Source organism: Amycolatopsis xylanica, assembly GCF_900107045.1.
Lineage (GTDB): Bacteria > Actinomycetota > Actinomycetes > Mycobacteriales > Pseudonocardiaceae > Amycolatopsis > Amycolatopsis xylanica.
Map to the genome: position 1 here is coordinate 230,687 of NZ_FNON01000004.1, position 111,681 is coordinate 342,367.

The 111,681-nt window shown below is 69.1% G+C and carries 117 protein-coding genes (2 of these 117 only partly in view); 53 read left to right on the forward strand and 64 right to left on the reverse strand.

The genetic code is table 11. The features are described from left to right. The 8 genes from atzF to rimO form a co-directional block, all read right to left on the reverse strand. A protein-coding gene (gene atzF / locus BLV57_RS19985) for an allophanate hydrolase (protein WP_091290900.1) crosses the window boundary here: on the reverse strand, positions 1-1,363 show its 5' portion. The gene continues 395 nt to the left of window position 1, outside the view; only the first 1,363 of its 1,758 coding nucleotides appear in the window; its start codon is at positions 1,361-1,363; its stop codon lies off the left edge, out of view. A 34-nt stretch (positions 1,364-1,397) separates the two neighbouring features. Further along, positions 1,398-2,108 (reverse strand): GntR family transcriptional regulator, encoded by a 711-nt coding sequence (locus tag BLV57_RS19990; RefSeq protein WP_245757415.1) that lies wholly within the window; start codon positions 2,106-2,108, stop codon positions 1,398-1,400. A 116-nt stretch (positions 2,109-2,224) separates the two neighbouring features. Beyond that, entirely contained in the window at positions 2,225-3,196 is a 972-nt protein-coding gene (pspM, locus tag BLV57_RS19995; protein WP_091290903.1) for a phage shock envelope stress response protein PspM, read from the reverse strand. A 92-nt stretch (positions 3,197-3,288) separates the two neighbouring features. Continuing rightward, the gene (locus tag BLV57_RS20000) at positions 3,289-4,122 is read right to left on the reverse strand and encodes a PspA/IM30 family protein (RefSeq protein WP_091290906.1); all 834 of its coding nucleotides are present in this window, start codon (positions 4,120-4,122) and stop codon (positions 3,289-3,291) included. Between the two features lie 275 nt (positions 4,123-4,397). After that, a complete protein-coding gene (locus BLV57_RS20005; protein ID WP_176968719.1) occupies positions 4,398-4,841 on the reverse strand; it encodes a helix-turn-helix domain-containing protein in 444 nt (147 codons plus the stop codon). A 100-nt stretch (positions 4,842-4,941) separates the two neighbouring features. Beyond that, positions 4,942-5,400 carry a CinA family protein gene (locus BLV57_RS20010; RefSeq protein WP_091290912.1) on the reverse strand — a complete coding sequence of 153 codons (459 nt, stop codon included), beginning with the start codon at positions 5,398-5,400 and terminating at the stop codon, positions 4,942-4,944. Positions 5,401-5,402: 2 nt separating this feature from the next. Then, on the reverse strand, positions 5,403-6,044 hold the full coding sequence (gene pgsA / locus BLV57_RS20015; RefSeq protein WP_091290914.1) for a CDP-diacylglycerol--glycerol-3-phosphate 3-phosphatidyltransferase: 642 nt from the start codon (positions 6,042-6,044) through the stop codon (positions 5,403-5,405). Further along, positions 6,041-7,456 (reverse strand): 30S ribosomal protein S12 methylthiotransferase RimO, encoded by a 1,416-nt coding sequence (rimO, locus tag BLV57_RS20020; RefSeq protein WP_091290917.1) that lies wholly within the window; start codon positions 7,454-7,456, stop codon positions 6,041-6,043. Before rimO ends, pgsA begins: the two co-directional genes overlap by 4 nt. Before the next feature lie 73 nt (positions 7,457-7,529). Between rimO and BLV57_RS20025 the strand changes: the two genes are divergently transcribed. Together BLV57_RS20025 and BLV57_RS20030 are read left to right on the forward strand one after the other, a co-directional pair. Beyond that, a complete protein-coding gene (locus BLV57_RS20025) occupies positions 7,530-8,054 on the forward strand; it encodes an amino-acid N-acetyltransferase (protein ID WP_245757416.1) in 525 nt (174 codons plus the stop codon). Between the two features lie 98 nt (positions 8,055-8,152). Beyond that, complete coding sequence (locus BLV57_RS20030) at positions 8,153-8,575, forward strand: phospholipase (RefSeq protein ID WP_091290920.1); 423 nt, start codon at positions 8,153-8,155, stop codon at positions 8,573-8,575. 609 nt (positions 8,576-9,184) lie between these two features. Here BLV57_RS20030 and BLV57_RS20035 read toward each other — a convergent pair. Continuing rightward, the gene (locus tag BLV57_RS20035; RefSeq protein ID WP_091290921.1) at positions 9,185-9,730 is read right to left on the reverse strand and encodes a CGNR zinc finger domain-containing protein; all 546 of its coding nucleotides are present in this window, start codon (positions 9,728-9,730) and stop codon (positions 9,185-9,187) included. Between the two features lie 112 nt (positions 9,731-9,842). Here BLV57_RS20035 and BLV57_RS20040 point away from each other — a divergent pair, with 112 nt between their 5' ends. Next, complete coding sequence (locus tag BLV57_RS20040) at positions 9,843-10,703, forward strand: alpha/beta fold hydrolase (protein ID WP_091290924.1); 861 nt, start codon at positions 9,843-9,845, stop codon at positions 10,701-10,703. Here the strand turns inward: BLV57_RS20040 and BLV57_RS20045 are convergent. Further along, positions 10,697-11,302: a DUF5684 domain-containing protein gene (locus tag BLV57_RS20045; protein ID WP_176968720.1), complete on the reverse strand. Its 606-nt coding sequence runs from the start codon at positions 11,300-11,302 to the stop codon at positions 10,697-10,699. The two genes, BLV57_RS20040 and BLV57_RS20045, sit on opposite strands and share 7 nt — an antisense overlap. A 655-nt stretch (positions 11,303-11,957) precedes the next feature. Here BLV57_RS20045 and lanL point away from each other — a divergent pair. The 7 genes from lanL to BLV57_RS20070 all read left to right on the forward strand — a co-directional run bounded on the left by lanL (position 11,958) and on the right by BLV57_RS20070 (position 21,285). After that, positions 11,958-14,696: a class IV lanthionine synthetase LanL gene (lanL, locus tag BLV57_RS20050; RefSeq protein WP_091290927.1), complete on the forward strand. Its 2,739-nt coding sequence runs from the start codon at positions 11,958-11,960 to the stop codon at positions 14,694-14,696. Beyond that, on the forward strand, positions 14,693-16,492 hold the full coding sequence (locus tag BLV57_RS20055) for a S9 family peptidase (protein ID WP_091290929.1): 1,800 nt from the start codon (positions 14,693-14,695) through the stop codon (positions 16,490-16,492). The genes lanL and BLV57_RS20055 overlap by 4 nt, the downstream gene beginning before the upstream one ends. 55 nt (positions 16,493-16,547) lie before the next feature. Continuing rightward, complete coding sequence (locus BLV57_RS43345) at positions 16,548-16,718, forward strand: hypothetical protein (RefSeq protein WP_176968722.1); 171 nt, start codon at positions 16,548-16,550, stop codon at positions 16,716-16,718. Positions 16,719-16,762: 44 nt separating this feature from the next. After that, positions 16,763-16,912 (forward strand): hypothetical protein, encoded by a 150-nt coding sequence (locus BLV57_RS43350; RefSeq protein WP_176968723.1) that lies wholly within the window; start codon positions 16,763-16,765, stop codon positions 16,910-16,912. A 251-nt stretch (positions 16,913-17,163) separates the two neighbouring features. After that, positions 17,164-18,861, forward strand: coding sequence for an ABC transporter ATP-binding protein (locus BLV57_RS20060; RefSeq protein ID WP_091290932.1), 1,698 nt, complete (start codon positions 17,164-17,166; stop codon positions 18,859-18,861). Beyond that, on the forward strand, positions 18,858-20,585 hold the full coding sequence (locus tag BLV57_RS20065) for an ABC transporter ATP-binding protein (RefSeq protein WP_091290933.1): 1,728 nt from the start codon (positions 18,858-18,860) through the stop codon (positions 20,583-20,585). Before BLV57_RS20060 ends, BLV57_RS20065 begins: the two co-directional genes overlap by 4 nt. 64 nt (positions 20,586-20,649) lie before the next feature. Beyond that, positions 20,650-21,285, forward strand: coding sequence for a nitroreductase family protein (locus tag BLV57_RS20070; protein ID WP_091290935.1), 636 nt, complete (start codon positions 20,650-20,652; stop codon positions 21,283-21,285). On the opposite strand, the gene BLV57_RS20075 is transcribed toward BLV57_RS20070, so the two are convergent. Both BLV57_RS20075 and BLV57_RS20080 read right to left on the reverse strand, forming a co-directional pair. Continuing rightward, complete coding sequence (locus tag BLV57_RS20075) at positions 21,282-21,692, reverse strand: hypothetical protein (protein WP_091290937.1); 411 nt, start codon at positions 21,690-21,692, stop codon at positions 21,282-21,284. The two genes, BLV57_RS20070 and BLV57_RS20075, sit on opposite strands and share 4 nt — an antisense overlap. Positions 21,693-21,728: 36 nt before the next feature. Beyond that, positions 21,729-24,242 (reverse strand): FtsK/SpoIIIE family DNA translocase, encoded by a 2,514-nt coding sequence (locus BLV57_RS20080; RefSeq protein WP_091290938.1) that lies wholly within the window; start codon positions 24,240-24,242, stop codon positions 21,729-21,731. Positions 24,243-24,380: 138 nt separating this feature from the next. On the opposite strand from BLV57_RS20080, the gene BLV57_RS20085 reads away from it, so the two are divergent. Genes BLV57_RS20085 through BLV57_RS20100 form a run of 4 tightly spaced genes read left to right on the forward strand, consistent with a single transcriptional unit; the run spans position 24,381 to position 28,241 of the window. Beyond that, complete coding sequence (locus tag BLV57_RS20085) at positions 24,381-25,202, forward strand: lysophospholipid acyltransferase family protein (RefSeq protein ID WP_091290940.1); 822 nt, start codon at positions 24,381-24,383, stop codon at positions 25,200-25,202. 34 nt (positions 25,203-25,236) lie between these two features. Then, positions 25,237-25,845 carry an NAD(P)H:quinone oxidoreductase gene (gene wrbA / locus BLV57_RS20090; RefSeq protein ID WP_091290943.1) on the forward strand — a complete coding sequence of 203 codons (609 nt, stop codon included), beginning with the start codon at positions 25,237-25,239 and terminating at the stop codon, positions 25,843-25,845. Positions 25,846-25,859: 14 nt separating this feature from the next. Beyond that, positions 25,860-26,861, forward strand: coding sequence for an EamA family transporter (locus BLV57_RS20095; RefSeq protein WP_091290946.1), 1,002 nt, complete (start codon positions 25,860-25,862; stop codon positions 26,859-26,861). Between the two features lie 27 nt (positions 26,862-26,888). After that, positions 26,889-28,241: an amino acid permease gene (locus tag BLV57_RS20100; RefSeq protein ID WP_091290949.1), complete on the forward strand. Its 1,353-nt coding sequence runs from the start codon at positions 26,889-26,891 to the stop codon at positions 28,239-28,241. Here the strand turns inward: BLV57_RS20100 and BLV57_RS20105 are convergent. The 9 genes from BLV57_RS20105 to thyX all read right to left on the reverse strand — a co-directional run bounded on the left by BLV57_RS20105 (position 28,228) and on the right by thyX (position 38,093). Further along, positions 28,228-29,871: a VWA domain-containing protein gene (locus tag BLV57_RS20105; RefSeq protein WP_091290952.1), complete on the reverse strand. Its 1,644-nt coding sequence runs from the start codon at positions 29,869-29,871 to the stop codon at positions 28,228-28,230. The genes BLV57_RS20100 and BLV57_RS20105 overlap by 14 nt on opposite strands. A 202-nt stretch (positions 29,872-30,073) precedes the next feature. After that, positions 30,074-31,708: a ribonuclease J gene (locus BLV57_RS20110; RefSeq protein ID WP_091291915.1), complete on the reverse strand. Its 1,635-nt coding sequence runs from the start codon at positions 31,706-31,708 to the stop codon at positions 30,074-30,076. 59 nt (positions 31,709-31,767) lie between these two features. Then, on the reverse strand, positions 31,768-32,781 hold the full coding sequence (dapA, locus tag BLV57_RS20115; RefSeq protein WP_091290954.1) for a 4-hydroxy-tetrahydrodipicolinate synthase: 1,014 nt from the start codon (positions 32,779-32,781) through the stop codon (positions 31,768-31,770). A 113-nt stretch (positions 32,782-32,894) separates the two neighbouring features. Then, positions 32,895-34,361, reverse strand: a complete 1,467-nt coding sequence (locus tag BLV57_RS20120) for a serine/threonine-protein kinase (protein ID WP_176968725.1) — start codon at positions 34,359-34,361, stop codon at positions 32,895-32,897. Between the two features lie 33 nt (positions 34,362-34,394). Then, positions 34,395-35,012, reverse strand: coding sequence for a LysE family translocator (locus BLV57_RS20125; RefSeq protein ID WP_091290957.1), 618 nt, complete (start codon positions 35,010-35,012; stop codon positions 34,395-34,397). Then, the gene (locus BLV57_RS20130) at positions 35,012-35,503 is read right to left on the reverse strand and encodes an Lrp/AsnC family transcriptional regulator (protein WP_091290960.1); all 492 of its coding nucleotides are present in this window, start codon (positions 35,501-35,503) and stop codon (positions 35,012-35,014) included. The genes BLV57_RS20125 and BLV57_RS20130 overlap by 1 nt, the downstream gene beginning before the upstream one ends. 63 nt (positions 35,504-35,566) lie before the next feature. Beyond that, complete coding sequence (locus BLV57_RS20135; protein WP_091290963.1) at positions 35,567-36,808, reverse strand: Nramp family divalent metal transporter; 1,242 nt, start codon at positions 36,806-36,808, stop codon at positions 35,567-35,569. Positions 36,809-36,939: 131 nt separating this feature from the next. After that, positions 36,940-37,341, reverse strand: a complete 402-nt coding sequence (locus tag BLV57_RS20140; RefSeq protein ID WP_091290966.1) for an ACT domain-containing protein — start codon at positions 37,339-37,341, stop codon at positions 36,940-36,942. Next, positions 37,341-38,093, reverse strand: coding sequence for an FAD-dependent thymidylate synthase (gene thyX, locus BLV57_RS20145; RefSeq protein ID WP_091290970.1), 753 nt, complete (start codon positions 38,091-38,093; stop codon positions 37,341-37,343). Before thyX ends, BLV57_RS20140 begins: the two co-directional genes overlap by 1 nt. A gap of 114 nt (positions 38,094-38,207) precedes the next feature. Here thyX and BLV57_RS20150 point away from each other — a divergent pair, with 114 nt between their 5' ends. The 3 genes from BLV57_RS20150 (at position 38,208) to BLV57_RS20160 (ending at position 40,533) form a co-directional block, all read left to right on the forward strand. Beyond that, positions 38,208-38,711 (forward strand): toxin-antitoxin system HicB family antitoxin, encoded by a 504-nt coding sequence (locus tag BLV57_RS20150; protein ID WP_091290974.1) that lies wholly within the window; start codon positions 38,208-38,210, stop codon positions 38,709-38,711. Between the two features lie 9 nt (positions 38,712-38,720). Next, a complete protein-coding gene (locus BLV57_RS20155) occupies positions 38,721-39,614 on the forward strand; it encodes a DUF4097 family beta strand repeat-containing protein (RefSeq protein WP_091290977.1) in 894 nt (297 codons plus the stop codon). Positions 39,615-40,119: 505 nt separating this feature from the next. Beyond that, a complete protein-coding gene (locus tag BLV57_RS20160) occupies positions 40,120-40,533 on the forward strand; it encodes a hypothetical protein (protein ID WP_091290980.1) in 414 nt (137 codons plus the stop codon). 59 nt (positions 40,534-40,592) lie between these two features. Here the strand turns inward: BLV57_RS20160 and BLV57_RS20165 are convergent, their stop codons facing one another. Further along, on the reverse strand, positions 40,593-41,801 hold the full coding sequence (locus BLV57_RS20165; RefSeq protein ID WP_091291918.1) for a winged helix-turn-helix domain-containing protein: 1,209 nt from the start codon (positions 41,799-41,801) through the stop codon (positions 40,593-40,595). A 59-nt stretch (positions 41,802-41,860) separates the two neighbouring features. On the opposite strand from BLV57_RS20165, the gene BLV57_RS20170 reads away from it, so the two are divergent. Continuing rightward, positions 41,861-42,412 carry a GNAT family N-acetyltransferase gene (locus BLV57_RS20170; protein WP_091290983.1) on the forward strand — a complete coding sequence of 184 codons (552 nt, stop codon included), beginning with the start codon at positions 41,861-41,863 and terminating at the stop codon, positions 42,410-42,412. Here the strand turns inward: BLV57_RS20170 and BLV57_RS20175 are convergent. Beyond that, positions 42,380-42,859, reverse strand: coding sequence for a GtrA family protein (locus tag BLV57_RS20175; protein ID WP_245757418.1), 480 nt, complete (start codon positions 42,857-42,859; stop codon positions 42,380-42,382). The genes BLV57_RS20170 and BLV57_RS20175 overlap by 33 nt on opposite strands. 150 nt (positions 42,860-43,009) lie before the next feature. Between BLV57_RS20175 and BLV57_RS20180 the strand changes: the two genes are divergently transcribed. Beyond that, positions 43,010-43,531: a hypothetical protein gene (locus BLV57_RS20180; RefSeq protein WP_091290987.1), complete on the forward strand. Its 522-nt coding sequence runs from the start codon at positions 43,010-43,012 to the stop codon at positions 43,529-43,531. Positions 43,532-43,763: 232 nt separating this feature from the next. Here BLV57_RS20180 and BLV57_RS20185 read toward each other — a convergent pair whose 3' ends face one another. From BLV57_RS20185 to BLV57_RS20230, 10 genes are all read right to left on the reverse strand, one after another. Next, the gene (locus tag BLV57_RS20185; protein ID WP_091290990.1) at positions 43,764-44,210 is read right to left on the reverse strand and encodes a hypothetical protein; all 447 of its coding nucleotides are present in this window, start codon (positions 44,208-44,210) and stop codon (positions 43,764-43,766) included. Beyond that, entirely contained in the window at positions 44,207-44,950 is a 744-nt protein-coding gene (gene dapB / locus BLV57_RS20190; RefSeq protein WP_091290993.1) for a 4-hydroxy-tetrahydrodipicolinate reductase, read from the reverse strand. Before dapB ends, BLV57_RS20185 begins: the two co-directional genes overlap by 4 nt. After that, entirely contained in the window at positions 44,947-46,308 is a 1,362-nt protein-coding gene (locus BLV57_RS20195; RefSeq protein ID WP_425426011.1) for a M16 family metallopeptidase, read from the reverse strand. Before BLV57_RS20195 ends, dapB begins: the two co-directional genes overlap by 4 nt. 85 nt (positions 46,309-46,393) lie before the next feature. Next, positions 46,394-48,631: a polyribonucleotide nucleotidyltransferase gene (locus BLV57_RS20200; protein WP_091290998.1), complete on the reverse strand. Its 2,238-nt coding sequence runs from the start codon at positions 48,629-48,631 to the stop codon at positions 46,394-46,396. 225 nt (positions 48,632-48,856) lie between these two features. Further along, a complete protein-coding gene (gene rpsO / locus BLV57_RS20205; protein ID WP_091291000.1) occupies positions 48,857-49,126 on the reverse strand; it encodes a 30S ribosomal protein S15 in 270 nt (89 codons plus the stop codon). Positions 49,127-49,247: 121 nt separating this feature from the next. Beyond that, entirely contained in the window at positions 49,248-49,736 is a 489-nt protein-coding gene (gene thpR, locus BLV57_RS20210) for an RNA 2',3'-cyclic phosphodiesterase (RefSeq protein WP_091291003.1), read from the reverse strand. Continuing rightward, on the reverse strand, positions 49,733-50,215 hold the full coding sequence (locus BLV57_RS20215) for a helix-turn-helix domain-containing protein (protein ID WP_091291005.1): 483 nt from the start codon (positions 50,213-50,215) through the stop codon (positions 49,733-49,735). Before BLV57_RS20215 ends, thpR begins: the two co-directional genes overlap by 4 nt. Positions 50,216-50,302: 87 nt before the next feature. Next, positions 50,303-51,256 (reverse strand): bifunctional riboflavin kinase/FAD synthetase, encoded by a 954-nt coding sequence (locus BLV57_RS20220; protein ID WP_218134861.1) that lies wholly within the window; start codon positions 51,254-51,256, stop codon positions 50,303-50,305. Between the two features lie 34 nt (positions 51,257-51,290). Next, positions 51,291-52,196 carry a tRNA pseudouridine(55) synthase TruB gene (truB, locus tag BLV57_RS20225; protein WP_091291011.1) on the reverse strand — a complete coding sequence of 302 codons (906 nt, stop codon included), beginning with the start codon at positions 52,194-52,196 and terminating at the stop codon, positions 51,291-51,293. A gap of 9 nt (positions 52,197-52,205) precedes the next feature. Then, complete coding sequence (locus BLV57_RS20230; protein WP_091291014.1) at positions 52,206-52,697, reverse strand: GNAT family N-acetyltransferase; 492 nt, start codon at positions 52,695-52,697, stop codon at positions 52,206-52,208. Between the two features lie 105 nt (positions 52,698-52,802). On the opposite strand from BLV57_RS20230, the gene BLV57_RS20235 reads away from it, so the two are divergent. Together BLV57_RS20235 and BLV57_RS20240 are read left to right on the forward strand one after the other, a co-directional pair. Beyond that, positions 52,803-53,171 (forward strand): SgcJ/EcaC family oxidoreductase, encoded by a 369-nt coding sequence (locus BLV57_RS20235; protein ID WP_176968726.1) that lies wholly within the window; start codon positions 52,803-52,805, stop codon positions 53,169-53,171. 9 nt (positions 53,172-53,180) lie between these two features. Further along, complete coding sequence (locus BLV57_RS20240; RefSeq protein WP_091291020.1) at positions 53,181-54,140, forward strand: sigma-70 family RNA polymerase sigma factor; 960 nt, start codon at positions 53,181-53,183, stop codon at positions 54,138-54,140. Here the strand turns inward: BLV57_RS20240 and BLV57_RS20245 are convergent. Continuing rightward, a complete protein-coding gene (locus tag BLV57_RS20245; protein WP_091291023.1) occupies positions 54,100-55,416 on the reverse strand; it encodes an MFS transporter in 1,317 nt (438 codons plus the stop codon). The two genes, BLV57_RS20240 and BLV57_RS20245, sit on opposite strands and share 41 nt — an antisense overlap. Before the next feature lie 115 nt (positions 55,417-55,531). Between BLV57_RS20245 and BLV57_RS20250 the strand changes: the two genes are divergently transcribed. Continuing rightward, the gene (locus tag BLV57_RS20250) at positions 55,532-56,329 is read left to right on the forward strand and encodes an SDR family oxidoreductase (RefSeq protein WP_091291026.1); all 798 of its coding nucleotides are present in this window, start codon (positions 55,532-55,534) and stop codon (positions 56,327-56,329) included. 45 nt (positions 56,330-56,374) lie between these two features. Here BLV57_RS20250 and BLV57_RS20255 read toward each other — a convergent pair whose 3' ends face one another. Then, positions 56,375-58,681: a chitobiase/beta-hexosaminidase C-terminal domain-containing protein gene (locus BLV57_RS20255; protein WP_091291028.1), complete on the reverse strand. Its 2,307-nt coding sequence runs from the start codon at positions 58,679-58,681 to the stop codon at positions 56,375-56,377. An 82-nt stretch (positions 58,682-58,763) separates the two neighbouring features. Continuing rightward, on the reverse strand, positions 58,764-60,083 hold the full coding sequence (locus BLV57_RS20260) for an MATE family efflux transporter (RefSeq protein ID WP_245757419.1): 1,320 nt from the start codon (positions 60,081-60,083) through the stop codon (positions 58,764-58,766). 79 nt (positions 60,084-60,162) lie between these two features. On the opposite strand from BLV57_RS20260, the gene BLV57_RS20265 reads away from it, so the two are divergent. Both BLV57_RS20265 and BLV57_RS20270 read left to right on the forward strand, forming a co-directional pair. Then, positions 60,163-60,747: an ArsR/SmtB family transcription factor gene (locus BLV57_RS20265; protein ID WP_091291034.1), complete on the forward strand. Its 585-nt coding sequence runs from the start codon at positions 60,163-60,165 to the stop codon at positions 60,745-60,747. After that, positions 60,744-61,406 (forward strand): SRPBCC family protein, encoded by a 663-nt coding sequence (locus BLV57_RS20270; RefSeq protein WP_091291036.1) that lies wholly within the window; start codon positions 60,744-60,746, stop codon positions 61,404-61,406. Before BLV57_RS20265 ends, BLV57_RS20270 begins: the two co-directional genes overlap by 4 nt. 42 nt (positions 61,407-61,448) lie before the next feature. On the opposite strand, the gene BLV57_RS20275 is transcribed toward BLV57_RS20270, so the two are convergent. Then, on the reverse strand, positions 61,449-61,889 hold the full coding sequence (locus BLV57_RS20275; protein WP_091291038.1) for an SRPBCC family protein: 441 nt from the start codon (positions 61,887-61,889) through the stop codon (positions 61,449-61,451). Next, positions 61,886-62,194 carry an ArsR/SmtB family transcription factor gene (locus BLV57_RS20280; RefSeq protein ID WP_091291039.1) on the reverse strand — a complete coding sequence of 103 codons (309 nt, stop codon included), beginning with the start codon at positions 62,192-62,194 and terminating at the stop codon, positions 61,886-61,888. The genes BLV57_RS20275 and BLV57_RS20280 overlap by 4 nt, the downstream gene beginning before the upstream one ends. Before the next feature lie 97 nt (positions 62,195-62,291). On the opposite strand from BLV57_RS20280, the gene BLV57_RS20285 reads away from it, so the two are divergent. From BLV57_RS20285 to BLV57_RS20295, 3 genes are read left to right on the forward strand one after another with little or no spacing between them, the layout of a single operon-like run. Continuing rightward, a complete protein-coding gene (locus BLV57_RS20285) occupies positions 62,292-62,843 on the forward strand; it encodes a TIGR03086 family metal-binding protein (protein ID WP_091291041.1) in 552 nt (183 codons plus the stop codon). Positions 62,844-62,857: 14 nt separating this feature from the next. Beyond that, positions 62,858-63,628, forward strand: a complete 771-nt coding sequence (locus BLV57_RS20290; RefSeq protein ID WP_091291044.1) for a VOC family protein — start codon at positions 62,858-62,860, stop codon at positions 63,626-63,628. Positions 63,629-63,650: 22 nt separating this feature from the next. Continuing rightward, complete coding sequence (locus BLV57_RS20295; RefSeq protein WP_091291045.1) at positions 63,651-64,397, forward strand: VOC family protein; 747 nt, start codon at positions 63,651-63,653, stop codon at positions 64,395-64,397. On the opposite strand, the gene BLV57_RS20300 is transcribed toward BLV57_RS20295, so the two are convergent. Then, the gene (locus BLV57_RS20300) at positions 64,394-65,401 is read right to left on the reverse strand and encodes a DHH family phosphoesterase (protein ID WP_091291048.1); all 1,008 of its coding nucleotides are present in this window, start codon (positions 65,399-65,401) and stop codon (positions 64,394-64,396) included. The genes BLV57_RS20295 and BLV57_RS20300 overlap by 4 nt on opposite strands. Positions 65,402-65,426: 25 nt before the next feature. Between BLV57_RS20300 and BLV57_RS20305 the strand changes: the two genes are divergently transcribed. Further along, on the forward strand, positions 65,427-66,455 hold the full coding sequence (locus tag BLV57_RS20305; RefSeq protein ID WP_176968727.1) for a TRM11 family SAM-dependent methyltransferase: 1,029 nt from the start codon (positions 65,427-65,429) through the stop codon (positions 66,453-66,455). A 113-nt stretch (positions 66,456-66,568) separates the two neighbouring features. After that, the gene (locus BLV57_RS20310; RefSeq protein ID WP_091291049.1) at positions 66,569-67,477 is read left to right on the forward strand and encodes a GNAT family N-acetyltransferase; all 909 of its coding nucleotides are present in this window, start codon (positions 66,569-66,571) and stop codon (positions 67,475-67,477) included. A 5-nt stretch (positions 67,478-67,482) separates the two neighbouring features. On the opposite strand, the gene BLV57_RS20315 is transcribed toward BLV57_RS20310, so the two are convergent. Further along, a complete protein-coding gene (locus tag BLV57_RS20315) occupies positions 67,483-68,181 on the reverse strand; it encodes an SDR family NAD(P)-dependent oxidoreductase (RefSeq protein ID WP_091291052.1) in 699 nt (232 codons plus the stop codon). Positions 68,182-68,274: 93 nt separating this feature from the next. Between BLV57_RS20315 and BLV57_RS20320 the strand changes: the two genes are divergently transcribed. Further along, positions 68,275-68,805: a TetR/AcrR family transcriptional regulator gene (locus BLV57_RS20320; protein ID WP_245757420.1), complete on the forward strand. Its 531-nt coding sequence runs from the start codon at positions 68,275-68,277 to the stop codon at positions 68,803-68,805. On the opposite strand, the gene BLV57_RS20325 is transcribed toward BLV57_RS20320, so the two are convergent. The 7 genes from BLV57_RS20325 to rimP form a co-directional block, all read right to left on the reverse strand. Beyond that, a complete protein-coding gene (locus BLV57_RS20325; RefSeq protein ID WP_425426012.1) occupies positions 68,798-69,625 on the reverse strand; it encodes an alpha/beta hydrolase in 828 nt (275 codons plus the stop codon). The two genes, BLV57_RS20320 and BLV57_RS20325, sit on opposite strands and share 8 nt — an antisense overlap. 7 nt (positions 69,626-69,632) lie before the next feature. Next, entirely contained in the window at positions 69,633-70,109 is a 477-nt protein-coding gene (rbfA, locus tag BLV57_RS20330; RefSeq protein WP_091291056.1) for a 30S ribosome-binding factor RbfA, read from the reverse strand. A 31-nt stretch (positions 70,110-70,140) separates the two neighbouring features. Continuing rightward, a complete protein-coding gene (locus BLV57_RS20335) occupies positions 70,141-70,434 on the reverse strand; it encodes a DUF503 domain-containing protein (protein ID WP_091291059.1) in 294 nt (97 codons plus the stop codon). A gap of 89 nt (positions 70,435-70,523) precedes the next feature. Then, complete coding sequence (gene infB, locus BLV57_RS20340; RefSeq protein ID WP_091291062.1) at positions 70,524-73,574, reverse strand: translation initiation factor IF-2; 3,051 nt, start codon at positions 73,572-73,574, stop codon at positions 70,524-70,526. A gap of 85 nt (positions 73,575-73,659) precedes the next feature. Next, positions 73,660-73,914 carry a YlxR family protein gene (locus BLV57_RS20345; protein ID WP_425426021.1) on the reverse strand — a complete coding sequence of 85 codons (255 nt, stop codon included), beginning with the start codon at positions 73,912-73,914 and terminating at the stop codon, positions 73,660-73,662. A 128-nt stretch (positions 73,915-74,042) separates the two neighbouring features. Further along, entirely contained in the window at positions 74,043-75,104 is a 1,062-nt protein-coding gene (gene nusA, locus BLV57_RS20350; RefSeq protein ID WP_091291063.1) for a transcription termination factor NusA, read from the reverse strand. Next, complete coding sequence (rimP, locus tag BLV57_RS20355; RefSeq protein WP_091291065.1) at positions 75,101-75,643, reverse strand: ribosome maturation factor RimP; 543 nt, start codon at positions 75,641-75,643, stop codon at positions 75,101-75,103. Before rimP ends, nusA begins: the two co-directional genes overlap by 4 nt. 111 nt (positions 75,644-75,754) lie before the next feature. On the opposite strand from rimP, the gene BLV57_RS20360 reads away from it, so the two are divergent. Continuing rightward, on the forward strand, positions 75,755-76,654 hold the full coding sequence (locus tag BLV57_RS20360) for a ferritin-like domain-containing protein (RefSeq protein ID WP_091291068.1): 900 nt from the start codon (positions 75,755-75,757) through the stop codon (positions 76,652-76,654). Between the two features lie 66 nt (positions 76,655-76,720). Here BLV57_RS20360 and BLV57_RS20365 read toward each other — a convergent pair whose 3' ends face one another. Then, positions 76,721-77,326, reverse strand: coding sequence for a hypothetical protein (locus BLV57_RS20365; RefSeq protein ID WP_091291071.1), 606 nt, complete (start codon positions 77,324-77,326; stop codon positions 76,721-76,723). A gap of 46 nt (positions 77,327-77,372) precedes the next feature. After that, complete coding sequence (locus BLV57_RS20370) at positions 77,373-78,404, reverse strand: aminotransferase class V-fold PLP-dependent enzyme (protein ID WP_091291073.1); 1,032 nt, start codon at positions 78,402-78,404, stop codon at positions 77,373-77,375. A 299-nt stretch (positions 78,405-78,703) separates the two neighbouring features. Here BLV57_RS20370 and BLV57_RS20380 point away from each other — a divergent pair, with 299 nt between their 5' ends. After that, on the forward strand, positions 78,704-79,213 hold the full coding sequence (locus tag BLV57_RS20380; RefSeq protein ID WP_245757421.1) for a DUF6879 family protein: 510 nt from the start codon (positions 78,704-78,706) through the stop codon (positions 79,211-79,213). Next, entirely contained in the window at positions 79,197-80,039 is an 843-nt protein-coding gene (locus tag BLV57_RS20385) for a helix-turn-helix domain-containing protein (RefSeq protein ID WP_176968729.1), read from the forward strand. The genes BLV57_RS20380 and BLV57_RS20385 overlap by 17 nt, the downstream gene beginning before the upstream one ends. Before the next feature lie 257 nt (positions 80,040-80,296). Here BLV57_RS20385 and BLV57_RS20390 read toward each other — a convergent pair whose 3' ends face one another. The 3 genes from BLV57_RS20390 to BLV57_RS20400 are packed head-to-tail and all read right to left on the reverse strand — an operon-like array spanning position 80,297 to position 83,079. Further along, positions 80,297-81,067, reverse strand: a complete 771-nt coding sequence (locus tag BLV57_RS20390; protein ID WP_091291080.1) for an isocitrate lyase/PEP mutase family protein — start codon at positions 81,065-81,067, stop codon at positions 80,297-80,299. A gap of 9 nt (positions 81,068-81,076) precedes the next feature. Then, positions 81,077-82,588, reverse strand: a complete 1,512-nt coding sequence (locus tag BLV57_RS20395; RefSeq protein ID WP_091291082.1) for a PH domain-containing protein — start codon at positions 82,586-82,588, stop codon at positions 81,077-81,079. After that, positions 82,585-83,079, reverse strand: a complete 495-nt coding sequence (locus BLV57_RS20400) for a PH domain-containing protein (protein ID WP_091291085.1) — start codon at positions 83,077-83,079, stop codon at positions 82,585-82,587. Before BLV57_RS20400 ends, BLV57_RS20395 begins: the two co-directional genes overlap by 4 nt. 58 nt (positions 83,080-83,137) lie before the next feature. Here BLV57_RS20400 and BLV57_RS20405 point away from each other — a divergent pair, with 58 nt between their 5' ends. Then, positions 83,138-83,737 (forward strand): TetR/AcrR family transcriptional regulator, encoded by a 600-nt coding sequence (locus BLV57_RS20405; protein ID WP_245757422.1) that lies wholly within the window; start codon positions 83,138-83,140, stop codon positions 83,735-83,737. Here BLV57_RS20405 and BLV57_RS20410 read toward each other — a convergent pair. Both BLV57_RS20410 and BLV57_RS20415 read right to left on the reverse strand, forming a co-directional pair. Further along, positions 83,734-84,393 (reverse strand): GOLPH3/VPS74 family protein, encoded by a 660-nt coding sequence (locus BLV57_RS20410; RefSeq protein ID WP_245757423.1) that lies wholly within the window; start codon positions 84,391-84,393, stop codon positions 83,734-83,736. The two genes, BLV57_RS20405 and BLV57_RS20410, sit on opposite strands and share 4 nt — an antisense overlap. A 7-nt stretch (positions 84,394-84,400) precedes the next feature. Beyond that, the gene (locus BLV57_RS20415) at positions 84,401-85,843 is read right to left on the reverse strand and encodes an ArnT family glycosyltransferase (protein WP_091291088.1); all 1,443 of its coding nucleotides are present in this window, start codon (positions 85,841-85,843) and stop codon (positions 84,401-84,403) included. 168 nt (positions 85,844-86,011) lie between these two features. Between BLV57_RS20415 and BLV57_RS20420 the strand changes: the two genes are divergently transcribed. Together BLV57_RS20420 and BLV57_RS20425 are read left to right on the forward strand one after the other, a co-directional pair. Next, the gene (locus BLV57_RS20420) at positions 86,012-87,241 is read left to right on the forward strand and encodes a sensor histidine kinase (RefSeq protein ID WP_245757424.1); all 1,230 of its coding nucleotides are present in this window, start codon (positions 86,012-86,014) and stop codon (positions 87,239-87,241) included. Further along, positions 87,216-87,866 (forward strand): response regulator, encoded by a 651-nt coding sequence (locus BLV57_RS20425; protein ID WP_091291090.1) that lies wholly within the window; start codon positions 87,216-87,218, stop codon positions 87,864-87,866. The genes BLV57_RS20420 and BLV57_RS20425 overlap by 26 nt, the downstream gene beginning before the upstream one ends. On the opposite strand, the gene BLV57_RS20430 is transcribed toward BLV57_RS20425, so the two are convergent. After that, entirely contained in the window at positions 87,856-88,215 is a 360-nt protein-coding gene (locus BLV57_RS20430; protein WP_091291092.1) for a winged helix-turn-helix transcriptional regulator, read from the reverse strand. The genes BLV57_RS20425 and BLV57_RS20430 overlap by 11 nt on opposite strands. Before the next feature lie 120 nt (positions 88,216-88,335). Here BLV57_RS20430 and BLV57_RS20435 point away from each other — a divergent pair, with 120 nt between their 5' ends. Then, positions 88,336-89,184, forward strand: coding sequence for an SDR family oxidoreductase (locus BLV57_RS20435; RefSeq protein WP_091291094.1), 849 nt, complete (start codon positions 88,336-88,338; stop codon positions 89,182-89,184). A gap of 7 nt (positions 89,185-89,191) precedes the next feature. On the opposite strand, the gene BLV57_RS20440 is transcribed toward BLV57_RS20435, so the two are convergent. After that, on the reverse strand, positions 89,192-89,776 hold the full coding sequence (locus BLV57_RS20440; protein ID WP_091291095.1) for a TetR/AcrR family transcriptional regulator: 585 nt from the start codon (positions 89,774-89,776) through the stop codon (positions 89,192-89,194). A gap of 66 nt (positions 89,777-89,842) precedes the next feature. Next, positions 89,843-90,277, reverse strand: coding sequence for an SRPBCC family protein (locus tag BLV57_RS20445; protein WP_425426013.1), 435 nt, complete (start codon positions 90,275-90,277; stop codon positions 89,843-89,845). 47 nt (positions 90,278-90,324) lie between these two features. Here BLV57_RS20445 and BLV57_RS20450 point away from each other — a divergent pair, with 47 nt between their 5' ends. The 5 genes from BLV57_RS20450 to BLV57_RS20465 all read left to right on the forward strand — a co-directional run bounded on the left by BLV57_RS20450 (position 90,325) and on the right by BLV57_RS20465 (position 93,664). Beyond that, the gene (locus BLV57_RS20450) at positions 90,325-90,888 is read left to right on the forward strand and encodes a TetR/AcrR family transcriptional regulator (RefSeq protein ID WP_245757426.1); all 564 of its coding nucleotides are present in this window, start codon (positions 90,325-90,327) and stop codon (positions 90,886-90,888) included. Between the two features lie 92 nt (positions 90,889-90,980). After that, positions 90,981-91,397: a hypothetical protein gene (locus BLV57_RS20455; protein WP_091291100.1), complete on the forward strand. Its 417-nt coding sequence runs from the start codon at positions 90,981-90,983 to the stop codon at positions 91,395-91,397. Next, a complete protein-coding gene (locus BLV57_RS43355) occupies positions 91,394-91,570 on the forward strand; it encodes a hypothetical protein (protein ID WP_176968730.1) in 177 nt (58 codons plus the stop codon). Before BLV57_RS20455 ends, BLV57_RS43355 begins: the two co-directional genes overlap by 4 nt. A gap of 40 nt (positions 91,571-91,610) precedes the next feature. Then, positions 91,611-92,294: a response regulator transcription factor gene (locus BLV57_RS20460; protein ID WP_091291102.1), complete on the forward strand. Its 684-nt coding sequence runs from the start codon at positions 91,611-91,613 to the stop codon at positions 92,292-92,294. Beyond that, entirely contained in the window at positions 92,294-93,664 is a 1,371-nt protein-coding gene (locus BLV57_RS20465) for a sensor histidine kinase (RefSeq protein ID WP_091291104.1), read from the forward strand. The genes BLV57_RS20460 and BLV57_RS20465 overlap by 1 nt, the downstream gene beginning before the upstream one ends. Positions 93,665-93,842: 178 nt before the next feature. Here the strand turns inward: BLV57_RS20465 and BLV57_RS20470 are convergent, their stop codons facing one another. Continuing rightward, positions 93,843-94,256 carry a VOC family protein gene (locus tag BLV57_RS20470; RefSeq protein ID WP_091291106.1) on the reverse strand — a complete coding sequence of 138 codons (414 nt, stop codon included), beginning with the start codon at positions 94,254-94,256 and terminating at the stop codon, positions 93,843-93,845. Positions 94,257-94,382: 126 nt separating this feature from the next. On the opposite strand from BLV57_RS20470, the gene BLV57_RS20475 reads away from it, so the two are divergent. After that, the gene (locus tag BLV57_RS20475) at positions 94,383-95,132 is read left to right on the forward strand and encodes an SAM-dependent methyltransferase (RefSeq protein WP_091291108.1); all 750 of its coding nucleotides are present in this window, start codon (positions 94,383-94,385) and stop codon (positions 95,130-95,132) included. On the opposite strand, the gene BLV57_RS42905 is transcribed toward BLV57_RS20475, so the two are convergent. Further along, a complete protein-coding gene (locus tag BLV57_RS42905) occupies positions 95,129-95,353 on the reverse strand; it encodes a hypothetical protein (protein WP_143047107.1) in 225 nt (74 codons plus the stop codon). The two genes, BLV57_RS20475 and BLV57_RS42905, sit on opposite strands and share 4 nt — an antisense overlap. A gap of 116 nt (positions 95,354-95,469) precedes the next feature. On the opposite strand from BLV57_RS42905, the gene BLV57_RS20485 reads away from it, so the two are divergent. The 6 genes from BLV57_RS20485 to BLV57_RS20510 all read left to right on the forward strand — a co-directional run bounded on the left by BLV57_RS20485 (position 95,470) and on the right by BLV57_RS20510 (position 101,269). After that, entirely contained in the window at positions 95,470-96,369 is a 900-nt protein-coding gene (locus tag BLV57_RS20485) for a LysR family transcriptional regulator (RefSeq protein ID WP_091291112.1), read from the forward strand. A 103-nt stretch (positions 96,370-96,472) separates the two neighbouring features. Next, positions 96,473-97,627, forward strand: a complete 1,155-nt coding sequence (locus tag BLV57_RS20490) for a CaiB/BaiF CoA transferase family protein (protein WP_091291114.1) — start codon at positions 96,473-96,475, stop codon at positions 97,625-97,627. A 16-nt stretch (positions 97,628-97,643) separates the two neighbouring features. Then, positions 97,644-98,402 carry a crotonase/enoyl-CoA hydratase family protein gene (locus BLV57_RS20495; protein ID WP_091291117.1) on the forward strand — a complete coding sequence of 253 codons (759 nt, stop codon included), beginning with the start codon at positions 97,644-97,646 and terminating at the stop codon, positions 98,400-98,402. Next, positions 98,399-99,145: an acetoacetate decarboxylase gene (locus tag BLV57_RS20500; RefSeq protein ID WP_091291119.1), complete on the forward strand. Its 747-nt coding sequence runs from the start codon at positions 98,399-98,401 to the stop codon at positions 99,143-99,145. Before BLV57_RS20495 ends, BLV57_RS20500 begins: the two co-directional genes overlap by 4 nt. Next, complete coding sequence (locus tag BLV57_RS20505; protein ID WP_091291121.1) at positions 99,142-100,074, forward strand: 3-hydroxyacyl-CoA dehydrogenase NAD-binding domain-containing protein; 933 nt, start codon at positions 99,142-99,144, stop codon at positions 100,072-100,074. Before BLV57_RS20500 ends, BLV57_RS20505 begins: the two co-directional genes overlap by 4 nt. 1 nt (position 100,075) lies before the next feature. Beyond that, entirely contained in the window at positions 100,076-101,269 is a 1,194-nt protein-coding gene (locus tag BLV57_RS20510; RefSeq protein ID WP_091291124.1) for an acyl-CoA dehydrogenase family protein, read from the forward strand. 68 nt (positions 101,270-101,337) lie between these two features. On the opposite strand, the gene BLV57_RS20515 is transcribed toward BLV57_RS20510, so the two are convergent. Continuing rightward, entirely contained in the window at positions 101,338-102,519 is a 1,182-nt protein-coding gene (locus BLV57_RS20515) for an LCP family protein (protein ID WP_091291126.1), read from the reverse strand. Positions 102,520-102,621: 102 nt separating this feature from the next. Then, complete coding sequence (gene dprE2 / locus BLV57_RS20520) at positions 102,622-103,344, reverse strand: decaprenylphospho-beta-D-erythro-pentofuranosid-2-ulose 2-reductase (RefSeq protein WP_091291128.1); 723 nt, start codon at positions 103,342-103,344, stop codon at positions 102,622-102,624. Between the two features lie 102 nt (positions 103,345-103,446). On the opposite strand from dprE2, the gene BLV57_RS20525 reads away from it, so the two are divergent. After that, positions 103,447-104,838 (forward strand): aspartate aminotransferase family protein, encoded by a 1,392-nt coding sequence (locus BLV57_RS20525; RefSeq protein WP_091291129.1) that lies wholly within the window; start codon positions 103,447-103,449, stop codon positions 104,836-104,838. Positions 104,839-104,896: 58 nt separating this feature from the next. Here BLV57_RS20525 and BLV57_RS20530 read toward each other — a convergent pair whose 3' ends face one another. The 3 genes from BLV57_RS20530 to BLV57_RS20540 are packed head-to-tail and all read right to left on the reverse strand — an operon-like array spanning position 104,897 to position 108,802. Continuing rightward, positions 104,897-105,787: a TolB family protein gene (locus tag BLV57_RS20530; protein WP_091291131.1), complete on the reverse strand. Its 891-nt coding sequence runs from the start codon at positions 105,785-105,787 to the stop codon at positions 104,897-104,899. Continuing rightward, positions 105,784-106,980, reverse strand: a complete 1,197-nt coding sequence (locus BLV57_RS20535; RefSeq protein WP_091291133.1) for an MFS transporter — start codon at positions 106,978-106,980, stop codon at positions 105,784-105,786. Before BLV57_RS20535 ends, BLV57_RS20530 begins: the two co-directional genes overlap by 4 nt. 49 nt (positions 106,981-107,029) lie before the next feature. Then, entirely contained in the window at positions 107,030-108,802 is a 1,773-nt protein-coding gene (locus BLV57_RS20540) for a metallophosphoesterase (protein ID WP_091291135.1), read from the reverse strand. A 163-nt stretch (positions 108,803-108,965) separates the two neighbouring features. On the opposite strand from BLV57_RS20540, the gene BLV57_RS20545 reads away from it, so the two are divergent. The 3 genes in view from BLV57_RS20545 to BLV57_RS20555 are tightly spaced (at most 57 nt apart) and all read left to right on the forward strand, a layout consistent with a single transcriptional unit that may run on beyond the window. Then, a complete protein-coding gene (locus tag BLV57_RS20545) occupies positions 108,966-109,889 on the forward strand; it encodes a helix-turn-helix domain-containing protein (protein WP_091291136.1) in 924 nt (307 codons plus the stop codon). Positions 109,890-109,946: 57 nt separating this feature from the next. Further along, a complete protein-coding gene (locus BLV57_RS20550) occupies positions 109,947-110,567 on the forward strand; it encodes a TetR/AcrR family transcriptional regulator (protein ID WP_091291138.1) in 621 nt (206 codons plus the stop codon). A gap of 16 nt (positions 110,568-110,583) precedes the next feature. Continuing rightward, positions 110,584-111,681: the 5' portion of an MDR family MFS transporter gene (locus BLV57_RS20555; protein WP_245757427.1), read on the forward strand. It continues 453 nt past the right edge of the window; only the first 1,098 of its 1,551 coding nucleotides appear in the window; the start codon lies at positions 110,584-110,586; its stop codon lies off the right edge, out of view.

Here is a 111,681-nt window from a genome sequence, read left to right on the forward strand (position 1 = left end):
GGTCGATTCCCTTGTCGGGATAAGGGGTTTCGGCCAGTTCGCCGGTGAACAGCGCGGCGAGGTCGAGCGCGATCTGGTCGTCGAACGCGCGGGTGAGCACGGTCAGCCCGAACGAGCCGCCGTCCGCGGTCCCGGCGGGCACCGCGACACCGGCCATGTCGAGCAGGTTCACGAAGTTCGTGTACGTGCCTAGTCGCTTGTTGACCCCGACCGGGTCCTTCTCGACCTGGGCGAGCGTCGGGTGCTCCGGCACCGTCGGCAGCACGAGCGCGTCCTGCCCGGCGAGCAGCTTCTCGGCCGTCGCCTTGGCTTGGGCGAGCCGTTCCTGGTCGGCGGCCAAGTCGTGCGCCTTGAGCTTGCCCGCGGCCAAGATGATCTTCGCGACCGTCGGGTCGGCGTCTTCCGGGTGCTCGCGCAGGAACGCGCCGACCGCGGCGTACCGCTCGGCGACCAATGCGCCGTCGTAGAGCAGCTTCGCCGCGTCCAGCAACGGCGAGATGTCGACCGTGGTGACGATCGCCCCCGACGCGCGCAGCGACGCGACGGCCGCCGCGAACGCCCGGTGCGCGCTCGGCGAGAGCGGTTCGAGGTTCTTGTCGGCCGGGATCGCGACGCGGGGATGCTCACCCGCGCTCAACCGGACCGAGTCCGGCCAGGCGCGGCTCTGCGGGTCTTCGGCGTCCGGGCCGGTCATCTCGGCGAGCGCGAGCTGCGCCGTGGTGAGCTTGCGGGCGAAGATCGTCACGCAGTCGTACGACCGCGCCGCGGGCACCACACCCGTCTTCGGCACCAGCCCGAGCGTCGGCTTGAGCCCGACGATCCCGTTGAACGCGGCCGGCACGCGCCCGGAGCCCGCGGTGTCGGTGCCGATCGCGATGTCGACCAGTTCCAGCGCGACCGCGACGGCCGAGCCCGAACTCGAGCCGCCGCTGACCTTGAGCGGGTCCTTCGCCCCGCGCACCGCGCCGTACGGGCTGCGCGACCCGACGAGCCCGGTGGCGAACTGGTCCATGTTCGTCTTGCCGAGCACCACGGCGCCCGCCTGCGTCAGCCGCCGCACGGCCGTCGCGCTCACCTCGGGCGTGTACGCGAACGCCGGGCACCCGGCCGTCGTCGGCAGGCCCGCGACGTCCACATTGTCTTTGACAGCAAGGAGAAGCCCGGCCAGTGGCGGCCGCTCCCCCGCGCGCACCCGTTCGTCGACCGCCTTGGCGTCGACGAGCACGTCTTCGGCGGAACGCAGGGTGATCCAGACTTCGGGCCGGTCGACCTCGGCGATCCGGTCGAACGCGGCCATCACCCGTCCGACGGCGCTCGCGGGGGTCGGCGGGACGTACTCGGGTTCCGGCGGGAGCGTGGTCATGGTGCGTCCTTTCCTCGGCGGGCGGGCGGTTCCCTCAAGAAAGTCCACTGTGGAGCGCCAGTTGCGTCAGAGCGCGCTCCGCGCGACTGAGAACCACCGAGAGCGAACCGCCGACATGGGCGAACAACGCGTCGTAAGCACGCTCGAGTTCGCCGTCGCGGATCGCCTGGAGGATCTCCAGATGTTCGTCGATGGTCTCGGAAATCCGTTCCGCGGTAAGGAAGTCGTACATCCGGACCCGCCGGATCTTCTGGTTCACCGCGATCAGCGCGTCGGTCAGCGCGGGATTGCCCGACGCGGCGGAAAGGGTGACATGGAACTGTTCGTCGTGCACGACGAACCGCGGGTCCGCCGGGGGCGGATCCGCGCGGAAGGCCCGCCACCGCGCCAGCTCGGCGTCGATGATCGTCAGGTCATGCCACGTCGCCGGGTCCTCGATGGCCCGTGCGATCCCCCTGAGCTCCAGGGTCACGCGGAGCTCGTACAGATCCTTGAGCTCGGCGAGATTGGGTGTGGTGACGTAGAAGCCGTTGTCCCGGCGCTCGATCAGGCCGTCGGTGGCCAGCCGGGCGAGTGCTTCACGGACGGGTGTCCTGGAGACGCCATAGCGCTGCGCGAGCCGCTCTTCCCCGAGGCGCACGCGCGGCTTCACGAGCCCGCCCATGACCTCCTCGCGCAGTCGGAGGTACACCTCGGCGGCCCGTGACTTAGCCGTATCCGGCGTTGTATACAGCCCTGCATTCACACTGACCAGGGTAAACGCTCCGCGTTGCGGCGAACACAGGTTTTGCGTTACGTGCGCGTTTCGGTACCGGTGCGCAACCAGGCGATCACGCACAGACAGTCATCAGGGCCCAGAAGTCAGGACAGCTCCCGCAACGCGATCGCGAGACCGGCGAGGTGATCGGTGGCGTTGGTGAGCGCCTCCTTGGACACGCCCATGCCGCCGCCGCTCGCGGCGACCGCGTGCCCGGCCGCGGCGACGAGCGCGCCGTAGCCCTCGAGGCCGTCCTCGAGCTGATCGGTCAGTGAGCGGATGGCGGAGTCCAAAGCGGCCCGTTCGCCCGCCGGAGCGGCGTTGCGGGCGCGTTCGATGGCCTGGATGCGGCCCGCCAGCCCGCGCAGCGCGGCGGCGGCCTCGTTCGCGGTGTTGCGGGCGTCGGCGACCGAGATCTCGGGGATCGCCGTGGTGCCGACCGACGTCGGGATGGAGAGCTGGCGGAGGAGCTCGGTCAGCGAGGCCTCGGACTCGGCGAGCCGCTCCATCGGGATGCGGGCGGCCGAGGAGGCGGACGGCAACGGCGGCGGCGTGGTGCTCACCGGGAGCTGGGTCTTGCCGAGCTGGCGCAACCGCAGGCCCGAGCGGACGCCGAGGGTGCCGGTGATGATCACGCCCGCGATGCCCGCGACGGCCTGTGCCATGTCGCCGGCCGGGTTGCCGATCAGGCCGGTGCCGGTGACGAGCGCGTAGAGGCCACAGAGGACGGTCAGCATGAACCAGAAAGTCATGGCCCGGGAAGCGCGGCGCTTACGCCGCTGGAGCTTCGACTCGGGGGTGTTCCACTGTGTCCACTTGGCACGGGCCTCGGCCACCACCGGGATGTCCGCCGCGGTCACCTTGAGCTGAGGCAGCTTCACCGGCGGGATCTTCATCGGCGGCCGGGGCGTGGCGGGGCCACGCTGGGAGGCGGGCCGGTTGCCGCCCTCTTCGCCGGGCGGGAAGTACTTCTGCAGCTTCTCCTGGGCGCGCTGCGCGTAGTCGGGCAGCCGTTCGATGTGCTTTTCCAGCTTCGCGTTGAACTCGCTGAAGTCCCGCTTACCCGATCCGCTCATCCCGAGCCCCCACCCGCCTAGTCAGGTCAAAGCCACCCCGGCCCCACGCCGCCGGACCCTCGGGCCTGGCGACGCGGAACCGGGAACGCACATCAATTCTTCTGCTGCTCCTGCTGCACCCGCGCCTGGATCTCGCGCTGGATGTCGGCACCCGAGGACGCCGGCTTCGCGGCGGCGGTGCCACCGGTGACCTGCGCGACCGAGTCGCCCTTCATGGACGCGCGGATCTGCTCGAGACGCGAGTGGCCCGCCAGCTGCGTGGTCGAGTGCTGGACCTCCAGCATCCGGCCCTGCACCGAGTTCTGCGCGAGCTCGGCGGAGCCCAGCGCGGTGGCGTAGCGCTTCTCGATCTTCTCGCGGACCTCGTCCAGCGACGGGGTGTTGCCCGGCGCGGCCAGCTCGGTCATCGAGTTGAGCGAAGCCGAGACCTTCTCCTGCATCTTGGCCTGCTCCAGCTGCGAGAGCAGCTTGGTGCGCTCGGCCAGCTTCTGCTGGAGCATGGTCGCGTTGCGCTCGACGGCCTGCTTGGCCTGCGCGGCAGCCGAGAGCGACTGGTCGTGCAGGGTCTTGAGGTCCTCGATGCTCTGCTCGGCGGAGACGAGCTGCGCGGCGAACCCCTCGGCCGCGTTCTCGAACTCACTCGCCTTCTGCTCGTCGCCCTTGGCGCGCGCCTCGTCGGCGAGCACCAGCGCCTGGCGGGTCGAAGCCTGCAGCTTCTCCACGTCGCCGAGCTGGCGGTTGAGCTTCATCTCCAGCTGACGCTGGTTGCCGATCACCGCTGCGGCCTGCTGGGAGAGCGCCTGGTGGTTGCGCTGCGCCTCCTCGATGGCCTGCTGGATCTGTACCTTCGGGTCAGCGTGCTCGTCGATCTTCGACGAGAACGCCGCCATCATGTACTTCCAGAACTTCACGAAAGGGTTGGCCATCTCCTCCGCCTGCCTTCTTGCGTCCCACTGGCTCGAATACCCGATGGTGGGGCGTGCATCCCCCTGCCACCGCGCCGCGCTGAGCGGCGCTGGTTACAGGAGTTGAACGTCCCGACCCCGGCGTTGAGTTCCATCGTGTCAGGTTGCCGTTGAGCCTTCCAGGCGACCCCGGGAGAATTCAGGGAGGACCCTGATCGTGATAGGCGTGAAACAAAGGCGGCCCCGGGGGTGAATGCCCCGGGGCCGCCTTGCTCACTGAAGAGATCGAAGTGCTCTCACGCCGCGATGATCGAAGCCATCTTCGGCGCGCTGATCGTGGTCCGCAAGGTCGGGCTCATCCTCGGCGGCCCGGAAAGCCGCAGGTCGGCGAGGTCATTGCCGATCATGCCGGGCACCAGGCTGCCGCCTTCGACGTTGCCGCTGGCGGCCTTCGGGGCCTCCTTGGCGCCTGGACGCTCCTCCACGGGCACGACCTCGACGTTGTCCAGCGCGGACACGTCGGCGGCCACGTTGTGCAGCAGCTCACCCAATGGCAGTTCGAGCGCCTCACAGATCGAAGCCAGCAGCTCGCTGGACGCTTCCTTCTGCCCCCGTTCGACCTCGGAGAGATATCCGAGGCTGACCCTGGCGGCGCGGGAGATGTCGCGCAGCGTTCGACGCTGGTTGGTGCGGGCATGACGGAGCCGATCACCGATCGCCTCACGCAACAGCACGGTCATCACGCGCCTCCCTTCCCGGTCTACTAGTCACCACGTTACCCAGAGCAGACGGGTAAACGCAGGGTTTGACACGTCCGTACGCCAAGGGCGAACGCTTGGATCAAGCTAGATGTTCCCCGAGCAGATCGAGCGCCGCACGCACGGATGCCACCCGGATGGCTGATCGATCACCGTCAAGTCGCAGCTCACGGACCAGATGGACGGGACCGGCCAGTCCAACGTAGACCGTGCCGGGGCTCACACCGTCCTGCGGATCCGGCCCGGCGACCCCGGTCAAACCGAGACCCCAAACAGCACGACAGCGTAACCTGGCGCCTCCCGCCAGCTGGGCGGCGACCTCCGGATGCACCGCGCCGTGCTCGGCCAGCAGGTCCCGGTCGACCCCGGCCAGCTCCGCCTTGAGCTCGGTCGCGTAGACGATCAGCCCGCCGCGCACGGCCCGGCTGGAACCCGGCACATCGGTCAGCGCGGCACAAACCAGGCCCGCGGTGAGCGACTCGGCCGTGGCGACCGTCTCGCCCCGCTCGACGAGCCGGGCGATCACCTCCGCCGCGTCCATCGTCAGGAGCCCGCTCCGGCCCGCTGGCCCGCCGCGCGCAGCTTGACCGCGCGGACGACGTAGTCCAGCCCGGTGACGACCGTCAGCACCAGCGCGAGGCCCATGAGCACCCAGCGCACGATCTCGGCCGACGCTGGCAGCGGCAGCAGGTAGGCGGTGATCGCCGCGACCTGGGTCAGCGTCTTCGCCTTGCCGCCCCGGCTGGCCGGGATCACGCCGTGCTTGATCACCCAGAAGCGCAGGAGCGTCACGCCGACCTCGCGGACGGCGATCACGATCGTCACCCACCAGCCGAGCTCGCCCAGCACGCTCAGCCCGACCAGCGCGGCCCCGATCAGCGCCTTGTCCGCGATCGGGTCGGCGATCTTGCCGAAGTCGGTGATCAGGCCGTATTTGCGGGCCACCCAGCCGTCGACCTGGTCGGTGAACGAGGCGATGGCGAACAGCGCGGTGGCGATGGCCCGCCAGAAGGTATCGGTGCCGTCGCCGGTGAACAGCGCGATGACGAACAGCGGGACCAGCACGAGCCTGGACATGGTCAGCAGGTTCGCGAGGTTGAGGGTCGGGACCGGGGTCGGCTCCGGCACCGCGGCGGGCTGGGCTTCGCGGGCGTCGCCACCCGCGTCGCTGGGCGCCGTACTCACGGTATCGGCCGCACGATCAGGTCGACGCCTTCGGAATCGACGACTTCGCAGCGCACGAACTGCCCCACGGTCAGCCCCTCGGACTCGATGACCACGCACTCGCCGTCGACCTCGGGCGCCTGGTGCGCCGCGCGGCCGATCGGGTCGTCGTCCTCGTCGACGTTTTCGATCAGCACGTCGACCATGGTGCCGATGCGGTCCTCGGCGCGCTGGGTGGTGAGCTCCTCGACCAGCGCCGAGATGCGCGAAACCCGCTCGGTGACCACGTCGGGGTCGAGCTTGCCGTCGAACGTCTCCGCCTCGGTGCCGTCCTCGTCGGAGTAGCCGAACACACCGACCGCGTCGAGCCTGGCGCCGGTCAGGAACCGCTCCAGCTCGGCCAGGTCGTCCTCGGTCTCGCCGGGGAAGCCGACGATCACGTTGGTGCGGATGCCCGCCTCCGGCGAGAGCTCCCGGATCTGCTCGGTGAGCGCGAGGAAGGAGTCGGTCGAGCCGAACCGGCGCATGCGGCGCAGCACGGTCTCGCTGGAGTGCTGGAACGACAGGTCGAAGTAGTCGGCGACACCGGGCGTGGTCGCGATGGTCTTCACCAGGCCTGGCCGGGTCTCGGCGGGCTGCAGGTAGGAGACGCGGACGCGTTCGATGCCCTCGACCGCGGCCAGGCGCGGGAGCAGCAGCTCGAGCGCGCGGGCGCCGTCCCGGCCGAAGTCCTTGCCGTAGGAGGTCGAGTTCTCGCTGACCAGGAAGACCTCTTTGACGCCGTTCTGGGCGAGCCACATGGCCTCGGCGACGATCTCGTCCGGCTGACGCGAGACGAACGAGCCCCGGAAGGACGGGATCGCGCAGAACGAGCAGCGGCGGTCACAGCCGGACGCGATCTTCAGCGCTGCGACCGGCGCGTCGTCCAGCCGGGTCCGCAGCACGCGCGGGCCCCAGCCGTGCTGGGCGTGGCCTGGCACCTCGACCTCTTCGCTCGCGCTCTGGCGCTGCACCGGGCTGATCGGTAGCAGCTTGCGGCGGTCGGAGGGGGTGTGCGAGGCGACCGTGCGCCCGGCGACGATGTCGTCGAGCCGGTCGGAGAGGTCGGCGTAGTGATCGAACCCGAGCACGGCGTCGGCCTCGGGCAGGCTGTCGGCGAGCTCGTTGCCGTAGCGCTCCGCCATGCAGCCGACCGCGACGACCTTGGCCCCGGTGTCGGAGGCGGCGAGCAGCGTGTCGACGGAGTCCTTTTTGGCCGACTCGACGAAGCCGCAGGTGTTGACCACCACGACGTCGGACTCTTCCGGCTCGGCAGCGAGTTCCCAACCGCCGGCGGCCAGGCGCCCGGCGAGCTCCTCGGAATCGACCTCGTTACGGGCACAGCCCAGGGTCAGCAAGGAGACGCGGCGATTACCGGTGGTGGGAGAAGGCACATGGCTTAGCGTAGCTGGCGCCCTTCACGCTCCCCCGATCACTCACGTCCACCGCCTCGCTAAGTTGACACGCGTGTCCTCCGAAGTGTCGTCCGAAGCAGACAAGCTGACCGTCCGCCGTGCCCGGATCGCGGACGTGCGCAAGATCAAGACGCTCGTCGACTCCGACGCTGGCCGCGTGCTGCTGGAGAAAGAGCTGGTCACGCTGTACGAGGACATGCAGGAGTTCTGGGTGGCCGAGTCCGAGGGCGAGGTGCTCGGCTGCGGCGCGCTGCACGTGCTCTGGGAGGACCTCGCCGAGATCCGCACGATCGTGGTCGACAAGGCGGCCAGGGGACGTGGCATCGGTCACGCTCTCGTCAGCCAGCTGGTCGGGCTGGCCATCGAGCTCGGGCTTCAGCGCGTGTTCGTCCTCACGTTCGAGACCCGCTTCTTCGCCAAGCACGGCTTCGTGGAGATCGAGGGCACGCCCGTCCCCCAAGAGGTCTACGAGGAGATGCGCCGTTCGGTGGACACCGGCGTCGCCGAATTCCTCGACCTGCCCTACGTCAAGCCGAACACGCTGGGCAATTCGCGCATGTTGCTCGAACTTCCCTGATGCTTCATCAAGTCGTCCACCCTTCGGCGGTGGTGATCCACGCCATAACACCCGAAGCTGTGCTGGCTTGAAATTCGCCGACCAGCTTGGGGGCCCGAATGCGCAAGACACTGCGTTCGTTCATCACCACCATCGCCGTCGCCGCCACCGTCATGCTCGGTGCGGGCACGGCGCAGGCAGTCGACATTCCCGCTGTCACCGACACCTACCTCTTCAACACCTCCCTGGGTAACTTCCAGACGATCCGGGCCCAGCGGCCCTACGACGGCCAGCTCGACTGGTCCTCGGACGGTTGTTCCTGGTCCCCGGACCGGCCGCTCGGCTGGGACTTCGTCAAGGGCTGCTATCGCCACGACTTCGGCTACCGCAACTACAAGAAGCAGGGCCGCTGGAACGAGACCAACCGCAAGCGGATCGACGACAAGCTCTACTCGGACCTCCTCAGCCTCTGCGGTGGCAACGTGATCTGCAAGGGCACGGCCTGGACCTACTACCAGGCCGTCCGCAAGTTCGGTAACTGACGCGTCCCCGATCGCTTCCGCTTTCCGCCGCTGATCTCCGCGGGGCCGCTCCGAACGTCCGGAGCGGCCTCGCGGCCCAGCCGCGACGGCTGCAGCCTCCCGAACGCCACAAGGGTGGCCCTTGTAACGCTCAACGCCACAAGGGCCACCCTTGCGTCGTCCACCCCTCCGCCCACCCGACCGAACGTTGTGAACGAGGCGCTCACAACGCACAAGGTTGCGTACGAGGCGTTCACAACGCGGCCGGAGCCGCGAGCCCTGGCGAGGGAGCGCACGAAAGCGGCGCTAGTCACGCTCACAGTCACAAAAGTGGCTTTTGTTTCGTCCGGCCGCTCCCCAGCACCCAGGCACCTCCCGGCACCCAGCCGCGCTACGGCACCCGAGCGCTTGATGGCACCCAGCCGCGTTTGCGCCCTGCCGAGCGGACGACCGCCGCACGCGGCGGCCGCCGACACCGGCTGCGTGCGCGCGAGCCGTCCACGGGGCCGGCAGCCCGGTAACCCGGCAGCCAAGCGGCCCGACGACCTAGCGGCCCAGCAGCCTGCGACCCGGCAGCCCAGCCACCCGGCAGCCCAGCGGCGCGGCGTCCCGGCGGCGCGGCGGGAGTCGTTAGTCGTGCTTGGCGCGGGCCGCGTGCCGCGCGACCCGCGCGCGGTTGCCGCACAGGTTCGGCGTGCACCACTGGCGCCGGGAGTTCGTGGCCACGAAGAGCATCGAGCAGTCGTCGGCCGCGCAGCGCCTCAGCTGCGACGCGTGCGGGCCGGTGACGAGCTCGATCGCCGAGCGCGCGACGGCCGCCAGCGCGGCGTCACCGCCGTGGTCGTAGTGCCAGCGGATCTCCTGCGAGAAGGCGATGTCCATGCGCAGGCTGGTCGGCACGGCCGCCGCCGCGGCGTTGACGTCCTCCACCGCCCACGGCTCAGGACGCTCGCCGCGCACGCGCGCGTCAAGGAGCGTGCGCACCGCGGTACGCAGCCGCCGCGTGGCGCCCGCGGCCGGCGCGCGGGTGCCCTCGGGCAGCTGCCCGGCGTGCAGTTCCCAGAACTTCTCGTTTCCCTCTTCGGTGGCCAGCAGATCCACCTTGGGTGAGACCGCGAGCAGCTCCGTGTCCGCGAGATCCACCGCCAAACCTTCGCCGACCACCGTGAACTCCATACTCTGACACTAACATCTCCAGCCTCCTCCACGCATTAGCACTGGGTCTTCCCCTGCGCTCGATTTCAGTGTACTAATGGATACGAGCACGTCGCAACCATTAGGAGTCCCGATGTCCAAGCACCCGATCGCCCACCGCCGCGTCCAGGCCGGACCGGCCGATGTCTTCTACCGCGAGGCGGGCGACCCGTCCGCGCCCACGCTCCTGCTGCTGCACGGCTTCCCCACGTCGTCGCACCAGTACGTGGGCCTGATGCGGGAGCTGGCCGGACATTGGCATCTCGTGGCGCCCGATCTCCCGGGATTCGGGCAGACGGAGACAGCGCCGGATTTCGAGTTCACCTTCGAAGCGCTCGCGGGCGTGCTCGGCGACTTCGTCGACGCGCTCGGGCTCAGCAGCTACGCGCTGTACGTCTTCGATTTCGGCGCGCCGGCCGGGCTGCGGCTCGCCGCGCGGCGCCCGCGGCAGATCACCGCGTTGATCACGCAGAACGGCAACGCGTACGTGGAGGGCTTCGGGCCGGCGATGCCGGACTTCGCGAACCAGGGCCCGCGCGAAGAAGTCCAATCAGGACTGGAGGAAATGCTCACGCCGGAGAGCATCCGGATGCACTACTACGAAGGAGTGCGGAACCCGGAGGCGATCGATCCCGGGAGCTATCAGCTCGACCGGTTCTATCTCGAACAGCCGGGGCGCGCGGCGGCGCAGGCGGATCTGTTGTGGGACTACCGGAACAACCCGCCCGTGTACCCCGAGATCCACCGGTGGCTGCGGGAGTCGCAGCCACCGGTGCTCGCGGTGTGGGGCCGTAACGACCCCTTCTTCATTCCGGCGGGTGCCGAGGCGTTCCGACGCGATGTGCCCTCGGCACAAGTGCATCTGCTCGACACCGGCCATTTCGCGTTGGAGGAGGAACTCGGCACGATCAGTGAACTCGTCGACAGGTTCCTGCGCGAAAACGTGGATCAGTAGCCGGCAGGCGGCTGACCGGGCTGGCCGTAACCCGGCTGCCCGGGCTGACCGGGCTGGCCGGGCTGGCCCGGCTGACCGTAGCCGGGCTGGCCCTGCGGTCCGGGCTGACCGTAACCGGGCTGGGCGTAACCCTGCTGGCCCGGCTGGCCGTAGGGCTGCTGCTGGCCGGGCTGGCCATAGGCGGGCTGGCCGTAGCCGCCACCGGGGTTGCCGTAGCCGCCGCCCATGTTCTGCGGGACGCCGCCGGGGCCGATGTACTGCGCGCTGCCGAAGGCGAGCATCGGGTAGCCAACGATGGGGAACAGCCACAGGCCGAAGATGCCGAACACAGTGTCCTTGCCGAACGACTTCGCCATGTCGAGGGAAAGGATGATCCAGAGAACGAAGTTCACGCCAGGAATGAAGAAGAGCAGCAGCCACCATCCGGGGCGCCCGGCGATCTTCAGCGCCACGTAGGTGTTGTAGAACGGGACGATCACGGCCCAGCCAGGCTGACCCGCCTTGGTGAAGACCTTCCATCCCACGAAGATGAAGAGCGCCCAGAACGCCAGCCCGAAGGCGCCACCGGCGATCACGGCCACCCAGTTGACCTCAGTCACCGTCTGATATTCGTACGTGCCCACGAAGGCCCTTCCCCTCAAAGTATGCGAGACGGGGAGACCATAGTGGGCGGTCGAGGCCGCCGTCCGGCAGTACGGCCAATCGAGATGAGCCGATCCGCGGACGCGATCGATGGACGCTCGCCCCTGCTCAGCACTGCTCAGCACTGCCCACGCGGTGCGACGCGCGCTCGGGCTCCACCTGCCGGGCATGCCCTGAGGTGATCGCGAACCACCCACCACAAGATGCGGACAGCGACGCTGAGCATCCGCGATTCGCGGCACGCCTGGCGCCACGGCACGTGCGCGAAAGTGGCCATCACGCGTGTTCGAGGACGCATTCTGGAGACGAGCAGAGCATCTGTCCAACTCTTTCAATTATACCTGAAATCGCATTGGCGACATTTAGCAAACCCTTAAGGTGCGACTACTCCGTTCGAGTGAATGCGTCACCATCACTTGTTGCCGCGCCCAGTTCCTGACATAGCCTACGAGCAGAACAGCTCGGGGGAAATGATCACTGGGGACGATTCACATTCCGAGATCGTGGCGAAGCTGATCATCGTCATGACTCAGGCGAATTCAGCCATTACGCAGGCAGGCTGAAAAAACGATCACCAGCCGAGCGCCGAAGCAGACACACTGGGGGTTTGTGATGGGCACCGAAAATTCGGAATCGTCCGACTGGAACCATTCCTACATCGAAGAATTCGCGGACATACTCAAGGCGAAAGCACGCGGGCACGGCTGGGCACTGCGACCGGAAGATGTCTGGTGTCACGTACAACCACCAGGCAAAACCGTGCGAGCACAGGGTTGGAAGATCCACGTGTCAGCTACCCCGAAGGCGGCGAGCGCCACGCTGGCCGCGGTTGCCGAGGTGCTACTGGAGAAAGCCGTCACCTTCAAGTTCGCGAAAGGCCTGCCGGAACTCCGCCAGCTTCTTTCCATTCGAGCGGACCGAGGATCAAGCGGAAAGTTCATCACCGTCTACCCCGATGACGATAAGCAATTTGCCGAGCTACTCGAAGAACTGCACCAAGCCACACTCGGCGCCGAAGGTCCCACCATTCTTTCGGATCGAAAGTATCGACCGGATAGCGTCGTCCACTATCGCTACGGCGGCTTCCGATCGCAGCGTGTGCTCGACAATGATGGTTCCTACTATCACCTGATCGTGACGCCCTCCGGTGAATGGACCGAAGACGCGCGCAATGCCTGGTATTCACCGCCAGCCTGGGCACAGGACCCGATTTCGCCACCACCGGAACGCCCCAAGGAACGCCCGACGAAGATCAAGCTCGACGACCGGTTCGTCGTGTTCGAGGCGATCCGGCACTCCAACCGGGGTGGTGTCTACCGGGCCATCGACGAGCAGACCGGAAACCGGGTCGTCATCAAGGAGGCACGGCCACACGTCGGCGCCGAGCCGGACGGGTCCGACGCGAGGAAGTTCCTGCGCAACGAATACGAGATGCTGCGCCTGCTCGAACCGCTGAACCTGGCGGTGCGGCCGATCACGCTGTTCGAGTACCAGGGCAACACCTTCCTCGCCGAAGAGGAGGTCACGGGTCAGACGCTGCAGCTGTGGATCGAGAGCCAGCTCCGCCCGCGCCCCGACTGGGTGATGCCACTCGACCGCGCGGTCGATATGGCGGGCAAACTCGTCGCGCTGGTCGGTGCCGTGCACGACAAGGGCCTGGTCTTCCGTGACTTCACCTCGACCAATGTCATGGTCACGCCGGACGAGGAACTGGTGATGATCGACACCGAGTTCGTCGCCGAACCAGGGCAACCGGTGCATCGGGTGATGACCATGGGCTACGTCGCGCCTGAGGAGTTGAGCGGTCCGCCGACCTACCCGGCTCCCCAGCCGTCCGCTGACCTCTACAGCGTCGGCGCCGTGCTGTTCTACCTCTGCTGCGGCGCGCATCCGCTGCTGCCGGTGGCGGACCCGGCTCAGGACGGCCAGCCCGCCGAGACCCGCTCGCACGACGAGCGCGTCCGCACCCTGATCGACGCGATCGCGGCGGAGAACACCACCATGCGGGCATTCGCCCCCATCCTCAAGGCGCTGCTGGGCAAGGATCCCGCGGCGCGGCCGGCACCCCGTCGCATCGAGCAGCTGCTCGCCGGCCTGACCTCGGCACCGGTCACCGGGAACACCGGCCCGACGCTGTTGGCGGACGACGCCGAGCGCAAGCTGCTCGACGACGGCGTCGCGCACCTTCTCGAAGCCATGGACCCGGAGGCGCCCGGCTACCTCTGGCCCGCGTATCCGCTGGAAGGCCGTCTTTTCGACCCGTACAGCGTGCAAGCGGGGGCTGCAGGCCCACTACACCTGCTCGGCACCCTCAGCCGTACAGGCGGCGGTGAGGCGACGCGCGACAAGCTGCGCACCGCGCTGCACTGGTTCGATGAGCGGGTGGAGCGGGAGCCGCGGACGCTGCCCGGTCTCTACTTCGGCAGGGCAGGCACCTACTGGGCGATGTACGAGGCGGCCGTCGAACTCGGCGAGACCGAGATCGCGGAACGCACCGCCCGCCGCGCCAAGCATCTCCCCGTGGTGTGGAAGAACCCGGACATCACCCACGGCGTCTCCGGCTGCGGGCTGACCCAGCTCCGGCTCTTCCAGCACACACAGGACGAGGAATTCCGCCACCGGGCCGGGTTGTGTGTCGAGTCTGTCCTCAAAGGACGGTCGCTCACCGACATGGTCTGGCCGCTCTCGTCCGACACGCCGCGTGCGGGTGACGGGCTGACCCACTACGGGTTCGCACACGGTGTCGCCGGGATCTGCTACTTCCTGCTCAGTGCGGGCGACCGGCTCGACCGGCCCGACCTGCTGGAGCTCGCGAAGGCGGGCGGCGACCTGCTCGTGTCACTCGCTTGGCCGAGCGGCGACGGTCTCAAGTGGCCTACGGCGCAGAAGGAAGCCAATGACTCGGAGACCTACAACGGCGTCTGCTGGTGGTGTAGCGGCGGGCCAGGCATCGGCACGTTCCTCATCCGGCTGTGGAAGGCCACCGGCGATGCCCGCTACCTCGAAGCCTGCCGGGGCGCCGCCATCGCGACTCGCGGCGAGAAGTGGCTGTTGTCGACCGGGCACTGCCACGGGTTGACCGGCAACGCGGAGTTCCTGCTCGACATGGCGGCGGCCACCGGCGAGCGCCAGTACGCCGACTGGGCCCGCGAGCACGTGATCGGCCTCCAACGCCTGACCGTCCAGAAGGGTGACCGGCTGCTCATCGTCGACGACAGTAGCAGGCAGCTCAGCTACAGCTACAACCTCGGGCTGGCCGGACCGCTCTCGATGCTGCACCGGCTGCGTCACGGTGGCGAGCGCGCGTGGATGCTCGACGGCCTCCCCTACCTCCCGGACGGTGTGCGATGACCCTCGCGACACCTTCGACACTCTGGGACCGGCTCAACGACCTCCGCTCACGGATGGCCGCCCGGTTCTCGGCGACCGGCAACACGGCGGCCACCGTCGCGACCGACGGGCACGAGTACATCTTCATCGAATTCTGGCGGCTGAGCGGCCCCGATAGCGGCTGTGAGGTGCTCCCCGGTTACCGCAGGACGGCATCCAACGCCGACGCGGCCCACGTCCCCTTCGCGCTGGTCCCGTTCGACACCGGCTCGGTGCTGCTGCTGGGCCGCACCGAGACCGTGTTCCTGGACACCAACGGCGTGGAGCACGTGCTGCCCCCGTTCCCGGTCGACCCCAACATCCTGGCGCCCGCTCCCGACGGGACCGAGCGGGTCGCCTTCGCCGGCCGTGGCGACGACGGAACGCCCGCCGCGTGGGTGTGGACCGCACCGGACTTACTGGTCAAACTCGACACCGAGCTACCGCCTGTGCTGCTGAAGGGCAGGGGCTGGCTCGACCCACAGGGCAACGAGCTGCTGATCAATGTCACCGAAGGCGGCCGGGTCCACCCGGAGGCACTGGATCTGCGCGACGGCAGCATCCGCAGACTGCCGTTGAACGAGCCCAGCGACTCGGACATCGCCTGGTTCACCTCACCGGAATCCGGGCAGCTGCTGGTCTTCAGCCGGTTCGGCGATCAGCATCGGCTGAGAGTGATCGACAGGACAGGAGCCGCGGCCGAGCTCTGGTCATTGGAAGGCCTCACCGGCAGCGTCCGGCCGATCGCCATGCATCCCGGCACCGGCGACATCGCCGTGCATGTCAACGAGGGCATGCGCGAGCAGATCGCGGTGGTGGACGTCGCGGCCGACACCCTGCGTGTGCTGCCGAACCACGACGACCGAGCGGTCGCCTGGGCTTCGTGGGCCACCGGCGCCGGGCAGCCCGATCGGCTGTGGGGCTTCTCCATCGGTTCCGGCTACCCCGGCTGCTTCGTCGGCTATGACGAGGGCGGCTGGCTCGAAGTGCCTGACGGCACGACTGCGGGCGCCTATTCCGGCTGGGCGCCCAGCCATCTCGAGTCGTTCCCCGGCGCCGAGGGACCCATCGAAGCGATCGTCTGCGGCCATGACGACTGGCGGACGGCCGAGCATGTGGTGCTCGCATTGCATGGTGGGCCTGCCAGCCGGTGGACGTTGAAGTTCTCGCAGCTCTTCCAGTTCTTCGCCGAAGAGCGCATCACCGTGATCGCGCCCAACCCCCGCGGCTCGACCGGCTACGACGACGACTTCCACCAGCTGATCGTAGGTAACTGGGCAGGGCCGGACCTGCATGACGTGCTCGCGATCGCCGAACACGTCCGGGAGCTTCGGCCGGGACCACTCGCGCTCTACGGTCCCAGCTACGGCGCGTATCTGGCCTTGCTCGCGGCCTGTGCGAAACCGGGACTTTGGTCGCGGGTCGCGGCTATCGCGCCGATGCTGTCGGGTGAGCGGCTCTACGAGGTCGCGGCCGCGGACGTGCGCGCGATGATCGACCGGCTCGGCGGCAAGCACATCGTGTGCGACGAGCTGGGTTCGCGTGACGTACTCACCCAGTTGCCGAAATTGGCGACGCCGCTGCTGGTCGTGCACGGCTCGGCCGACCCGACCATCCCCGCATCCCAGTCGCGCGAGCTGGCCGACCGGCTGATCGCGGCGGGCAAGGTGGAAGGCCTCGACTTCGAGTACGTCGAGGTACCCGGCGGAGGGCACACCCCGCTGGACGGCTCGGAAGAGCTGCATCGCAAAGTCGCGCGATTCCTTTCCGGGAAATAACGCGCGTTTCCCCGATTTCAGCCGTTTCGTCGGCTGAAGACAAAAGGAGAGTGAAATGAATCTCGATATCAGCTACCTGCAGGAATTCGAGGCGCAGGAGACCCCGGCGCTCGAAGGCTGCCCGGTGCTCGGCACCTGCTGTGGCCCGGTGGCGACCACGGTGCCGTGGCTCTGCGGCCCGCCGACCACCATCTTCACCTGCTTCGGCGGGACCTTCGCCGCCTGATTCCGGCCACAACCGGCGATTTTTCGAAAGGAGGTGAACAAACCATGGCATTGGACATCGCGCTGCTCCAGGAGCTCCCCTCCACCGAGGAGACCCTGCTCGGAGTTCAGGACTGCTGCTGGAACTCGCTCATCGGCGGCTGCCAGATGTGGAGCCTGACCCTTTCCACCTGTCACAGCAACACCAACGGCTGAGAAAAGCCATCGATACCAGGAAAGGTGGTGTCAACACTATGAACGAAATCGCCGATCTGCAGCGTTTCAGCCAGACCGAGAACGCGCCGAGCAACCAGCCGGAAGGCTGTTGTGGCCTGGGGAGTTACGTGACCTGCCCGTGGCGGACTTTCGACTAGTCCGACCGCGTCTGGGGTCAACGGCAGAAATGTGGCGGGCGGGCGCTCCCCGCGCCCGCCCGCCACATCCATGACGATCGAACAGGATGAACGATGGTGCGACGAGCGGACCGCCTGCTGCTGGAGTTGGCGCGCGCGAATCCGGCGCGTACCACGGCCTATGGGTTGTCGACGCTGCTGAGTTCGTCCACCGCGCTGATGCTGCCCGCGACGCTCGCTGCCGCGGTGGACGCCGCGGTCGGTCAAGCGGGCACCAGGACGGCGCTCGTGATGTTCTGCGCACTGGTGGTGGTCGCGACCGTGGCGGAGGTGACGACCGAACTGCTCGAAGTACGGACCACCACCGCCACGCAGACCAGGCTGCGTCATCGCCTGATCCGGCATCTACTCAGCCTCGATTCACGTGCGCAACAGCGTTTTCCCAGCGGTGACGCGCTGAACCGGGTGCTGGAGTCGACAGCGCAGACCGGCCAGCTGATCCCGATGGCGCTGTCCGGCCTGGCCTCCTTCGCGACGTCGCTGGGCGGCGCGGTCATGCTCATGGTGATCGACCCCTGGATCGGCCTGGTGTTCTGTGTCACGGGGCCGCTGGTGTACCTGCTCGCGAGCCGGTTCATGAGCACGGCGGCCAGGCTGACTCAGGACTACCAAGAGGTCCAAGGCCTGCTGTCGTCCCGCTTCCTGGACGCGGTCAGCGGTATCCGCTCGATCCGCGCCATGGGCACGGCGGCCCAGGAGACCGAGCGCGTGCTGGCTCCGCTGCCCCGCCTCCGCGCGGCGGGGTTCGAATTCTGGAAGGTCCAGCGTGACGTCGGCTGGCAGCTTTCGCTGATCGTGCCGTTCTTGAACATCGGCGTGCTCTGCGTCGCGGGCTATGGCTTGTCCACCCAGCGGCTGAGCCCGGGTGACATGCTCGCGGTGACCGGCTACCTGACTTACGCGTTCGGGATCTTCTCGCAGATCCGGGTGTTCGGCATGCTCGGCCGGATCCGTGGTTCGGCCGAACGCGCCGACGAGATACTCGCCGTGCCATCGGCGGCGACAGGTACGCGGCGGCTACCCGAGACCGGCCGAGGCGAGCTGCGCCTCACCGGCGTGCGGGTGGTCGTCGGCGACCGTGCCGTGCTGGATGGAATCGACCTGACCGTGTCCGCCGGCATGTCGGTCGCGGTAGTCGGCGTCTCCGGCACCGGGAAGTCGACGTTCGCCGCCGTGGCAGGCGGTTTGCTCGAGCCCGACACCGGATCGGTGTGCCTCGACGGGGTCGATCTCCGCGAACTGATCCGTGCCGACGCGGGAGCCGCGGTCGCGTACGCCTTCGAGCGTCCCGTGCTCTTCGGCGAAACCGTGGGCGAAGCCATCACTTTCGCTGACTACGCCATCGACCAGGCTGCGGTGCGTGAAGCACTCATGGCCAGCCACGCGGCCGATTTCGTGGACCGGCTTCCCGACCGGCTCGGCACGACGGTGGACGAGCTGAGGATCTCCGGTGGCGAACTGCAACGGATCGGGCTCGCCCGCGCGTTGTGCCGTGACGCGCGGGTACTCGTGCTCGACGACGCGATGTCCAGTTTGGACACCGTGACCGAGGCGCAGATCTCCGGTCTGCTGCGCCACCTCGGCACCACGCGGGTGATCATCGCGCACCGGGCGTCCACCGCGGCGGGGGCGGACCGGGTGATCTGGCTGCACGAAGGCCGGATCGCGGGCTATGCCCCGCATTCCGAGCTGCTCGAGGATCCCGGCTATGCCGAATTGTTCGCCCAGCAGGAAAGCGAGTCGCTCCGGTGAAACGTTTCCAGGACCTGTCCTCGCTCGTCTTCCCCGCGCTGGCCGCCGAGCGACGGAACCTCCTCGTCCTCGCTGGGTGGTCGCTGCTCGAGGCCACACCGGTGCTGCTATCAGGGCAGCTTGTCGCGCAGGCCGTCGACAAGGGCTTCCTCGGCGGCGACGTCACGGTCGGCATCGGGCTGCTCGGTGTTTACGCGGTGCTGATGGTGGCCGGCGCGTTCGCGACCCGGCAGGCACTGATGCCGCTGGCCTCGATCGTCGAGGCCATCAGGGATCACGTGGTGCGCCGGGTGGTGACCGCGAGCCTGCACAACGCGGTGCACGGCGCGGTCACGCCCGACGCGGCGATGGTCAGCCGCATCACCCGCCAGGCGGAGCTGATCCGGCAGTTCAGCAACATGCTACTGACCGTCGCGCGCACCGTGGTGTTCTCCGCGGTGGGAACGCTGGCCGGGCTGTTCACGCTACTGCCCCAGGTCGCCGTGCTGACGACGATCACACTGGCCGCGTCCGGGGTCCTGCTGGCACTGCTCTCCCGCGTGCTGCAACGGCGCTACCTGGCGGCGATGGTCGCCGAGGAAGAGCTGTCAGCGGCCGCAGGGCGGACATTCTCCGGGCTGCGTGACATCCGGGCGTGTGGCGCGAGCGAGCTGGCCGCCGTCCAACTCGGCCACGCGGTCGACGCACAAGCGGCCACGACGGTGGCCACCGCACGGGCAGGCACTGGACGGATCGGGGTCATCGTGGTCGGTGGCAGGTTGCCGCTGCTGATCACCCTGGTACTGGCGGCGGGAATGGTCCGCTCCGGTGAGGCCACCACGGGAGCGATCCTCGGCGCGTGCACTTACCTGGTGGTGGGCCTCGAGCCGCTGCTCCGGCAGGTGGTGCAGGCGATCGGGAACATGGGCCTGCACTTCTTCGTCACCTTGCATCGGCTCGCCGAACACGCGACGTGCGCGGAAATCGCGAGCGACGGCACCGCGCACGGTGACGGCTACGACCTGACCCTGCGCGAGGTCACCTTCGCCTACGGGCCGCATTCCACCCCCGTGCTGACCCGGACGAGTCTCGTGATCGAGCACGGCGTCCATCTCGCCGTTCTCGGTCCCAGCGGGGTGGGCAAGTCGACGCTGGCCAATCTGATCGCAGGGCTCGAAGCCCCGCAACACGGCGAAATCCTGCTCGGCGGCACACCGTTGGCGCGGCTCGACAGGAAATGGCTGCACCAGGCGGTGGCGCTGGTGCCGCAGGAACATTTCGTGTTCAACGGCACGGTGCGCGAAAACCTCGCCTACCTCGTGCCCACCGCGACCGACACCGAACTGGACACGGCGGTGGACCTGCTGGGCCTGCGGCCCACCGTCACGCGCCTTGGCGGCTACGACGCGGAACTTTTCAACGCGGACACGCTGTCTCAAGGGGAACGCCAGCTCATCACGCTCGTGCGAATCTACCTGTCGGCGGCGCGGATCGTGGTGCTCGACGAGGCGACCTGCCACCTCGACCCGCAGGCGGAGGCACGGGTCGAGACGGCCTTCCGTGAGCGTGGCGGCACCCTGATCGTGATCGCGCACCGCATCAGTTCGGCACGTCGCGCGCAGCGGATAGTGGTACTCGACGGCACCGGGCTACGAAGCGGCACGCACGAAACACTGCTCGACACGTCGCCGCTCTACGGGGACCTGGTGGCGGGCTGGACCGCGGACGTATCCCCGGTGGGATGACGGCGGACGCCACTTTCCAGCGGTACGGTCAGCCCGAACGCCATGATCACGGAAAGAGGCGGCAATGGACACGGACCACCTGCTCAGCACCACTCGCGCGGTGCGGCGCAAGCTCGATCTCGACCGCCCGGTCGAGCCGGAGGTGATCGCGGACTGCCTCCGGCTCGCGACGCAGGCGCCGACCCCGGGCAACGCGCAGAGCTGGCGCTGGCTGGTCGTGCGCGACCAGGAGGTGAAGAACGAGCTGGGCGCGCTCTTCCGCTCGGTCGGCGAGCCCTACCTGGACTCGAAGCTCGCCGAAGCGGGCCCCGCCGCCGAGTCGGGGCCGGTGAAGCGGGCGATGGCGTCCGGCCGGTTCCTCATCGACAACATCGAGCGGGTCCCGGTCTTCGTCATCCCGTGCCTGCGAGGACGGCCACAAGGCGGAAACGGTGAGCTCGCCGCCTTCTACGGCGGCATCTTCCCCGCTGTGTGGAGCTTCCAGCTCGCGCTGCGGTCGCGCGGGCTCGGCTCGACGCTGACCACGTACACCCTGGTCCGCGAGGCCGAGGCGGCGAAGATCCTCGGTATCCCGGACGACGTCACCCAGGTCGGGCTGCTGCCGGTCGCGTACACCACGGTGTCCGACTTCAAGCCCGCCGCCCGCACGCCGATCGAGGAGATCGCCTATCTCGATCACTGGGACAACCCGCTGAGCTAGCTCTTGGAGACCACCAGCGTCACGTGGTCGGCAGGCTGCGCGACGCTGGTGAGCTTCACCTCGAAGCCCTCGTAGACCGTCGGCTTGGCGAAACCGGCGTTCGAATGCAGCACGACCGTGGTCCGGGCGCCGGTGCTCGGCCTGATCAGCGACACGGTGACGGCCGCGTCGCCCTCCCAGACGCAGAGGACCTTGGGCGGGCACCGCGAGTCGGCCACCGAATCGAAGCCGACGCGCAGGTCCGCGCCCTGCACCGCCACTGACTCACCGGTCCGTAGCGTCAGCTCGGTGTTCAGCTGCGCCTGCGCCCCGGAGTCCGCGGGCGCGGGTGCCTGCGCGCTGGGCCCGCACACCAGCCCGAGCGCGCTACATGCCGCGAGGATCCACTCTTTCCAGCTCACGGTCATCAGACGGATCCAACCCCTCGGCCGGTTGCACGCGAGTTAGTCCTCGTCGTCGGCGGGCCCGCCGTCGCCGCCGCGGATCATGAACAGCACCGACTCCAGCTCTTCCGGCTTGATCAGCACGTCGCGGGCCTTCGAGCCCTCGGACGGGCCGACCACTCCCCTGCTCTCCAGCAGGTCCATCAGGCGGCCCGCCTTCGCGAAGCCGACGCGCAGCTTGCGCTGGAGCATCGACGTCGAGCCGAACTGCGAGGTCACGATGAGCTCGGCGGCCTGCAGCAGCACGTCGAGGTCGTCGCCGATGTCGGCGTCGATCTCCTTCTTCTCGCCCGCCTTGGCCGAGGTGACGCCGTCCTGGTACTCCGGCTGCGCCTGTTCCTTGGCGAAGCCGACGACCGCGGCGATCTCCTCGTCGCTGACGTACGCGCCCTGCACGCGGATCGGCTTGCCGGCGCCCATCGGCAGGTAGAGCGCGTCGCCCATGCCGATCAGCTTCTCGGCGCCCGGCTGGTCGAGGATGACCCGCGAGTCGGTCAGCGACGAGGTCGCGAACGACAGCCGGGACGGGACGTTGGTCTTGATCAGGCCGGTGACCACGTCGACGGACGGGCGCTGTGTCGCGAGCACCAGGTGGATACCGGCGGCGCGGGCCTTCTGGGTGATGCGGACGATGGCGTCCTCGACGTCGCGGGGCGCGGTCATCATCAGGTCGGCGAGCTCGTCGACGATCGCCATGATGTACGGATACGGCTGGTAGACCCGCTCGCTGCCGGGTGGCGCGGTGATCTCGCCCGAGCGGACCTTCTTGTTGAAGTCGTCGATGTGGCGGACCTTGTTGACCTGCATGTCCTGGTAGCGCTGCTCCATCTCCTCCACCAGCCAGGCCAGCGCGGCGGCGGCCTTCTTCGGCTGGGTGATGATGGGCGTGATCAGGTGCGGGATGCCCTCGTACGGGGTCAGCTCGACCATCTTCGGGTCGATCAGCACCATCCGGCACTCGTCAGGGGTGGCGCGGGCGAGCAGCGAGACGAGCATCGAGTTGACGAAGCTCGACTTACCGGAACCGGTGGAGCCCGCGACCAGCAGGTGGGGCATCTTCGTGAGGTTCGCGGTGACGAAGTGGCCCTCGATGTCCTTGCCGAGGCCGACCACCATAGGGTGGGTGTCCTTGACGGTCGACGGCGCGCGCAGCACGTCGCCGAGGCGGACCATCTCGCGGTCGGAGTTGGGCACCTCGATGCCGACCGCCGACTTGCCGGGGATCGGCGCGAGCAGGCGGACGTTGTCGGTGGCGACGGCATACGCGATGTTCTTGGTGAGCGCGGTGATCTTCTCGACCTTCACGCCAGGGCCGAGCTCGACCTCGTACCGGGTGACCGTCGGGCCCCGGGTGAAGCCGGTGACCTGCGCGTCGACGTTGAACTGCTCCAGCACGCCGCCGATGGCCTCGATCATCGTGTCGTTGGCGCGGCTGCGGCTCTTGGGCGCGTCGCCGAGCTTGAGCAGCTCCGGCGACGGCAGCTTGTAGTCGCCTTCCACCGTTCGGGTGACCGCCAGAGCGGGCTCGGCCTTCGCGGGCTTCTTTTCGGCCACCTCGGCGGCGCGCTTTGACGAGCTCTGTGGCTTGGGCGGGCGCAGCGGGGTGGGCGGCTCGGCGAGCGCGGCCTCGATGTCGAGCTGCTCGCCCTCGGAGTTCGAGGCCTGGCGGCGGCGGGACGGCTTGCGCAGGCGGACGGACTTCGGGTCGGCCTCGGTGACGGCGTCGCGCTCGGCGTGGATGGCCTGGCGCTCGGCCTCGGCTTCGGCGATCTCCTCCTCGTCGAGACCCCAGTTGCGCAGGCGGTGCGGGATCTCGCGGACCGGGGTGCCGGTGAACACCAGCACGCCGAACCCGAGCACCAGTATCAGCAGCGGGACGGCGACCCAGCTGGTCACGCCCTTGACCAGCAGCCCGCCAGCGAACGCGCCGATGACGCCGCCCGCGTACATCTGGAAGTCCGTCTCCTCCGGCAGCCCGGTGAAGATGTGCAGCATGCCGAGCACGGCGAGGGTCACCAGCAGCGTGCCGATCACCATGCGGGGCCGGGTCTCCGGGCGTGGCTCGGAGCGCATCAGCGCGACGGCGGTGACGATCATCGCGAGCGGCAGCGTCACCGCGCCCGCGCCGAGGATGAAGCGGGTGCCGATCTCGACCCAGCGGCCGATCGGCCCGGCGGCCTGCCACCAGACGCCGACGGCGGCGATCAGGCCGATCGCGATGAGGCCCAGCGCCAGCCCGTCGCGGCGGTGCTCGGCCTCCAGCTCGCGGGTGCGCCCGACCGTGCGCGCCATGCTGCCGATGCCCTTGGCGAGCAGGCTCCAGCCACTGCGGACGGCCTTGCCGAAGGTGCCGGACGAGCTCTTGCGGCGCGGCGCCGGCCTGCGCGCGGCAGGCCTGGCGGCCGGGCGGGAGGCTGTCGACCTTGGCTTCGCGGTGGTACGAGGCTTGCGCGCCGGTCCCTTGCCCCCGCCGCGTCCTGAACTCTTCCTTGTCGTAGCCGACCCACTAGCCATGTATCCACGGTAACCGCAGGTCCCCGTTCGTCACGTCCGCCACTCGCAGCCCAAGCGAAACATTCGTCACTGTTTTGCGAAGCAACCAAACCTTGAGCGGCCAACCGGGTGAATCCGAAGGCATGAAATGCTGACGCCATGGTTGCACTGGGCCGGAACGGCATGGGCCGAGACGGAAATCGCCGCGCACCCGCCATCTGGCGGACGATGTTGAACCTCGACCGTGGCCTCGTGAACTTCGTCGGACGGCTGCGCGTCACCGGCGAAGTGTCCCCTGAGCTGCGGAAACAGCCGCTGCTGATGACCCCGAACCACATCGGTGTGTTCGACGCCTTCGTGCTGATGGCCGCGTGCAAGAAGATCGGCATCAACCCCCGGTTCATGCTGGCGGGCGGCATCCTCGACGCGCCGGTGATCGGCCCGGCCCTGCGTGCCAGCAACCACCTGCGCATCGACCGCGCGGAGTCCACCACCGCGGTCGGCCAGTTCGGCGAGGCCGCCGAGGCGCTGCGCACCACCCGCGACCCGATCATCGTCTACCCCGAGGGCCGGATCAGCCACGATCCCGGCCTGTGGCCCGAGCGCGGCAAGACCGGCGCGGCCCGGCTCGCGCTCGCCGCGGGCGTGCCGGTGATCCCGATCAGCCAGTGGGGCGCGCACGAGGCGGTGTACTGGGGCACCGAGACCGTCAACGGCCCGGCCGACCTGGCCCCGCTCGCCCGCTCCGGCCTGAGCGCGCCGATGCGGCGCCCGACGTTCCGCGTGCACTTCGGCAAGCCGGTCGACCTGTCCGAGATCGACCAGTCGCGTCCCAGCGCGGGCCGTCTCGCGCACGAGAAGATCATGCGCGCGATCGTCGAGGGCATGATCCCGCTGCGCCGGGGCGAACTCGACAAGCCGCGTTTCCACGACCCGACGCGGCCGACCGACACCGTCAGCCCCTGGAAGCCCACTTTCTGAGACAGGGCTTCGGGGTGGCCTACCCTCGGATGGCGTGAGCACACGGATTCTCGTCGTTTACTACAGCGCGACCGGCAACACCGCGAGCCTGGCCGAAGCGCTGGCCAAGGGCGCGCTCGACACGGGCGCCGAAGTCCGCCTGCGTACGGTCGCCGAAACCGCGCCACCCGAGGCCATCGCGACCAACCCGCGCTGGCAGTCCTATGTGGACGCGGGCCCGCGCGCCGATCTGGCCACGCTGGACGACCTCGAGTGGGCGGACGGCATCGCGGCGGGCACCCCGACCCGCTTCGGCGGGCCTGCCAGCCAGCTCAAGTCCTTTTTGGACACCACGGGCGGCTTGTGGGCCAAGGGAAAGCTCGCCGACAAGGTCGCGACCTCGTTCACCACCGCGTCGACGGCACACGGTGGTCTCGAGTCGACGATCCTGGCGATCAACAACATCTTCTATCACTGGGGCGCCATCGTCGTCCCGCTCGGTTACAACGCGAAACACCTGCTGGAGTCCGGAAATCCTTACGGCGGCTCGTGGGTGTCGCGCAAGTCGGCGGAACCGGACGACGTGGCATTGGAGGCGCTGCGCCTGCAGGGTGTCCGGCTGGCGACGATCACCGGGCACATCGCGGCGGGCCTGCGCGCTTGAGCCCAGCCCCGTAAATGGGGCGAAGAGTGTCGGGGGCGGGAGTTACGCTCGCGGGCGTGGCTATCGACGTTTTACCAGCGAAGACCCGGCAAGGGCGCGGGACGGCGCTGATCGTGCTGTCGGCGTTGTTCTTCAGCACGTCCGGGACGCTGGGGAAGCCGACGATGGTCGCGGGACTGACACCGCAGCAGGTCGCGGCCGTCCGGCTTGGACTGTCGGCGCTCGTGCTCTTCGCGGCCGTGGGGATCGTCAAGCCGTCGATCCTCAAGGTCGGCAAGGGTGAGTGGCGGCTGCTGATCGCGTACGGGCTGATCGGGGTCGGCGGGATCCAGCTGGTGTACTTCATCGCCACCAGCCGGATCCCGGTCGGGATCGCGATCCTGCTGGAGTTCGTCTCGCCGGTGCTGATCGCGCTGTGGACCCGGTTCGTGCGCAAGGTCCATCTCGCGAAGGCCGTCTGGGGCGGGATCGCGCTCGCCATGATCGGCCTGATACTGGTCGCGCAGGTCTGGCAGGGACTCAGGCTCGACGCGCTCGGGTTGCTCGCCGGGTTCGGGGCGGCGCTGTGCTCGGCCGGATACTTCCTGATCGGCGAACGGGGGCTGGCGAGCAGGCATCCGCTGGGCATGGTCACCTGGGGCATGGGCATCGGCGCGCTCGCCGTATGCGTGGTCGCGCCGCCGTGGACGATCCCGGTCCGCGTCCTCACCGAGCCCGCGGTGATCGGGCCGTGGCATCCGCCGGTCTGGGTGGCGCTGGTCGCGCTCATGCTGGTCGGGACCGTGCTCGCCTACCTCGCCGGGATCTCCGCGCTCCAGTACCTCCCGGCGGCCATCGCGAGCGTACTGGGGCTGGTCGAGGTGATACTGGCCAACATACTGGCGTGGATCCTGCTCGGTGAGGCGTTGACGGTCGTGCAGGCCGTCGGGGCCGTCGTGCTGCTCGCCGGGGCGACCCTCGTGCAGCTCAAATCCCCTGATCATCAAGTCGCCATCGGTGAGCCATTGCCCGGGTAGGACGGTTGCTGGAAAGATCCCGTCGCTATGGACACCGACGCTCGGGACACCGAGGGCCTGAAGCCGAATCTCCGCCAGCGGCACGTCCGGATGATCGCGCTCGGCGGGATCATCGGCGCGAGCCTCTTCATCGGCAGCGGGGCGGTGATCCACACCGTCGGGCCCGCCGCCGTCCTCTCCTACGCGCTGGGCGGGCTGCTGGTCGTGCTCGTCATGCGGATGCTGGGCGAGATGGCGACCGCGTCGCCCGCGCTCGGGTCGTTCATGGAGTACGCGCGCGAGGCGCTCGGCGGCTGGGCGGGCTTCACGATCGGCTGGCTGTATTGGTACTTCTGGGTTGGCGTGGTCGCGTTCGAGGCCGTCGCGGGCGCCAAGATCCTCGAGAAATGGGTGCCTTCGGTTCCGCAGTGGGTGTTCTCGCTCGTGCTCATGCTCCTGCTGACCGTCACGAACCTGCTGTCCGCGCGCTCGTTCGGCGAGACCGAGTTCTGGCTGGCGTCGATCAAGGTCACCACGATCGTCGTGTTCATGGTGCTGGGCCTGCTGTTCGTGCTCGGCTTCTGGCCGGGCGCCCACCTGTCCGCCGGCAACATCGCGCAAGACGGGTTCGTCGCCAATGGCGCGTTCTCGGTCATCCACGGCGTGGTGATCGTGATCTTCTCGTACTTCGGGGCCGAGATCGTCACCATCGCGGCCGCGGAGTCGAGTGAGCCGGAGAAGGCCGTGCAGAAGGCCACCGCCACCACCGTCTGGCGGGTGATCCTGTTCTACGTCGGCTCGGTCGCGCTGATCGTGATGATCATCCCGTGGCGTGAGGTGCCGACCGAGACGAGCCCGTTCGCCGCCGCGTTCGGCCGGTTCGGCATCCCGGCCGCCGAGACGATCGTCAGCGCGGTCGTGCTCACCGCCGCGCTCTCGGTGCTGAATTCGGGGCTGTACACGGCTTCCCGCATGCTCTTCGCGTTGAGACGGCACGGCTGGGCTCCGCGCTGGGTCGCCGACACGAACGCACGCGGCGTGCCGTGGAAGGCGATCCTGCTGTCCACCTCGGTCGGCTACGTGGCCGTGATCATGAGTTACGTCTCCCCCGACCAGATCTTCTACTTCATCATCAACTCGGCGGGCGCCGTCGCGCTCTTCGTCTACGCGATCATCGCGGGCTCGCAGCTCCGGATGCGCCGCACGCTCGAAGCCGAGGCGCCCGAACGCCTCAAGCTCCGCATGTGGGGCTATCCCTGGCTCAGCCGGCTCACACTCGCGGGCACGCTGCTGGTGGTCGTTTCGATGCTGTTCGTCGAGGACGCGCGTTCGCAGCTGTACCTCAGCCTCATCAGCCTGGCCGCGATACTGGGGATATATCAGGTGATCAGGCGCCGGTGAGCTTGCTCAGCGCCCCGAAGAACACGTCGGCGATCTTGCCAGGGTCCGGGGTGGTGAACGCCTGGCCGCCCGTCGGCTTCGTGATCTCCTGCAACTCGGTCGCGTCGATGTCCGGGCCGATGCCGATCCCGATGATCGGAATCGGCCGCCGCAGATCCTGCAACTTGCCGAGTTCACCAAGCAATTGCTCACGAGTGAGCCCGCCAGGGTCGGAGTTCTTGCCGTCGGTCATCACGATGACGACGTTGAGCCTGCCCGGCTCCCACTCGCGCCGCGCCACCCGGTACGAGTCCAAAACACTGTCATAGAGCCCGGTTTGGCCGTCCGGGGTCGCTTTGATGCCGCGCAGTTTCTCCAGCGGGCCGGGCTTGAGCTGCTCCCCGACCGGCGCCATCGGCAGCACTTCGCGATAGTCCTTGTCGCCGTCGAGCTTCGTGGAGAACGTCAGTATCCGCACCTGGCTGGTCGGTTTGAACAGGCGCAGGCCTTTCTCCGCCGCTTCGAGCGTCGCCTGCATCCGGGTCTTCTCCGTGCCGGGCACCAGCGCGGTCATCGAGCCGGAAACGTCGATGAGCACCTGGACCCGTGCGCTCAGGTTGACCCCGGCCCACTGGTTCAGTATCTGGTCCACTTCGGCCAGCGAAGGCATTCGCGCCGTCTGCAAACCCCGACCGGTCACGCGGTTGTCCGTGGCCGCGCGCAGCGCCTGCCCGCCGGCGGCGCGCAGGCCCGCGTCCGCGACGGCCACCGCGCCCGGCTGGGAGAGCAACGCCGACAGCACCGGCTCGATCGCCTTGGCCTGCGCGGGATCCGTGCCGGAGAGCACCGCGAACGGGTAGTCGAGCGAAGGCGCGGCAGGCGAATAGACCGAGACGAGCGGCGCGCCCGGTTTCGCGACATTGTGCCGCAGTATCGCGTTTTCCGAAGTCGGGAACGTGGTCACCGACTGGACCGCCAGGTCGGCGCCGGGCAGCCGGGTGAACAACTCCGCCTCGGTGGCGGTCGTGGTCGCCGAGAAGCGCCGCAGCAGCGAGGTGTACGCGGGCCCCGCGTCCGGCTTGCCCTTCGTGACGTCCCGCAGCCCGAACAGCGCCGACACCCCGACCGGATTCCTTGCCGGGTCCGGCATTCCGGGGGTGACCGTCCCGTCGCTCACCCCGAGCACATCCGCCCAGGTGAGCGTTTTCGACGGCCAGCCGAGCCCGGCCGCGATCTCCTGCGCGACCCCGAGCACCACCGGCGAGCTCGCCACCGACGGGCCGGACTCGGGCACCTGCGTCGCGCCGAGCTGACGCGCGCGCTGCAACGCCAAGGTGGAGCTGGGAACCCAGACCTGCGGTTTCACCGAGCCGTCCGAGATCGCCAGGCTTTCCGCCACCTGCGCGGAATCACGCGGCTGGACCTCGATCTGCGCGCACTCCTGGCGCACGCCCCTGACCACGTCGGTCAGCGCGGGCGCGATGTCAGGGGAAGCGGCCACGAACACTTTGGTCTGTGCCGCACAGGCGTGATTCGCGTGGACGAGCTGGATCACTCCAAAGGAGACGGCGCTGACCGCGATCACCACACCGAGCACGACGACGGGGACGAGAACCCGTCTTCGGGCCTTGATGGTCGAGTGTCGCCCCACCGGCGCAGCCTTTCTGCCGATCGGTCCGACCCCGCCCCGCGGGTCGACTGATGACTTCGAGATTAGTCAAAAATCGAGTCGGCTCCTAGTGCTGACCGGCTGAGAATGGTGGCGTTCTCCGTACGAAAAAGGATCAGCCCGCCCAGTCGCCCTTTCGGGCGGCCGGCGGGCTGATCCGGGACCGTGCTGGTGAAAAAGTGCCTCAGACTGGGATAACCGTGGGCACGATCATCGGGCGGCGGCGGTAGGTGTCGGCGACCCAGCGGCCGACGACCCGGCGAACGGCCTGCGCGATGCGGTGCGTATCGGTGATTCCCTCGGCCTCTGTACGGGCTAACTCCATTTCCACCAATGGAACCACGGCGTCGAGCGCTTTCGGATCATCCGAGAAACCGCGGCCGGAAATCGTCGGCGCGGTGACCGGGCGGCCGGTGCTGGTGTCGACCGCGATGGTGATCGCGATGAACCCACCCTCGCCGAGCACGAGCCGGTCGGACAGCGTCGACTCGCCGACGTCGCCGACGGACAGGCCGTCCACATAGACGTGTCCGACCTCGACCCGCCCGGTGCGGGTGGCCTTGCCGTCGACCAGGTCGACGACCACGCCGTCCTCGGCGATGACCACGTTCTCCGGCGAGACGCCGGTGCGCACGGCCAGCTCGCCGTTGGCGCGTAGGTGCTTCCACTCGCCGTGCACCGGCATGACATTGCTCGGGCGGACGGCGTTGTACAGGTACAGCAGCTCGCCCGCGGACGCGTGCCCGGAGACGTGGACCTTGGCGTTGCCCTGGTGCACCACGTTCGCGCCGAGCCGCACCAGGCCGTTCACGACCCCGAACACGGCCGTCTCGTTGCCGGGGATCATCGAGCTCGCCAGCACGACCGTGTCGCCCGCGCGGATCGAGATCTGCCGGTGCTCGCCGCGCGCCATCCGCGACAGCGCCGACAGCGGCTCACCCTGCGAGCCGGTCGAGACGAACAGGACCTTGCTCTCCGGCAGGTTGCTGGCCTGGTCGAGATCGACCAGCAGGCCCTCGGGGATGTTCAGCAGCTTGAGGTCGGCGGCGATGCCCATGTTGCGGACCATCGAGCGGCCGACGAACGCGACCCGGCGGCCATGCCGCTGCGCCACGTCGAGCACCTGCTGCACGCGGTGCACGTGGCTCGCGAAACACGCCACGATCACACGCTGGTCGACGCGGCGGATCACGTCGTCGAGCACCGGGCCGATGTCGCGCTCGGGCATGACGAACCCGGGCACCTCGGCGTTGGTGGAGTCCACGCAGAACAGGTCGACACCCTCGTCGCCGAGCCGCGAGAAGCCCGCGAGGTCGGTGAGCCTGCCGTCGAGCGGCAGCTGGTCGAGCTTGATGTCGCCGGTGTGCAGCACGACGCCCGCCGGGGTGCGGATGGCGACCGCCAGCGCGTCCGGGATGGAGTGGTTGACCGCGAAGAACTCGCAGTCGAACGGCCCCATGGTGCGCCGCTCGCCCTCCTTGACCTCGATCAGCTTCGGCTTCTGCCGGTGCTCCTTGGCCTTGGCCGCGAGCAGCGCGAGGGTGAACTTCGACCCGTAGATCGGCAGGTCGGGCCGCATCCTGAGGAGGAACGGCACCGCGCCGATGTGGTCCTCGTGGCCGTGGGTCAGCACGAGCGCGTCGATGTCGTCGAGCCGGTCCTCGATGGCGCGGAAGTCCGGCAGGATCAGGTCGACGCCCGGCTGGTCGTCCTCGGGGAACAACACGCCGCAGTCGACGATCAGCAGCCTGCCGCCGAACTCGAAGACGGTCATGTTGCGGCCTACCTCCCCGATGCCGCCGAGCGCGACAACGCGCAGGCCGCCTTCCGGGAGTGCTGGCGGGGCGTTGGTCGGCCCGGGGCCGGTGGAGAAGGAGGTCACCTAGGAATGGTCCCTACGCTGGTGTGAGTGGTCGGGGCGACGTAAGCCGCCGCCGAATCCGTGCGGGCTACCCGCTCAGTGTTCCAGTCCGAGGCCGTCGCACCTTCGAGTGGGACCCCCGCCTGGCTCAGATCGGCCCTGACGGCCTCGAGCTGGTCGGCGTTCGGCGCCACGATCGGCAGCCTCGGGTCGCCGACGTCGAACCCGCGCAGGCGCAGCGCGGCCTTGGCGAACGCGACCCCGCCGACGCGCGACATGGCCCGGTAGACCGGCAGCATGCCCCGGTGGTTGGTGCGCGCGGTCGAGACGTCGCCGTTCTCGTAGGCCTCGATCATCTTGCGGATCCGGCCGGCCACCACGTGTCCGATGACACTGGCCACGCCGACCGCGCCGACGGAGAGCCACGGCAGGTTCAGCGCGTCGTCGCCGGAGTAGTAGGCGAGCTCGGTGTTGGCGATGACCTCGCTGCCTGCCAGCAGGTCGCCCTTGGCGTCCTTGACGGCCACGATGCGGGGGTGCTCGGCGAGCCGGAGGAGGGTGTCGACCTCGATCGGCACGATGGAGCGCGGCGGGATGTCGTACAGCATCACCGGCAGGCCGGTGGAGTCCGCGATCGCCGTGAAGTGCGCGTGCAGCCCCGCCTGGGTGGGCCGCGAGTAGTACGGGGTGACGATCAGCAGCCCGTGCGCGCCGGCCGCCTCGGCCTGCTGCGACAGCTGGACGCTGTGTGCCGTGTCATAGGTGCCCGCGCCGGAGATGACCGCGGCGCGGTCGCCGACCGCCTCGACGACGGCGCGGATCAGCTCGGACTTCTCGGCGTCACTGGTCGTCGGGCTCTCGCCGGTGGTCCCGTTGACCACGAGACCGTCGTTTCCCAGGTCCACCAGGCGCGAAGCGAGCTCTTGGGCACGCTTCAAATCCAGCGCGCCGTCGGCGTCGAAGGGGGTGACCATCGCGGTGAGCACGCGCCCGAACGGTCTGCCGGGGGCTGCGGTAGGTGGAGTGGACATGACAAAGACGTTACCTCCTCGCACCGGTGATCCCGGTGACGACCTGGCTTTCCTCGCAGGTCCAGAAGATTTACCGGCGCGGGACTCACCTTGCCGGAAAGTCTCCGTTCCAGCTACTTGAGTTTGCGCACAATGTCGCCGTCGATCTGGCTTCCGTCCTTTTTGGTCAGCGCGCAGACGGCGAGCCGGACGCGTTCCTTGTCGTTGCCCGTGTCCCGCGCCCATTCCTGCTGGGTGGGCACCAGCGCGCGGAACTGCAGGCTCGGCCGCTGGTCGCGGAGCACCGCGTCGGACTGGAAGACCATCGTGCAGCGCGCCTCGGCCGCGGCCTTCAGCACCGCCAGGTCCGGATAACCGGCGTATGGGAGCTTGTCGTCGGTGTAGCTGCCGGTTTCGAGCACCTTGTAGGCGTCGAAGATCTGGAACTGGTGCACCTTCTCGCAGTCGACCTTGACGTCGGAATTGATCCGGTAACCGGCCGCGATCGGGGTGCTGTAGCAGTCGAGGCTGTCGTCCTGTTCGAACTCGAGCAGCTCGCCGCCCGCGCCGTAGGTCATCGTGGGCAGCATCGCCGCGCTGACCGACGGGCTCCAGATGAGCTTGCCAGCGAAGAGTCCCGCCACGAGCGCCACCACGGCGGCCACCGCGACGAGCGAAAGCCACAGGCCACGCTTGGGTTTCGCGGACGGGGCCGGTGCCACGGTCGTCCGTCCCGATAGGACCGGAGCGGTGATTTGCGCGCTGCCCGAGGTCGCCATCGCGAGCAGCGCCTTGGCCTGCTGCGGCTTGAGCCTGGCCTCCGGGCTGGCGATGAGCAGGCCCATGATCGCCGAGGCCAGCGGGCCCTGCGCCCTGGTGAGGTACGGGATCTCGGTCATGATCGCGTGCAGGGTCGCCGCGGTCGTCGGCCGTTCGAAGGCGACCGTGCCCTCGGCGGCGAAGAACAGCGTCGCGCCGAGCGCCCAGAGGTCCGACTCGGGCATGGCCTCCTGGCCGTTGACCCGCTCCGGCGACATGAACGCGGGCGAGCCGACCACCATGCCGCTGGTGGTGATGCGCGGGTCGTCGATGGCCTGCGCGATGCCGAAGTCGGCGAGCTTCACCCGGCCGTTCGAGGCGACCATGATGTTGCTGGGCTTGACATCCCGGTGCACGATGCCCGCCTGGTGCGCCGCGGTGAGCGCCGAGAGCACCTGCTCGCCGATGGCCGCGACCTGTTGCGCGGGCAGCGGCCCGTACTGCCGCACGACGTCCGCGAGCGTCGGCGCCTCGACCAGCTCCATCACGATGTACGTGGTGCCGTTGTCGTTGAGCACGTCGTAGACGGTGACGACCGCGGGATCGTTGAGCTTGCCGCCGGTGCGGACCTCCCGCATCACGCGCTCGCCGAAGACGGCCGCGCCGGGCCCGCCGTCGGGCAGGTGCAGCTCCTTGATGGCCACCTGCCGTCCGATCACCTGGTCCTGCCCGCGCCAGACCACACCCATGCCGCCGCGGCCGAGTTCGTTCAAGATCGCGTAGCGGCCGGCGAGCACGCGCGGCTGCTGCGCTGGCTGGGTGTGGGTCTGCTCGTGGGTCACGGGCGGAGATGGTAGCTGTAAGGGTTTTGGAAATCAGGCGAACACGTCACGGGCCAATAAAACTCCGGCGAGCGAGACGAACAGCACAGCCGACAACGCTGTCAGCGCGGCTTGTCCACGACCGCCGAACCGCTTGCCCGATCGGGCAACGACCCACGCGATGACCGCCTCGAGTCCTGATGCGACAACGAACCAGACCACAGTGAACACCGCGAGGCCGAACCAACCGCCGAGCTCGTGCGCGCGCAGCATGGTCGGCGTCCCGGTGGCGAGCCAGAACGTCCACGTGAGCGGGTTGGCGAGGTTCGCGACGACGCCTTTCCAGAACGCCCAAGCGGCCGCGGCTTCCGGTTCACCGTGCCGCCAAAGCCTGCGGGCGTCGCGGATCGCCTGTCCCGCAAGGAAAAGGAAGAAGATCGCGCCCGCGATGCCGACCCAGAGCGACGCGCCGGCGATGGCGGTGATCACCCAGGCGAAGGCGAGCGCGGGAATGAGCAGCACCAGGTCGGCGACCGCCGAGCCGAGGATCACCCGGAACGCCGCGCCGAAGCCGCGGGTCGCCGCCTCCTGCAGGATCGTGACGAAGATCGGGCCGACCGCGAGCGCCGCTCCCCCGCCGAGCAGCAGGCCGAGCCAGAGGATCTCGCCCATCAGTCGTCCTCGGGCGTGGCAGGGTCCGCGAGGTGACCGCCGCCGCGGGTCTCCTTGATCGTTTCCAGCGCGATCGAGGTGATCGTGCGGTACACGTCCGGCAGGGCGCGGACTTGAGCGAGCAACGCTCGGAGTTCCTGCGGCGTACCGACCCTGACCTTGACGATGTAGCTGTCTTCACCGTCGACGTCGTGACATTCGAGTATCCGAGGCTCCGCGTGGACGAACTCCTCGAACGGACCGGCCTCGTCGGGACCCGCCTTGGTGCCGATCCTGAGGTAGGCGACGAGGTCCTGGCCGAGCGCGCCCGCGTCGACGATCGTGGTGTAGCCGCGGATGACACCGGCCCGTTCGAGCCGCTTGATCCGCGCGTACACCGAGGGGCCGGTCAGCCCGACCGCCTTGCCGAGCGCGGCGTGCGTGGCCCGGCCGTCGGCTTGCAGCGCTTGGAGCAGCCGGAGGTCGACTTCATCCAGTGTTTCGTTGGTCATCCGCGTCCTTCATCAACGTTCCGTACGTTGATGAAGGTAGAAGCTCGATGTTTCGTTCGTGTTTCAGCCCGCGAACGTGAGGTAGATCAGCACCAGGTTCAGCGCGACGATCACCGCGGTGACGCCCCAACCCGCCAGCGTGGTGGCGCGATGGTTGGCGTCGGCGCCCATCACGTCCGGATTGCTGGTGAGCTTGATCAGCGGAGCCAGCGCGAACGGGATCCCGAACGACAGGACGACCTGGGAAACGACGAGCGCCTGGCTCGGGTCGACGCCGAGCGCCAGCACGACCAGCGCGGGCGCGAGCGTGATCAACCGGCGCAGCACCAACGGGATTCGCTTGCGCAGCAAGCCTTGCATGATCATCGCACCCGCGTACGCACCGACCGAAGTGGACGCGAGGCCGGAGGCGAGCAGGCCGATGGCGAGCAGCAGCGCGACGCCGGGGCCGAGCGCCTGCGAGACGGCCGCGTGCGCGCCTTCGATCGAGTCGACGCCCTCCCGGCCCTGCAGGTTGGTCGCCGCGAGCAGCAGCATGCCGAGGTTGACCGCGCCAGCGAGCAGCATCGCGACGCCGACGTCCACCTTGGTGGCGGTGAGCAGGCGGCGGCGCTGGTCGCCGGTCGGGTGCCCGTGGCGGTCCCTGGCCAGCGCGGAGTGCAGGTAGACCACGTGCGGCATGACCGTGGCGCCGAGCATGGCCGCCGCGATGAGAATGCTGTCGGCGCCGGCGAACTTCGGCACCAGGCCGCCCGCGATCCCGGACGCCGACGGCGGCTCGACGAACAGGCTCGCCAGGAAGCCCACCGCGATGACCAGCAGCAACCCGGTGATGACCCGCTCGAACGCGCGCTGGCCGGAGCGGTCCTGCACCAGGAGCATGCCGAGCGAGACCGCGCCGGTGATCACGCCGCCGAGCAGCAGCGGCAGGTCGAACAGCAGGTTCAGCGCGATCGCGCCGCCGACGACCTCGGCCATGTCGGTGGCGATGGCGACGACCTCGGCCTGCATCCAGTAGGCGAGCCGTCCGGTGCGGGGCATCCGCTCACGCAGCGCCTCCGGCAGCGAAAGGCCGGTGACCAGGCCGAGCTTGGCGGAGAGGAACTGGATGAGCATGGCCATCAGGTTGGCCGCGACGATCACCCAGACGAGCAGGTAGCCGAAGCGGGCGCCCGCGCTGATGTTGGACGCGACATTGCCGGGGTCGACGTACGCGATCGCGGCGACGAACGCCGGGCCGAGCAGGCTCGACCCACTGAGCCAGCGGACCAGTTTCGGCCGCCGCGCGGCTTCCGCCACTGCCATCGAGGCCACCTTCGGGGTTGTCGGGGAACCTAAATCGAAGTTTAGGCATGCCGAACATTCGCCGACAAGGGTGACTCCGCCCACCCGTGCCCGCTGTCGACATGTGGAGGTGTCGACAGCGGACGCGGCGTTTAAACGTCGAGGGTGACTTCGTGGCCGGAAGCGCGGAGTGCGGCCACCGCCGTGGACAGCTCAGGACCGCGGACGAGGACGTGGTCGGTGTCGAACGTGGAAATCGAGAACAACGCCACCCCGGCGGCGGCGAGCTCGCCCGCGAGCGCCGCGATGATGCCGGTCAGGTTGAACGCGAGCGGGCCGCGGACGGTCAGCAGGCGCCAGCCGTCCTCGACCTCCTGGGCGGCGGGCGCGAGCGCGGCGGGACAGATCACCGAAAGCTCATGGGGTGTGCGGGTGATCGAGACGAGGACGGCGGGGTCGGTCTTGTCGAGGAGCCCTGGCGGGACAGGGGCGTCGGCGGCCAGTTTGGCGACGGCGTACTCGCCCGGCTGAACATCAATCGCGAGACGGCGCATCAGCCTTCGAGCACCTTCGGGCTGGAAGCGACCTCGGTGCCGTCCGGCAGGAGGGAGATGGTGAAGTCCGCGAAGACATTGCCCGCGACCTTGTGCAGCTGGCGCAGGCATTCGATGGCCAGCGCGCGGATCTCGACGTCGGCGTGCTCGGTCGCGCGCATGGCGACGAAGTGCCGCCAGGCGCGGTAGTTGCCGGTGACCACGATGCGGGTCTCGGTCGCGTTGGGCAGCACGGCGCGCGCGGCCTGGCGGGCTTGCTTGCGGCGCAGCGTGGCGCTGGGCGAGTCGGCGAACTTCTCCTCGAGCCCGGCGAGCAGTTCGGTGTAGGCGTCCTGGCTGGCCTGCGCGGCGGCGAGGAACTTCTCGTGCAGCACGGGATCGTTCGCGATGACGTCCGGCTCGACGAACGACGCGTCACGCTCGGGGACGTACCGCTGGGAGAGCTGCGAGTACGAGAAGTGCCGGTGGCGGATCAGCTCGTGCGTGAGCGAACGCGAGATTCCGGTGATGTAGAAGGAAACCGAGCCGTGCTCGAGCACCGAGAGGTGGCCGACCTCGATGATGTGGTCGATGTAGCCTGCGTTCGTGGCCGTCTTGGGGTTCGGCTTCTTCCACGACTGGTAGCAGGCCCGGCCCGCGAACTCGGCGAGCGCCTGGCCGCCGTCGGCGTCGGTGGTCCACGGCACGTCCTCCGGTTCGAAGAACTCCGTTTTCGCTATCAGTTGCACCTTCGGTGAAACCGTCTCGGCCACGTTCGACTCCCTACTCGATCCTCGTCGAAGGCAGCGTAACCGCCGATGCCGGTGACACCACCGTGACACCATGGGCTCCTTGACTGACGTCACGGGTGACGTCATAGTGGCGTCATGGACCTGAGCCCGTACATCACGAACCTCCGCGAGGACCTGGCCGCGACGGCCTCGGCCGGAGACGACCAGACGCGGCGCACGGCGGCTCTGCTGTCCGCCGCGATCGAGCCCTCGGTGCGGCTGGCGTTGATGAACGCGCTGGCCGACCTGGCCGCGGAGGTCACCGCGAGCCTGCCCGACCACGTCGTCGAGGTCCGCCTCGACGGCCGTGACGTCCGCGTGGTGGTGACCGGCGGCAGCGCGGTCGAGGAGCCGCCCGCCGCGACACCACGCGAGCCCGCCCCGTCGATCGACGGCGGCGACATCACGCGCATCACGCTCCGGCTCGTCGAGCAGATCAAGGGTCAGGCCGAGAAGGCGGCGCAGGCACAGGGCGTGTCACTGAACACGTTCGTGTCGCAGGCCGTGCAGGGCGCGCTCGGCAAGTCCGGCGGGCACCAGCGGCACCAGGACAAGGGCAAGCGATCGGATTCCCGGCTGCACGGCTGGGTAGAGGGCTGAGGGGCGATCATGACCGAGGAAACTGTGGTGCCGCGTACGGAAGAGTTCGAGGTCGACGGCCCGATCGAGCTGGACGTGAGCGTCACGCTGGGCCGTGTCGAGATCGTGCTCGGCGGTTCGGTGGCGCGCGCTGAGCTCAGCCACGACCCGACGGTCCGCGAGCCGTGGCTGGACAACATGTCGAACCTGCTCAACTGGGTCGGCGAGCGCTTCGGCGGCCAATTCGGGCTGGACGCGGAAAATTCACCCGCGGAGGCGATCCGCCAGACCCGCGTCGAGCTGGTCGGCAACCGGTTCGTCGTCCAGGGCCCCAAAGCGTGGGCACTGCGCAACATCCCGCTCGCGGTGAAGGTGCACGCCCCGGCCGGCTCCCACATCGAGGTCCGCGCGGGCGCGGCCGAGGTGAAGGTCACCGGCGCGGCGGGCCGGGCCGACATCCTCACCGGCTCGGGCGAGGTCTCGGTCGAGCGCGCGGACGGCTCGGCGACCATCCGCACGGGCACCGGCAACATCAAGCTCGGCCCGGCGCTGTCCGGCCTCCAGTTGCGCACCGGCAGCGGTGACGTGGAGGCCTCGTCGCTCGCCGGTTCCGCGACGCTCGCGACCGGCACGGGCGACGTCTGGCTCGGCGCGGTGGCGGGCGATGTCATGGCGCGCAGCGGAAGCGGTGACCTCTCGGTCGCCGAAGCGGCTTCGGGTTCGCTGGAGCTGATCACCGGCTCGGGCGAGGTCCGCGTCGGGATCCGCGGCGGTGTCGCGGCCGAGATAGACCTGACGTCGAGCGCCGGGCAGGTGTCGAGCGAGATCGACGTCGCCGACTCGGCCCCGGCGGGCGCGGTCGCTCTGAAGGTCCGTGCCCGCACCGGCTCGGGCAACGCCGTCGTGACCCGCGCGGCCCAGTAACCCCGCGCTCCGCCGCGGCCAGGTTCGGCCCGGCCGCCGCCAGACCACTCCGCGAAGGGGAACCCAAGGGGTGTTCGCCGCTCCCACCGGCGAACACCCCTTGTTCTTTGCCCTTCTTGCCCCGGTCTTTCGCGTACACAAGCCGCAAACATGCGTACGGGAACGGCAAACATGCGTGCGAGACGGGCAAAGATCGGGCGGGGTCACCTGATCGGGGTGGGTGAAGTCTGGGTCGCTCGTTTGCCGGGTGGGCTGGGGGTGGGGCGGGGTGCTGGGTGGGTGGGGCCACCCGGGCGCGGGGTGGGGTTGGGCCGGTTGGGGGTCGAGGGGTGGCTGGGTGTAGCCGGGGGTGGTTTTCGGGGAGGGGGTGGGGTTTCGGGGGCTTCTAGTGTGCTTTGTGGACGTACACCGGGAGGGAGTGGTCGGGGTGAGTGACCTTTCGAGGCGGGCGGCGATGTTCGCGGTGCCTGCTGTCGCGGCCGCGGGAGCCGTGGGGACCGTTGCCGTGAGCAAGGGGGTTGACGAGGTCGTCGAGGTGATCTCGCGGCGGACCGCTACGTCGCTGCCCAGTGTTCCTGGGGCGAATGTGGTGGCGGGGACGGTGTTCTTCGCGTCGGTGACCGTGCATGGGAAGGACGGGGTGCAGATCGGGGATGGGTCGGTCAACGGGATGGTGGTCGACATCATTCCCGGGCTGCCGGTGAAACTGGTCGTCCAGAACAAGATCGTGCTCCGGCTGCCGGACGGGGAATTGCATCTGAACAACATGCACATCCGGGAGATCCCCAGTCCCGGGAAGACGTTCGCCATCGCCGTGATCGGCGGGACCGGGAAATACCGGACCGCGCGTGGGGACGGGATCGGGGAGCACGCGACCGACACCGACACCAAGATCACCCTGAACCTGGTGCTGACCTGAGCGGGGTCGTGAGTGGTATGGCCGGTTAGAACCGGCCGTACCACTCACGACGGCCGCGGCTAGCGCGTGAGTTTGCGGAGGGGCTTGGCGAGGTCACCTCGCTCCCCTACCTGGACGCCGTCGAGGCCGAGCCAGGCGGCCATCAGCTTGAGCTCGGCGGCGAGTTCCATGGCTACGCGGGCGTTGTCGGCGTCGGGCTCGGCGAAGGCGCCCTGGACGCGGAGGACGCTGGCGGACCTGTCCGACTTCAGGTCTACTCGGGCGACCAGTTCGCCGTCGAGGAGGAACGGGAACACGTAATAACCGTGGACGCGCTGGGGCTCCGGGACATAGATCTCGATGCGGTAGCGGAAACCGAACAGGCGCTCGGTGCGGGCGCGCTCCCAGATCAGCGGATCGAACGGGCAGAGCAGCGCGCGGCCGGTGATCGAACGGGGTGTCTTGGCCTGGACGTGCCTGTAGGCCTGGGCCTTCCAGTCGCGCACCGAGACCGGCTCCAGCACACCGGTTTCGACGAGCTCGCGGACGGCCTGCTTGGTCTCGCCGGGGCCGAGGCGGTAGTAGTCGCGCAGATCGGTCTCGGTGGCGACGCCGAGCGCGACCGCGGACCTGGTGATCAGCTCGCGGGCGCCCTCCTCCGGGGAAACCTTGCGGGACAACACTTCCGGCGGCATGACGCGCTCGGTGAGGTCGTACAATCGCTCGAACGAACGGCGGGTGCCGGTGGTCAGCTGGCCCATGCCGAACAGCCACTCGCAGACCTTCTTGACCTCCGACCGGTCCCACCACGCGCCGGGACCGCGGCCTTCGGCGCCGAGCTCGCGCTCGATGCCGCCCGCGCCGATCGGGCCGAGTTCCTTGACCACGGCCAGGATGTCGTCGATCAGCGCCGGTGATTTGTCCACAAGGGACGAATAGTTCCGCCACCAGCCCTGCCGTTTCGCGCCCGAGCGCAGCAGCGGCCAGTCCTGCACCGGCAACAGGCTCGCCTCATGCGCCCAGTACTCGACCAGCATGCGCGGGCGCTTGGCCGTGTGCGTCCACGCGGCCTCGTCGATCAGCGCGGCGTCGTACGCGCCGAGCCGGGAGAACAGCGGCGCGTAGTGGGCGCGGACCGCGACGTTGACCGAGTCGAGCTGGATCAGCTGTACCCGGGACAGCACGCGCTGCAGATGCCGCCTCGTCGGCTGCGAGGCGGGACGTGGGTCGGCGAACCCCTGTGCGGCCAGCGCGGTGCGGCGCGCGACGGCCAGACTCATCGTTTCCATGATGTCGCCGATGGTGCCACGACCCACCGACAAAAACTGACCCACTAGGTTTCACCAGCATGAGCATCGCCCGAGTTCGCCTGGCCACCGTGGAAGACGCCAAGGAGATCGCCCGGATCCAGCGGGTCGCCTGGGAGGCCGCCTACGCCGACCTGCCCGGCGCGCTCGCGGCGCTGGACGCCGTCGACGCCGAGCAGCAGTGGACGGACGCGATCGAGTTCCCGTTCAGCACGGTCTACCTGGCCACCGAAGGCGAGTTCAACGTCGGTTTCTGCGTCGCGGGCATCGCGCCAGAGAGTGAGGTCGCGGACGCCTCCGGAGCGCTGCCCGACGACGCGGCCAAGACGGGACTCATCGCATCACTGCTGGTAGAGCCGCGGTGGGGTCGCCGAGGACATGCCGGACGCCTGCTCGGCACGGCCGCACAGGGCCTGCGTGAGCTCGGCGCCGAGCGCGGCATCAGCTGGGTCGGTCAGTCCGACCACCCCGCGCTGGGGTTCTACCGGCGCGCCGGGTGGAACCCGGATGGCACCGTCCGGGTGCTCGACACCGGCGAGACGACCATCCGCGAGGTGCGGCTAACCGGCACGCTGGACCTCGCGCTCGCGTGAGCCCGGTGCGAACACCACCCACCGCATCGCGCTGTACATGAACACGCCTTCGCAGGCGCCCGCCAGGATCCGCGACAGGTGATACTGGACGCCGAGCGCGGTCAGGCCGCTGCCGACGCCGAGCAGGAAGACGGCGTAGTTGATCGCGATGGCGATCACGTACAGCACCACCTGGCGGCCCGCGGGCGCGTGCGACTCGAAGTTCAGCTTGCGGTTCAGCACGAAGCTGAGCGCGAAGGCGCCGACGTAGCCCAGCGTGATCGACAGCCAGACCGGCAGGCCGAGCCAGCCGTGGAACAAGGTCAGCAAGGCGAGGTCGACCCCGAAGGTGAACCCGTTGATCAGCGCGAAGCCGAGGAAATTCGGCGCGATGATCCGGGACAGCCCGAAGGGCAGGCGGCGCACGACGGCGGCGCAGAACCGGGAGAACCGGCTGTGCTCTTCCACCAGGCCAGGTTTCCAGCGCAAGGTGACCGCAAGACGGCGAACAGGTGATCTTTTATCGCTGGCACCACCCCGGATACGGGGGTTTACCTCAGGGTGCCCGCGTTTTCCGGCTGATAACTTGGGCATAACGGCGACTCGGGGAGGTGAGCGATGCTGGGATGGCTGTGCGTGACCCTCGGTGTCGCGTTCGGCTCCGCGATCGTGCCGTTGATCAGCGTCGAGGTGTTCGTGCTCGGGCTGGTCGCGAGCAGGCCGGACGTGCCGTGGCTCGCCGTGGGCATCGTGGTCGCGGTCGGCCAGATCGCCGGGAAGCTGCTGTACTACCTGGCCGCGCGCGGGTCGATCAAGCTGCCCAAGGTGCTGCACGACCGGCTGCACCGCGAGCGCCCGCCGACGCCGCGGCGTGAGCGGATGCGCTTGCGTACCAAGAAGTTCCGCGCCTGGATCGACGCGCTGCGCGAGCGCTGCCACCGGCACCCGCACTGGATGACCGGGACGTACGGGGTGAGCGCGGTCATCGGGCTGCCGCCGTTCATGGCCACCACCGTGCTGGCCGGGATGGTCCGGATGCCGATGTCGACGTTCCTGATCGGCGGGCTGCTCGGGCGCGGACTGCGGTTCAGCCTGCTGGCCGCGGCCCCCGCGATGTTCGCCGGGGTCTTCCACTTCTGACCCCGGGGTCGTGAGTGTTGCGGCCGGTCCTTGGGGGGAAAGCGTTGTAAGACTTGAGGGCTCCCTCGCTGCGCGATCAGGCCAGGGCGAGCCGTGTGGATTGCTCGAGTGATAACTCTGCTGCATCCAACGGAGCAGAGTTACCACTCGCGCAGGCCGTTCAGGGCCCGGCTGTAGGCGAGCGGCCCCGGGGGTCGTGAGTGTTTAAGCCGGTTAGAACCGGCCGGAACACTCACGACTCCTTTGCCTCCAGGGTGACCGCTTTGCGCATGGTTTCGCGGGCGCGGCGGCGGTCGCCCGCGATGTCGTAGGCGAACGCGAGGCGGTACCAGTTGCGCCAGTCCTCGGGGTCGGCCTCGACCTCGGCCTGGCGGGCGTCGAACCAGACGTCGGCCGCCTGGCGCTCGACGCGGCCGGAGGCGCGGCGGGGCAGGTCCGAGATGTCCGGCAGGCCGCCCTCTTCGTCCAGGCGGCGGCCCAGGTGCTGGATGCGCAGGCCGGAACGCCAGGTGGACACCACGACCCAAACACCCAGCAGCGGCAGCAGAAGCACGCCGATGCCGAGCAGCACCGGGACCGTGCCACCGGCCTGGAACAACGCGAGGGCACGGCCTGCCAGCAGAACGAAATACACGACCAGCGCCGCCGTCAGCAGCAGCGCGACATTCCTGGCTTTCACAGCGAGAGCACGTTCTCCAAGCCGACGGTCAGGCCCGGACGCTGGAGGACCTCACGCACACCGAGCAGCACGCCGGGCATGAACGAGGTGCGGTCCATCGAGTCGTGGCGGATGGTCAGGGTCTCCCCCTCCGCGCCGAACAGGATCTCCTCGTGCGCGATGAGGCCGGGCAGCCGCACGGAGTGCACGCGGACGTCCTCGACCAGCGCGCCGCGGGCGCCTGCCAGCTCGGCCGTCGTGGCGTCGGGGCCGGGCGTGACGCCGGCTTCCTTGCGGGCCTGGGCGATCATCTGCGCGGTGTGACCGGCGGTGCCGGACGGGGCGTCGGCCTTGCGGTTGTGGTGCAGCTCGATGATCTCGGCCGAGGCATAAAAACGCGCCGCCTGCTGGGCGAAGCGCATCGCGAGGACCGCGCCCAGAGCGAAGTTCGGGGCGATCAGGACGCCAAGCCCGGGCTTCGCCGCGAGCCACTCACGCACCTGGGCGAGCCGCTCCTCGCTCATGCCCGTGGTGCCGACGACCGCGTGCACGTCGTTGTCGATGGCGAAGCGGAGGTTGTCCATCACGGCGTCGGGGTGGGTGAAGTCGACGATGACCTGCGCGCCGTTCAGCGAACGCGCGTCGTCGGCGTCGATCGCCGCCACGACCTCCATGTCGGAGGCGCCTTCGACGGCCTTGACGACCGTGGCGCCCATCCGGCCACGCGCGCCGAGCACACCTACGCGGATCAAATCGGTCATGACGCGATCACCTCGTGAAGATCGTCTGGAAGGTCGTCGGAGTGAGCGTAAGGCCCCACGACGGCGGCCGCCGACACGCCACCCGGTCGGCGAAGGAGAGTGCGAGCGAGCGCACAGACCTCTTCGGTCGTCACCGCGTCGATGCGCGCGACCGTGTCGTCCACGCCCAGGTAGCGGCCGTAATTGAGCTCGTTCTTGCCGATCCGCGACATCCGCGACGACGTGTCCTCCAGGCCCAGCACGAGCCCGCCGCGCAGCTGTCCCTTGGCGCGCTTGACCTCCGCGTCGGTCAGGCCGTCCAGCGCGACGCCGTCGAGCACCTCGCGGATCACGCCCGCCACCTCGCCGAGCTTCTCCGGCTGGCAGCCCGCGTAAACGGCCATGTGCCCGGTGTCGGAGTAGCTCGCGGTCGACGAGTACACCTGGTACGCCAGGCCACGGCGCTCGCGGATCTCCTGAAACAGCCGGGAGCTCATGCCGCCGCCGATCGCCGCGTTCAGCACCGACAGCGCGAACCGGCGGTCGTCGTGGCGGGACAGTGCCTTGAGGCCGAGCATGACGTGCGCCTGCTCGGTGTCGTCGGTGTGCAGCGCGAGTTTGCGCGTCACCGGGATGCGAGCGCGGCCCATGCGTGCGGCCACCGGCGTCTCGGCGCCACTGAGCCGATCGCGCAAAGCCTTGCGCACCAAGCGAAGCACCTGCGTGTGGTCGATGTTGCCCGCGACGGCGAGCACCATCCGGGGCATCGTGTAGCGGCGCTTGTAGAACCCGCGCAACGCCGACGCCGACATCCCGGTGATCGACTCCTCGGTGCCCAGCACCGGCAGCCCGAGCGGGTGACTGCCCAGTATCGCGCTGACGAAGGTCTCGTGCAGCAGGTCCTCGGGGTCGTCGTCGCGCATGGCGATCTCTTCGAGCACGACGCTGCGTTCGGTGTCCACGTCGGCGTCCGCGCACAGCGCCTCGAAGACCACGTCGGTCACCAGGTCCATCGCCAGCGGGAGGTCCTGGTCGAGCACCTGCGCGTAGTAGCAGGTGTGCTCCTTGGCGGTGAACGCGTTGAACTCGCCGCCGACCGCGTCGATCTCCTCGGCGATCTGGGTGGCGTCGCGGTTCGCGGTTCCCTTGAACAGCAAGTGTTCCAGGTAGTGCGCGGCGCCCGCGACGTTCGACGGCTCGTCACGCGAGCCCACGCCGACCCACAGCCCGACGGTCGCCGACCGCGAGGCCGGGACGTGCTCGGTGATCACCCGTAGCCCACCGGCCAGCACCGTCCGCTTGACCACCGCACCGTCCGAAGTGGACTCCAGCGTGCGGGTACTGCCTATCGCCTGCTCAAACCCGGGAATCTGCGCCATGATCCTTCACATGCCTAACGTGTGCGCAAAGGCCTCCTTCACACGGGTGAAGGAGGCCTTTACGAGCCACTTATGAGAAACAGACCTACTTGGCTTCGGCGGCCTCGGCCTCGGCGGGCTTCGCGGCCTCTTCCTCTTCGCGGACCACGATGAGGGAGATCTTGCCGCGGTTGTCGATGTCGGCGATCTCCACGCGGAGCTTGTCACCGACGTTCACGACGTCCTCGACCTTGGCGATGCGCTTGCCGTTGCCCAGCTTCGAGATGTGCACCAGCCCGTCGCGGCCCGGGAGCAGCGAGACGAAGGCGCCGAAGGCGGCCGTCTTGACGACGGTGCCCAGGAAGCGCTCGCCCACCTTCGGGAGCTGCGGGTTGGCGATGGCGTTGATCTTGTCGATCGCGGCCTGCGCGGACGGGCCGTCCGCGGCACCGACGTAGATCGTGCCGTCATCCTCGATGGAGATGTCGGCGCCGGTCTCCTCGGTGATCGAGTTGATCATCTTGCCCTTCGGCCCGATGACCTCGCCGATCTTGTCGACCGGGACCTTCACGCTGGTGACGCGCGGGGCGAACGGGCTCATCTCGTCCGGGCCGTCGATCGCCTCGGCGATGACCTCCAGGATGGTGAGACGGGCGTCCTTCGCCTGGTTCAGCGCGGCGGCGAGCACCTCGGAGGGGATGCCGTCGAGCTTGGTGTCCAGCTGCAGCGCGGTGATCAGGTCCTTGGTGCCCGCGACCTTGAAGTCCATGTCGCCCATGGCGTCTTCGGCACCGAGGATGTCGGTCAGCGCGACGTAGCGGGTCTCGCCGTCGACCTCGTCGGAGATGAGGCCCATGGCGATACCGGCGACCGGCGCCTTCAGCGGCACACCGGCGTTGTAGAGGCCCATGGTGGACGCGCAGACCGAGCCCATCGAGGTCGAGCCGTTGGAGCCCAGCGCCTCGGAGACCTGGCGGATCGCGTACGGGAACTCGTCACGCTTCGGCAGCACCGGCAGCAGCGCGCGCTCGGCGAGCATGCCGTGGCCGATCTCGCGCCGCTTCGGCGAGCCGACGCGGCCGGTCTCGCCGGTGGAGAACGGCGGGAAGTTGTAGTGGTGCATGTAGCGCTTGTGCGTCTCCGGGGACAGCGCGTCGATCTGCTGCTCCAGGCGGAGCATGTTCAGCGTGGTGACACCCAGGATCTGGGTCTCGCCGCGCTCGAACAGCGCCGAGCCGTGCGCACGGGGGATGACCGAGACCTCAGCGGAGAGCTGGCGGATGTCGGTCAGGCCACGGCCGTCCATGCGGATCTTGTCCGTGAGGACGCGCTTGCGCATGATCTTCTTCGACAGCGACTTGAAGGCCGCGCCGATCTCCTTCTCGCGGCCCTCGAAGGCCTCGCCCTCGCCGACGCCGATCTTCTCGAGCACGGCGACCTTGACGGCGTCGGTGGCGGCGTCACGGTCCTGCTTGCCCGGGATCTGCAGCGCGGCGGCGAGGTCGTCGGTCGCGGTCGCGGCGACGGCGTCGTACGCGTCCTGCTCGTAGGGCAGGTAGACCGGGAACTCGCCGGTCGGCTTCGCGGCGACCTCGGCCAGGCGCTGCTGCGCCTCGCACAGGGCGCGGATGAACGGCTTCGCGGCCTCGAGGCCCTCGGCGACGGTCTTCTCGTTCGGGCCCTGCGCGCCCGCGGCGACCAGGTCGAGCGTGTTCTCGGTGCCCTCGGCCTCGACCATCATGATGGCGACGTCGTCACCGACGATGCGGCCGGCGACCACCATGTTGAAGGTGGCCTCCTCCAGCTGCTTCCAGGTCGGGAAGCCGACCCACTGGCCGTCGATCAGCGCGACGCGGACGCCGCCGATCGGGCCGGAGAACGGCAGGCCCGCGATCTGGGTGGAGGCGGACGCGGCGTTGATCGCCAGCACGTCGTACGGGTCGTCCGGGTTGAGGCTCTGGACGGTGATGACGACCTGGATCTCGTTGCGGAGACCGTCGGTGAAGGACGGGCGCAGCGGCCGGTCGATCAGGCGGGCGGTGAGGATCGCGTCGGTGGACGGGCGGCCCTCGCGGCGGAAGAACGCGCCGGGGATGCGGCCCGCGGCGTACATGCGCTCTTCGACGTCGACGGTCAGCGGGAAGAAGTCGAAGTGCTCCTTCGGGTGCTTCGAGGCGGTGGTCGCCGAGAGCAGCATGGTCTCTTCGTCGAGGTACGCGACGACGGCGCCCGCGGCCTGACGGGCCAGGCGGCCGGTCTCGAAGCGGACGGTGCGGGTGCCGAAACGGCCGTTGTCGAGAACGGCTTCGGTTTCGTGCACGGTGACTCCGGTGGAGTCGGTCATAGGGTGTATCTCCTCTTTGGTTCCTTCGTGACGGCGCGAGTCTCCCACCCTGGGACCCATTTCGCCTGAGGACGTTCGAGGAAAGAGGCCGGTCTTCGATCGAAGCCTCCGGGCCTCGTGCCCGGAAACCACTACCGAGGACCGGCGGACGGCTCCTGCGAACGCGCTCGCGCCGGTTCTAGACCGAGGGGGAGCGACCGTCGGCCACTCCCCCTCGGGGTCAAGCTATCGGCGGAGGCCGAGACGCTGGATCAGCGCGCGGTACCGCTCGATGTCCACCTTCATCACGTAGTTGAGCAGCCGGCGGCGACGGCCGACCAGCAGCAGCAGCCCGCGACGCGAGTGGTGGTCGTGCTTGTGAGCCTTGAGGTGCTCGGTGAGGCCGACGATGCGCTTGGTGAGCAGCGCGACCTGGGCTTCGGGGGATCCGGTGTCCGAGTCGTGCACGCCGTACTCGGAAAGGATCGACTTCTTCTCTTCGGTGGACAGAGCCACTGACTAACTCCTAGTTTTCTGGTGCCGTGTGGCCCGGACGATCGATCACGCCGGGTGAGACGGTCACGGCCGCCACGGACTGCAGCCGGACCCAACTGTCAAGGTTACGCCAGCAGCGGGTTCAGCCGTTCAGCGGGTAGCGTTCGACCACCCGGTAGCTGGTCCCGCGCTCGTCACGGTCGCTGCGCATGAGGACTGCCTCCCGCGCGACCCACGGCTCGGTGCGGAATGGCATCAGGCGCTCGGCCCAGGCCTTGCCCGCATCCGGATCTTCCTTAGCGTAGCGCGCGAGCGTCAGATGCGGACGGTATTTTCGGCCGTCCGCGCCCGCTCCGGCCGCGGCCGCCAGCTCGGCGAGCTCCTCACCTGCGACGTTCAACCACAGCACGCCGGGAAATGTTCCCGCGCCCTCGATCCACAGGCGGGGTGCGGGGCGGCCACTCAGCGCGAGATCCGGGATCTCGGGCACGTCGCCGTAGTAGCCCAGCGTCACATGCCAGTTCGACGGCGGAGACCAGCGCAGCGCGGGGTCGACGCCCTGGCGGGCGAGCTCCGCCTCCAACGCCGTGACGACGTCTTCGGGCGGGAGGAGCGCCGTGAAAAGAATCATGGGGCCTGCTTGCCCGCGCGGCGGAGCAGGTCGGCCAGCGCCGGGAAATCCTCGTCGAGCCGCTTGGCGGCCTCGTTCAGGTCCTCGTCCTCGGCGATCTCGCGCAGCGCGGCGAACACCGAGTGGTCGTCGGCGACCGCGCCGACCGGGATGCTGTCGCGGCCGACGGTCGGCCGCGAGTCGCGGACGTCCTCGAGTGCCTGCTGCATCGCGTCGCGGTGGCCCGCGGCGACACCGGGCACCAGGATCTTGCGCTCCAGCATGATCATCCTGGCGAGCACGACCGGGTTGCCGATCTTGGCGCGCCGGCCGCTCATCACCTGGCTGAGCATCGGGGCGCTGATGCCCAGCACTTCGGCGAGGAAGGCCTGCGAAACGTCGAAGGCGACCACCAGCCTGCGCACGCGGTCACCCAGCGGCTCCCCGTACCACTCGCGCTGCAACGCGATGTTCCGCTGGACGATCTTGTGGTCCTCCACTGTGCTCCGCACTCCCCTTACGTTCGGCTTGCTTGTGCCCCGTCAAGCATCTTGCCAGGTGGGACGTCGTGCCAGTGCGATTTCCGGCTAATCGCCCAGTTCCAGCGCCTTGCGCGTGCGGACCACGTCGTCGTCGATCTGGGTGACCAGCTCCTCGGACGAGTTGAATTTCACCTGGTCACGCAGCTTCGCCACGAAGTCGAGCGCGACGTGCTGGCCGTAGAAGTCCTCGTCTATGTCGAGTACGAACGCCTCGACCGTGCGTTCGCGGCCGGAGAAGGTCGGATTGGTGCCGACCGAGACCGCGGCGGGCAGCCTGCGGCTCGGGTCAGCCGATCGAGTGAACCAGCAGCTGTACACGCCGTCGGCGGGCACCGCGGCGAAGCGCGGCGTCGACAGGTTCGCCGTCGGGTAGCCGAGGTCGTGCCCGCGGCCGTCGCCCTTGACGACGATGCCCTCGAGGCGGTGCGGGCGCCCGAGCGCCTCGGCGGCGGCCTGCACGTCACCCGCGTCGATGCAGGAGCGCACGTACGTCGACGAGAAGGTGATCTCGCTTTCCGCGACCGACCGGCCCTGCAGCTCGGCGCCCTGCGCGGTGAACCCGAAGCGCTTGCCCAGCGTGCGCAGCAGTTCGACGTCGCCGGCGGCCTTGTTGCCGAAGGTGAAGTTCTCGCCGACGATCACCGCGGCCGCGTGCAGCCGGTCGACGAGCACCTCGTGCACGAACTCGTGCGGGCTCAGCCTGGACAGCTCCAGCGTGAACGGCAGCACCGCGAAGACGTCCGCGCCCAGCCCCTCGACCAGCTCGGCCTTGCGGCGCAGCGTGGTCAGCTGCGCCGGGTGGCTGCCGGGGCGGATCACCTCGGACGGGTGCGGGTCGAAGGTCAGCACCACGGCGGGCAGCCCGCGCTCGGCCGCGACCTCCACGGTCCGGTTGATCAGCACCTGGTGTCCCCGGTGCACGCCGTCGAAGACCCCGATCGTGACGACGCACCGGCCCCAGCCACTGGGGAGGTCTCCCAAACCACGCCAACGCTGCACTTCGCCCGCCTTCCCCATCGACACGTTCCTCACCCTAGGCCGGAAGGAGCACTACCACCGACTTGGCCACGCCCTCGGCGTCGGAAGCGAGAGCGAGGACACGTCCATCCGGTCCGAACAGCCCGTAGGTCCCCTCGATCCCGGCCGACGGGATCCTCTGTCCATATTGGACGGCTTTGGCGGTCGCCGCGTCGAGGTCCCGGCGCGGGAACGCCGCCGCCACGGCTGAATCTAGATCAAGTGACAGCTCGGGCTTCTCCTCAAGCTGATCGAGCGTGCGTGCCTTCGCCAGCGTGAACGGCCCGACCGTGGTGCGCCGCAACGCGAGCAGGTGACCGCCGACGCCGAGCGCGGCGCCGAGGTCACGCGCGAGCGCGCGCACGTACGTGCCCGAGGAGCATTCGACGATCGCGTCGAGTTCGATGCGGTCTTCCTCGCGGCGGGTGGCGAGCAGGTCGAACCGGTAGACGGTGACCGGGCGCGGCGGGATGACCACGTCCTCACCCGCGCGGACCCGCGCGTAGGCGCGCTTGCCGTCGATCTTGACCGCGCTGACCGCGCTGGGCACCTGCATGATGTCGCCGGTCAGCTCGGCGATCCCGGCGGCGATCGCTTCGTCGGTGACCTTGGCCGGGTCGGCCGTGGTGAGCACCTCGCCCTCGGCGTCGTCGGTGGTCGTCGAGGAGCCGAGCGAGAGGGTCGCGAGGTAGGTCTTGCGGTCGAGCGCGAGGTGGCCCAGCAGCTTGGTCGCGCGTTCGATGCCCAGCACCAGCACGCCGGTGGCCATCGGGTCGAGGGTGCCGGCGTGGCCGACCTTGCGGGTGCCCATGAACCGCCGCGCCCTGGCGACGACATCGTGCGAGGTCATGCCAGCGGGCTTGTCGACGATGACGAGACCGGGCGGCGGGGCGGGACGGCGTGGCTTTTTCGGCTGGGACACGCCGAAACCTTAAAGGTCGGCGACGTGGAAGCGGAGGCGGGTACTGGGCGCGCCGGACTCGTGGGCGTATGCGTCGTCGACCTCGACGGGCCCCGCGGCCACGGCACGGGCGACGGCGGGCCAGAAGGCCACGGCGGGCGCGTTGCCGTGGTCGAAGCTCAGCGTCCACTCGCCGGGATGGGTGGTGAAGAGCAGCCTGGCCGCCTCGGTCGCCACCCCCTGGCGCCGGAACTTGCGCAGCACGAAGAACTCGCCGACGTTCCAGTCTTCGGCGAGATCGCCGCGGACGAAGGCGAAGCCGGCGAGTTCGCCGTCGACGGTGATGAACCAGGCCTCACGGTCGTCGCCCAGGAAGTAGTAGTCGAGGTACCGGTAGGTGAAGGTGCCGTGCGGGGTGAGCCGCTCGCCGCGGATCTCGGAGAAGTCGTAGAGGTAGAACTGGAGCAAGTTTTCCAGCACGGGCTTGTCGGCCTCGCCGGCGGGCACCAGTTCGACGGTCATGGCAGCAGTCTTTCAGCGCCCGCGAATCTTTTTTTCGCGCGACCGATGAGTTCCGGTGAGCCCGCCGGTATACCCCTGCGACCGACCACTACGCAGGAGGTTCCCATGAACGAGATCAAGGCACTCTTCGACACCATCTACACCGCCTGGGCCGACAACGACGCCGACGCGTTCGCCGAGGTGTACCGCGAGGACGCGACCGTGACCATGCCCGGCGTGTTCCATCAGGGCAGGGCCGCCATCCACGCGCACATGAAGGCGGGCTTCGCCGGGCCGCTGCGTGGCTCGCGCGGGATCGACGAACCGCAGGACACCCGGATTCTCGGAAACACCGCTGTCGTGGTGAGCAAAGCTGGGATCATCATGGCCGGCGAGACCGAGGTCCCCGCCGAGCGCGAACGGCGCGCCACCTGGGTGCTGTCCAAGGAGGATGGCCGCTGGCTGGTCGCGGCGTACTCGAACACGCCTGCCTAGGGAGGCCCGTTGGACTTCGCGACCCACGCTGAGCCGTTCCGGCGCGAGCTGGTGGTCCATTGCTACCGCATGCTCGGATCGGTGCACGAGGCCGAAGACCTGGTCCAAGAGGCACTGCTCAAGGCCTGGCGGGCGTGGGAGCGCTACGACGCGAGCCGGGCTTCGGTGCGCACGTGGCTGTACAAGATCGCGACGAACGCGTGCTTGTCGGCGCTGGAAGGCCGGGCCAGGCGGCCGTTGCCAGCCGGGCTCGGCGGTCCGTCCGACGATCCGGGCAGCCCGCTCGTGCCCGACTTCGAGGTGCCGTGGCTCCAGCCGTTCCCCGACGCGCGACTCGACGACCCGGCGGCGCGGGTCGTGCGGCGGGGCAGCTTGCGGCTGGCGCTCGTCGCCGCGATGCAGCTGCTGCCGCCGAAGCAGCGCGCGGTACTGATCCTGCGTGACGTGCTGGAGTTCAGCGCGGCGGAGGTCGCGTCCCAGCTGGACACCTCGGTCGCGTCGGTCAACAGCGCGCTGCAGCGGGCGCGGGCCGGGATCTCGGGCACGGCCGAGTCCTCGGTCTCCGAGCCCGGCGACGTGAGCGCGGTGATCGACCGCTACATCCGGTCGTTCGAGGCGGCCGACATCGACGGGCTCGTCGCGTTGCTGACCGACGACGCCGTCTTGGAGATGCCGCCGGTTCCCTTGTGGTACTCCGGGAAGGCCGACTACGGGCGGTTCATGGCGCGGCTTTACGACATGCGCGGCACCGGCTGGCGGATGGTGCCGACGTCGGCGAACGGGCAGCCCGCGACGATCGCGTACTGCCTGGGCGAGGACGGCCGGTATCACCTGCACACACTGCAGATCTTCACCGTGACACCGGCCGGGATCACGCACAACGTCGTGTTCCAGGACCCGGAGGTGTTCCGGGCGTTCCGGTTCCGGCCTACGCTGCCAGCGGTTCGGAGTCCCAGCGGCGGCGAGTGACGCGCACCGGGATCTCTTCGCCGCGTGCCTGTGCGGCGAAGAGATGGGCACGGGTGCGGCGCCACCAGACGATCATCCGGAACGAGCCGAACGCGAGCACGGCAACCAGCACCAGCAGCGCGACGCGGAAGTTGCCGCCGGTCAGTTCCAGCAGGACGCCGACGCCGAGCGCGGCGATCGTGGTCGCGACGAACCCGCCGACGTTGACGACACCGGTCGCGGTGCCGACTCGGTGCAGCGGGTTGTAGTCGCGGGCGAGCGCGAAGCCGATCATCGAGGCCGGGCCGCCGAGCGCCAGGATCGCGAACGCGGGCACCAGCAGCGCCAGCGGGACCTGGCCGGGCCAGCTCAGCAGCACGGCCCAGATCGCGGTCGCGGTGGCCAGGTAGCCGCCGACGAGCGGCATGCGCAGTGACGGGTGCTTGCCGATGATCGCCCCGGTGAGCGGGCCGCCCGCCATCGAGCCGAAGACGAAGACGGTCAGCAGGGTGCTGGCCGTCGACTTCGGAAACCCTTGTCCCTGCACGAGAAACGGGACGCCCCAGAGCATGGTGAGCACGTTGGGCGCGAACATCGTGCTGAAGTGGACCCAGAAGCCGAGCCGGGTGCCTGGCTCGCGCCAGACCGAGCGCACCTGGCGGCCGAGTTCACGCGGGCGGACCGGTTCGATCTTCGGCGCGGTGACGCCGTCCGGCAGATCTTTGACGCGCAGGACCACGACGCTCGAGTAGACGACCGTGACGATGCCCGCGATGAGGAACGTGGGCGTCCAGCCGGGACCGTCGAGCAGCAGGCTCAGCGGGACGGTCGCGGCGAGGTTGCCGATGTAGCCGATCGCCGCGGTGAGCGCGGTGACGATGGCGTACTGGCGGCCGGGGAAGTGCGCGGCCGCGAGCCGCAGCACGCTGACGAAGGTGAGCGCGTCGCCGACGCCGAGCACGCCGCGGGCGACGAGGCCGAGCGCGTAGGAGTGCGCGAGCGCGAGCAGGATCTGGCCGAGGCCGAGCGTGAGCAGCGCGGCGGTGAGGATCTTGCGCGGGCCGTACCGGTCGACGAGCACGCCGGTCGGGATCTGCATGGCGGCGTAGACGCCGACCTGCAGCACGGTGAACATGCCGAGCGCGGCGGCGCCGACGCCGAAGCGTTCGGCGGCCTGCAGCCCGGCCACACCGAACGAGGTCCGGTGGAAGACGGCGAGCAGATAGACGGCGGCGGCGGTCATCCAGATGAGCCAGGCCCGGCGCACGGTGATCCTCCCTGCAGGGGTAGACGGCATGACGGAGACGCCCGCGTTGCCGCCTCGATATTTGTATCGCCTAAGCAATGGCGAAACATACCCGTTATCGCGGTGGCTTTGGACACATGCTGCTGAGCTGAATATCGTTCATGTTATGACGTCCCTGCGCGGAGCGCACGCGGTGATCACCGGCGGTTCCAGCGGCATCGGCTTGGCCACGGCGTTCATGCTCGCCCGGCGTGGCGCTTCGGTGACGCTGATCGCCCGCAACAGTGTCAGGTTGGAGGCGGCCGCGGTGTCCTTGCGCGCCTCCGGCTGCGTCGCGCATACCGTCGCGGTGGACGTTTCCGATCAGCGGGCCATCACCTCGGCTTTGCACTCCTTGGAACCTTGCGATGTGCTGGTGACTTCGGCGGGCCAAGCGCGGCCGGGGCACTTCTTGGAGCTCGAGGATTCCGTTTTCCGGCAAATGGTCGAAGTCGACTACTTCGGCACGCTCTATCCGATTCGTGCGGTCGCGCCGTCGATGGTCGAGCGTGGCCGCGGGTCGATCGTGGCGATCTCGTCGGCGACGGCGTTGCTCGGGATTTACGGCTACACCGCCTACAGCCCGGCGAAGTTCGCGGTCCGCGGGTTGATGGAATGCCTGCGCGGGGAGCTGCGGCCGCACGGGGTGCACGTCGGCTGCGTGTACCCGCCGGACGTCGACACCCCGCAGCTGGCCGAGGAGAACGAGTTCAAGCCCGCGGAGACGGCGGCGATCAGCGGCGCGGTCAAGCCGATGACGGCCCAGGCGGTCGCCGCGAAGATCGTGCGCGCGATCGAGCGTGAGCGGTTCGCGGTCTATCCGGACCGGTCGATGGCGTTGCTGGCCGGGCTCGGCCCGCTCGCCGCGCCCTTCGTCCGCTGGGTGACCGACCGCAAGGTCCGCGAAGCTCGCAAGGGGTCGTGAGTGGCACGGCCGGTTAGAACCGGCCATACCACTCACGACCTCCTTTTAGGGGTAGGACACCACGTTGACGGGGACCGTGCCCGTGGGGGTCACGGCGCCGGTGTCGTTGATGACGTGGGTGATGGTTCCCTTGTAGTTCAAGGAAACCGTGAGCAGGTTGTGGAAGCGGACGGTACTGCGGTTCGGCACCTCGAAGGCGTGATAGAGGTTCACGGCCGGGTTGGTGTCGAAGAAGCAATAACTGCCCAGGCCCCATGCCTCGTGTGAGGTCACGTTGTCGCCGACCTTGTACGCGGCATAGCCGTTGCGGCCGTTCGGGGCCATCCAGCCCGCCTGATTCGGTACGTCGTAGGGGATCTCGTTCTGGAAGAAGATCGTCCGGCCGTTCTGGCCGTTCCAGATCACCTGGTACTTCTGGTAGTGCTCGACGAACAGCCCGGTCGCGAGCACGTTGTTGCCGTTGACCAGCAGCCCGGTGTCGGCCGTGTTCGAGGTCCAGCCGACGCCGCTGCCGTGGTCGGCGCGCCAGGCCCAGATGTGGTCGATGATCACGTCGTTGCTGTTGACGATCAGGCTGTTGGTCGCCTTGCCGGCGAACTGGCCGCCGATGCGGAAGAACACGTCCTGCAACGTGGTCGGGTTGCCGCCGTGGCCCGCGGACGAGCCGGACGGGCCGACCGTGAGCAGCGACTGCGAGTTGGTCGTGCCCGCGTCGAAGAGCAGGCCCTTGAGGCGGACACCGTCGACGTCGGCGACCTGCATGGCGTTGACGCCGTTGTCGGGCACCAAAGTCGGGTAGCCGATGCCGAGGATGGTCGTGTTCGCCTTCGTCACGTTGAGCGTCTGGTTGAGGTGGTAGACGCCCGGCGTGAAGAACAGGTTGCAGCCCTGGGACAAGGCCGTGTTGATGGTCGACGCGCTGTCGCCCGGCTTGACGACGTAGAACGTGCTCATCGACTGGGACGTGCCCGGCGTGCTGCCGTTGGCCCAGGACGGGCCGGACGCGTTGGTACGCAAGGAAGGCAGGAACACCCGGTACTTGCCCGCGCCGTCGAGGTAGAGGTACGGCACGTCGCGCGAGACCGGGGTGGTGCCGAGCGTGGTCTCCGGCGGGTTCGGGAAGGTGTTGGCCGGCGCGCCGTTCGTGCCGGAGAACACCATGTTCCAGACGCCGCCCTCCCAGCTGCCGTAGTTGCTGTCGCGGGTGTACCACTGCTGCTGCGAGATCGACGCCGTCTTGCCGGAGACCTTCGAGTCCGCGGTGTAGCCGCCGGACGCGAAACCGTAGCTGGCCGGGAAGAGGTTCAGGCCACCGCGGATGTCCATGCGGCGGAACGGCGCGGCCTGCGCGACCGCCCAGCGGGTGGCGCCGCTGCTGGGCACGACCGCCAGGTTCTCCGTCGAGCGCCAGAAGTTCTGCAGCGCCACACCATGATCGGACTCGTTGAACGCGTCGACGGTCACGTCACCGTTGATCACCACGTCACCGGGGTTCTGGCCGAGACCGGCCACCGAGGTGTAGTAGCCGACGTCGTCGTGGATGCCGTTGTAGGTGCCCGGCTTGAACAGGTGCGCGTACCGCCGCTCGGTGAACTGCGCGGTCAGCGTGTCCTTCTGCTGGTTGAAGTCGGCGTCGAGCTGCGACTGGATCGCCGTCGCCGACATGCCGGGGTCGAAGATGCGCACGTTCGATCCGAAGTTCGGGACCTCCGGCTGTGTGGGACAGCCCGCGCTCGTGCCGATCGTGTAAGTCGCGCTGGCCACGGCCGAGGTGGTGAACCCGGACTTGATGCCGATCGCGTTGATCGTCCGCGAAGACGGGACGCTGATCGGCCCGGTGTACTGGGGCGACGAGGCCGTCGGCGTCGATCCGTCCACCGTGTACCGGATGGTGGAGCCCGCGGTGGCGGTGGAGAGCGTCACCGACTGGGCGGAGGTGTAGCTGCCGCCGGGTGGGCTGAACGTCGGGGTCGCCACCTGCGAGGCGGTGTTGCCGTGGGTGTACGAGTAGTGCGGAGTGTCGTACTGGGGACCGTTCTTCTCATAGGTGAACCAGTAATCCAGCACGTTTCCGGAACTGAGCGAGCCGACGGTGTGCCGCCAGGTCCCGCTGCCGTTGACCATCCGGACGTTCTGCTGGTTCGCGCCGTTGACCAGGTAGTGCACGTCGACGTAGAGCGCGGGTGTGGTCGGGGTGAACGAGATCTGCGCCTGCGTCGCGCCGAGGCTCACGACGCTCTGGGTGTAGTCGGCCTCGGCGGCGGCCGTGCCGCCGAACCCCGTCAGCGCCAGTAGCGACGCGACCAGCAGGATCACACCGGCTCGGCGACGTTGCCGAATCTTCGTGCTCACGAAAAAGGCACCTCCATAGTGAATACCGACACTGTGAGGAGGCGCCCTCGCCACTGAGGTTAACCCGGGCGACCGCGCAGGGTCAATTGGTCCGGACCGCGCCGACGACGGCCCACTCCCCCGACCGCCAGCGCCAGAGCAGCGACGCCAGCCGGAGCAGCATGAACAACGTGAGCCCGGTCCAGATCCCGGCCAGTCCCCAGCCGAACGCCAGTGACAGCCAGATCAGCGGCAGGAACCCGAGCGCGGCGCTGCCGAGCGTCGCGTTGCGCAGGAACGCCGCGTCGCCCGCGCCGAGCAGCACCCCGTCGAGCGCGAACACGACACCCGCGATCGGTTGCAGCACAACGAAAAACCACCACGCGTGCGGGATCTCGGCGAGCACGGCGGCGTCGGAGGTGAACACGTTCGGCAGCACCGGTGTGAGCGCGGCGAAGATGACGAGCAGCACACAGCCGAGCAGCAGGCCGTAGCGGGTGATCTGCGTGGCGACCCCGCGAGCCTGCTTGCTGGAGCCCGCGCCGAGCGCCGCGCCGATCAGCGACTGCGCGGCGATGGCCACGGAATCGAGCACCAGCGCCAAAAACGTCCACAGCTGCAGCACGACCTGGTGCGCGCCAACGGCTTCCGTCGACGTCCGCGCGGCGACCGCCGCCGCGGAAATGAAACAGGCCTGGAAGGCCAGGCTGCGCAAGACGAGGTCGCGGCCCAGGCCGAGCTGCGCGCGCATGAGCTTGAAATCGGGCCGCAGCGGGACCTTCTCGCGGACCAGTGCGGCGAGGAACATCGACGCCGAGATCACCTGCGCGACGACGTTCGCGATGGCCGAGCCTTCGAGTCCCCAGTCCAGCCCGTAGACCAGCACCGGGCACAGCACGGCGGAAATCGCGTTGCCCGCCAGCACGAAGCGCAGCGGGCGGACGGTGTCCTGCACGCCGCGCATCCACCCGTTGCCCGCCATCGTCACCAGGATCAGCGGCGCGCCGAACAACGCGATCCGCAGCCACGAGACGGCCGAGTCGGCGATCTCATCGCTGCCCGAAAGCCCGCGCGCGACCGGATACGCCAGCAGCTGCCCGGCGATGAGCACGACCACGCCGACCACGAGCGCGAGCCAGGTGGCCTGCACGCCCTCCCCGACCGCCTCCGCGCGCCTGCCCGCTCCGTGCAGCCGCGCGGTCCGCGAAGTCGTGCCATAGGACAGAAAGGTCAGCTGTCCCGAGATCTGGGAAAGCAGCACGCCGCCGAGCGCCAGCCCCGCGAGCGGCAGCGCGCCGAGATGCCCGACCACCGCCGTGTCCACGAGTACGTACAGCGGTTCCGCCGCCAGCACGCCGAGGGCGGGTACGGCGAGTCCGAGCACCTTGCGAGCAGGCACCCGCTCATCGGTCGAGTTCTCCACGTGCTGAACCCTAACGCGCCGGTCCGACAAGATCATCGGCTCATTTGACAGAATAAACTGTCAAGAGGATCGTGGTGCCATGCCGACGCACGATCTGCTCGAAGAGCCGGAGCAGCTCCGCCGCGCGCTGTCGCCGTTGCGGCTGCGCCTGCTCACCCGGCTGCGCACCCCGGCTTCGGCATCCGAGCTGGCAGCGGAGCTGGAGATGCCCCGTCAGCGGCTCGGCTATCACCTCAAGCAACTCGAGGAAGCCGGGCTGGTCGAGCTCGTCGAAGAGCGCCGCCGCCGCGGGTTCATCGAGCGGGTGTTGCGCGCCACAGCCGATTCCTACGTAGTGGACCCCGACGTGCTCGGCCGCCCGCCGGGACCGGCCGACGGCGACCGGCACGCCGCCGAGCACCTCATCGACACGGCGTCCGCGACGGTCCGCGACGTCGCCCGCATGCAGTCCGCGGCCGAGCGCGACGGCCGCCGCCTGCTCACCTTCACGCTGGAGACCGAGGTCCGCTTCGAGGCCCCGGCCGACGTGCACCGGTTCACCGAGACGCTCGCCGGCGCGATCGCCGACGTCGTCGCCGCCTTCGACACCCCGGATGGCAGGCCGTACCGCCTGGTCGGCGCCGGGTACCCCGCACCGTTTCAGTCAGCAGGGAGCAAGTCATGACCGAGGAACCGCTCAAGATCGAGGTCACCATCGCGGCGCCGGCCGACGAGGTCTGGCGCGCGATGCGCGACCCGGAGCTCATCCGGCGCTGGCACGGCTGGCATCTCGACAGCCTCGACGCCGAGATCCGCATGATCTACTTCGACGACGTCATCGAGGACGCCGAGAACCACGTCCTGGAGACCGGCGGCGACAGATTCAGCCTGCATTCCGCGCCCGGCGGCACGGTCGTCCGCCTCACCCGCGGCCCGCGCGGCGCGAACCCGGAGTGGGAGGCGTACTACGACGACATCACCGAGGGCTGGCGGACCTTCTTGGTTCAGTTGCGGTTCGGCCTGGAGCGGCACGGTCTCGCCGAACGCCAGACGGTCTTCCTGCACGGGCCGGTGCCCGGCGACTCGCTGCGGGCGCGGCTCGGTGTGGCCGGCATCGACGGCGCGTACACCGTGACGCTGCCGACCGGCGACACCTTCGCGGGCGAGGTCTACTCGCGCAGCGAACTCCAGATCGCGCTCACCGTCGACTCGCTCGGCCTGCTGATCGTCGCCGACGCGCCCAAGCCGGGCGGCCATTGCCTGGCCGTGCTGACCACCTACGGCTACGACGACTTCGACGCGCTCAACGAGCGCTGGACGAAGTGGTTCAGCACTGTGTCCTAAGGGGTCGTGAGTGTTCCGGCCGGTTCTAACCGGCCGGAACACTCACGACTCGGGGTAGCCCTCGTCGGCGCCGGGATCGCCGCCGCCCGCGCGGACGACCAGGCGGTCGAGGTAGTGGTTCCAGCCCTTGCCGTGCGCCGCGAACATCTCGACCGGCAGTCCGCGATGGCGCAGGCGGAGGTTCGTGGCGGCGCCGTCGGCCTCCAAGGTGATGTCGACGGTGCTGGAGCCGGGCGGCACCGGGCTGCCCTCGGCCTCCCAGCCCCAGGTGAAGACGATGCGGCTGTGCGGCTCGACGAGCACGAACTCGCCCGCCGCCGTGTCGTCTCCGCGCACGAGCATCCGGAAGACGCCGCCTGGGCGCGCGTCGAGCTCGGCCTCGACGCCCATCCACGACAGCCAGCGCGCGCTGTCGGTGAAGAACGAGAACACGGTCGCCTGCGAGGCGTTGATCCGCCGCTCGACTACCACCTCGGGCGTCATGCCGTCTCCTCGCGCTCGGCCGCTTCGGCCAGCTCGGCGAGACGGTCGAGCTCGGTGGCCCACATCTGCTCCAGCCAATGCACCAGCGGGCCCAGCGCCTCGCGGTTGGCGCGGTAGAACCGGCGCGTCCCGTCCTTGCGGACGCTGACGAGACCGGCGCGCCGCAAGACCCCGAGGTGCTGCGACACCGCGCCGAAGGTGACCTCGAAATGCTCCGCGACCTCGCCCGCGGAGCGCTCGGCGTCCCACACCAGCCGCAGGATCGCGCGGCGGCGGGGTTCGGCGACCACGGCCAATGCGTCCATACGGGTGAGTTTAGCGACGGCTAAAGCTTGCCTCAATCCGGCGGGCGAGCTATTTTAGTCATCGCTAAAGTAACCCGGAGTGAGGGAGATTCCCCCGATGCCCGAAGGTCCCGTGACCGACCAACTGGCCGCCGCCGAAGCCTCGCTGAAGATCTGTGTGGCGACGCTGCACGAAGTCGGCCCTGAGGACGGCACCCGGCAGACGCCCTGCGCCGATTTCGACATCGACCAGGTCGTCGAGCATCTGCTCGGCTCACTGACCAGTCTCAGCGCGATCGCGGGCAAGCCGCTGGAAACGGTGGCCGACGGCACGCACGAGGCCAAGGTCGCCGCAGCGGGCAGGCACGCGATCGACGCTTGGCGGGCCCGCGGGCTCGACGGCGTCATCCAGGTCGGCCCGAACGAGCGGGCCGCTTCGCTGACCGCGGCCATCGTGTCGCTCGAACTGCTCGTGCACGCCTGGGACGTGGCGGTCGCGCTCGGCCGCACCATCGAGGTGAGCGACGAGCTCAGCTCGTACGTGCTCGAGCAGGCCCGCCAGGTCGTCGTCCCGCAGATGCGCGCGGGCCGCTTCGGCCCCGAGGTGGCCGCCCCCGAAGACGCGACCAGTCTCGAACGCCTCATCGCGTTCACCGGCCGCACTTCCTGAGAAAGGAAACCGCCATGCCACACCGCACTTCTTACCTCCAGGGCACGCCAAGCTGGGTCGACCTGGCAACCACCGACCAGGACGCGGCCAAGACGTTCTACGGCGAGCTGTTCGGCTGGGAGTTCGACGACCAGAAGATGCCGGACGGCGCCGTCTACTCGATGGCCGTCCTGAACGGTGGCGTCGTCGCGGCCATCGCGGCCCAGCCGCAGCCGGGCGTGCCGCCGCTGTGGAACACCTACCTGACCGTGGACGACGTCGACGCCGCGGCCGCACGTGTCGAAGCGGCGGGCGGCAAGCTGGTGATGCCGCCGTTCGACGTGCTGGACGCGGGCCGGATGTGCTTCGCGACCGATCCGTCCGGCGCGGCGGTCGGCCTGTGGCAGGCGAACCAGCACATCGGCGCGACCGTGGTCAACGAGCCGGGCGCGCTGATCTGGAACGAGCTGATCACCGACAACGAGGCCGCGCTTTCCTTCTACGACCAGGTTTTCGGCTCCACCTGGGAGGCGGGTGACATCGGCGGCGACACGCCGTACGTCGCGCTCGTGGTCGGCGGGGAACGAATCGCGGGCACCGTCCACCCACGGGTGCCGGGCACCCCGAACCACTGGCACGTCTACTTCGCGGTGGCCGACGCGGCCGCGGCCGCCGAGCGGGTCACGGCATTGGGCGGCACCGTCCTCAATGGACCTTTCGACACCCCGATCGGCCCGATGGCGCAACTGCGCGACCCTCAGGGCGGAATATTCAGCATCTTCGAGCCGAAACCGCCGAACGGCTGAGCTTGATCATTAGGCTGGAGGTATGCCTCAACGCACCGCCTACAGCCAGGGCACACCCAACTGGGTCGACCTGCGGACCACCGATCCGGCCGCCGCGAAGTCGTTCTACGGCGGCCTGTTCGGCTGGGAATTCACCGATCTCGACGAGCATTACTCGATGGCGCTGAAGGACGGCGCGGTGGTCGCGGCCATCGCGCCGGACGACGCCGTCAAGTGGACCACCTACTTCGCGGTGCCGGACGCCGACGCCGCCGCGGCCACGATCGAGGCCGCCGGTGGCAAGGTGCTCACCGGTCCGCTGGACGTGGCGGACGCGGGCCGGACGGCCTTCGCCGAAGACCCCAACGGCGTCACTTTCGCGGTCTGGCAAGCGAAAAGCCACATCGGCGCGTCCTTGGTGAACGAGCCCGGCACGTTCATCTGGAGCGAGCTGATGACCGAGGGCATCGACGCGGCGCTCGCGTTCTACGAAGAGGTGCTCGGGCTCACCAAGAACGTCGTGGACCTCGGCGGCTCGCCGTTCGTCGGCCTCAACGCGGGCGAGACCATGATCGGCGGCGTCCACGCGCCGACCGTGGAAGGCGCCGTGAGCCGCTGGATCGTCTACTTCTCCGTCGCCGACGTCGACGCGACCGTCGCACAGGCGAAGGAACTCGGCGCCACCACCGTGCACGGCCCGGTGGACACACCGGTCGGGCCGCTGGCCGCCCTGCGTGACCCGCAGGGCGGTTCTTTCAGCGTCTGGGCCTACAACGGGCCGGTGAGCTAGAGGCGGGGCGCGCGGTCGAGCGCGTCACGCAGGAGGCCGAGCGCGTGCTCGGCGGTGCCATGGACGGTGCACCCGGCGGCCAGCCGGTGCCCGCCGCCGCCGAGTTCGCGCGCGGCCAGCGAGACGTCGATCTTCCCCATCGCGCGCAGGGAGACCTGCCACTCCCCCGGCAGGCCCTCCTTCAGCACGACGGCGACCTCGGCGTCGCGGGTCGCCCGCACGACGTCGATGACGGACTCGACCTCTTCCGACCGCACGGTCGACGCCGTCTCGGCCGTGACGACCGCGTGCACCAGGCCGAGGCCCTGCGCGCTGTCCGGTTCGAGCCGGGCGCCCGCCAGCACCGTGGCGAGCATCGGCAGGTAGGCGAACGGGTGGGAGTCCATGATCTCCCTGGTCAGCGCCATCGGCTGGACCCCGGCGTCGAGCAGCCGCGCGGCCATCGCGTGCGTCACCGGGCGGGCGCGCCGGAAGCCGCCGGTGTCGGTGACCAGCCCGGCGTACAGGCAGCGCGCGGTCGGCTCGTCGAGCTCGTCACCGAGGGCGTCGATCAGCTGCAGCACCAGCACGGCCGTCGCCTCGGCGGTCTCGTCGACCACGTGGTGGGTGCCGTAGAACTGGTTGGACGCGTGATGGTCGACGACCAGCACCTGCCCGCCGGTCTCCTTCACCTTCGCGACCCGGCCGCCGAGCGACCCGAGCCTGCCCAGCGTCGGCGTGTCGAGCCCGATGAGCAGCGGCTCGGTCTCGGGCAGCTCGTCGGGCCGCACGAGCAGGCCGTCGGCGTCGAGCCCGCGCAGCGTCTCGGGCGGCACCCACTCGCCACCGCCGGTCCCGAAGGACACGCGCACGGTCGCGCCGCGTTTGCTCAGCACGCGCCCGAGCGCGAGCGCGCTGCCGAGCGCGTCGGCGTCGGGCCGCACGTGCCCGAGCAGGGTCACGTCGGTGGCGGTGGACAGGAGGGCGGCCGCTTGCCGGATGTCGTGCTCCAAAGACGCTGTCACGGTCGGTCACGCTACGCTCTCCGGGATGCCTGAGTACGCGATCCTGGTGTATCCGTCGGCCAACCGGGTGTACACCGACTCCTCCCCCGCGCTGCTGCGCGCCGAACTGGCCGTGTTCGGCGCCGCGCTGAGCTCCCCGCTCGGCGAGATCGGCGAAGACCGGATCGGTGGCGTCAGCTACGTGACCTTCGGCAGCGAAGCGCCGCTGACGGCCACGGACCTGGCGTTACTGTCCAATTTGTCCTCGCTGTACGCGCTGTTCGAACGCGGCGACGGCGCCTTGAAGCCGGTGACCATCGAGCCGGCCGCCGCCTTCGACTCGGACCTGCTGACCATCCAGAAGTACCCGGGCAAGACGAACGAGCTGTTCACGAAGCTGCTGTTCAACGTGACGCTGCTGGCGGGCGCGAAGCCCGTGTTCGGTGAGCCGCTGTACGTGCTCGACCCGCTGTGCGGGCGCGGCACCACGCTGAACCAGGCGATGATGTACGGCTGCCACGCCTACGGGCTCGACGTCGACGGCAAGGACTTCGACGCCTACGAGATGTTCATCAAGACGTGGCTGCGGACCAAGCGGGTCAAGCACACCGCCGAGTCCGGCCAGGTCCGCCGCAACAAGGTGCGCCTCGGGCGGCGGCTCGACCTCGAGTTCGGGCTGACGAAGGAGCAGTACAAGGCAGGCGACACCCGCAAGATCACGTACTTCAACGCCGACACGCTCACGACCGACGAGCTGCTGCGCGCGAAGTCGGTGGACCTGATCATCACGGACGCCCCGTACGGCGTGCAGCACGGCAGCCACCGCGACGCGGGCCTGGCCCGCAGCCCGCACGACCTGCTGGCCGCGGCCGTGCCGGTGTGGTCGCGGGTGCTCCGTCCAGGCGGCGCTTTGGGCATCTCGTGGAACACCAATGTCTGCCCGCGCGCGGATTTGGTGGACATCCTGAAGCGCGCCGGCCTCGAAGTCCGCGAAGGTGGGGCTTACGAAGAGTTCTCGCACCGCGTCGACCAGGCGATCGTGCGCGACCTCGTGGTCGCCTCGAAACCGTCCTGAGTGTTTTCGCCGGTTTGCTCAGCCACAGTCAAGCCGCTTGTCCACCGACTGGGGGTCGTGAGTGGTACGGCCGGTTCTAACCGGCCGTACCACTCACGACCCCAGGTGGGTAAATGAGTGGCGGGCAGGCCGTCGGCTGCGGAATGCTCGGACGGATGATCACCATGCGCCGGTACGCCGGGCCAGAGGATCTGCGGGCGATGCAGTCGCTCACCGAGCGGATCTGGTCGCTCGACAACTACTGCCACGTCGGCGACCAGGCCTGGGAGCGGACGCACATCGCCGGGCGTGAGGCGCTGCATCCGACCGCGCTCTGGGAGGACGGCGGCGAGGTCGTCGCTTGGGGCTGGGCGTTCCTGCCCGACGGCCTGCACTTCCTCGTCGACCCGGCGCGCCCCGAACTCGCCGACGAGGTGCTGCGCTGGTTCGACACCGTCGCCGAGTCGGAAGCACGCAGCATCACCCTGCTGGACAGGGAAACCCATCTGCGGGCCGCGCTGGAACGCCAGGGCTACCGGCTCGAGGACTCCCCCGTCTACAGCGACTACATGCGCCTCCCGCTCGACGATCTGCCGGAACCCGTTGCCCCGCAAGGCTTCCGGCTCCGGCACGTCGAACCCGGAGACCTCGCGCGGCGCGTTGCCGTGCACCAGGCGGCTTGGCAGCCGTCGAAGGTCACCGAGGAGAGTTACCGCACCGCCATGGGCACCTGGCCCTATCGGTCCACTTTGGACTGGGTCGCCGAGGCCGAGGACGACACCTTCGCCGCCAGCTGCCTGATCTGGCTGGACGAACGCAACCGGGTCGGGGAGCTCGAACCGGTCGGCACCGATCCCCGGTTCCGGCGCCGGGGCCTGGCCCGCGCGGTGTGCCTCGCCGCGCTGGGCGCGCTGCGGGACGCGGGCGCGGACCAGGCCGTCGTCTATCCGGTGCGGGGACTCGCCAAGGCAGCCGCTGCGGCGCCGTTGTACGAGGACCTCGGGTTCGTCCCCTATGGCAGGACCGTCACCTACGTCAGGTGATCGATCTAGAACTGGCCGACGACCTGCTCGGCGCGGTCACGACGGGTGTAGAGATCCCAGTAGAGCTCCGCGAGGTCGTCCGGCTCCGACCTTTCCGGCTCCAAGCCGAGCGTGGCCTCGGGGATCGAGTCGAACATCACCTGCGCGTCACTGCGCTCGATCAGCACCCCCAGCGTGAGCGCGCCGGCGTAGATTCCCTTGTCCGCCAACGCGAGGTGCAGGTTGTGCACGTAGTTGCGCAGTGAAGCCTGCGCGGCGCCCGGCATCGCCAGCTGCGGGAGCGGATCCTTGGCCGACAGGCCGATGCCGTAGAGCAGGCCGCCGTCACCCTGCTCCAGCAGGCGCGGCAGCAGCAGCCTGGTCAGCGAAAGCGGGGCGAGTGTGGTGCCCTCCATCGCGAGGCGCATGGACTCGACGTCGATGTCGAGCGTCGGGCGGACGTGCTCGAACTTCAGGTAGCCGTTGATCACCGCGACATCGATGCCGCCGATGGCCTCGACCAGCGCGGCGTGCCCGCTCAGGTCGGCCAGGTCCGCCGTGAAGGCCTCGGCCTTGACGCCTTCGGCCGCCAGGTCGTCCACAAAGGACTTCAGCCGGTCCCCGGTGCGGGACACCAGCGCGACCCGGTAGCCCTCCTTGCCGAACCGGCGCGCCGTCGAAATGCCCAGGCCGGGCCCCGCGCCGAAAATCGCGAGCGTCTTCATGAATTCCCTCCAGCGAGATAAGTTGAGGAGACCCTCATGTTCAACACGCTACCTCAACTTGAGGACACTCTCAACTTACCTATACTGGAGAACGTGGACCGCCCGCTACGCCGAGACGCGCAACGCAACCGCGACCTGCTGGTCGCGGCCGCGCGCGAGGTGTTCGGCAGCAAGGGGCTCGACGCGCCGCTGGAGGAGATCGCGCGCCGGGCCGGGGTCGCCATCGGCACGCTCTACAACCGCTTCCCCGCCCGCGTGAACCTGATCGAAGCCGCCTTCCTCCCCCAGCTCGAACAGGTGCTGGAGACCGGCGCCCAGGCACTGGCGCTCGAGGATGCCTGGGCGGGGCTCGTCTACTTCGTGGAGACGAGTTGCGAGCGGCAGTCGACCGATCGCGGGTTCGCCGAGGTCTGTTCCGGCACGGTCGAGGCGCCCGAGATCGACAAGGCGAAAACCGCGATCTGGGAGATGATCACCGCTCTCGTCGGCCGAGCGCAGGACGCGGGCGAGTTGCGGCAGGACTTCGAAGCAGGCGATCTGGTCAACGCCATCGCGGCGACGTCGAGCATTCCCGACTGGCGCAGGCATTTGACGTTCCTGCTGGACGGCTTCCGGGCTAAGTGATCTTGGCGCCGACGAACTTGACGATGTCGGGCAGGACGCGTTTCCAATAAGTGTCGTTGTGCGCGCCCGCCGAGAAGGCGGAGACCTCCGGCTTGGCGGCCTGCGAGAACTTGCGGTCCGCCGCGACAAACGGGTCGGAGTTGCCGCACCAGAGCCCGATGGGCCGGTCGCGCAGTTCGTCCGTGTGCCGCAACGGCTCCTCGGCCTCCCACTGCGCCTGGTCGCGGAAAACCTTGCGGGACTTGGCATCCGGCCAGCTGACGAACAACGCCGCACTGCACGCGGCGACGGCTTTGAGGTCCGGACGATCGCGCGCGTACCGCAGTGCGCCGAACGCGCCCATGGAGATCCCGAAGGCCGCCGACGGTTCACGCAGGCCGCGATGCGTGACCCAGCCCGGCACTTCTTCGCGCAGCATCCTTTGTGGATCGTCGTCGGAGGTCGTGCGCACCCAGTAATGGTCCCCATCGACCGCGGCCACGGCGAACGGCTTCATCCCGGATCGCACCGCCGCGGTCAACGCCGCGGGCAGGCCGAGATCGAGGAACACCCGCGCGTTGGCGCCTCGGCCGTGCAAAGCCAGGCATACCGGCAAATCCGCGGCAGGGACGCCTTCGGGCGTGATCAGCACCAGGTTCACGTCGGTGCCCCGAGCGGCCGACCGCACCCGTTCCACCACCACCGGAGCGGTCAGCGGAGCGGGTGCGGAAGGCGGCGGCTCGGCGGGTGGTCCCGGCTCAGGTGCCGGCGGCGCGGTGGTGCAGGCACTGCCGGTCATCAGCAGCGCCGCGCCACCGAGGAGCAGACCCCGGCGGGACAAACCCTTGTCAGTTACGGCTTTCCTCGGACTCGGCGAGCTCGTCGTCGTTGTCCTCACGAGGCGCCTTGTACGGGTCGGCCTCGCCCGCGTGCTGGGCTTCGGCAGCGAGCCTGGCGACCTCGGCGTCGGCCTCGCGGGCCTTGGCCAGCAGGTCTTCGATCCGCTTGGCGTCCTCGGGGATGTTGTCGGTGACGAACGCCAGCGTCGGCGTGTACCGGACGCCGGTGCCCTGCCCGACCTTGGTGCGCAGCACGCCGCGGGCCGCCTCGAGCGCGGCGGCCGCGCCCGCGAGGTCGGGCACGGAGTCGAGCCGCTCACCGAGGACGGTGTAGTAGACGGTCGCATCGTGCAGGTCGGCGGTGATCTTCGTGTCGGTGATCGTCACGTGATCGAGGCGCGGGTCCTTGATGTCATGCTCGATCGCGGACGCGACGATCTGCGAGATCCGCTTGGCGAGCTTGCGCGCGCGTGCCGGGTCGGCCACGACGCACTCCTTTCTACGGCGAAAACTGGTTCTAGTCGTCCGGACCGATGAGCCTGCGGTGCGCGGAGAGCAGCTCGAACTCCGGCCTGCTCGCGATGAATCGCTCGCAGCTGTCGAGCACGTCCCGGACGTGTGCGCCGTCCGCCGCGACGACGGCGGCGCCGATCAGGGTGCGCCGGTGCAGATCGAGGTGGCCCGCTTCGGCCACCGAGACGTCGAAGCGCTTGCGCACCTCGGCGAGCACCGGTTTCACCACGGATCGCTTCTGCTTCAACGAATGGACATCGCCGAGCAGGATGTCGAGCTCGAGGGCTCCAACGAACATGGCATCAGGGTAAATCAGTCGGACCGAAAATGATCTTTATTAAAGGTCCGGCCGGGGAGGAAGCTTCCTCCCCGGCCGGACCGAACGCACTACGCGCGCGGCTTCTCGCGCTGCTCGTACGTCTCGATGAGATCGCCGACCTTCAGGTCGCTGTAGTTGCCCAAGGTCAGACCACACTCGAAGCCCTCGCGGACCTCGGTGGCGTCGTCCTTGAACCGCTTGAGCGAGCTGATCGGCAGGTTCTCCGCGATCACGGTGCCGTCCCGCAGCAGACGCGCACGCGCGTTGCGGCGGATTTCGCCCGAGACCACCATGCAACCGGCGATGGTGCCGATCTTCGACGACTTGAAGACGTCGCGGATCTCCGCCCGGCCGAGCTCGACCTCTTCGAACTCCGGCTTGAGCATGCCCTTGAGCGCGGCCTCGATCTCGTCGATCGCCTGGTAGATGACCGTGTAGTAGCGGACGTCGACGCCCTCGCGGTTGGCCCGCTCGGTCGCCTTGCCCTGCGCACGGACGTTGAAGCCCAGGACGATCGCGTCGGACGCGGTCGCCAGGTCGATGTCGGACTCGGTGACGCCACCGACACCGCGGTGGACGACGTTGAGTTCGACGTCGTCGCCGACCTCGAGCTGCATCAAGGACGCTTCCAGTGCCTCGACGGTACCGGAGTTGTCACCCTTGATGATCAGGTTGAGGGTGCTGGTCTCCTTCAGCGCGGCATCCAGGTCCTCGAGGCTGACGCGCTTGCGGCGCGAGGCGTTGAGGGCGTTGCGGGTGCGCGCCGAACGACGCTCGGCGATCTGGCGTGCCACGCGGTCCTCGTCGACGACGAGGAACGTGTCGCCCGCGCCCGGCACCGACGTGAAGCCGATGACCTGGACGGGACGCGAGGGCAGCGCCTCGGTGACGTCGTTGTTGTGCTCGTCGACCATCCGGCGGACCCGGCCGTACGCGTCACCGGCGACGACCGAGTCGCCGACGCGCAGCGTGCCGCGCTGGACCAGGACGGTGGCCACCGGGCCGCGGCCGCGGTCGAGGTGCGCCTCGATCGCGACACCCTGGGCCTCCATGTCCGGGTTGGCCCGGAGGTCCAGCGTGGCGTCGGCGGTGAGCAGGATCGCCTCGAGCAGGCCGTCGATGTTGATGCCCTGCTTCGCGGAGATCTCGACGAACATGGTGTCGCCACCGTATTCCTCGGCCACCAGGTTGTACTCGGTGAGCTGCTGCCGGATCTTGTCCGGGTTCGCGCCCTCCTTGTCGATCTTGTTGACCGCGACCACGATCGGGGCCTTGGCGGCCTGCGCGTGGTTGATCGCCTCGACCGTCTGCGGCATGACGCCGTCGTCGGCCGCGACCACGATCACCGCGATGTCCGTGGAGTTGGCGCCACGGGCACGCATGGCGGTGAACGCCTCGTGACCCGGGGTGTCGATGAAGGTGATCAGGCGCGGGTTGCCCTCGAGCTCGGCCTCGATCTGGTAGGCGCCGATGTGCTGGGTGATGCCACCGGCTTCACCTTCACGCACCTTCGACTTCCGGATCGTGTCGAGCAGGCGGGTCTTACCGTGGTCGACGTGACCCATGATGGTCACGACCGGCGGACGGACCCGCAGATCCTCTTCGTCACCCGCGTCGTCGCCGTAGGTGATGTCGAAGGTCTCGAGCAGCTCGCGGTCTTCTTCCTCCGGGCTGACGACCTGGACGACGTAGTTCATCTCGCCGCCGAGCAGCTCGAGGATGTCGTCCGACACGGACTGCGTCGCCGTGACCATCTCACCGAGGTGGAAGAGCACCTGCACCAGCGAAGCCGGGTTGGCGTCGATCTTCTCGGCGAAGTCGGTCAGCGAGGCACCACGCGGCAGCCGGATCGTCTCGCCGGTGCCCTTGGGCAGGCGGACGCCGCCGACGCTGGGCGCCTGCATGTTGTCCATGTACTCCTGGCGCTTCTGCCGCTTCGACTTGCGGCCCTTGCGCGAGGGTCCACCGGGACGGCCGAAGGCACCAGCGGTGCCGCCGCGGCCACCGGGGCCACCACGACCGCCGCCGCCACCACGGAAGCCGCCGCCACCGGCGGGGGCGCCACCGCCACCACCGGGACCGCCGCCACCGGGACGGAAGCCGCCACCGCCACCGCCGCCACCACCGGGACGGAAGCCACCGCCGCCGCCACCGGGGCCGCCGCGAGCGCCGCCACCGGGGCCACCACGGGCACCGGCGCCGGGACCGCCACGCGGGGCGCCGCCGGGACCACCGCGACCGGCGGGTCCACCACCGGGACGGGGAGCCGGACGGCCGGGCATCATGCCCGGGTTCGGGCGCGGGGGCATGTTGCCGGGCGTCGGCCGGTTGCCGCCACCCTGGCCACCGCCAGGACGCGGAGCCGGACGCTCACCGGCGCCGCCACCGGGACGCGGCGGACGGTCACCGGCGCCACCCTGCGACTGACCGGGTCCCGGACGGGGACCGGCCGGACGCGGGGCCGGAGCACCGGAACCGACACCGAACGGGTTGTTGCCGACCTTCGGCGTACGCGGGCCGGGCTTCGGGCCAGCGGGCTTGGGGCCCTGCGGCTTCGGCGGGACCACGGACGGCGTGGACGGAGCCGCGGACGCGGCAGCGGGCGCCTGTGCGGGCGGCTGCTGCGGAGCGGGCGGCTTCGGCGCGGCCGGAGCGGGCGTCGCCTTGGCCGCGGGAGCGGCGGGCTCTGCCTTGGCTACCGGTGCGGGCTCCTGGACGGGAGCGGGCGCCGGCGGCTTCGGGCCGGGACGCGGGCCGGGGCGCATGCCGCCGGGACGCGGGCCGGTCGATGCCGGGGCGGAAGGTGCCTGGGGTGCCGAGGGCGCGGCGGCGGCCGGAGCCGGGGTCGCCGGCTTGGCCGGGGCCGAGGGGGCACTCTTGGCTGGCGCGGCGGCAGGGGTGCCGTTGGACGCCGGTGCCGCGGGACGCGGCGGGGCAGGGGTCGGCTTCTTGCCGCCCTTGCTGGGGTACGCGTCGCGGAGGCGGCGGGCCACCGGGGCCTCGACCGTCGACGACGCGGACTTCACGAACTCACCCTGCTCTTTGAGCTTGGCGAGAACTTCCTTGCTGGTGACTCCGAGCTCTTTCGCGAGCTCATGTACGCGGGCCTTGCCTGGCACAGCTCTCCTCACTGGGGAGGCCGGCGGCAGACCCGTCGACCTCGTCCTATTGTCGCGCGTTCATGGCTTCAGCTTCACGGCTGACTCATGACGGGTCGACCTGCTTCCTTGATTCCTGATGGACTCGGGGCTGTCCCTCGTCCGCACTCAACGCGGCTAACCGCGCGAAATGGTCTCGCACGCCGCTGGCGTCCAGCGCCCCGGTGACCTTGAGGGCCCTCGGGAACGCCCGGCGACGTTCGGCTTTCGTCAGGCAGTCCTGCTCGGGGTGCAGCCACGCACCCCGGCCAGGCAGCCGCCGACGTTCGTCGACGACCAGCCGTCCGTCCGCCGCGATCACTCGCAGCAACTCGCCGGCTTCACACCGCTTGCGGCATCCCACACATGTCCGCACCGGACTGTCCCGGAGCTGGGGGTGTGCGGCAGGCCGCGCGAGGTGAACCACTAGTGAGTCTAGCCCGTCGACCTTCACTCAGCCGAACCGGTTACCGCCGCGCGCCGTCCCTGATCGGGGTGGCCTTCGTCACCCTCGTCCTGGGAGCCTTCCGCGTCCGGCGCGGCCGCGTCGCTGCGGATGTCGATCCGCCAGCCGGTCAGCCTCGCGGCGAGCCGCGCGTTCTGGCCTTCCTTGCCGATGGCCAGCGAAAGCTGGAAGTCCGGCACGACCACCCTGGCCGTCTTCGCCCGCTCGTCGATCACCCGGACAGACACAACCTTCGCGGGCGACAAAGCATTCCCGACGAAACGCGCGGGGTCCTCGGAGTAGTCGATGATGTCGATCTTCTCGCCGGCGAGCTCGCTCATCACGTTGCGGACACGGGCGCCGACGGGCCCGATGCAGGCGCCCTTCGCGTTGACGCCGGGGACCTTCGAGTGGACGGCGATCTTGGACCGGTGGCCCGCCTCGCGCGCCACCGCGGCGATCTCGACGGTGCCGTCGGCGATCTCCGGGACCTCGAGCGCGAACAGTTTGCGCACCAGATTGGGATGCGTCCGTGACAAGGTGATCTGCGGGCCGCGGTTGCCGCGCGAGACGCCGACCACGTAGGCCTTGATCCGGCTGCCGTGCTCATAGGACTCGCCGGGCACCTGCTCGGCCGACGGCAGCACGCCCTCGACCTCGCCGACCTGGATGACGACCATGCCGCGGGCGTTGGCGCGGGCGTCACGCTGGATCACCCCGGCGATGATCTCGCCCTCCTTGGCCGCGAACTCGCCGAAGGTGCGCTCGTGCTCGGCGTCGCGCAGGCGCTGCAGGATGACCTGCCGCGCGGTGGTGGCCGCGATCCGGCCGAAGCCCTCGGGGGTGTCGTCCCACTCCTCCGCGACCTCACCGGTCTCGTCGAAGGTGCGGGCCAGCACACGGACCAGGCCGCTCTTGCGGTCGATGTCGATCTTGGCGTGGGGCTGGTGGCCCTCGGTGTGCTTGTACGCGGTCAGCAGCGCGGTCTCGATGGCGTCGATGACCGTTTCGAAGGGGATGTCCTTGTCCCGCTCGATCGCACGCAGCGCGGCGATGTCGACGTTCACTTCGGCTCCTCCTTCGCCCCGGTCTCAGCGGCGTCGATCATGCCGGAAGCGTCCGCTTCCAGAAGTTTCAGGTCTTCAACGGGCGGCTGCTTGAATTCGATCTCGACCACCGCCTTGGCGACGTGCGCGTACGCGACGTCACGGAGCTTGCCGTCGACGAGCAGGCGGGCGGACTCCTCGGTGGAGTGGCCGACCCGGCCGATGAACTCGGCGCCTTCCTTGGGGGTCACCTTGACCAGGCGGAACTTCGCCCGGCGCCAGTGCCGCGGCCGCGCGAGCGGGCGGTCGAGGCCGGGCGAGGTGACCTCGAGGGTGTACGCGCTGGCCAGCACGTGCTCGTTCTCGTCGAGCGCGGCCGACACCGCGCGGCTGATCTCGGCGACCTCGTCCAAGCCCACCCCGTCGTCGCCGTCGACGACGACCTTGACCAGCTGACGGCGGCCGGCTTGCTGGACCTCGAACGAGTCGAGGTCGAAGCCCGCGGCCGTGACGGCTTGGGCCACTATCGGCTCCAGCCGGCCGGCGAGTTCGTTGGGCACGTGGAGCTCTCCTGTTCACCGATGGTCACGTAGGTCGTCAAGCTTATCCGGTAGGTGTTTACGAACGTGTTAGCGGCGGGGCGTCGGCGTCTACTGGCAGGATGGGTCGGCGTGACCGGTAGATCGAGTGAGCTCAGCAGGCGACTGCTCCTGCGTTCGGCGTTGCTGGCGGTGCCTCTCGTGGCGGCGTGCGGCCCCGGGTACGCGGATGCCCCCGACCCGTTGGTCCCGCTGCTCGAGCAGGCCAAGGCCGACGCGGCGGCCGCGCAGGCACTGGCCTCGGAGGACGAGGCGGCCAAGGAGGTCGCCACGGCCCGCGAGGCGCACGCCCGCGCCCTCCAGTCCGAAGTGGACCGCCTCAACCGCCCCAAGTCCGCGGTCACGCCCGTGACCGCCCCCGAGGGCATGGCGGGCCTCAAGCAGCGCCTGGCCACCGCCCGTGCGCAGGCTGCCCAGCTCCTGCCGACGGAGAGCCGCTTCCGCGCTGGCATCCTGGCCTCGATCATCGCCGACTGCGCGGCACTGCAGAAGCTCAAGCCGTCCGCGCTCGGCCCCGGCGACGACGCGGCCCCGTTGACCACGGCCGAAGCGGGCAAGGACACGATCGACGCGCTGCAGCAGGCACTGGCCGCCGAGCACGCCGCGATCTGGGTGTACGGGCTGGTCAGCGCGTTCCTCCCGGGTGACTTCAGCAAGGCGGTGGCGGAGGGCTCCGCCGACCACGTCAAGCGCCGTGACTTCTGCGAGCGCACGCTCACCGCCGCTGGCGCGGCCCCGCGCGGTCCCGAAGCCGCCTACGTCCCGCCGAAGCCGGTGACCGACCAGGCCTCGGCGATGGCCGTGGTCGCCTCGGCCGAGGGCGACGTGGCGAGCGCGTGGCGTTCGGTGGTCGAGCACTCGGACGGTGCCATGCGCGACACCGCGACCCAGGCCCTCGTCACGGCCTCGCGCCGGGGCACCCCCTGGCGCGCCCAGTCGGGCCTGAAGCCCGCCGCCCTCCTGGTCTCGTGAGTGAAAGCCCGAAAGCCACTTTCGCCAGGTCTCATCTGACGAAAGTGGCTTTCGGGCTTTCGTGACCTACTGGCGGAGGGTGCCCGCGAGTCTCAGTGCGTCGGTGGTGATGCGCTTGAGGAGCGGGTCGTCCTTGTGGCCGTCGAAGAAGTCGGCCATCACGATGGCGACCTCGTTGCCGGTCACGTGCGAGTCGTACTTGGCCTTGTAGACCTTGGGCGCGTTGGGGATCTTGGCCGTGCCGTCCTTGACGAGGTCGTCGACGTTGCCGGTGCCGTCGCGGTCGGTGAGCTTCTTGAGCTCCTGCGCCTGTTCGCCGTCGGGCATGGTGACCAGCACGACCGAGACCAACGCCTTCGCGCCGCCCGCGGTGGTCGTGTACAGCGCGCGCGAAAGCCGGGTGCACATGTGCTCGGCGAAGAACTCCTTGGTCTTCGAGTACGAGTGCGCCTCACAGTCGGTCGCCACCTGCGGGCTTTCCGCGACGGCGAACTGGAATTCGCCGGCGGACTTGCCGGGCGGCTCGGCCACCGGCTCCGCCGGCTCGTGCCGGATCAGCCACCAGACCAACCCCGACACCAACGCGATCCCGACCAGTCCCGCCCCCTTGAGGACCGGGCTGACCGGGCTTTTCGCGGGCTCGACCCGCCTCAGCGGAGCCGTGTCGCCCATCCCGGGCGAAAAAGGTGCACCAACCACGGGTCCACACGGTAGTTCGTCACCCGATGGCGTGCAGAACCCGCTCCACATCCCCGAGGTCGTTGTACAGATGGAAGCCGACCCGTACCTTGCCCGCGCGCACGCTCGCGACCACCCCCGCCTCGGCGAACCGGGCCGCGTCGCCGTCGAGCGCGAGGATCGCCGTGCCCCGCTCCGGCAGCCCGAGCTTGGTCAGCAGCGTGTCGGCGAGCCCGACGTTGTGCGCCCGCACCGCCGCCAGGTCCAAAGAGGCCAGATAGGGCAACGCGACCGCGGCCCCGACCTGCGCGAACCACACCGGCGAAAGATCGAAAGCCCGCGCGTCCCCGGCCAGCCGCAACGGAAGCCCGTAGACGGACTGCCAAGGATCCTCACCCGCGTACCAGTTGGCGTTCACGGGCAACGTCCGCTCGTGCACCCGCGGGTGCACGGACAGCCACGCGGAACCCCTGGGAGACAACAGGAACTTGTACCCGGCGCCGACCACCCAGTCCGCCCAGCCCAGGTCGAGCGGCAGCCAGCCGAGCGCCTGCGTGGCGTCGAGCAGCACGCTCGCGCCCGTGGCTTCGGCCGCCTCGCGCAGCTTCTCGAGATCGACGATCGCGCCATCGGCCGACTGGACGACGCTGACGGCGACAAGGTCGTAGCCGTCGACCTTGCCCGGCAACTCCGCCAAGTCCACTTCGGTCACCGTGACGCCTCGATGCGCCTGAGCGGCGAACGGGAACGTGACGCTCGTGAAGTCCCCCTTGGCCACAAGCACTTTCGCGTCGTCCTTGAGCCCGGACGCGACGTTGGCGATGAGCTGCGCGACGGAGACCCCGCTCGCGACCCACTCCCCCGGCACCCCGACGAGCTGCCCGAACGCCGCACGGGCGACGGCGACGGCTTCGTCGAAGTCCGGCGGCTTGGTCTCGCCCCGGCTCCAGCGCGCGACGGTCTCGGCGACCGCTTCGGCCACGTGGGCAGGCGGGATGCCGATGCTGGGGCTGTTGAGATATCCGGCGGGGACGGCGAACTCGGCTCCGAAAGCACTGCGGGTACTCGTCATGCCTCCAGCATCCCGGAACGCGCCACCGGTTTATGCGAATGCGCGACTGGAGTAGGCCAGTCGCTTGCCCCGGCACCACCACGTGGCGAGACTGCGACCATGGAGCTACGCAGAGTATCTGACGAGTGCGAGACCACCGATTGCCCAGCCGTCTATTTGTCCGATCGCGGAACCGCCGTCTTTCAAGGGGCTACGGTGACCACGGCGCGCGGACTCCGGCTCGGGCCAGGAGAACAAGCCGTGGAACTGCCACTGGAGGTGCTGCGAAGCGCGCTCTCGGAACTACAGAAAGGCTTGGCGTGATCCTGTCCGGTGAGGAAATGGGCGCGCTCTTCCAGAATTTCGAGCGCTCCGCGTTCCGGTTGGAGACCCATCAGACCTACACCATGCCTAACGAGCAGGCCGGGTTGGCGCGTTTCCTGGCAGGAGAGCCGAAACCAGAAGGGCACAACGCGAACTGGACCGCCTACGTACGGCAGACCACCGCTTCCGGGAAGACCATCCAACGGGCGAAAGTGGTCAAGCGTCCGTTCACTGACTACACGCGATACCTGATGTCATGGGGCGTGCCCGGCAACGTGGCCGCGGGTGAGGACTACCGGATAGCGGATGTCACCGAGCACCCGCCCTCATGGCCGGACCAGGACTTCTGGCTTTTCGACGAATCGACGGTCGCGCTGCTCAACTTCAACGCGGACGGCACCCTACGTGGCCGCGAGCTGGCCGACCCGGCCGAACTGGGAACGTACTTACACTGGCGTGATCTCGCGTTGTCGGAGACCATACCTTTCGTTGACTACCGATTCTGAGGGCAGGCAAGCCGATCCCAATCTGGCGACCTCGCTCCGCAGGCTTCGCAAAGCGGCCGGCCTCTCCGGTGAGAGGCTTGCCGTTCGCTGTGCCATGTCCCAGTCCAAGATCAGCCGGATCGAGTCGGGCAAGGTGCTGCCGACGGCGCTCGATGTCGAGCGGATGCTCACGGCGCTGGACGTTCCCGCGGACGTCGCGCGCGAGCTGATCTCGATCGCACGGCGAGCGAACATCGAACACGTCTCGTGGCGAACGATGGCGGAAACCGGGCTGTGGCGTAAGCAGATCGAGCTCAAAGCGCTGGCCGAATCGTGCACCACCCAACGATTGTTCCTGCCCGCGATTCCCAGCGGCTTACTTCAGATTCCCGACTACGCGCGGGCCGCGGTCACCCCTGTCGTCGCCACCAGCCCCGGCACCAACGTCGAGAAGGCATTGCGAGGCAGGCTGGAGCGGCAGACCGTGTTGAACGACGAGTCGCGCCGGTTTCTCTTCGTGTTGACCGAACAGGCGGTCCGATGGCGACGGGCCGATCGGGAGGTCATGGCGCGGCAATGCGCTCACATGGCCGAACTCACGGCGCGTCCGAACATCGATCTCGCGATCATTCCGCAGTCCGCCGAGATCCCGGGTGCGGCGCTCAACACGTTCATCATCTACGACGACAGGTTCGTCGTGGCCGAACTCTTCTCGGGCGAGATGGTGCTACGCGATCCCAGAGACGTGCAGCACCATCAGAATCTCTTCGAGTTCTTCCGTGAACGGGCATTGACCGGGGAACGCGCCCGCGCATTTCTCCTTGCGGTACGCGACGACTTCATGTGAATGGGCGACTGAAAGTAGCTCCAGCCACTGAGCCGGTTCTAGCTTCGGTCCGTGAGCACGGCTCGTTGGTTGATCCTGGATCGGACGCTGTATCAAATCACTTGGCGTGGCCGCAAATGGTTGCTTGAGGCGACACCCACGGCCAGGTACCCGTGGGTGCTCCGCGACCAAGACGACAACGCACAAGAGATCGGACAGCCCGATCCGGCGGCGGCTCGGGCACGGGCGGAATTCTGGCTGGAGGCGGGCGATCTTTGTCAGCTGGGCAGGAGCGCGACGACCTCCGGGTACGAGGGTGGGGCAACCGACTGGTCGCGGCCTTCGGCGACGGCGAGTACCGAGTCGGCGGCGGCTGCCAGTGCGACGCGGTAGGACAGAGAGCCGAGGCTGACTCGGGCAACGCCCAGGGAGGCCAGGTCGGACAGGGTTTTGCCGGGCTGGAAAAGGACGTTCAGCGGGACGTCGAGGGCGGCGGACGCGGCTTCGATGTCCGAGGGGGCTTTGAGGCCTGGGATGAAGATGCCGGAGGCTCCCGCTTCGACGTAGGCGTGGGCTCGGGCGAGGGCTTCGTCGACCGAGGGAGGATTGTCGGTGAGCCAGTGGGTGTCGGTGCGGGCGTTGACGAAGAGCGTGGGCGCCTGGGTGGTGACCGCGCGGATCTTGGCGCGCTGGTGGTCGAGGTCGACCAGTGAGCCGTCTGGGCGGCCGTCCTCGAGGTTGATGCCCGCGACGCCGAGTGCCGCCAGTTCCTGGGCGAGTGCCGCGACTTCGGCGGGGTCTTCGCTGAAGCCGTCGGCCAGGTCGACGCTGACGAAGGCGTTGAGGGTGCAGAGGGACGCCGCCAGTGCGACGGTGTGGTGGCGGGTTTGGGGAGCGCCGTCAGGCTGTCCCGCCGCGGCCGAGACACCGAGGCTGGTCGTGCCCACCGCGGGGAGGCCTTGCGCCACGAGGTGAGCGGCGAGACCGAATTCCCAGACGTTGAGCAGGAGCAGCGGGTGTCCCGGCCGGTGCAGTGCGGCGAAGTCCATGCGTCCAAATTAGACGCGGGACCTGTCGGTGACGGCCGATGTTTCGAGGAACTGGGTGAGCAGGTCCGGGACCGCCTGGTCGGCGAACGCGATGCCGTCGGGCTCGCCGATGTCGTAGACCGAGTAGCCGCCGCTGCCCGCCGCCGTGGTCGCTTCCAGGGTGAGCAGGCCCTTGCGGCGCTGGAAGATCGACTGCTTGATCGTCCAGCCGATGACGCCGGTGCGCTGCAGGGCGACCGTGCTGCGGCGCATGGCTCCGTGCCTGCTCACCAGGTACTCGCCGGTGAGGCCGTGCCCGAGGTTGCGGTAGGCGTCGAGCGCGAGCGCCACCGCGAGCGGGATAAGTGGGACCGCGAGTGCTCCGGCGATGATGAGGAGCACGTCCGTGAGCAGGACGCCCAGCAGCGTCAATGTCGCCAGCACGACGAGCACCGAGCCGAGCCACCAGCGCAGGCGCCTGCCTCTGGCGGCTTCGGGGTGGCCGGTGAGCCGGGCCGAGACCGTGGGCGAAACGGGCTCGTCGAGCACGGTGGCGGCCACCTCGTTGGCCAGCGCGAGCGGGGCCGCGGGCAGGAGCGTGTGGTAGTCGGTCTTGTCGTTGTCGTCGGTTTTGCGCATGCCGGTCGCGATGGCGTCGACCCTGGCCGCGCCCGAGAGGCGGTTGCCGATCGGCTCGACCACCTCGACGCCGCGCAGGCGCTTCTCCTCGAGGGAGATCGAGCGGGTGGTGAACAGGCCGCGGTGGACGCGGAGGGTGCCGCCAGGCTCGCGTTCGAGGCGGAAGTCCCACCACATCTCGACGAACAGGCCCATCGCGCCGATCACGCCGAGCACCCAGATCAGCACCGCGAGAATGAGAATCGACACGACCAGCGGCAGCTCGCCGAACAGGCCGATCGCCCAGTGGACCACGCCGCCCCCGGCGTGGAACCAGTCGGCGACCTTGAAGACGGCGCCGACGGCCGCGAGTCCCAGCGTGGGCGCGAGGAACGAGGCCGGGACGTAGCGGATCCAGCCCCAGTCGAGCTTGGCAATCGAGCCGTCCGCCGGCCGCTCGGCCGGTTGTTCGCGGTGCAGGAGCTCGACGCGCAGGCGTTCGGCGTCGGCCCTGGTCAGCGGGTCGAGCTTGAGGCGGGCGTTTTCGGAGCCCTCGTGCTGTCCGGTGCCGATGGTGAGGACCGCGAGGCCGAACAGGCGGTGCAAGGGATTCGCGGTGAGGTCGACGCTGCGGATTCGCTCACGGGGCAACGACTTCTGGGTTTTGAGCACCAGGTCGAAGCGCTTCTCGAGGCGCTGCTCGGTGAGGCGGTAGCGGGTGGCTTGCCAGCGCAGCAGGTCGAGCAGCGCCGTCGCGCCGACGACGAGCAACGCGGACGGCACCACGATGAGCAGTGCGATGCCGAGGGAAAGGCCGTCCGCGAGCGCGAGGACGGCGGGGATCCCGGAGGCGACCGCGAGCCCGGCGAACGTCAGCGCCGTAACCCGGACGGTCCGGCGATCCAGGGTCAGCCACTCGCTCACGTCGCGTCCCCCGGGGTGGCCTGGGTGGTCTCGGTGAGCCGCTCGGCCAGGTTATCGGCCAGCTCGCGATCGAGGCCGGAGATCTTGACCGGTCCCCTGGCCGACGCCGTGGTCACGGTGACCGTGGCCAGCTTGAACGCCTGCTGCAGCGGGCCGCGCAGGGTGTCGACCGTCTGGATCCGCGACAGCGGGACCACCCTGGACTCCTGGAAGAAGAACCCCGTGCGGGTGTAGACCGCGGTTTCCGTCGCCTCCCAGCGGTGCACGCGGTACCACCACATCGGCATCAGCAGGATCCACGCCGCGCCGAGCACCGCGACCACCAGCGCGGGCGCGAGCAGCCAACCCCGTGCCGGCGGGATGAGCAGGCCGAGCACCACCAGCGCCAGCACCGGCGGGCCGAACCAGATCAGGCCGTGGATCCGCCACCAGCCCAGCACCCGCCGGTCCAGTGAATGGGTCGGCGGCCGTAGCCGCACCGTGTCCGTCATCGCATACCCCCGAGATTCGTTTACAATGCGATCGCATCGTAAACATACCGGAGGCCGGGTGCCGAAGCAGGTTGACCACGAACAGCGCCGCGGCCAGATCGCCGAAGCGCTGCTGCGCCTCACCGCGCGCGAAGGGCTCGAAGCGGTGAGCCTGCGGCACGTCGCCACCGAGGCGGGTGTGTCGATGGGCGCCGTGCAGCACTACTTCAAGACCAAGGACGAGATGCTGCTGTACGCCCTGCAGTATCAAGACGACGTGCGCGAGCAGCGGATCACCGCGAGCCTGGCCTCGGCGGGCGACTCGCCGGCGCCCCGCGAGATCCTGCGCGCCTGCCTGGTGGAGATCATCCCGACCGACGACCGCAGCACCAGCGAATGGCTGGTCGGCGTCGCCTATTTCATCCGCGCGCTCGCCAGCCCGTCGATGGCCGAGGTCTACACCGAGAACCTGCCGAAGCTGTTCGAGTTCTTCGCCGACCAGATCCGGCGGGCGCAGTCGTCCGGCGAGGTCTCCCCGGAACGGAACCCCCACCGTGAGGCCGAGATCCTGTGGGCGCTCGCCGACGCGCAAGGCACCAGCATCCTGCTCGGGCAGCGGACTCCGGCCGAGGCGGTGGCGCTGCTCGATTACCACCTGGACCGGCTTTTCGAGGCTTAACCGCCACTACCACCCGAGCTCGCGGCGCTCGCCCGCACCGCGCGCAGGTCACGGAAAACCTTGCGCAGCGCGGGAACCGCCGCCCCGCCCTGCTCGGCCAGCGCGTCCAGCCTGGCCCGGTTCTGCCGCCTTTCGCGGCCGCTGAGCACGCTCTTGAGCTCGATCGCCGCGACGAGCGAGGCCAGCGCCGCGTCCGCCGAGGTGACCTCGTGGACGGGCTTCGGACCGCGCACGGCCTCGATGATCCGGGCGCGCAGGTTCTCGACCAGCGCCGTGTCGAGCACGACCGGCCGGGTGCTCGGGAACAAACCCAGCACCCGGGCATGGTCGACGCGGACGATGCCAGCGGCTTCGAGCTGGGCCTCGACCGCCGCCAGCGTGCCGCGGAAGTCACGGCGGATCCAGGTCTTCCACTTCGCGGGCCGATGCTCGGCGATCTGGGCGAGGACGTCGTCGAGCACGACATCACCGGTGGCGCCGCGAGCCGCCGGCACGACCACGCCGTCGTCGTCGGCCAGCCGCCCGCGTGTGAGCAGGTCGGTCAGGGCCGCCGCGCGGATCAGATACCCGGCACGCTGCCGATCGGGCAGGCGGTGGCTCTCGACGTTCAGCGCCAGCAGATAAGCCTGGGCAGGCAAGGACAATTCCCTCATCATGTTCCCCTCATTGCCGCTTCAAGAGCGGCCAGATCTGCTTCCATGGTGCCAGTTTCCCGGTGTAGCGCCAGACGAGTCCGTCGACGACCGGCGTCATCGTGGCGAAATGCGGCTTGAGCAAGCCCGGGTCGAAGCCGAAGAACAGCACGGAGTCCGCTGATTCCGGCGGCGCGCCGAAGTACCAGTAGCCTCGGTGTCCACTGTAGACACGATCGATGCCGTGCGCCCTGCCGTCCCGTTCGACCGCCGCGGCGAACGGGTAGATCTCCGCGTACACCGCCGTGTGCGCACGTTCTTCCGGTGGCATCGACGCCCAGATCCCGTCCACGGTTTCGGCCAGCTGCGCCACCGGCAGCTCGCCGCCCGCGAAGGACGTGCCGAGCGTGACGATGCCGAAACTCGTGGGCAGTTTGTCCACTGTGGAGGCCGGGTAGATCGGCAGTGCCGCTACCGTGACCACGGCCGACAGCACGAAAGCCGGCCAGGCGACGGCTTTCCACCAGCGGACCAGCCGACGGCGTTCGAGTTCGGCCGCCGCGGCGGCGAACGGGAGCGCGTAGATGCCGATCAGGTAGTACGACCGGCCCTGCGCGAGCAGGAAGGCGACGATCAGCGCGATCATCGTCACGCCGAGAAACCGGTACGGGCGCAGGTCCGGTGACCGCAGCAACCGCCACAGCCCGTAGAGGAAGGCGAGCACGCCGATCCCGACACCCGCGCCGAGCAGGCCGTCGCGCAGGAAGGGCACCACACCGGGGAACTCGGCCTTCACGACCTCGTTCATGTGCGCGTACGGCCAGCCGTTGCGTGCCTGCCACACCAGGTTGGGGATCGTGACGGCGACCGCGATCGCGGCGCCCGCCCACAGCATCGGCCTGCGGAGCAGGTCGCGCGGCCCGAGCACGAGCGCGCTCAGCGCCAGCAGCACCCAGAACGCCGGGATCAGGAACTTGGTCTGCAGTGAGATCGCGGTGACCACACCGGCGAGGAGCAGCAGGCGGTCGTCCCGCACGCGGACCCAGCGGACCACCAGCCACACGATCACCGTCCACAGGACCGGATCCAGCGCGTAGGTCGCGATCCAGTGGCTCATGATCAGCGCGCTGCTGCACGCGTACGCCGCGGCTGCCATCACCTGGGCCGCGCGGCGGCCGCCCAGCTCGCGGGCGATGAGCGCGGTGACGACGATCCCGCCCATCGCGGCGAGCGTCATGGGCAGCCGCAGCACGACCAGGTTCCCCGGGAACAGGCTGTCCAGCCCGCCCGCGAGCAACGGGATCAGCGGCGGCTGGTCGAAATACCCCCAGTTCAAGTGATCTCGACCGGCGACGAGGAAGTAGGCCTCGTCGAAGCCGTGCCCGTAGCGCCCGCTGGTCAGCAGCAGCACCACACCCGCCACTGCGGCGATGGCGAGCACCGGCCACCTGGCGAAGGTGTGGATCCCGTTCATGGCGCTCAGTCCACGGCATCGGGGCCGCACCGCGTAACGGATCAAGGTGGGCAACCGCGTCGACGAAAGTCGCCCACATCCAGGGCACCCGCAACTTTCGTCGACTCCCGGCCACGCGAAAGGGGTTTTCCGCCCACCGCACCGGCCGCCGGTGACTACCGTGGGCGCGTGACCTGCGGACCGGCGCCGACCAAGAGCGACCACATCTGGCTCGTGGTGGCCGCGTTCGTGTTCGCCGGGCTCGACGCGCTGATGGCTTCGCTCAACGAGCCGACGACGGGCTGGGCCGGTCCCTACGCGTTGTTCCTGCTGCAGATCCCGCTCGATCTGTCCCTGATCTTCGCCTTCCGCTACCCGAGGATCGTCGCGGGCCTGGTGCTGACGGGCGCCACGTTGATGCTCCTCTCCGACGAGCTGGCGCCCGGGTTGTTCGTGCCCGAACATCCGATCAGCCTGGCGACCGTGCCGACCATCACCTCGGTGCTGCTCTGCGTGCTGGTGCGCGTGCTCGACCGCCGGTCGCTGCTCATCCTCACCGGGATCTTCATGGTCTTGAGCACCCGGTTCTGGCATCCGAGCTGGGCGGTCATCCCGTTCGGGCTGGCCAGCACCGCGTTGCCGGCGCTGGGGTCGCTGTACCTGCAGGCCCGCCGGGATCTGCTGCGCTCGCTGCGTGATCGCGCCGAACGCGCCGAACGCGAGCAGCATCTGCTCGCCGAGCAGGCGCGAGCCGAGGAGCGCAGGCGGCTCGCCGGCGAGATGCACGACGTCGTGACGCACCGGCTGAGCCTGATGGTCCTGCACGCCGGCGCCTTGACCGTGTCCTCCAAGGAGCCCGCCGTGCGTGACGCGGCCGAGGGCATCCGCAGCGAGGGCACCCGCGCGCTCGACGAGCTGCGCGACCTGGTCGGCGTGCTGCGGGGCACCGAACAGGACACCGGCGCCACCGGGCCCGCCGTGGTCGAGCTGCCCGATCCCGCGATGCTGGTGGCCGAGTCGGAGTCGGTCGGCATCCCGGTGCGGCTGCGGGTCGACGGTGACGGGAACGGCCTTTCGCCGACCGTCGCGCGGACGGCCTACCGGGTGGTGCAGGAGGCACTGACCAATGTCCGCAAGCACGCGCCGGGCTCCGAAGTGGACCTCGCGTTGCGCTACCGGCCGGATGGTCTGGACATCGAGGTCCGCAACTCGCCGCCGAAAGGCGTGCCGGACCCGGTGCTCGCCGGGAGCGGCTCCGGGGCCGGGCTGTCCGGACTGCGGCAGCGGGTCGAGCTGATCGGCGGCAGCCTGCGAGCGGGCCCGGTGATCAGCGGTGGCTTCGAGGTCAGTGCGATACTGCCCGCCTATGTCCCCACAGCGGAAAGCGCTCAGCATGATCACGGTCGTCGTCGTCGATGACGAGCCGATGGTGTGCGCGCATCTGCGCACCATCCTCGGCTCCGCTGACGACATCGAGGTCGTCGCCCAGGCGCAGGACGGCGCCGAAGCCGTCGAAATGGTGGTGCGGCACCGGCCGAGGGTCGTGCTGATGGACCTGCGGATGCCGGGGGTCGACGGGCTGACCGCGATCGAGCGCATCGCCGAGCTGCCCACCCCGCCCGCGGTCGTCGCGCTCACCACGTTCGACGCCGACACCTACGTCATCCGCGCGCTGCGTGCGGGCGCGGCCGGGTTCCTGGTGAAGTCGACGCCGCCGGAAGACCTGATCGGTCTGGTCAGGGTGGCCGCCGACGGGCACACCGTGCTCTCGCCGTCGGCCGCGCGCAGGCTGGTGGCCGCGGGCGCCGACAGCGCGCAGCGCGGCGAGGACGCCCGCCGCCGCGCGGCCTCGCTGACCGACCGCGAGACCGAAGTGCTGGCGTGCCTCGGCGAGGGACTGTCCAACGCGGACATCGCCAAGCGGCTGCACCTCTCGGAGGCGACCGTGAAGAGCTACGTCTCGCGGATGCTCGTGAAACTCGGCTGCGCCAACCGGACCCAGGCCGGGCTGCTCGCGCACGAAGCCGGGCTCGTCACGCGCTGACCCCGTCGTAGGCCTCGCGCGCCTTGATGACCTCGTCGATGTGCTCGCGCGCCCAGCGGTCGAGGTAGGCGACCGTTTCGGCGAGGTTGCGGCCGAGCTTGGTCAGCTCGTACTCGACGCGCGGCGGGATCTCGGCGTACGCGGTGCGGGTGAGCATGCCGTCGCGGACCAGGCTCTGCAGGGTCTGGGTGAGCACCTTCTGCGAGATGCCCTCGACCCGCTTCCCGATGTCGGTGAACCGCTGCGGCCCGTCCGACAGCGTCAGGATGATCAGCACGGTCCAGCGATCACCGATCCGGTCGAGGATCTGACGGGTCGGGCAGTCCTTCTCGAACGGGTTGGGCAGCACGGCACGCTCCTTACTTTCCCCGAGATAGTAACAGACCTCAAAGTCATTACTTTCCCGAAGGAATTATTGGGTTTGAAGCCAGGTTCGGGTTGGTGAACGACCTCGAACCAAGGAGATGACATGACCATCGTGGTAACCGGAGCGACCGGGCAGCTCGGCAGGCTGATCGTGAAGCACCTGCTGGAGCGCGTGCCGTCGAGTGAGGTCGTCGGCAGCGTGCGCGACCCGCGGAAGGGCGCCGACCTGGGCATCGAGGTCCGCCACGGCGACTTCGACCAGCCGGAGACGCTGCCCGCCGCGTTCGCGGGCGCCGACAAGCTGCTGATCATCTCGACCGCCGGCGACGACTCGGTCCGGCTGCGCCAGCACACCGCCGCCGTCGAAGCCGCGAAGGCCGCGGGCGTCAAGCACATCCTCTACACCTCGCTGACCGCCGCCGACACCAGCGGCATCGCGCTGGCGAACACGCACCGCCCGACCGAGGAGGCCATCAGGGCCACCGGGATCCCGTTCACCTTCCTGCGCAACAACTGGTACTTCGAGAACGACCTGGGCACCGTCGCGGGCGCGCTGGCCACCGGCACGATCGCCAACTCCAGCCAGGGCGGCCGCTTCGCACCCGCCGCGCGTGAGGACTACGCGCGGGCCGCCGCGGTCGTGCTCACCACCGAAGGCCACGAGAACGCCGTCTACGAGCTGGGTGGCCCGGTCTCGTACAGCTACGCGGACTGGGCGTCGGCGATCGCGGAGGCCTCCGGCAAGGAGATCACCTACCAGGAGATCACGCCCGAGCAGGCGACGGCCGGGCTGACGGCCGCCGGGGTGCCCGAGCACATGGTCGGGCTGATCGTGGACTTCTACGCCACGCTCGCCCGCGGCGAGATGGACGTGCCGCGCGAGGACCTGCGGAAGCTGATCGGGCGGGACCCCGTGTCCCTCAAGGAGTTCGTCGCCTCGGCGGTGAACTGAGCCCGGCTCAGCGTGGCGCGGCCGCCGACTCCAGCAGTCCGGCGAACAGCAGGCGGAGGTGGCCGCGCCCGCGCGCCCAGCGGGCTTCGAGCTCGGCCTGGTCGCGGGTCGCCCAGCTGGCGATGAGGATGCCGCGGACCACGTCCATCGCGGTGTAGACCGCGTGCAGGAACTCGGGGTGCCCGGCGTACTCCGGCATCAGCGCCTTGCCGAAGTCGACCAGGCTGCTGGTGGCGATCGGTTCGACGGCCGCCATCTGCCGCCGGAGCTCGTCGTCGGTGCGCGAGGCGACCCACAGCTCGACGGTCGCGGAGAACACCGGGCCCTGGTGCATCTCCCACAGCAGCTGCAGCGCGTCCCCGATCGGATCGGCCGACGCCTTGAGCCGGTCCAGCTCGGCCATCGCGACTTCGGTGCGTTTCGCGGCCAGGTGCCGGATCGCCGAGGTGACCAGGTCGGTCTTGGTCGGGAAGTGGTGCACCTGCGCGCCCCTGGTGACGCCGGCGAGGTCGGCGACCTTGGTGGTCGTGGTGCCCGCGTAGCCGTACTCGACCAGGCAGTCGATGGTGGCGTCCAGCAGCCGCAGGCGCATGGCCGAACTGCGTTCCTCCTGGGTACGGCCGGTCGTTCCCCGTCGTGGCGCTGACATGGGGCTAGCTTATGGGGCCGCCGCTCCCGCCCGCGCCGCGAGGGTTTCGGCCATCCGCCGCAGCACCCGGCCGAGGAACCAGCGGTAGAACCAGCCGGTGCCGGGGATCTTGGGCTCGAACCCGGAGTGCCAGTGGATGTCCGTGCCCCCGTCACGCGGCGTGAGGTCGACGTCGGCCCGGTAGTCGCGCAGCGGGAGCCCGCCACGCAGCTCGTAGCTGAGCCGCCGGTCCGGGACCAGCTCGACGATCTCCTCCCGGCTTTTGACGCCCCCGGTGCGGAAGAGGCGGAGCGCGCCGACGCCTTCGCGTTCCGTCTCCCCCTCCCTGAGCAGCTCGAACGCCCCGAGCGGCGACCAGTCCGGCCAGCTCGCGCCATCGCGGAGCAGCGCGTAGACGACGGCCGGTGCCGCCCGCGCATGCGCTCGCGCCGAAATCTGAACCATGTGGTACATGTACCATCTGGTTCACCCGCGAGGCAAGGGAAGCAGTGGTGCCGGATCCGAAACGCAAGCTGCTCGAAGCCGCCATCGACCACGTGGCCCGTAACGGGGTCGGCGATCTCAGCCTGCGCACGCTGGCCACGGCGATCGGCACCAGCCACCGGATGCTGATCTATCACTTCGGTTCGAAGGAGGGCCTGCTCGTCGAGGTCGTCCGGGAGGTCGAAGCCCGCCAGCGCGCGGTGCTCGCCGGGCTGGACCTCGGCGCGGACCGGCCACCGCTCGAGATCGCCCGCGAGTTCTGGCGGCATCTCACCGGCGAAGCGTTGCGCCACAACGAAAGGCTGTTCTTCGAGCTCTACGGCCAGGCGCTGCAGGGCAGGCCGGGCACCACGACGATGCTCGACGGGATCATCGACGACTGGCTGGCGCCGATGGCCGAGCTGCTCGGCAGGCTGGGCGTCGACGAGGCCGACCGGGAGAGCCACGCCCGGCTGGGGCTCGCCGTGACGCGCGGGCTGCTGCTCGATCTGGTCACCACCGGCGACGTCGCGGGCGTCACGGCGGCGATGGACCGTTTCCTCGACGGGTACGCCCGCGAAGCCCTTACCTAACCCGAACATTGCTCCCACACCGCTCGAACACGTGGCGGCCAGAGTTCTGTCCTACCGGCAACGAGCCGGTGACCCGAACTCGAGGAGCAACGATGGAACTGACCAGCTGGACGCGCAGGCTGGCGCTGGCGGGCAGCGGGGTGGCGATCGGGCTGGTGGCCATCGCGCCGCTCGCGTCCGCGCAGACCACCCCGGCTCCGGTCGCGCCGATCACGCTCAGCCCCGAGGAGTCCCAGGCCGTCTGCGGCACCTGGATCCCGAAGCTGACCGCTCGCACCACCAAGGCGACCGAGCGGATCAACGGCGGCCCGGAGATCCGCGGCTCGGTGGCGAACCTGAAGGCCCGCGCCCAGGACCAGCGTGCCAAGAACCACAACGACCGCGCCGCCCAGCTCGACGAGCGTGCCAAGAAGCGCTCCGACCGGCTGCCGCAGCTCGCCGACGCCAAGAAGAAGCTCGACGACTTCACGGCCGCGCACTGCAAGCCGGCCACCGGGCCGACGAAATGAGGCGCGCGGCCGCCGCGGTGGCGGTGACCCTGCTGGCCGTGTTCGGGTGCGCGGCCTGCCAGGACGAGGCCTCCTCCGGCCCGGCGACGGAGACGACCACTGCTCCGGGTCAGCTGGGCGCCATCCAGGCCATGCTCGACAGCATCGACGCGGACATGGCCGGTGACGGCTAGTTCCGACGACGGCGGAACGCGGGCTGGCAGGATGCCTGCCATGCAGCAGCAGGGACGGGGCCTGGTCCTCGTCGTGGAGGACGAGGCGGCCATCGCCGAACTCGCCGCGATGTACCTGAAGCGCGACGGGTTCGGCGTCCACGTCGAGTCCGATGGCGCCGCCGCGCTCGCCGCGGTGCGCAGGCTGAAGCCGGTCGCCATCGTGCTCGACATCGGACTGTCCGGAATGGACGGACTGGAGATCTGCAAGGCGCTGCGTGCGGCGGGCGACTGGACGCCGGTGCTGTTCGTGACCGCGCGCGACGACGAGCTGGACCGCCTGCTGGGCTTGGAGATCGGCGCCGACGACTACCTGACGAAACCGTTCAGCCCCCGCGAACTCGCGGTCCGGGTCCGCACCGTGCTGCGGCGGGCCGCCGCCGCGACGCCGCTGTCCGAGGTCTACTCGGCCGGCGGCGTCCGCGTGGACCTGACCCAGCGCCGGGCCTGGGCCGGTGAGGCCGAGATCGGGCTCACCTCGACGGAGTTCGACCTGCTCGCGCACCTGCTACGCCATCCGGGCCAGGTGTTCGCGCGCGAGCAGCTGCTGAGTTCCGTGTGGGGGTACGCCGCGTCCGCGGGAACCCGCACGGTGGACGTGCACATCGCCCAGCTGCGGGCGAAACTCGGCGGCCACAGTCCGATCAGGACGGTCCGCGGCATCGGCTACTCGGCGGACAAGTGATGACTACGCCCAGCCGCCGCACCTCGCTCGCAGTGCGCATCACCGTGGTCTGTCTCGCCGTCGCGGGCGTGGCCGTGGTCGTCGCCGGGCTGGTGGCGGCGCGGCTGGTCAACTCGGCCAGCCGGGACGTGCTGCAGCAGTCGCTGGCGGCACAGGCCGATGTGCTGGCCAGCCAGTTCGAAGGCGCGCTGCCGATCCAGCGCCTGCGCAACGGCCAGCTCACGAAGGTGGTGCGCGGGCAAGGGATCTCGATCGTCCTGCAACGCCCGAACGGCCAGCCGGTCAGCGACGACCCGCTGGCAGGCCGGGCCGCGGTGAAGGCCGGGCTGACCGAGTCGGCCGCGCGTTCGCAACAGGTGACCGTCGACGGCCAGCAGTTCCTCGTCGAGGTCCGCTCGGTCGGCCCAGGCGCGACTTTCGCGCTGGTCCAGCCAGCACACGCCGAGGATCTGACGCTGCGCAAGCTGATCAGGAACATCCTGATCGCGCTGGGCATCGGCCTGCTGGTGGCCGCGCTCGCCGGGTTCGTGCTCGGCCGGGTCCTGTCGCGTCCGTTGCGGCACGCCGCCGCCGTGGCGGCGGGCATGCGGGGCGGGCGGCGGGACCTGCGGGTGCCGATCGAGGGTCCCGCCGAGGTGGCCGAGGTGGCGACCTCGATCAACGAGCTGGCCGACGCGCTGCGCTACAGCGAAGCGCGGCAGCGGGAGTTCCTGCTCTCGGTTTCCCACGAACTTCGCACCCCGCTGACCGCCGTCAACGGGTTCGCCGAGGCCATCGCCGACGGGGTCGCCGAGGGCGAGGACGCGCGACGGGCGGGCGACACCATCCAGCGGGAGGCCCAGCGGCTCGAACGTCTGGTCAGCGATCTGCTCGACCTGGCGCGGCTGGGCGCCGACGAGTTCCGGCTCGACCTGACCGGACTCGACCTGGTCGCGCTGGTCACCGACTGCGCCGAGGTCTGGCGGCTGCGGTGCGCCGCACGGGACGTGGCGCTCGAAACGCTCGTCCCGCCGCATCCGGTGCACGTGGTGGCCGATCCGCGGCGGCTGCGGCAGGTCATCGACGGGCTGGCGGAGAACGCGCTGCGGGTCACGCCCGCCGGTGCGCCGATCGTGCTCGCGCTGACCGTCGACGGGCAGGCCAGGCTCGCCGTGCGCGACGGCGGGCCTGGCCTGGCCGCCGAGGACTACCCGGTGGCCTTCGATCGCGGCGTGCTCAACCAGAAGTACCGGGGCAAGCGGCCGGTCGGCTCCGGGATCGGGCTCGCGCTCGCCCACGGCCTGGTGACCAGGATGGGCGGCACGCTGACCGCGGGCCCCGCTCCCGAAGGCGGGGCCGCGTTCACCGTGACCCTGCCGCTCGCGCGGTGAGTTCGGCCAGGTCCGCGAGGGTCGTGAGCCAACGGACGACACGCGTACCCAGGCGGACGACACGCGTACCTGGATGGACGACACGCGTGCACAGATGGACGACACGATGCCTGGGGCAAGCCCCGCGGGGGCGAGTGCGGGCTCTGTGTGGAGTTTTCAAGCAGCGGTGGGGCTTTGGTCAGTCGCGGGCGGTGATCTGCTGGATGGCCCAGCCGTTGCCGTCGGGGTCTTCGAAGAACACGAAGCCGACGTTGTTGAGGTCGTCTCCCTCCTGCATCGGGCGCGGGCCCTCCTTGCCGAACACCTGGATCTCGCCGACCTCCATGCCGCGTTCGATCAGCTCGGCCCTGGCCTTCGGCAGGTCCTTGACGACCAGCTGGACGCCCTTGAGCGTGCCGGGTGTCATCGCGGTCATGCCCTTGCTCAGCACGATCGAGCAGCCGGAACCGGGCGGTGTCAGCTGGATGAATCCGTTGTCACCTCCCATTCTCGTGTCGTGGTCCACCTTGAAACCGAGCTTGTCGGCGTAGAAGGTCTTGGCGCGGTCCAGATCGGACACCGGCACGGCCACGACTTCCAAGGTCCAGTTCATCGTTTCTCCTTCGGCTGGCGGCAGGGGCGACTCGAGCCCGAGGCCATCGTCGTGGTTGCTCCCGCTCTGTCAAGCGGGGCCGGAAAATCGGATGCGCGCGGCGCCAGGATCCGTAGGCTGCGCGCCGTGGATCGTGACCTCATCTCCCGCCTCGCCCATGCCGATCACCCGATCGCCGCCCCGCTCGCCGACGACTCGGTGCGCGCGCTCCTCGACCGGGCCGTCCGGCCAGGGGACCGCGTGCTCGACCTCGGCTGTGGTGGCGGGGAATGGCTGCTGCGTGCCCTCACCACCCATCCGGACGTGCGCGCCGACGGCGTCGACATCGCCGAGCCTGCCTTGGCTCACGCCGGGGCGGCCGCCAAGGCACTCGGCGTGCGGGACCGGCTCACCCTGCATCGGCAGGACGGGACCGCGTTCGCCTCGGCCGACCCGTTCGACGTCGTGCTGAGCGTCGGGGCCGCGCACGTGTTCGGCGGCCTGCTGCCCACCCTGGCCGCGGCGCGCAAGCACCTGGCGCCCGGCGGGCGGGTGCTCGTCGGCGACGGGTTCTGGGAACGCGAACCCAGCGCGGAAGCCATCGAGATGCTCGGTGACTTCGGCGACCTCACGTCCACAGTGGACAGTGTGGTCGCCGACGGCTGGACGCCCGTCGGCGGGCATGTCAGCACCCGGCGGGAACTGGACGACTACGAGTGGGCCTGGACGGGCTCGCTCGCCTCGTGGGCGCTCGACCGCCAGGAGGACCCGGACGGCCGCGAGGCGCTCACGGTGGCCACCACGCACCGATCCGAATGGTTGCGCACGTATCGGGATTCCTGGGGATTCCTGTGCCTGGTGCTGCGCCGGACCGGCGACGGGAACGCGACGGGCTAGCCGGGCGATCGGCTCGGTGCGACCTCGAATCTCTCGGCCCCCAGCGCCTCGGCGTGCTCATCCTCGGCCGGGACGGCCGCACCGAGCCGGACCGCTTCCACCTGCGCGGCTGCTTTTTGGGTTTCACGGATCACTTCTCCCAGTTCGATTCTGGATATTTTCGGGGAATTCGCTTGCCGCACCGGGCGGGGCGGCGCTGTCAGTGGATGTTTTTCGCTCACTTGTTCGACGGTACGAGGGCGGGGTGGAGGGATGCAACCTTGTCACTCTGAGGAGTGAATGGGGAGGGAGAACGCCCTGATCAGGCGGGGAGCGAAGTCCGGCTAGGCTGGCGGACATGGAGATGCTGCACCTCAGGTATTTCGTCGCGGTCGCCGAGGAACTCAACTTCTCCCAGGCGGCACGCAAGCTGCACATGGCCGCATCTCCGCTGAGCCAGCGCATCAAGGATCTCGAGCACGAACTCGGCCAGAAGCTGTTCGAACGCAGCACGCACAAGGTCGCGCTCACCCCGGCGGGGCAGGCGCTGCTCCCGCTCGCCAAGGACATCCTCGAGCAGGTCAACGCGATCCCCTGGCGGCTGCGCGAGGCGGCCAAGCCCGCACGCAGCACCGTCTTCATCGGCATGCCCGCCGGCGTGCACCCGGCGCTGCGCGACAAGGTCAAGCTGCTCGAGGACCGCTGCCGCGAGCACTTCGATCTCAAGCGATGGCCTGGCACCACAGCGGATCTGGTCGAAGGCGTGCACGAAGGCAGGCTCGCGCTCACCCTCGCCAGGCTGCCGGCGAACGACCCCGCGCTCGCGCAGATCGAGGTGATGTCCGAACGTCTCGGCGCCGCCGTGCCCGCCGATCGCTTCGAGGGACGCACCACCGTCAAGCTCGCCGACCTGACCGATCTGCCGTACATGGCGGCGCCGTCCGAAGCCACGCCCGCCTACTTCGAGCAACTCGACACGGCGCTCTCCGCGGCCGGGGTCAAGAAGCGGCTGAAACTGCCGAGCACGGGCTACAGCGGCATGGCGGAACTTATTTCCAGCGGAATGGGATTCTCGATCTCGATGCTCGATCCGAGTAGTCCCATGCACGGGTACAAACTGGACAATGTCACCATTCTGCCTATTGAGGATTTCGCCCCCGAACTGCGGACCGGCTTGCTCTGGCGCACCGATCGAACCGACCTGAACGAATTGATCGAGCAGGCGAAAACCGTATTCCAGGAGCCGATAATGGTATGACCGCTGCGGTCATACCATTCTTCGCATCATGATCATTCCCTCTTTGTCTTTTCGCTACTAGCGTTATTGGCATAGCGAAGAGAGACACCGAAGAGGAGTGACGATGAACACCACAGAGAACGCCACCGGAGCTTTGGACGGCGTGCGGGTGATCGACCTCTCAACGGTGGTCATGGGCCCGTACGCGGCCCAGATCCTGGGTGACCTCGGCGCGGACGTGATCAAGATCGAGTCGCCGTCCGACACGGTCCGCAACGGCCAGTACCGCACCACCCCCGGCATGACCCCGCTGAACCTCAACGTCAACCGCAACAAGCGCAGCGTGGCGCTGAACCTGAAGGACGAGGACCAGCGCGCCAAGGCGCTCGAGCTGATCGACACCGCCGACGTGCTGATCACCAACATGCGGCCCGGCGCGCTGGCGCGGCTCGGCCTCAACTACGCCGACGTCGCCGAGCGCAACCCGAAGCTGATCTACGCGCACGCCCAGGGTTTCCGCGCCGACTCCGACCGCGCGGGCAACGCCGCGTACGACGAGACCGTGCAGGCGTCTTCCGGCCTGGTCGACATCACGAACCGCGCGCTCGGCACCCCCGCCTACCTGCCGACCATCATCGGCGACAAGGTCTCGGCGCTGACCATCGCCTACTCCGTGCTCGCGGCGCTCGTGCACCAGCGCAAGACCGGTGAAGGCCAGCACATCGAGATCCCGATGACCGACACGCTGATCGCGTTCAACCTGGTCGAGCACCTCTCCGGGCACGTGTTCGAGCCGGTACACGGCCAGACCGGATTCCCGCTGTCGATGCTGCAGGGCCACGCCGCGGTGCCCACCAAGGACGGCCTCGCCTGCGTGATCCCCTACAACCCGCAGAACTTCCGCGACTTCTTCCAGGCGGCGGGGCGTCCCGATCTCGCCGAGGACCCGCGCGTCAACGGTGACACGGTCGCCCCGGAGGACCAGACGGCGATGATGGCGCTGGTCACCGAGTGCGCGCCGGCGCTGACCACCGAGGAGTGGTCCGAGGTCTGCGCGAAGCACAGCATCCCGATGGCCCCGGTGCTCGAACTCGACAAGGCGCACGAGGACACCTACGTCCGCGAAGGCCACCTGCTCGACGTCGTCGACCACCCGAGCGAGGGCAAGATCCGCTCCGTCGGCATCCCGGTCAAGTTCTCGGCCACCCCCGCCTCGGTCCGCTCGCTCGCCCCGCTTCCCGGGCAGCACACCGCTGAGGTCCTCAGCGAACTCGCGTAAGAAAGAAGGCACCACCATGAGTGTGCGCACCGAAATCCTCGGTTCTTCACTGCTCATCACGATCGACCGGCCCCAGGCCCGCAACGCCGTCGACGCGGCGGTCGCGCGGGGCATCGCCGCCGCGATCGACCAGCTCGAAGCCGACCCGAACCTCCGCGTCGGCGTACTGACCGGCGCCGAGGGAACCTTCAGCGCGGGGATGGACCTCAAGGCGGCGCTGAAGGGCGAATCGCCGGAGATCGACGGCCGCGGCTTCGGCGGGCTGACCGAGACCCAGACCACCAAGCCACTGATCGCGGCCGTCGAAGGCTTCGCGATGGGCGGCGGGTTCGAACTCGCGCTGGCCTGCGACCTGATCGTCGCCGCCGAGGACGCGCAGTTCGGCCTCCCCGAGGTCAAGCGCGGCCTGGTCGCCGCGGGCGGCGGCGTCATCCGCCTGCCGCAACGGATCCCGCACCACCTGGCGATGGAGTTCCTGCTCACCGGCGAGCCGGTCACCGGCGCCCGCGCCGCGGAACTCGGCCTGGTGAACCGGGTCGTCGCACCCGGCGAGGCCGCCGCGGTCGCGCTCCAGCTCGCCGAGCGGCTCACGGCCAACGCGCCGCTCGCGCTGGCCGCCGTGAAGAAGATCGTCACCGCCGCGCACGGTGTCCCGGAGGCCGACGCCTTCGAGGCGCAGCGCAAGGAAATGGCTCAGCTGATGGGTTCGGCCGACGTCCGTGAAGGCATGCAGGCCTTCGCCGAGCGCCGCCAGCCGGTTTGGACAGGACGATGAACACCCAGGAAGTGCTCCAGCACGTCACGACCCCGCTCGCGAACCCCGCGTACGCGCCGGTGGTCCCCCGCTTCACCAACCGCGAGTACCTCAACATCGTCTACCGGACGGACTTCGACGCCCTGCGCGCCGTCGTCCCCGAGCCGCTCGAGATCGAAGAGCCGCTGGTGCGCTTCGAGGTCATGAAGATGGGCGACGTCAGCGGCTACGGCCCGTACACCGAGTCCGGCCAGGCGATCCCGGTCACCTTCGACGGCGAGCGCGGCGAGTACCTGCACGCGATGTACCTCGACAACTTCGCCGCGACCGCGTCCGGCCGCGAGATCAGCGCCTACCCCAAGACCGTCGGCGCGCCGAACCTCTACGCCGACAACGGCACGCTGGTCGGGACGCTCGACTACGGCACGCTCCGGGTCGCCACCGCGACCATGGGGTACAAGCACAACCGGCTCGACCCGCGTGAGGCCGAGGCCCAGATCACCGTGCCGACCTTCATGCTCAAGATCATCCCGGACTACGACGGCAGCCCGCGCGTCAACGAGCTGGTCCGCACCGAGATCACCGACGTGGTGGTCAAGGAGGCGTGGACCGGGCCCGCGCGGCTGCAACTGTTCGAGCACGTGCTGGCGCCGCTGGCGGATCTGCCGGTGCGGGAAGTCGTTTCCGCCAGCCACATCCTCACCGACCTCACCCTGGCTCCGGTCAAGCCGGTCTACGACTACTTGAAGGAAGCCCGGTCATGAAGTTCGAGAAAGCCGCCGTCATCGGCGCGGGCACCATCGGCCTCTCCTGGACCGCCTTGTTCGTCGGGCACGGCATGGAGGTCTGGGTCTCCGACCCGCGGCCGGATCTGCGCGAGGCCGTCGACGCCGCGCTCGCCGAGTTCGGGCCGCACCTGGGTGTCACGCTCGATCCCGCGAAGGTGCACCTGGCCAAGGACGTCACGGAAGCCGTGCGCGACGCGGACATCGTGCAGGAGAACGGCCCGGAGAACGTCGAGTTCAAGAAGGACCTCTTCGCCACGCTGGTGAAGGAAGCCCCGTCGCACGCGCTGCTGCTGAGCAGCTCCAGCGCGATCCCGTCGACCGCCTTCACCGGCGAGATCGAAGACGCGTCCCGGATCCTCATCGGGCACCCGTTCAACCCGCCGCACCTGATCCCGCTGGTCGAGGTCGTGCCGGGCGAGCGGACCAGCGAGGAGGCCACGCAGGCCGCCGTCGAGTTCTACCGCTTCGTCGGCCGCGTGCCGGTGGTGGAGCGCAAGGAGATCCCCGGTTTCGTGGGCAACCGCCTGCAGAACGCGCTGAGCCGCGAAGCCATCTACCTCGTCGAGCAAGGCGTGGTCACACCGGCGGAACTCGACGACGTGATGACCAACTCGCTGGGCATCCGCTGGTCGACCGTCGGGCCGTTCCTCGGCTCGCACCTCGGCGGCGGCCCGGGCGGGTACCGGCACATGGCCGAGCACATCGGTGTGTCGATGAAGAAGATGTGGGCCGGTCTCGGCCAGCCCGAGCAAGGCCCGGCGGAACAAGAAGAACTGATCAAGGCAGTCGAAAAGGCTTACGGCTCCTCCACGTATTCGGAGCTTTCCGAGACGCGCGACCGTAAGCAGCTCGCGGTGCTGTCCGCTTTGGACAGTGCCACCAGCGTTAACAAGGAGGAGAACTGATATGAGCACCACCCTGGAAGACCAGCTCGTCGCCGACTTCTACGACTACGAGACCCTGCTCTCGGACGAGGAGCGCAAGGTACTGCTGAAGACCCGCGACTTCATGCGCACCCAGGTCAAGCCGCTGGTCAATGAGAACTGGGCGAAGGGCGAGTTCCCCAAGGAGCTCATCGGCATGTTCCGCGAGCAGGGACTGGCCGGGCTGCCCTATGAGGGCTACGGCGAGCACCGGGCCGCCGCGTCGAACCTGCTGAGCGGCATGATGGCGATGGAGATGACCCGCACCGACCCGTCGGTCGCCACCTTCTTCGGTGTCCACAACGGACTCGCGATGTACAGCATCTACGCGGGCGGCGACCAGGAGCAGCGCGACCGCTGGCTCCCGGAGATGGCCGCGATGGACAAGATCGGCGCGTTCGCGATGACCGAGCCGCTCGGCGGTTCGGATGTCGCCGGTGGCATGCGCACCACCGCCAAGCGTGACGGCGACACCTGGGTGCTCAACGGCGCCAAGAAGTGGATCGGCAACGCGACCTTCGCCGACTACATCGTGGTGTGGGCGCGCGACGTCGATGACAACAAGGTCAAGGGTTTCGTCGTCGAGAAGGAGATGCCCGGCTTCTCGCCGGTCAAGATCGAGAACAAGATCGCGTTCCGGATCGTCGAGAACGCCGAGATCACGCTGACCGACGTCCGGGTCCCGGAGGCCAACCGGCTGCAGAACATCAACTCGTTCCGCGATGTCGGCGAGATCCTGCGCGCCACCCGCGGCGGCGTCGCCTGGCAGGCGCTGGGCGTGATGATCGGCGCGTACGAGCTCGCGCTGGACTACGCCAAGGAGCGCAAGCAGTTCGGCCGCCCGATCGCGCGGTTCCAGATGGTGCAGGACCTGCTGGTGAAGAGCCTCGGCAACATCACCGCCTCGTGGGGCATGCTGATCCAGCTGGCGCACCTGCAGGACGCGGGGATCTTCAAGGACGAGCACTCGTCGCTGGCGAAGGCCTTCGTCACCTCGCGGATGCGTGAGGTCGTGGCCTGGAGCCGGGAGATCTTCGGCGGCAACGGGATCGTGCTCGACTACGACATCGCGCGGTTCTTCGCCGACGCCGAGGCGATCTACTCGTTCGAGGGCACCCGCGAGATGAACACGCTGATCGTCGGCAAGGCGATCACCGGTGAGAGCGCGTTCGTATAAGGAAGGCGGGATAAAGCGGGCTTTACTCCAGGCACCCCCGTGCATGGAGTAAAGCCCGCTTTATCCCGTTAGTTCACACAGCCGGTGGCGTTCGACGTCACCGGCTGCTCCGTGTTCGAGGTGGTCTGGGCGGTGTTCTTGATGCGGCCGACGCCCCCGCTGGAGTCGGTGCCGGTTCCGGTCGAGGCGTTGCCGTTGACGGCCTGGCCGGTGACCTGCTTGACGAACGCGCGGATCTGGCCGAGGTCGACCTTGACCGCGTCGCCATCGCCGGTAGCCATGCTCAGCGACTGCACCGGGACCGTGGTGAAGGTGATCGAACCCGCGCTGAGGCCACGCAACTGCTGGGCGAAGCTGAAGATGTCCCAGCCCTTGTCGATGACCAGCGAGCCCTGCACAGCCGAGATCAGATCGGACAGCTTCGTCGGATCGCTCAAGGTGCCCGCGCTGAGGATCTTCTTGGCCATGCCGGACAGGAAGGCCTGCTGCCGCTTGATGCGGTCGAGGTCGCTGGGCAGGCCGTGACGCTGGCGGACGAACGCGAGCGCCTCCGCGCCGGAGATCGTCTGCTCGCCAGCCGGGAAGTTCGCCCCCGAGTACTTGTCGTTGACCGGGTTGTTCAGGCAGACCGAGACACCGCCGATGGCGTTGCTCAGCGAGTAGAAACCGGCGAGGTTCACCGCGGCGTAGTGGTTGATCGTCAGGCCGGTGACCTGCTGGACCGTTTCGACGGCGGTACGCGCACCCGCCGCGTCGCTCTGCTTCTCCAGTTCGGCGCCGCTGAGGCCCTGGGCGCGCAACTGGTTCTTCGCGGCGTTCTTTCCCCGGCTGAACGCGGAATTGATCTTGTGGGAACCGAGGCCGCCGGCGAGCGGGACATAGGAGTCGCGCGGGATGGAGATCGCGGTCGCCGCTCCCCCGCCCGCGGGCAGGTGGACGACGATGATCGAGTCGGTGGTGTCGCCGCCGTCTTCGGAGCTGCCCGCGTGCAACTGGTCGAGCAGCGCCTGCGGGAGCGGGTTGCCCTGCGCGTCGTTCCGCGAGTCGATGCCGACCAGCAGGATGTTCTGGTCGACCGAGGACGGGGAGACGCCTTCCGGGATCTTCGCCGACGGCGCGATGACGTCGGCGACGGTGATGCCGGTGTCGAGCTTGCTCAGCTGCGCCCAGGCGTAGCCGGTGCCGCCGAGCACGGTCAGCGCGACGAGGCCGAGGGCACTACGCCGCCAAACACGGTGAGTAACCAACACGACCGCTTTCCTCCCAGAGAGTATGAAACCCAGTGATTTCCAGAATCACCGCGATTCCTGGGAAGAAGCTGAGAAAGTCTTTCAGTTCTTGTTATAAGTGCGTCAGCGTGGCATACGACGCCAGATCGCCCGAGGCAGAAGCTTCATGATGGCGAACACGGGGCGTAGCACTCCGGGCACCCAGACGACTGAACGGCGTTTGCGCAACGCCGCGACCGTCGCGTCGGCGACCTGATCCGGGGTGCTGGAGAACGGCGCGGGCGACATGCCTTCGGTCATCCGGCCGATCACGAAGCCGGGGCGCACCAGCAGCAGGTGGACGCCGGTGCCGTGCAGCGCGTCGGCGAGCCCGCTCGCGAAGCCGTCGAGCCCTGCCTTCGCCGAGCCGTAGACGTAGTTGGCGCGGCGGACCCGGACACCCGCGACCGAGCTGAACACCACGAGTTGCCCGCCGCCCTGCTTGCGCAGAAGATTCGCGAGGTGGGTGAGCACGCTCACGTGGGCCACGTAGTCGGTGTGGACGACGGAAATCGCGTGCGCCGCGTCGGCTTCCGCGCGAGCCTGGTCACCCAGGATGCCGAAGGAGACGACAACGGTGTCGAGCTTGCCAAGGCTTGCGAAGAGCGCTTCATGGGCGTCGAGGTCATCGGCGTCGAACTCGACGCGCTCGACCTCGGCCTTGTCAAGCAGTGCGGCTTCCTTGTCGAGCTCCGCGCTGCGACGTGCGGCGAGGATCACCTTGGTGGCGCCACCGTCGACGAGCCTGCGCGCCACTTCCAGGCCGATCTCGCTGCGGCCGCCGAGGACAAGCACCGTTCCAGTCACCCGCGCGAGTCTGCCACGGCCACGATTCGGTTGCTTACCGGCTTCAAATGTGCGATAAACGTAGAAGACAGATACCCTGGCTACGAAATCAGTGAGGAAGCGATGACTGCCACCGCCGAGACCGCCACCTGGACCTCGGACCGGCTCGCCACGTCGGCCCGCGACCACCTGTGGATGCACTTCACCCGCCACGGGGACGGAGCCAACGCCGACATCCCGGTGATGGTCCGCGGCGAGGGCGCGTACGTCTGGGACGCGCGCGGCAACCGCTACCTCGACGGGCTCGCGGGCCTGTTCGCCGTCGGCGTCGGCCACGGCCGCGAGGAGCTGGCGGAGGCGGCGGCGAAGCAGACGCGGGAACTCGCGTACTTCCCGTTGTGGGGCAACGCGCACCCGGCCGCGATCCAGCTCGCCGAGCGGCTCGCGAACGACGCGCCCGGCGACCTCAACCGCGTGTTCTTCACCGTCAGCGGCGGCGAATCCGTCGAGACGGCGTGGAAACTCGCGAAGGCTTACTACAAGCAGATCGGCAAGCCCACCAAGCACAAAGTCGTCAGCCGCGCACTGGCGTACCACGGCACTTCGGCAGGCGCGCTTTCGCTGACCGGGCTGCCCGGCGCGAGGCAGGACTTCGAGCCGCTGGTGCCGAGCGCGCTGAAGGTGCCGAACACCAACTTCTACCGCGCCCCGGTGCACGCGGACGACTACGACGCCTTCGGCCGCTGGACCGCCGACCAGATCGCGCAGGCCATCGAGTTCGAGGGCCCGGACACGGTCGCGGCGGTGTTCCTCGAGCCGCTGCAGAACACCGGCGGCTGCTTCCCGCCGCCGCCCGGCTACTTCGAGCGGGTGCGGGAGATCTGCGACCAGTACGACGTGCTGCTCGTCTCCGACGAGGTGATCTGCGCGTTCGGCAGGCTCGGGCACGACTTCGGCGCCAAGCGTTACGGCTACCAGCCCGACATCATCACCACTGCCAAGGGCCTGACCTCGGGGTACGCCCCGCTGGGCGCGGTGCTGGCGAGCGATCGGCTGATGGAGCCGTTCACCCGGGGCACGACCACGTTCATGCACGGGTCGACCTACGGCGGGCACCCGGTCTCGTGCGCGGTCGCGCTGGCGAACCTGGACCTGATCGAGCGCGAGGACATCTACGGCAACGTGCTGCGCAACGAGTCGGCGTTCCGGTCCACTTTGGACAAGCTGACCGACCTGCCGATCGTCGGTGACATCCGCGGCGCCGGGTTCTTCTACGGCATCGAGCTGGTCAAGGACAAGGCCACCAAGGAGACGTTCACACAGGCGGAATCCGAGCGGGTGCTGCACAAGTACCTGTCGGGTTCGCTGTTCGACAACGGGCTCTACTGCCGCGCGGACGACCGAGGCGAGCCGGTCATCCAGCTCGCGCCGCCGCTGATCTGCGAGCAGTCGCACTTCGACGAGATCGAGTCCATCCTGCGCGCCTCCCTGACGGAGGCCTGGAAGCTGCTCTGACTCAAGGGCTCGTGAGTGGCGCGGCCGGTTCTAACCGGCCTAAACACTCACGACCCCATCACCGGGCCACCGCGGGGGACGCGGCGTCGTGGCGGAGCACTTCCGGCGCGCCCTTGCCGGAGGCCGGGACGCGGTAGACGGTGTGCTCGCGTGAGTACGCCACGAACTCGTCGTCGAGCCATTGTGCCTGGTCATCGACGTGCTCGGGCTCCGACAGCGCGACGTCCGCGCCGGACGCGAGGTCGAGCACGTGCAGCCGCCAGCGGTCGCCGGTGCGGAACTTGTACGCGATGCGCGTGCCGTCCGGGGACAGCGACGGGCACTCGGCGTTCTCCCGGACCGACGTCAGCGTCCGCGTCGCGAGCGAGCCCTTGACCAGCCACGTCTTCCCGCCCGACGCGGCGGTCGCGTAGAAGGTGTCGTCGTCGCGGGCGAAGGTCACGCCCCAGAAGTTGGTGTCGGCGGAGGTGTGGGGCCTGCCGTCCACGAGCAGCTTGAAGTCCTCGAGTGAGCCGTAGTGGACGCCGTGCGCGAGGTCGTAGATCCCGGCGGTGGTGGAGAAAGTGCCGACCGCGCCGAGGTAGCCGTCTCCCGTTCGGAAGACCGTCCAACCTGCCAGATGGCCGGTGGGGGCGACGCGGACGCGGCTCGGCGTGCCCCATTCGGTGAGGCGCAAGCGTTCCCCGGAGGCGTCGAGTACCAGCAGCTCGGCGCGGTCGGGCACCGCCGTGGTGCGCAGGCAGGCAAGCGTTCCCGCCGACGCGTCGACGCGCTGGCAGGCGGGCCCGACACGGTCGCCCTCGCGGACGCGGCCGCCACCGTCCACATAGAGCAACTCGCCGCTGCGGAGTTCGAGTGGTTGTTCTTGTTGCGCGCCAACGGATCGCCAGCCGACGAACACGCCACCCGCGACGAGTACGGCGGCGATCAGCACGACGCCCCGGTTCATCGGCGGGCCCCGGCCGCGATCGCACCGGCGAGCAGGAGCGCGAACAGGCCGAACGCGGGCGCGAGGCCCAGTCCGTTGGCCACGACCCCGAAGAGCACCGCGCCCGCCGCCCGCGCCACCGCCTGGGCGGTCTGGACGACCGCGAGCCCGGTCGCGCGGAGGCCCTCCGGCACGAGCGGACCCGCGAAGGCCATCAGCACGCCGTCGGTGGACGCGTAGAAAACGCCGTGTGCCAGCGAAACCAGCGCGGCCGCGAACCAGCCCTGCGGCGAAGACGCGACGAGAACGTAGCCGACGAGCAGCACGACGTGCCCGGCCAGGAACACCTTCCAGCGTCCGAGCTTGTCGGCGAGCCTGCCGATCGGGGCGGCGGCGACCATGAAGATCAGCGCGGTCGCCAGCGGCAGCAGCGGCAGCACCCCCGACGGGAGCCCAGTGGTCCGCTGGACGCCGACGAACAGGAACATGTCGCCGACCGTGAAGAGCCCGAGCAGTGCGGCGAACACGCACACCCGGCGCAGGTCACGGTCACGCAGTGGCGCCCAACTCAATTTCGGCCTGGGAGCCGGGACGACGGCGGGCGCGCGGACGAACAGCGCGAGCACCAGCACGGCGGACACGGCGAGGCAGAAGCTCACGGCGAACACGGCCGTGTAGTCCATGACCAGCATGCTGAGCAGGCCGAACGCCAGCAGCGGGCCGAGCAGCGCGCCAGCGGTGTCCAGCGCACGATGCACCCCGAACGCCCTGCCGAGCGCGTCGGCGGGGGTGGCCTGGGTGATCATCGCGTCGCGGGGGCCGGTGCGGATGCCCTTGCCTGCCCGGTCGACGCCGATCACCACCCCCAGCGCGGCCACCGAGGATCCGGCGAGCGGGAAGCCGAGCTTGGTCAGCGCGGACAGGCCGTAGCCGGTCAACGCGACGGCCTTCGGGCGGCGGAGCCGGTCGGCGAGATGGCCGCCGAGCAGGCGCAGCACCGCCGTCGCGCCGGTGTAGAGGCCGTCGATCGCGCCGAGTTGCAGGTAGCCGACGCCGAGGCCGTAGACGAGATAGAGCGGGAGTACCGCGGTCACCATCTCGGCGGACATATCGGTGATCAGGCTGACCACGCCGAGGCCGATGACCGTGGCCGGGACGGGGCGCGCGGCTTTTCCGGAGGGCAGGACGGCGGAGCGGACGGACGAGAGGTACATCGCGGGAGCCTTTCCTGGGAAAGGGGCGCACGGCCGTGCGCCCCTCCCCTCATCCAGTGACGTTGACGTCGTCCACGGCGGACTCCCACAGCGAGGGATCGCCCAGATCGGCGGACTCGACGACCAGCTTCACCGTGTGCCCGGCGAATTGCGTGAGGTCGGCGGTCGCCGTCTGCCAGGCGCCCGCGAGCTTGGTGCTCGCCGTACCCAGCCGCTCGAACACCGGCACCGACGTCGTCCCGTCCAGCACCCGGACCCTGAAGTAGTCCGATGTGGACGAATTGCTGCCGTGCGCGTAGGTGTAGGAGAACGTGAGCTTCCCGTTGGCGGGTACGGAGAACTGCGGCGAGGTCATCGTCGTCACTCCCCCGTCGACGTCGTTGGCGCCGTCACTGGCGCCCGCGAGCCGCCCGGTCACCAGGCAGTTGACCCCGCTCATGGTGGTGCCGAGCTGCTTGATCGAACCGTCGGCCTCCTTGGTCTCCTCAGGATCGCCGCGTTCCCACTTGCCAGTGGTGGCGGTGTCCGAGGTGGCCGTTTGCCAGCCCTTGTCAGTCTCGAAGTCGTCCGAGAAGGCCGCGGTGCCAGTGGACGCCTTGTGGCACTTGCCAGACACCGTGTCGGTGTACGTGCGGCCCGCGACCGGGACGAAGTCGTGCCGGTAGTTCGTGGCGGTCAGTGTCAGCTTGGCGACGCCGAAAGTGCTGGCGTTACCGGCTTCCTGAGTGCCGGCGGAGCTCTTGTCGTAGTCGTAGAAGCCGCGGCCGCCGGTGCCGATCAGCAGCTCGCGCACGCCGTTCGCGTCGTCGCGGGCGCCGTTCGGCTTGGACGGCGCGAACCGCTGGTAGTTGTGGTCGTGCCCGACCACCACCAGGTCCGCCTTCGCGTTGTAGAGCGCCTCGAAGAACGGCGAGACCGAGGTGTCGTCGCCATGGTCGCCCTTGCTGAAGCGCGGGTGGTGCCAGTAGGCGGCGGTGCACGGCTTGGTGCTGGCGGCCAGGTCGTTCTTCAGCCAGGTCACCTGCGCGGAACTCGCGGTGCGGGTGATGTTCGAGTTCAGCGCGACGAAATGCCAGTCACCGACGTCGAAGCTGTAATAGCCCTTACTACGTTCGCCTGCCGCTGAGCCGAAGTAGTCGAAATAGCCAGATGCGTTCGAGGTCTTGTACTCGTGGTTTCCCGGCGCCGGATGGACGATCGACTTGAACTGCCCGTAGTTCGGGTCGTAGCCGTTCTTGTAGTCGCTCGCGCTGCCGGACTCGTAAGCGTTGTCACCGGCCAAGATCAGCGCCTGCGGGCTCATGTTCTTGACCACGGACGCGGTCTGGTTGCAAGACGAGCCGCAGACGTCGCCGACCCCGGCCACCACCGAGGTCGCCGCGGCCAGGCTCCGCGTGCCCGACTGGTACGAGTCGACGGAGTAGGTGCTCGCGGGATCGGCGAGGTGCGGGGTGACGCGCACGCAGTCGCCTTCGAACGCCCTGGTGTGGAACGCCTTGCCGGGCCAGTTGACCGCGGTCAGCGTGAACGAGCCTGCCCGCGAGCCGGTGAGGGTGATCGAATCGCTGCCGCGCAACGACAACGCGGTGAACCTGAGCCGCAGCCACTGCGCGCCGGGTGCGCAGACGTCACCAGCCGCCATCGCTGGTGAAATCGCGGTGGACGTCACGCCGGGCTCGGCGATCTGTGGCACCTCCGGCACTTCGGGCGCGGCACCACCGGCCGGTGGCTGGGCGGCGACCAGCAGAGCACCGGCCGCGAGCGTGGCCGCGGCGCCGTAAACCACTGGATGCCGCCATCGTCGACGCAGGAATGTAGTCATCGGAATCCTTTGCGGGGAATGCGGGGAGAAAAGAAATCCGGATTTTCTGACGTTCGAAAAAGACTTTAACCCGGACTTGGGGGCCGTCAACGAAACCGTCGCGTCCAGGCTGGATAACTCTGAACGGGTACTCTCACCGGACCGCCCGTGAAGGGAGTCAGCCGTGCCGGTCGGAACGAGCACCCCGGTCGGCGCCGAGTTCGGCGCCGCGCTGCGTGACGCGATCGGGCGCAGCGGCCTGAGCCTCAACGAGATCAGCAAGCGGCTGCGCGAGCAGGCGACCCCGGTCAGCGTGAGCGCGCTGAGTTATTGGCAGAACGGCGAGAACCGGCCGGAGCGGGCGAGTTCGCTCGCCGCGGTGTCGGCGCTCGAGTCGATTCTCGGGCAGCAGGAAGGCACGCTCGCCGCGTTGCTCGGCCCGCGCAGGCCACGCGGCCGGTGGACGAACCGGCCGGGCATGGCGGTGGCGTACGACAAAGTGTGGACACGTCCGGAGAACCTGGTGCGCGCGCTGGCCAAAGTGGACGCCGGGCCCGACGAGCTGGACACCCCACAGCGGCTTTCGCAGTACGTGTCGTATCGGGTCAACGCGCAGGGGTGCGAGGAGTCGATGCGCGTGCGCAGGCTGATCCGCGCCGACCATGACGACACCACGCGATTCGTGTTCGTGGCCCGCTGCAGCGCGCTGCCGCAGGCACCCGTGGTGACCTTCACCGAGGGGTGCCAGCCTGCCAGGTTCCGCGCGGACGTGCCGAGTTCGACGTGCGTGTTCGAGTTCCTGTTCGACCGGCCGCTCGCCGCGGGCGAGCTGGCCTCGGTGGAGTTCGCGGTGCGGTTCCCGCCCGGCCAGACGACTCAGCACACCCAGATGGCTCTCTACCGGCCTGCCAGGGAAATGGTCCTGCACATCGCGTTCGACCCGGACATGACGCCGAACCGGTGCTTCGGTTACTTCCAGCCGAGGTGCGGAGCGCCGCGCGAACAGCAGGGTGAGGCGGTGTTCGACGGGCAGGCGAGCACGTACCAGTTCATCACGCTGGATCCGCTGCCCGGGCAGTACGGCATCCAGTGGAGTTACTCGATGTGACTGAGTGCACGTTCTGCAAGTTTGCAGAACGTGCAAGTTTCTCGGTACCTTGGCCGCATGCCCGAGATCCCGCCTGGCCTGTCGCTGCGCGAACGCAAGAAGTTCGAGACGCATCGGACACTGGCACGTGCCGCTGTCCGGTTGGTCGCCGAGCACGGGCTCGACAAGGTGACCGTCGACGACATCGCCGCGGCGGCGGGCGTCTCCGTCCGCACCTTCTTCAACTACTTCGCGTCGAAGGACGACGCCGTCGTCATCGCCTATCCCGACCGCGACGAGCGCACGGTCGCGGTCGTCGAGGCGCTGCTCGCCGCTCCGCCCGAGGTCAGCACGATGCGGGCGCTGCTGGACGCGCTGGACGACGACTTCTCCCGCATCGAAGAGAACCGGGAAGAGTGGCTGGCCCGGATGTCGATCTTCGAGCAGAACCTGCATCTCGTCTCCCGGATGATGGTCGCGCAGGCCGAGAGCGAGCGGCAGCTGGTCGAGGCGATCGCCCGCCGTTCCGGCTGTGACGCGCAGAAGGACTTCTATCCCATGCTGCTGTTCTCGCTGCTGGGCGCGGGAATGAGCGCGGCGATCCGCCGCTGGCACGCCCTCGGCGGCCACGGATCACTGCGCGAGCTGCTGAACGAGGCGATGGACGCCGTCGCCAACGGACTACCCGAACCACACTGAAGGAAATGGGGGAAACATGACCACGACAGCCGAACCACGGCCGGGCGCGATGACGCACCGGCAGGTGCTCGAAGCGTTGTCCGGGCTGCTGATGGGCCTGTTCGTCGCGATCCTCGCGTCGACCGTGGTGGCCAACGCGCTGCCCAGGATCATCGCCGACCTGGGCGGCTCGCAGTCGTCCTACACCTGGGTGGTGACCACCGAGCTGCTCGCGATGACCGCGACCGTTCCGTTGTGGGGCAAGCTTTCCGACCTCTACAACAAGAAGCTGCTGGTGCAGACCAACCTCGCGTTGTTCGTGGTCGGCTCGCTGGTCGCCGGGTTCTCGCAGGACATCGGCGTGCTGATCGCCAGCCGCGTCGCGCAGGGTGTCGGCGCTGGCGGGCTCACCGCGCTCGTGCCGATCATCATGGCGAGCATCGTTTCGCCGCGTGACCTCGGCAAGTACTCCGGGATCATGGGCGGCATGTTCGGCGTCGCCACGGTCGCGGGCCCGCTGATCGGCGGCGCGATGGTCGACACCTCGTGGCTGGGCTGGCGCTGGTGCTTCTTCATCGGCGTGCCGCTCGCGGCCGCCGCGATCCTGCTGCTGCAGCGCACGCTGAATCTGCCGACCGTCCGCAAGGAGGTCAAGGTCGACTACCTGGGCGCGTTCCTGATCATGGCAGGCGTCTCGACGTTGCTGGTGTGGTCGTCGCTGGCCGGGCACCAGTTCGCCTGGGGTTCACTGTGGACGGTCGCGCTGGTCGGCACCGGCCTGGTGCTGCTGGCGGCCGCGGTGTTCGTCGAGTCGCGGGTGCCGGAACCCATCCTGCCGCTCTCGCTGTTCAAGAACCGCACGATCGCGCTGAGCACGCTCGCCAGCTTCCTGGTCGGCGCGGCGATGTTCGGCGGCACCGTGTTCCTGTCGCAGTACTTCCAGCTGGCGCTGGGCAAGTCGCCGACCGTGGCCGGGCTGCTGAGCCTGCCGATGATCTTCGGCCTGCTCGTCTCGTCGACCGTGTCCGGTCAGCTGATCAGCAAGACGGGCGTGTGGAAGAGCCACCTCGTGCTCGGCGGGGTGCTGATGATCGCGGGCCTGCTGCTGCTCGGCACGATCGACGCGCACACCCAC

Coding starts and splice junctions, on each gene's coding strand:
- BLV57_RS20280 (WP_091291039.1), bottom strand. CDS start 62,194: ATGGACGCATTGGCCGTGGTCGCCGAACCCCGCCGCCGCGCGATCCTG.
- BLV57_RS20530 (WP_091291131.1), bottom strand. CDS start 105,787: ATGAACCGGGGCGTCGTGCTGATCGCCGCCGTACTCGTCGCGGGTGGC.
- BLV57_RS20035 (WP_091290921.1), bottom strand. CDS start 9,730: ATGGAGTTCACGGTGGTCGGCGAAGGTTTGGCGGTGGATCTCGCGGAC.
- BLV57_RS20170 (WP_091290983.1), top strand. CDS start 41,861: ATGAGCATCGCCCGAGTTCGCCTGGCCACCGTGGAAGACGCCAAGGAG.
- BLV57_RS20435 (WP_091291094.1), top strand. CDS start 88,336: ATGACCATCGTGGTAACCGGAGCGACCGGGCAGCTCGGCAGGCTGATC.
- BLV57_RS20070 (WP_091290935.1), top strand. CDS start 20,650: ATGGACACGGACCACCTGCTCAGCACCACTCGCGCGGTGCGGCGCAAG.
- BLV57_RS20270 (WP_091291036.1), top strand. CDS start 60,744: ATGACCGAGGAACCGCTCAAGATCGAGGTCACCATCGCGGCGCCGGCC.
- BLV57_RS20135 (WP_091290963.1), bottom strand. CDS start 36,808: ATGGCAGTGGCGGAAGCCGCGCGGCGGCCGAAACTGGTCCGCTGGCTC.
- BLV57_RS20400 (WP_091291085.1), bottom strand. CDS start 83,079: ATGACGGACACGGTGCGGCTACGGCCGCCGACCCATTCACTGGACCGG.
- BLV57_RS20075 (WP_091290937.1), bottom strand. CDS start 21,692: ATGACCGTGAGCTGGAAAGAGTGGATCCTCGCGGCATGTAGCGCGCTC.
- BLV57_RS20030 (WP_091290920.1), top strand. CDS start 8,153: ATGCGCAAGACACTGCGTTCGTTCATCACCACCATCGCCGTCGCCGCC.
- BLV57_RS20410 (WP_245757423.1), bottom strand. CDS start 84,393: ATGATGAGGGAATTGTCCTTGCCTGCCCAGGCTTATCTGCTGGCGCTG.
- BLV57_RS20310 (WP_091291049.1), top strand. CDS start 66,569: ATGAGTGGCGGGCAGGCCGTCGGCTGCGGAATGCTCGGACGGATGATC.
- BLV57_RS20250 (WP_091291026.1), top strand. CDS start 55,532: ATGACGTCCCTGCGCGGAGCGCACGCGGTGATCACCGGCGGTTCCAGC.
- BLV57_RS20230 (WP_091291014.1), bottom strand. CDS start 52,697: ATGACCGTCGAACTGGTGCCCGCCGGCGAGGCCGACAAGCCCGTGCTG.
- BLV57_RS20460 (WP_091291102.1), top strand. CDS start 91,611: ATGCAGCAGCAGGGACGGGGCCTGGTCCTCGTCGTGGAGGACGAGGCG.
- BLV57_RS20295 (WP_091291045.1), top strand. CDS start 63,651: ATGCCTCAACGCACCGCCTACAGCCAGGGCACACCCAACTGGGTCGAC.
- BLV57_RS20195 (WP_425426011.1), bottom strand. CDS start 46,308: ATGGCGCAGATTCCCGGGTTTGAGCAGGCGATAGGCAGTACCCGCACG.
- BLV57_RS20315 (WP_091291052.1), bottom strand. CDS start 68,181: ATGAAGACGCTCGCGATTTTCGGCGCGGGGCCCGGCCTGGGCATTTCG.
- BLV57_RS20095 (WP_091290946.1), top strand. CDS start 25,860: ATGGGGCGAAGAGTGTCGGGGGCGGGAGTTACGCTCGCGGGCGTGGCT.
- BLV57_RS20335 (WP_091291059.1), bottom strand. CDS start 70,434: ATGTTCGTTGGAGCCCTCGAGCTCGACATCCTGCTCGGCGATGTCCAT.
- BLV57_RS20440 (WP_091291095.1), bottom strand. CDS start 89,776: ATGCGCCTGCGGCTGCTGGACGCCACCATCGACTGCCTGGTCGAGTAC.
- BLV57_RS20245 (WP_091291023.1), bottom strand. CDS start 55,416: ATGCCGTCTACCCCTGCAGGGAGGATCACCGTGCGCCGGGCCTGGCTC.
- BLV57_RS20390 (WP_091291080.1), bottom strand. CDS start 81,067: ATGGACTTCGCCGCACTGCACCGGCCGGGACACCCGCTGCTCCTGCTC.
- dapB (WP_091290993.1), bottom strand. CDS start 44,950: ATGACCGATTTGATCCGCGTAGGTGTGCTCGGCGCGCGTGGCCGGATG.
- BLV57_RS20465 (WP_091291104.1), top strand. CDS start 92,294: ATGACTACGCCCAGCCGCCGCACCTCGCTCGCAGTGCGCATCACCGTG.
- BLV57_RS43350 (WP_176968723.1), top strand. CDS start 16,763: ATGGCATTGGACATCGCGCTGCTCCAGGAGCTCCCCTCCACCGAGGAG.
- BLV57_RS20505 (WP_091291121.1), top strand. CDS start 99,142: ATGAAGTTCGAGAAAGCCGCCGTCATCGGCGCGGGCACCATCGGCCTC.
- BLV57_RS20140 (WP_091290966.1), bottom strand. CDS start 37,341: ATGCGCCGTCTCGCGATTGATGTTCAGCCGGGCGAGTACGCCGTCGCC.
- BLV57_RS20305 (WP_176968727.1), top strand. CDS start 65,427: ATGCCTGAGTACGCGATCCTGGTGTATCCGTCGGCCAACCGGGTGTAC.
- BLV57_RS20100 (WP_091290949.1), top strand. CDS start 26,889: ATGGACACCGACGCTCGGGACACCGAGGGCCTGAAGCCGAATCTCCGC.
- BLV57_RS20130 (WP_091290960.1), bottom strand. CDS start 35,503: ATGACCAACGAAACACTGGATGAAGTCGACCTCCGGCTGCTCCAAGCG.
- BLV57_RS20180 (WP_091290987.1), top strand. CDS start 43,010: ATGCTGGGATGGCTGTGCGTGACCCTCGGTGTCGCGTTCGGCTCCGCG.
- BLV57_RS20495 (WP_091291117.1), top strand. CDS start 97,644: ATGAGTGTGCGCACCGAAATCCTCGGTTCTTCACTGCTCATCACGATC.
- BLV57_RS20165 (WP_091291918.1), bottom strand. CDS start 41,801: ATGGAAACGATGAGTCTGGCCGTCGCGCGCCGCACCGCGCTGGCCGCA.
- BLV57_RS20535 (WP_091291133.1), bottom strand. CDS start 106,980: ATGTACCTCTCGTCCGTCCGCTCCGCCGTCCTGCCCTCCGGAAAAGCC.
- BLV57_RS20540 (WP_091291135.1), bottom strand. CDS start 108,802: ATGACTACATTCCTGCGTCGACGATGGCGGCATCCAGTGGTTTACGGC.
- BLV57_RS20445 (WP_425426013.1), bottom strand. CDS start 90,277: ATGGTTCAGATTTCGGCGCGAGCGCATGCGCGGGCGGCACCGGCCGTC.
- BLV57_RS20455 (WP_091291100.1), top strand. CDS start 90,981: ATGGAACTGACCAGCTGGACGCGCAGGCTGGCGCTGGCGGGCAGCGGG.
- BLV57_RS43345 (WP_176968722.1), top strand. CDS start 16,548: ATGAATCTCGATATCAGCTACCTGCAGGAATTCGAGGCGCAGGAGACC.
- BLV57_RS20425 (WP_091291090.1), top strand. CDS start 87,216: ATGATCACGGTCGTCGTCGTCGATGACGAGCCGATGGTGTGCGCGCAT.
- BLV57_RS20415 (WP_091291088.1), bottom strand. CDS start 85,843: ATGAACGGGATCCACACCTTCGCCAGGTGGCCGGTGCTCGCCATCGCC.
- BLV57_RS20010 (WP_091290912.1), bottom strand. CDS start 5,400: ATGGACGCGGCGGAGGTGATCGCCCGGCTCGTCGAGCGGGGCGAGACG.
- BLV57_RS20000 (WP_091290906.1), bottom strand. CDS start 4,122: ATGGCCAACCCTTTCGTGAAGTTCTGGAAGTACATGATGGCGGCGTTC.
- BLV57_RS20005 (WP_176968719.1), bottom strand. CDS start 4,841: ATGACCGTGCTGTTGCGTGAGGCGATCGGTGATCGGCTCCGTCATGCC.
- BLV57_RS20470 (WP_091291106.1), bottom strand. CDS start 94,256: ATGAACTGGACCTTGGAAGTCGTGGCCGTGCCGGTGTCCGATCTGGAC.
- BLV57_RS20080 (WP_091290938.1), bottom strand. CDS start 24,242: ATGGCTAGTGGGTCGGCTACGACAAGGAAGAGTTCAGGACGCGGCGGG.
- BLV57_RS20155 (WP_091290977.1), top strand. CDS start 38,721: ATGACCGAGGAAACTGTGGTGCCGCGTACGGAAGAGTTCGAGGTCGAC.
- BLV57_RS20055 (WP_091290929.1), top strand. CDS start 14,693: ATGACCCTCGCGACACCTTCGACACTCTGGGACCGGCTCAACGACCTC.
- BLV57_RS20365 (WP_091291071.1), bottom strand. CDS start 77,326: ATGGGCGACACGGCTCCGCTGAGGCGGGTCGAGCCCGCGAAAAGCCCG.
- BLV57_RS20500 (WP_091291119.1), top strand. CDS start 98,399: ATGAACACCCAGGAAGTGCTCCAGCACGTCACGACCCCGCTCGCGAAC.
- BLV57_RS20040 (WP_091290924.1), top strand. CDS start 9,843: ATGTCCAAGCACCCGATCGCCCACCGCCGCGTCCAGGCCGGACCGGCC.
- BLV57_RS43355 (WP_176968730.1), top strand. CDS start 91,394: ATGAGGCGCGCGGCCGCCGCGGTGGCGGTGACCCTGCTGGCCGTGTTC.
- BLV57_RS20285 (WP_091291041.1), top strand. CDS start 62,292: ATGCCCGAAGGTCCCGTGACCGACCAACTGGCCGCCGCCGAAGCCTCG.
- BLV57_RS20125 (WP_091290957.1), bottom strand. CDS start 35,012: ATGGGCGAGATCCTCTGGCTCGGCCTGCTGCTCGGCGGGGGAGCGGCG.
- thpR (WP_091291003.1), bottom strand. CDS start 49,736: ATGATTCTTTTCACGGCGCTCCTCCCGCCCGAAGACGTCGTCACGGCG.
- BLV57_RS20525 (WP_091291129.1), top strand. CDS start 103,447: ATGACTGCCACCGCCGAGACCGCCACCTGGACCTCGGACCGGCTCGCC.
- BLV57_RS20060 (WP_091290932.1), top strand. CDS start 17,164: ATGGTGCGACGAGCGGACCGCCTGCTGCTGGAGTTGGCGCGCGCGAAT.
- BLV57_RS20550 (WP_091291138.1), top strand. CDS start 109,947: ATGCCCGAGATCCCGCCTGGCCTGTCGCTGCGCGAACGCAAGAAGTTC.
- BLV57_RS20370 (WP_091291073.1), bottom strand. CDS start 78,404: ATGACGAGTACCCGCAGTGCTTTCGGAGCCGAGTTCGCCGTCCCCGCC.
- BLV57_RS20200 (WP_091290998.1), bottom strand. CDS start 48,631: ATGACCGACTCCACCGGAGTCACCGTGCACGAAACCGAAGCCGTTCTC.
- dapA (WP_091290954.1), bottom strand. CDS start 32,781: ATGTCCACTCCACCTACCGCAGCCCCCGGCAGACCGTTCGGGCGCGTG.
- BLV57_RS20265 (WP_091291034.1), top strand. CDS start 60,163: ATGCCGACGCACGATCTGCTCGAAGAGCCGGAGCAGCTCCGCCGCGCG.
- BLV57_RS20085 (WP_091290940.1), top strand. CDS start 24,381: ATGGTTGCACTGGGCCGGAACGGCATGGGCCGAGACGGAAATCGCCGC.
- pspM (WP_091290903.1), bottom strand. CDS start 3,196: ATGAGCGGATCGGGTAAGCGGGACTTCAGCGAGTTCAACGCGAAGCTG.
- BLV57_RS20150 (WP_091290974.1), top strand. CDS start 38,208: ATGGACCTGAGCCCGTACATCACGAACCTCCGCGAGGACCTGGCCGCG.
- BLV57_RS20485 (WP_091291112.1), top strand. CDS start 95,470: ATGGAGATGCTGCACCTCAGGTATTTCGTCGCGGTCGCCGAGGAACTC.
- BLV57_RS20490 (WP_091291114.1), top strand. CDS start 96,473: ATGAACACCACAGAGAACGCCACCGGAGCTTTGGACGGCGTGCGGGTG.
- BLV57_RS20290 (WP_091291044.1), top strand. CDS start 62,858: ATGCCACACCGCACTTCTTACCTCCAGGGCACGCCAAGCTGGGTCGAC.
- BLV57_RS20510 (WP_091291124.1), top strand. CDS start 100,076: ATGAGCACCACCCTGGAAGACCAGCTCGTCGCCGACTTCTACGACTAC.
- BLV57_RS20235 (WP_176968726.1), top strand. CDS start 52,803: ATGAACGAGATCAAGGCACTCTTCGACACCATCTACACCGCCTGGGCC.
- lanL (WP_091290927.1), top strand. CDS start 11,958: ATGGGCACCGAAAATTCGGAATCGTCCGACTGGAACCATTCCTACATC.
- BLV57_RS20275 (WP_091291038.1), bottom strand. CDS start 61,889: ATGACGCCCGAGGTGGTAGTCGAGCGGCGGATCAACGCCTCGCAGGCG.